We start from the raw sequence: 91837 nt of genomic DNA, 5'->3' as shown, positions 1-91837 counted from the left end.
GGGCGGCGCGGGGCGGTACGGGGTACGGGGCGCGGCGGGGCGGTACGGGGTACGGGGCGCGGCGGGGCGGTACGGGGTACGGGGCGCGGCGGGGCGGTACGGGGTACGGGGCGCGGCGGGGCATGAGGTGCCGCGCGGGGGCGGTGTTGGTATTGCAGCGCTCAGTTCCTGTGCGCCGTCGGTAGAGGGCCTGGGGCGGCGAGGTCGTGAGCATGAGGCTGGGGGTGTGGTGCTTCGTGAGAGGCGTGCCCGGTCGAGGATGCGCGAGGAGGGGCATGTCCCGTACGAACCGGTGATGGTGGGCCGTGCGGCCCCGGCCTTTGGGTGTCTGGGGTGGCGGCTTGCCAGGCCCAGGGGTCTTCAGCGGTGGGTGTGGCGTGGTGAGCTCTCAAGAGCTGGGCGGCCGTACGTTTGTCGCGCCGAAGCGCCTCTGGACGAGCGGTGTTGGGCCGGGAGCGGCAAGGGGCAGGTTGGGTGATTCCGCTGGTCGGCGGGCATCAGGTGAACTGGTTCAAGATATTTTGCGCTGAGCGCCGGACCGCTGGCTAGAGTGGCGCGGTGAACCTCCCAAGATCCAGAAATCGACGTAGAGGTCTCGCCGGGCTTGCCGCCGCAGCCGTGCTGCTGGGTGGTTTGGTCGCGCCCCCTCCGGCGGCCGCGGCCGAGGACGGCTCCGCGAGTGTGCTCGCGAATCGCTTACGCCAGGCTCTCGACCAGTTGCAGTTCGAGCAGGTCCTGGACACTAATCCGCCGGTCGGCGCGGCCGGGTTGAACGCGCTGAGGCAGGACAGCGTCGACAAGGAGGCGCGGAAGCCGCCGAAGAAGGCGGATCTGCTCGCGGCCGTCGCGGCGGCCGAGCCGATCTCGCAGCAGCCGCAGATCGACCTGACCGTCATCGAGCTGAACCGGGCCGGTCGCCCCGTCTCCTCGGGCACCGTACTGATGAGCCCGCAGTATCCGGACGGGAAGGTCGTGCCGGTCGACCGCAACCTGCACACCACCGACGTCCGCTGGCGGCAGTGGGACGACGCCGGCTGGTACGCCAACCGCGGGCAGGGCACCATCGACATCGTGCCGGGCCGGGAGAACGCCTCCATCGACTTCATGAGCCCGTACCCCGCGTCCGTGCTGAAGCTGATGGTGGCCTTCGGGGTGCTGCGGCTGGTGGACCAGGGCCAGATCTCGCTCGACGACACCTACAACTACGAGCCCATCGCGCCGATCAGCTCGCTGTGCGGCCCGGCCAGCAGCAACACCATCTCCGGCTACCTCGACGCCGCCCTCACCTGGTCGTCCAACAACGGCGCCTGCGCGATGGTCAAGCTGTTGCACGACCGCGGCGCGGTCGACGGCCTCAACCAGACCTTCCAGGACCTGGGCCTGGAGACGCTGCAGCTGAAGAACACCAACCCGAGCACCGGCGGCCGATGGGGCAACCCCGTCACCATGAGCTCGCTCGACACGGCCAAGCTGCTGATGCTGGTCAACGGCGGTCTGGGCACCCTGTGGACGGCTCCCGACGGCACCGGCGTCACCGCCGACGTCCTCAGTGACGCCTCCCGTACGTTCTTCAAGAGCAAGCTCGGCGACCAGGGCATGAACGTCGCCCTGTCGACCACCAACTGGTGCGGCGCCGCCTATCCCGCCCCGGGCATCCCGCAGCTCACGCCCGCGCGCTGGATCGGCGCCGACGGCACCGTGACCGTCCCCGGCCAGGGCATCGCGTACGGCCACGACGTGCGGCCGTGCAACGACGCGGCCGAGGTGACGTACGCCCACAAGAACGGCTGGGTGAACAACTCCGGCGCCGACGCGGGCATCGTGAAGGCCCTGCCCGGCAAGGGCGGCCGCACCTACGTCGTCGCCATGTTCTCCAACCTCGGCTACCAGTACGTGGACTCCAACCGCCCGCCGACGGGTGCCGAGAACGTCTGGTTCACCGAGAAGCTCGCCAAGCTGGGCAAGGTCATCGACGACTACGAGAAGCGGCGCTATCCCTAGCCCCCTGAATCCCTAGCCCCTGAATCCGTAGCGGCTCCGGGCGGGCCGGAGCCGCCTACGGTCTGAAGGCGCCGTCAAGCTCGACGCGGTCGTGGTCTTTGAGGCTTGGGGCCGATCGCGGTGGAGGGCTCGCTGTTTCGAAGCGGGCCGTGGCCGCAGGTCGTCGGGCCCGCCCTACCGGTGTTTGCAGATGGCCATGGATTGGGCCGGGAGGCGCAGGGATCTGCCGTTCGCCAGGACCGGGTCGTCCGAGGCCAGGAGCACCGTCCCGGCCGTCACCGGGATCGTGGCCGCCTCCTGGGCGAAGTTCACCGCCACCACCAGCGACCCCCGCCACATCAGCAGCCACTTCCCCAGCGCGTCCACCTCCACCCGGACCCGGTCCAGGCGCGGATCGGAGAGTTCGGGCAGGGCCTTGCGCAGCGCGATCAGGTCGCGGTACCAGCACAGCAGCGACCAGTGCTCCTCCTCCTTCACCTCGCTCCAGTCCAGTTTCGAGCGCAGGAACGTCTCCTCCTCCGACGGGTCGGGCGCGTCCCAGACGTACCCGAACCCCTCGAACTCCCGCTCCCGGCGCGCCGCCTCGCTCTCCCGCAGCGCGGGCTCCACGTGATCGGAGAAGAACAGGAACGGCGTGCGCGCCCCCCACTCCTCCCCCATGAAGAGCATGGGAGTGAACGGCGAGCTCAGCAGCAGGCCCGCACCCAGCTTGAGCGCGGGGACGGGCAGGCGGTCGCCGCCGGGGCGGTTGCCGATCTGGTCGTGGTTCTGGACGCAGGCGACCAGCCGGTGGCCGGGCACGCCCGTGAAGGAGCGGCCGTGGGCGCGGTCGCGGAAGGACGAGTACGTGCCGTCGTGGAACACTCCCGAGGTCAGCACCTTGGCCAGCGCCGACAGGGAGGCGAAGTCGGCGTAGTAGCCGTGGGACTCCCCGCTCACCGCGCAGTGCAGGGCGTGGTGGACGTCGTCGCACCACTGCGCGGTCATGCCCAGGCCGCCGGCGTCGGGCGAGCGCACCATGCGCGGGTCGTTCAGGTCGGATTCGGCGATGAGGGACAGCGGGCGGCCGACCGAGCAGGTCAGCGCGTCCACCTCCTCCGACAGCTCCGCCAGCAGGTGCCGGGCGCGGCGGTCGTGCAGCGCGTGCACGGCGTCCAGCCGCAGCCCGTCGATGTGGTAGTCGCGCAGCCACTGCACCGCGTTGCCGATGAAGTACCGCCGCACCTCGTCGGAGCCCGGCCCGTCCAGATTGACCGCCTCGCCCCAATAACTGCCCTTAAATCCGGAAAAATAGGGGGCGAATGGGTGCAGGAAGTTCCCCGACGGACCGAGATGGTTGTAGACGACGTCCAGGATGACCCCGATCCCGGCCTGATGGCACGCGTCCACGAACGACTTGAGCCCGTCAGGCCCTCCATACGTCTCGTTGACGGCGTACAGATCCACCCCGTCATAGCCCCAGTTCCGCCCCCCGGGCACGGGCGCGACCGGCATGACCTCGACGAAGTCGACCGAGAGCTCCACCAGGTGCGGCAGCTTCTCGACGGCCGCCGAGAACGTCCCCTCCGCCGTGAACGTTCCCACGTGCAGCTCGTAGATCACGGCCCCCCGCAGGTCACGGCCCTTCCACTCGTAGTCTGACCACGTGAAGCGGGCGTGGTCGTACACGGCGCTCGGCCCGAAGATCCCCTCCGGCTGCCGCCGCGAGCGCGGATCCGGGTACGGCCCTTCGCCGTCCACCTGGTACGCGTACCGTGTGCCGTGCGAGGCCCCCGCCACCTCGACCGACCACCAGCCCCCCTCCCCACGCGACATCGCGTGAGCGTGAGGTACGTCCGCGAGGGACAGTTCGACGGCAGTGGCCTTCGGTGCCCAGACCTCAAAGATCATGTCGCTCCAGCAGTGAGACCGGATACTGACCGAGCAGGTGCGCGAGCGGGATCCGCCCCGTGTAGAAGCCGCCGGTGAGCAGGTCGCGCCAGTTCCCGGCGGGGAGCGTCAGGGACGTGGCGCCCCATCCGGACCGGGCCAGGCGCACGGGCAGCCGGGTGGCGACCGCGACGGCCTGCGGCCGCTCCCCGCGGGCGAAGGCGATCACGTGCGCCGCCGCCGGCCCCTCCGCCCACAGCGGCCGGTACGGCGCCGCACCCCCGAGACGGCGGCGCAACCGCAGCGCCTGCGTCGTGACCAGCAGCTTGGCCGCGTCCCACGAGGTCTCGGGTTTGCGGGGGTACATCACCGGCCGCCGGTTGTCCGGGTCGACCAGCGAGAAGTCGGTCGTCTCGTTGCCCTGGTACACATCGGGCACCCCGGGCATCATGAGCTGCACGAGCTTGGCCCCGAGTGAGTTCGACACGGCGTAGGGCTCGATCCGCGCAGTGAACTCGCCGACCGGCTGCCGCACCGCCGCGGCCACGAACTCCCGCAGCCCACGCTCATAGGACGGATCTGGATTTATCCAGGAAATGGCGGTCTTGGCCTCCCGCGCCGCCTTGAGCAGGTAATCCGTGAACCGCTCGGCCGAGATCGGCCACGCCGCCATGAGGTTCTGCCAGGCCAGATAGTCCAGATGGGGGTCGAAGCGCACCGAGGCCGACCACGACGCCACCGCCGCGGCCCACTCCTCGGGCAGCTCCGCCAGCACCGACAGCCGCGCCCGCACGTCCTCCGACCGTTTCGTGTCGTGCGTGGACAACGTGGTCATCGTGTACGGCCGCAGCTCGGCGCAGAAGTCGTGGAAGTCCTCCACCGCCACCCCGAACCCGTCCGGCTCCCCGCCCACCTCGTTGAGGCACGCCAGCGGGAACCACCGGTAGAGCGCCGTGTCCTCCACGCCCTTGGCCATGACGGGCCCGCACGACTGCTGGAACCGCACGATCGCCTCGTCCGAGCCGTACAGGACCTCGCGGGCGAGCGGCAGCACGGCGGGCGAGCACGCCTCGGCGGCCAGCTCGACGATCTCGACGGACTCGGGCGGCGGCGGCTCGCCGGGCACCACGTACGCGCGATAGACCGGCATCGCGGCCAGCAGCTCGCGCACGGCGGCGGGGTCCTGCCCGGCGGCCCTGGCCAGGCGCGCGACCTCGGCGCCGAAGAACAGGTCGAGCACCTCCCGCTTGGCCTGCGCCATCACGGGCCGGTACTCGGAAGGCTGCCCGGTCAGGTCGGCGAAGAGCCGGACGAGGGGAGCCTTGCCGTCGGGATCGACGAAGAGGCCGTTCACCCGGTTGAGCACGTCGTAGCCGGTGGTGCCGTCGCAGGCCCAGTCGCCCGGCAGCCGCTCGGGCCCGATGAGGATCTTCTCGACCACGGTCCAGGTCTCGCCCGCCCTGGCGCGCAGCCGTTCGAGGTAGCCACGCGGGTCGGCCAGCCCGTCGGGGTGGTCGACGCGCAGCCCGTCCACCAGCCCCTCGTCGAGCAGCCAGAAGATCACCTCGTGCGTGGCGAACAGCACCGACGGATCCTCCACCCGCAGGCCGATTAAGGAGGACACGTCGAAGAAGCGCCGGTAGCCGGGCCCCTCGCGCCAGCCGACCAGCCGGTAGTGGCCGGGGTAGGGGTAGGTGTGCTCGTGGTAACGCACCACGTCGCCGTCCACGTACGGCTCGGTGTCGTCCCCGAGCACGGGCAGCGCGACCTTCCCGGCGTTCCAGTCGATGTCGAACCAGCTCGCGTACGGCGAGGCGGGCCCGTCCTTGAGCACGGACCAGACCTGCGCGTTGACCGTGTTCATGTGGTTGGGCACGATGTCCACCACGATGCCCAGGTCATGGGCGGCGAGCTGCTGCGCCATCTCCCTGAAGCCCGTCGCCCCGCCGAACTCCTCCCTGATCCTGGAGTGGTCGGTGACGTCGTAGCCGTGCCGCGACCCGGGCGTGGACTGCAGGATCGGCGACAGGTAGACGTGGCTCACGCCGAGGTCGCGCAGGTAGCCGGCGATCTCGGCCACCTGGGCGAAGCCGAAGTCGGGGGTCAGCTGCACCCGGTAGGTGGAGGCCGGCCTAGACACGGCGCAACACCCGCACACTGCGTCCGGGCACCTCGATGGCCTCCCCGCCGCGGCACATCGGCGCGTCGAGCATGATCGGCATGGCCGTGTCGATCTCCGTGTGCCACATTTCGCCGTAGTCCTTGGGGATCGTGAACTTGATCGTGTCGTAGTGCGCGTTGAACAGCAGCAGGAACGAGTCATCCCGGATCGGGCGCCCCCGCCGGTCGGGCTCGGTGATGGCGTCGCCGTTGAGGAACACGGCCAGCGACTTCGCGTATCCGACGTTCCAGTCGCCGTCGGTCATCTCCTCGCCGGACGGCGTGAGCCAGGCGATGTCGTTGAGGCCGCGTACCGGTTTGCCGTAGAAGAAGCGCCTTCGGCGGAAGACCGGATGCCGCTTCCGCAGCGCGGCCAGGCTTTGGGTGAACTCCAGCAGCAGCCAGTTCTCCCGCACGTCGGACCAGTCGACCCAGGTGAGCGCGTTGTCCTGGCAGTAGCCGTTGTTGTTGCCCTGCTGCGTGCGGCCGAGCTCGTCGCCGTGGGAGAGCATCGGCACGCCCTGCGACAGGAAGAGCGTGGTGAGGAAGTTGCGTTTCTGCTGCTCGCGCAGCGCCTCGACGGCGTCGCCCGCCGGGCCCTCCTCGCCGCAGTTCCAGGACCGGTTGTCGTCGGTGCCGTCGCGGTTGCCCTCCTTGTTCGCCTCGTTGTGCTTGACGTCGTACGAGACGAGATCCTGCAGGGTGAAGCCGTCGTGGCAGGTGACGAAGTTGATCGAGGCCGCGGGGCGGCGGCTGTCGTCCTGGTAGAGGTCGCTCGACCCGGTGAACCTGGACCCGAACTCGGGCAACGTGGCCGGCTGCCCGCGCCACAGGTCGCGGATCGTGTCGCGGTAGCGGCCGTTCCACTCCGTCCACCGCGACGGGAAGTTGCCGACCTGGTAGCCGCCCGGCCCCACGTCCCACGGCTCGGCGATCAGCTTGACCTGCGACAGCACCGGGTCCTGCTGCACCAGGTCGAAGAACGAGCTCAGCCGGTCGACCTCGTGCAGCTCGCGGGCCAGCGTCGAGGCGAGGTCGAAGCGGAACCCGTCGACGTGCATCTCGATGACCCAGTAGCGCAGCGAGTCCATGATCATCTGCAGCACGTGCGGCGAGCGCATGAGCAGGCTGTTGCCCGTGCCCGTGGTGTCCACGTAGTAGCGCGGGTCGTTCTCGACCAGCCGGTAGTAGTCGGGGTTGCCGATGCCCCTGAGCCCCAGCGTGGGCCCGAGGTGGTTGCCCTCGGCGGTGTGGTTGTAGACGACGTCGAGGATGACCTCGATGCCCGCCTCGTGCAGCCCCCTGACCATGGCCTTGAACTCCAGCACCTGCCCGCCGCGCTGCCCCTGGCTGGAGTAGCGGTTGTGGGGCGCGAAGAACCCGATCGAGTTGTAGCCCCAGTAGTTGGACAGGCCGCGCTGCTCCAGGATGTCGTCGGTCACGAACTGGTGCACCGGCATGAGCTCCACCGCCGTGACGCCGAGCTTGGTGAGGTGGTCGAGGATCTCGGGGTGGTGCAGGGCCGCGTACGTGCCGCGCAGGTGCTTGGGGATCTTGGGGTGGCTGATCGTCAGCCCCCGCACGTGGGCCTCGTAGATCACGGTGTCGTGGTACGGCGTCGCGGGCGGCCGGTCGTGCCCCCACCCGAAGAACGGGTTGATCACGATGGACCGCGGCACGTACGGGGCCGAGTCGGCGTCGTTCCGCGTGTCGGGCTGGCCGAACCGGTAGCCGTAGACCGCCTCGTTCCAGGTCACGCCGCCCTCGATGGCCATGGCGTACGGGTCGAGCAGCAGCTTGGCCGGGTTGCAGCGCAGCCCGCGCGCCGGCTCGTACGGGCCGTGGACGCGGTAGCCGTAGCGCTGGCCCGGCCCGATCCCCGGCAGGTAGCCGTGCCAGATGAACCCGTCGACCTCGGTCAGCGACACCCGCGCCTCGACGTTGCCCTCGTCGAACAGGCACAGCTCGACCGCGTCCGCGACCTCGGTGTAGAGCGAGAAGTTCGTGCCCGCGCCGTCGTACGTCGCCCCGAGCGGATAGGGGTCTCCCGGCCAGATCTCGATCATCGAGGCTCCCTTGCGGTCTCTCCCCATGTTCCGTTCCCCCGCTCACCCGGACAAGCCGCTTTGTTCCTTCCCACCCTCACCAGGTCGTTATTCCAGTTGAACGGGGTGAGCCACCCCCGACGGCGCGGTATCGGGGGCGGCCCACGCCTCCAGCATGTTCGCCGCCGCCGATCCTGGCTACGTTCGCCGGATAAGTAGAAGGCTGCGTAGATTTGTCCGGCACGGCTTTGCGGCACATGGGCGCTGTGTCGCGCGAGGACGGTGCCCGTCCGTCAAGATGGACCGATGAGCGTTGAGTTGATGGTGTGGGACGAGCCGGTGCCCATCAGCAGGGACCAGGCCCGCACCACCTATCTGGCGGTCAAGCGGACCTTCCCTGTGACGGGGGGTGCGCCCGACGTCGCCAAGGAGCTGCCCGGGGAGGTCACGCTCTATCCGGGCCACGTGCTGGTGACGATGGACCTCGACACGATGGACGAGATGTCCGCGCAGGTGCTCACGATCGCGCGGGCGCACGGGCTGGTCTGCTACGACCCTCAGCGCGACCTGGTGCACAACGTGGCGCCCCTGGGGGTCTACGAGGGCATGCAGCTCCACACGGGCGACGGCATGATCGTCCACGACCCGGACCTCGGCCTGATCCACGACGTCCTCGCCACGCTGTCGGCGCAGAACCCGTTCGTGGCCCTGGTCAACTTCGGGCGGCACTTCCTGCAGGTGTCGCCCGGCTACGAGCTGGAGTACAAGGAGGGCACGCTCATCCGGACCATGGTGCCGGAGCTGGCGGAGGTGCAGGCCGCCTTCAACGAGTACGCCACGGGCGACCGGTCGTTCCTGTCGCGCCACGAGTGGGCCTAGACCACCTGCCGGTAGAGCTCGGGGTCGACGTTCCCCCCGGACAGCACGGCCACCGTGCGCCCGGTCGCGACCCTGCCGGACAGCAGCGCCGCCGTGGTGACCGCCCCGCTCGGCTCGGCGACCAGCCGGGCCGAGCGTGCCAGGTGGCCCATGGCGGCCTTGATCTCGTCGTCCGACACGGTGACGATCTCGTCGAGCCGCCGGCTGAGGTGCGCGAAGGTCAGCTCCGACAGCGCCGTACGCAGCCCGTCGGCGATGGTCCTGAACGTCCGGGCCGCCCCCCACTCGACGGGACGGCCGACGGCCAGGCTCTCCACGGCGTCGGCGGCCAGCTCGGGCTCGACCCCGATCACCCGTACGTCGGGCCGCAGCGCCTTGACGGCCGTGCCGACCCCTGAGGCGAGCCCTCCGCCGCCCACCGGCACCAGCACCACCTCGACGTCGGGCAGATCCTCGACGATCTCCAGCCCGACGGTGCCCTGCCCCGCGATCACCGCCCGGTGGTCGTAGGGCGGCACCAGCGTCAGCCCGCGCTCGGCCGCCAGCTTCTCGGCCGTGGTCTCGCGCTGCTCGGGCGGCACGACCACGACCTCGGCGCCCCACCCTTCGATGGCCGCCGTCTTCACCCGGGGCGCCCCCTCGGGCACGACCACCACGCACGGCACCCCGAACTCCCTGGCCGCGAAGGCCAGAGCCTGCCCGTGGTTGCCGGACGAGTGCGTGACCACGCCGTCGGGCCGCAGCGAGGCCACGGCGTTGTACGCGCCCCGCAGCTTGAACGCCCCGACGGGCTGCAGGCTCTCCGGCTTCACCCACGCCTCGCCCATCCGCACGAGCGGTGTCCGCACCGCCACGCCCTTGATCCGCCCGGCCGCCGCCCGGATGTCGTCGATCGTCACCAGCTCCATGCGGTCACCCTACGGGCCGCCCGGATGAGGCAGGATCGGGGACTATGAGAACGCTGTACCCGCCCATCGAACCCTACGAGTCCGGCCTGCTGGACGTCGGGGACGGCAACCAGATCTACTGGGAGGTCTGCGGCAATCCCGACGGGAAGCCCGCCGTCATGCTGCACGGCGGCCCCGGCGGCGGCTGCTCGGCCAAGCACCGGCGCCAGTGGGACCCGGAGCGCTACCGAATCGTCCTGTTCGACCAGCGAAACTGCGGCCGCAGCCTGCCTCACGCCAGCGACCCGGCCACCGACCTCGCCGCCAACACCACCTGGCACCTCGTGGCCGACATGGAGAGGCTGCGCGAGCACCTCGGCATCGACAGGTGGCAGGTGTTCGGGGGCTCGTGGGGCAGCGCGCTGGCCCTGGCCTACGCGCAGCGGCACCCCGACCGCACGACCGAGCTGATCCTGCGGGGCATCTTCACGCTGCGCCCCCAGGAGCTGCACTGGTTCTACCAGGAGGGCGCCTGCTACCTGTTCCCCGACCAGTGGGAGACCTACCTCGCGGCCATCCCCGAGGAGGAGCACGGGGAGCTCATGGCCGCGTTCCGCAGGCGGCTCGAAGGGCCGGACACCGAGGCCAGGCTTACGGCGGCCAAGGCGTGGGCGCAGTGGGAGGCGGGCGCGATCACGCTGCTGCCCGACCCCGAGCTCGTCGCGGAGTTCGGCGAGGACAAGCTGGCCGTCTGCTTCGCCCGCATCGAGAACCACTACTTCCACCACAGCGGCTGGTTCGAGCCCGACCAGCTCATCAGGGACGTCGACCGGATCAGGCACATCCCCGCCGTGATCGTGCAGGGCCGTTACGACGCCTGCACGCCCGCGGCGACGGCCTGGGACCTGCACAAGGCCTGGCCCGAGGCCGAATTCCACATGATCCACGACGCCGGGCACGCCTTCACCGAGCCGGGCATCCTGGACCGGCTCATTGAAGCGACAGACCGCTGGGGTGGATCCGCAGCGTAGCGAGGACATCCACCCCAGCCCGCCGAGCAGCGCTCGGCCAGTCAACGCCGGTGGATCCGCAGCGTAGCGAGGACATCCACCCCAGCCCGCCGAGCGCAGCTCGGCCAATCAACGCCGCGCGAGCCGTACCGCGGGGGTGACGGCGCCCACCACCAGCAGCGCGAACAGCGGCGCCAGCACCAGGCCGAGCAGGAACCCCGCGGCCACGTCGTGCGGGTAGTGCACGCCCACGAAGACGCGGGAGAACGCCATGAGCGCCGCCAGCGGCAGCGCCACCCACGCGAGCGCCCGCCAGGCGAGCACGAGGGTGGCGGCTGCCCCGGCCGCGATCACCGAATGGTTGCTGGGGAAGGACCAGTCGCCCGCGGGCGGGCAGGCGGAGATCGTCGTGATCCCGCCCCGGCACGGCCGCTGCTCCCGGACGACGGTCTTGACGACCTCGCTCACGACGTACGCGAACACCACCCCGGCCGGGCCCGCGATCACCAGTGCCAGGTCGCGGGCCGGAGCCCGCCACGCCCGGAACGCGGCCGCCGCGAACAGCGCCACGAACAGGAATAACCCGGCATCCGTCCCGACTTCGGCGAGGGTGTGCAGCCACCCGGGCGTGGTCAGGGCGAAGTCGACGATGTCGCGGTACACGTGTGTCCAATCCGTGAATGGGCAATGGACACGACCTTACGAACTCCCGACGTCAAACACCTCGACCATGAGACCGAAAGTCGGGAAATGTCCTAAGAAAGAATCAGGCGCGCCAGGGTGGCCCGCTGGGTCTCCAGCTCGTCCCTGGTGATGAGCCCCCGGTCGAACGCCTCAGAGGTGGCGTCGAGCTCGGCGACGTAGTAAGCGGCCATGATCTCGCTGCGGAGCGGCGTGAACCCGCGCTCCACGCAGGCCGAGAAGATGGTCGCCTTCTGATCGACGGTGTCCGCGGCCACCGTGCAGGCCAGATCGCGCTCTCTGAGCTGCTGAACCGCGTCACGGAGCGTGACCGGACCGAGCGCCCCGTTGAAACTGGTGTCAAGAGTGATCTTCACTTCTTTGCGCCTCCAATGGTTTACAACGTTCCGATCAAGGCCGCGTATTCCCAGCTCAGAGCGGGTAGAAGGGCATTCGTGATCGGAGAGCACGTGATCGTCGGATACACGAACGCACCGGGCGGGCGCGACGCCCTGGCCCTCGGCGCGGCGATCACGCGGGTCACCGGCGGAGAGCTCACGATCGCCACGATCTACCCGCCGGGCAGCCCGGGGCAGGCGGTGGAGGCGCAGGCCAACCTGGCGCACGCGGCGGAGGAGCTGGGGTCCGTCCCGGCCGGTTACCTCACCTACGAGAGCCGGGGCACGGGGCGCGGGCTGTCGGTGCTGGCCAGCCGGATCAGGGCCGACCTGATCGTGGTCGGCTCGGCGGAGGGCGGCCAGCACGGCCGCATCGCCATCGGCGCCACCTCCAACCACCTGCTCCACCTGTCGTCCGAGGCGGTCATGCTGGCGCCCGCCCAATACGTCCCGGTCGACGGGCCCGGGCGCCTGACGCTGGCGTACGTGCACCGGCCGCAGTGCGACGAGGCGGTGGAGCGCATGGCGCAGGCGGCGCTGCGGCTGGGCATCCCGCTCCGGCTGATCACCCTCGACCTGCGCACGGAGGATCCGGGCAAGCTCAGGGACGACCTCGCGCTGGCCGTGCGGCTGGCCTGGGAGACCACCGGGATCGAGGCGGAGGCGGAGGTGGCCGAGGGGCACGACGTGTCCGCCGCGCTCGCGGACGTGGAGTGGCTGCCGGGTGAGTTGCTGATCTGCGCGGCCAGCGAGGACGCGCAGCCGCACCGGGTGTTCCTGGGCGAGCTGGCCATGAAGGCGCTGCGGGCCTCGCCGTGCCCGGTCATCGTGCTCCCCCGCGGCTTCGCCTGACCCTAGGCACCACGAGGCGCCCGAGCCGGAGCCGGCTCGGGCGCCTCTCAGCGCGGCACGAGGTCAGCGGGCCGTGGCGGCCTCGTACAGCTCCAGGTAGCGCTCCGCCATGACGGACGGCGAGAAGCGGCTGCGAGCGTCCCTGCGGCACTCCTCAGGGTCGATCTCGTCCACCCGCAGCACCCACTCCGCCAGCTCCTCCTCGGAGTCGGCCAGGAAGCCGGTGCGGCCGTGGTCGATGATCTCGGGCAGGCAACCGCGCCGCAGCCCGACCGGCGGCACCCCGAGCGCGAGTGCCTCGACGACGGCCGTGCCACCGGGCTCGTCCCACTGGATGGGGAAGAGCGCGGCCCTGGCCGCCGCGTAGAGCTGGTCCCTGGCCTCGCCGCCCACGGCGCCGACCCACCTGACCAGCTCCCCGTCGAGGTAACGGGACACCTGGTCGAGGTGGTAGCGGACGTCGGGGTGGCTGTTCAGCGGGTGGTACGGGTCCTGGACCACGACGTCCAGCTCGGCGGGGGTGTTCCGGCCGCTGACCGGCCCCGCCAGGACGAGCGGGAGCCCCAGCTTCTGGCAGATCCTGGCCGCGACGTGCTGGCCCTTGAGCCCGCAGATCCGGCCCATCACCACCAGATATTCGCCCCGGTCCACCCGCACGTCGCGGTCGGCGAGCGGGCTGGCCAGGTAGACCGCTCCGAGCGAGGCCGCCCGCAGCGCGTCGGGGGCGCGGGCGAGCTGCGACTCCGAGACGCCGTTGACCGCGATCGACGGCGGGAACGCGCCGTAGAACGCGGAGTGCTTGCGCAGGTCCCAGTGCAGGGTGTGCAGGACGGGCGGCCCGCCGAACGCCGACAGGACCGCCGGCCCGACGACCTCGAGGTGGTCGTGGACGAGGTCGATGTCGCCGCGGGCGCGCAGCTCGGCCGCCACCCTGCTCTGGTGGGCGTGCGCGATGCCCATGACCTGGTTGTACGGCTTCTGCAACTCGGCGAACTGGCCATCGTCGTACACGCTGATCAGCTCGTCCACCTCGAGCGTGCTGGACCCGACGGAGGCCAGGACGACCTCCACGCCGCGCTCGCGCAGCGCGGGCACCAGCGTGGCCACGACGTTCTCGATCCCACCGTAGCCGGGGGGCGGGACCGCGAGCCACGGCCCCGCGTTGACCAGGACTTTCATGCCACATCCTCCTCTGGTACGAGGGAGGCGAGCGGAGGTCGCTCCGCCACGGCCATGTCCACCAGGTCCGCCCCGTCGATCCCGAACTGCAGCATCGTGTGCGCGGGGCGCTGAGCCGCCAGAACGCGCCCCTGGCGCTCCAGGCGGGACCAGGCGGTGAGCATGATCTGCCCGGCCATCCGGCCGAGCGCGCTCACCGACTGGTGCGTGTGCGTACGGCTGCCCAGGTCCACCTGGGACATCGCGTCCAGGCCGACGAGCTGGAGCAGGTCGACGAGGAGACCGAACTCCACGCCGTACTCGGTGACGAAGGGCACCTGCTCCAGGACCTCGCGCCTGGCCGCGTACTCGCCGCCGAGCGGCTGGGCGAACCCGGCCAGCTCCGGCCAGAACATATTGATCAGGGGCCGGGCGACCAGTTCGGTCACCCGGCCACCGGAGGCGCGGCGCACCACGCCGTCCTCGCCCGTGAACGGACGTTCGTAGTTCGCCTTGACGAAGTGGATGTCACGGTCCACCAGCAACGGCCCCACGAGGCCGGAGACGAAGTGGGCGCCGAAGTTGAGCAGGTCGGCGTCCACGAACACGACGATGTCGCCGCTGGAGGCGGCCAGTCCCTTCCACAGCGCCTCCCCCTTGCCCGTCAGGGGCGGCAGGTGGGAGAGCACCTGGTCCTGCGCCACCACGCGGGCGCCCGCCTCGCGGGCGCGGTCGGCGGTGGCGTCGATCGAGTTGGAGTCGACGACGAGGATCTCGTCGACGAGCGGCACCCGTTCGACGAGGTCACGGCGGATCACACGGACGATGTCACCCACTGTGAACTCTTCGTCACGAGCGGGTAGAACGACACTTACCGTGGTGGATCCCTTGGCCAACATCAAGGCGTCGACCGGCCACTCGGCTGCCGTGCTCGAGTGTGGACCGTACCACTCCTGGACTCTGGCCAAGGCTCGCAGGTTTTTCTCCATGCAGTAAGCCCCGATCTCACGAGGTCACGACTTCTGCCCGATCTATGCGCCTTTGAACGTCTTTGTTTGATGGCGATCAGATGTGGCATATGCCGGAATGTGTCCCCAACGACCCGCGTCGGCATCATAGGTGCCGGAAATGTCGCCGCTCGCCACGCAGATGTACTGTCAGGCTTCCCAGATGTCACGATCGCGGGAATCGCCGACATAGATCTCCACAGGGCCGAGGCTTTGGCCTCCAGGCACGGGGCCCCCGCCTACGGAGACCATGCCGACCTACTCAGCGCCGGCGGTCTCGATGCTGTTTACGTCTGTGTGCCTCCTTTCGCGCACGGTAACCCCGAACATGATGTTCTGTCGTGCAATCTACCGTTTTTTGTGGAAAAACCCCTTTCGCTCGACCTCCAAACCGCAGAAATCATCGCGTCCGAAATCGAGCGAAGATCTCTGCCGACCGCGGTCGGCCATCACTGGCGTTATCTCGACATCATCGAACACGCCCGTGACCTGCTCGCCGAACGTCCCGTACGGCTCGCCCTGGGCCACTGGCTGGACAAGGTGCCGCCGGTCGCGTGGTGGCTGAACCCGAACATGTCCGGCGGCCAGATCGTGGAGCAGGCGGTCCACGTCCTGGACCTCGCCCGGGTCCTGGTGGGCGAGGTGTCGATGGTGCACGCCGTACCCGCCGCCAACCACAGCGACGGCGAGGTGGACAGGGCCACGGCCGCGGTGCTGCGCTTCTCCGGCGGCGCGGCCGGGCTGCTGGCCACCTCCTGCCTGCTCACCCAGAAGCACCGGGTGGGGCTGGAGGTGTGCGCCGACGGCCTCGCGCTGGAGCTCAGCGAGACCCGGCTGCTGGTGGACGGCCAGCGGGTGATCGAGGACGACGGCCAGGCGAAGACGCGCGTGGACCGGGAGTTCATCAACGCGGTGCAGGGTAAGGACGCCGACGTACGCGTACCGTACGGGGAGGCGCTACGCACCCACCGCCTGGCGCTGGCCCTCGCACAATCCGCCGCGGAACGGAGGCCGGTGGTGCTGGATGGGTAATGTGCTCAGTATCGAAGCGCCGGGCGAGGTGTGCCTGATCGAGGAGAAGCTGCCCGGCATCCCCGAGGGTGGGTTCATGCTGGCCACCACCCACAGCGGGGTCTCGGCCGGCACCGAGCTGACCTACGTCAAGGGCACCAACCCCTACCTGGCCTCGACCTGGGACCCGGCGCTCGGCCTGTTCACCGAGGGCACGCCGTCGATCGCCTACCCGGTGCGCGGCATCGGCTACATGCAGGTCGGCCTGGTGGTCGAGACGCGGACACGGGCGGTGAGCGAGGGCGCGCTGGTCGCGATGTGTTACGGACATCGCACGGCGTACGTCGCGGACCCGATGGCCGACCGGTTCGTGGAGCTGCCGGACGACCTCGACCCCATGCTCGGCGTCTACGTCGCCCACATGGGCCCGATCTGCGCCAACGGCCTTCTGCACGCCGCACACGACCTGCACGGCCCGGCAGTGCAGCAGCTCGGCGACGGCGTGCGCGGGCGGCGGGTCGCGGTCGTGGGCGCGGGCGTCGTGGGGCTGCTGACGGCGTGCTTCGCCATGTCCTGCGACGCGGCCGAGGTCGTGGTCGTGGACGAGACCCCGGCCAGGCTGGCGATCGCCGCTGCGCTCGGCGCGAACGTGCTGGCCGCCGACGTGGATCCCGACGGGGATCCCGCCGTGGACCTGAAGCGCCGCTGGCGGCACGCCCGCGACGACCGGGGCGCCGACGTGGTGTTCCAGTGCCGCGGGCAGACCAGGGCGCTGGCCCTCGGGCTCAGGATGCTCCGCCCCCAGGGCACGCTGGTGGACCTCGCCTTCTACACCCAGGGCGCGCAGGAGGTGCGGCTGGGCGAGGAGTTCCACCACAACGGGCTGACGCTGCGCTGCGCCCAGATCGGCCGGGTGCCGCGCGGCCTGTCGCACGCCTGGGACAGGGAACGGCTCTCGCACGAGACGATCACCCTGCTCAGGCGGTACGGCAGCCGGCTACGCGAGCACGTGATCACCGACGTCGTCGGGTTCGCCGAGGCCCCTGAGCTCCTGTCCGACCTCGCGGCCGGACGCCGCCAGACCGTCCAGGCCGTGCTCAGCGACCACGTCGAGGATGAGGGCGGCTGACCAGCTGAAGTCGTGGCTGCCGTGGCCGTGCAGGCTGAAGGGGTCGAAGTACTCGCGGAAGCCGGATTGCGCGACCGCGTTGACCATCCCGTCGGCGACCAGGGCGCCGAGGTCGGAGCGGCGGTCCTTGAGCCCCTGCCAGACGAGCCAGGTGAGGTTGATCCAGCTCGGGCCGCGCCAGTAGCGGGCCCGGTCGAACTCCGCCGCCGAGGGAGAGTAGCTGGGCAGCGCCCCGTCCTTGAGCGAGAACCGGTCGAGCGCGGTGCCGATCAGCGCGTCGGCGACCTCGTCCGGCAGGTACGGGAGCATGAGCGGGGTCAGCCCGGCGGTGCTACTGGAGTGGAGCAGCAGCCCCGTGCGCACGTCGCGGGCCTGGAAGAGACCGCCGTCGAAGAGGTGCTCGACCATGGCGGCGGTGATCGCGGCCGCCTCGCGCTCGTGCGGCTCGGGGTCGAGGCCGCACACCTGCGCGATCCGGGCCAGCGTCGACTCGGCCACGCCGTACGCGGCGTTGAACAGGGGGCACTCGACCTGGAACTCCCCCGGACTACGGTAGGCGGAGTCGCGGTAGGCGCGGGCGAGCGAGACGTAGCGCTCGTAGTCGCGGTCGGTGGGCCGCTCGTCGGCGCTGACCGTGGCGAGGTCCCTGCGCACGAAGCCCACGGTGTCGGGCCGTACGGCCCGCAGCGGCAGGTCCCAGGCCGGGCTGTTGTCCATGCCCGACTCCCAGGGGTGCACGATCGAGATCAGCCCCTCGGGGGAGCGCCTGGCCGCGCGCAGGAACTCCTGTTGCGCCACGAGCCGGGGGTAGATCCGGCGCAGGAACGCCGGGTCGGGCTCGGCCAGGTGCGTCTTCCAGGCGGCCAGCGCGTGGACCGGCGGCTGGACGATGCCGGAGGTCGCGGCCCCGGAGGGGGCGTGCGCCTGCCAGAACTCGGGCCCCGGGAAATAGGCCCCTTCGGGCACCGCGGGGTTGAACACGATGTGCGGCACCCTGCCGTCGCGCCACTGCGCGCCGAACAGGGAGAGCAGCTCGATCCTGGCCCTTCGCGGCGACCACTGGGCGTTCCCGATCGCGATGAAGGCGGAGTCCCAGCTCCACTGGTGCGGATACAGGCGGCGGGAGGGAACCGTGTAGCTGCCGTCCCAGTTGGCCACCAGGACACGCACGGCGTCGCGCAGGATCATAGGTATTTCCTGACGAAAGCCGCGGTCTGAGGGAGGACGATCTCAGGTTCGCCCCGCAGGCGGCATTCCAGGGCGAGGTAGCCGTCGAAGCCGACGGCGTCGAGCGTGGCCAGCTGCGCGCCCCAGTCGATGTGTCCGGTGCCCGGCTGGTTGCGGTTGGACTCGCTGATCTGCATGTGCGCGAGGTAGGGGGCGGCCTCGGCCAGCGAGCGGCAGGGGTCGTCCTCCTCGATGTTCATGTGGTACGTGTCGCCGACGACCCTGATCGAGTCCATCGAGCAGTAGGAGACGGCCTCGGCGAGGGTGTTGACCATGTGGTTCTCGTACCGGTTGAGCGGTTCGAGCATGATCAGCACGCCGTTGCGCTGCGCGTGCTCGCCCAGGATGCCCAGCGCCTCGGTCAGCACCTCGCGGTCCTCCTCGGCGCTGCGCGGCGGCTCGAACGGCGGCAGCCGGAGCGAGAACTGGCCCCAGGAGGCAGGCGTCATGACGCCCATGCCGCCCAGCTCGGCGATCACCGTGAGCTGCGACCTGAGCTGCTGGATGGCGTCCTTGCGCTTGGCCGCGTCGAAGTCGCCGATGAAGTGCGGCATGTCCACGCACACCGTCGGCATGATCACGCCGTCGGCCCGCGCCCGCTTGAGCTCCGTCAGGCGGCTTGCGAAGTGGAAATCGCCCTTGCCGCGCAGCTCGATGGCGTCGAACCCGGCATCGAGCGCGAACGCGAACTTCTCCTGCAGCGTGCGGCCGGGCAGAAGCTGCTCCTGTACGGCGAGCTTCACTGTCACTCCTCGAAGGTGAAGACGAGCTGGAGCACCTCGGACTGGTGCTTGTCGATCAGGTCGAAGGCCTCCTCGGCCCTCTCGACGGGGACGACGTGGCTGATCAGCTCGCCGACCTCGACCTGGCCCTCGTGCACGAGCGCCATGAACGTGCGCTGCAGGCGCTCGACGTCCCACCGGTGCGCCAGCCACGAGGCCACGCCGCCGATCTGGGAGGAGACGAGCTGGACCTGGTTGTGGTGGAACTCCTCGCCCAGCCGGAGCCCGACGCCGTCGCCCTGGTAGAAGCCGGCGGCCACGACCCGGCCGCCCTTGCGCACGGTCCTGATGGCCTCGTGCAGGCCCTGGTGGGTGCCGCTCAGCTCGATGACGGTGTCGGCGCCCTCGACGCGCTTGCGCATGAGCTCGGCCACCGACCCGGCGCGCACGTCGAACACCTCGGCCGCGCCGAACTTCCTGGCCAGCTCCAGCCGGTCGGGGATGGCGTCGGCAGCGACCACCCTGGCGCCGCTCAGCACGGCCAGGCGGGTGGCGAGCAGCCCGATGACGCCCTGGCCGAAGATCGCGATCTGGTCGCCGAGGTGCACGTCCGCGGAGTGCACGGCGTTGAGCGCGATGGCCCCGACCCGGGCGAACACGCCGGTGAGCGGGTCGGCGCCCGGCGGCAGCACGTGCCCGACCAGCTTCTCGGCCGGCACGACGGCCTCGGCGCGGTGGCCCCAGATGCCCCACACCAGGCTGCCCACCGGCGGGTCCGCGACGTCGGGCGCGGCCTCCACGACCTCGCCGACCTCTTGGTAGCCCCAGCCGGTCAGCGGGTAGGCGTGCGTCTGGCCATCGACGAAGAGCCGGCGCTCAGTGTCCCAATGGCGGTTGAGATATGGATTTGTGCCGCGATAGGCGGTGAGCTCCGTGCCTGCCGAGACGCCGGAGTAGATCGTACGGACTCGTACGGAACCCGGCGCAAGGTCGGCTGGCGATTCCAGGCTGACGCGGACACGGCCTGGCTGCTCGAACGTGATGACGCGCATTCCCCACACTTACGCTCAATGATCAAACAAAAGTCAAAGCTTTAGTACTTGTTTGCATACGATAGTTGCGCTCGTAACAGTCTTAAGTCTACGACTTCCGCCGGGGACGGCTGGTGAAATTGGGGTTTCTGCCAGCGTGTCTTCCGGAAAGCGACCTTACCGACAATGCCCACCTGGCCGCACACCTGGGCTTTCTAGCAAGTGCGGTGACCTCCGGATGACCGAAATCCCCCAAAAGTAGATCTTTTGCGGCAAAGATCCACTTTTAGGTGTTGTAGGCACGGAGTGGGTACAGACCGGTCTCGTTATCGACTACCGAACGTTGCCAAGGTCATGGCGAGGGTAAGGGCGGCATATCCCCGAATCGGAGGAGCGTGCCATGCCGAAGAAGGTAACCGCCGTCCTCTCCGTCGCGCTGCTGACAGCCGCTTCGCTGGCGGCGTGCGGCGACGGTGGCGAGTCGTCCGCCGGAAACCAGATCACCGTCTGGACCGAAGAGAACCTCAACGACCGGATGGCCGTGCAGAGCCGGATCGCCGCCGACTTCACCAAGAGGACCGGGATCCAGGTGAAGCTGGTCGCCATGGCCGAGGACCAGTTCAGCCAGGCCGTGACGGCCGCCGCCGCGGCCGGCGACCTGCCGGACGTGATCGGCGCGCTGCCGCTGGCGGCGGTGCGCGAGCTGGAGGCCAACGACCTGCTCGACACCGAGACGCCGGGCAAGGTCGTCGACCAGCTCGGCCGGGACTCCTTCTCGCCGCGGGCCCTGGAGCTCGACAGCTCGGGCGGGAAGCTGCTCGCGGTGCCGAGCGACGGGTGGGCCCAGCTGATCCTCTACCGCAAGGACCTGTTCGAGAAGGCCGGGCTGCGGCCGCCCGACACGTACGAGCGGCTGGAGGCGGCGGCGGCCAAGCTCAACACGGGTGGGGTCGCGGGCATCACGCTGGCGATCGCGCCGAAGGACTCGTTCACCGCGCAGAGCTTCGAGCACGTCGCGCTGGCCAACGGGTGCCGGCTAGTCGACGGCTCCGGAAACGTCACCCTCGACTCGCCGCAGTGCGTGCAGGCGTTCGGGTTCTACGGCAAGCTCGCCAAGGACTACTCCGTCAAGGGCAAGCAGGACGTCGACTCCACCCGGGCCACCTACTTCGCCGGCAGGGCGGCCATGACGATCTGGTCGTCGTTCATCCTCGACGAGCTGGCCGGGCTGCGTAAGGACGCGCTGCCGAGCTGCCGGGAGTGCCGCGCCGACCCCGAGTGGCTGGCCAAGAACACCGGCGTGGTCACGGCGCTGAAGGGGCCCGGCGGGAGCGCGCCCGCGCAGTACGGCGAGATCGTCTCGTGGGCGGTCACCCGTGACGCCGCCAAGGATCCCGCGGCGAAGTTCGTCTCCTACATGATGAACGAGGGCTACGAGCGCTGGATCGGCATGGCGCCCGAGGGCAAGTTCCCGACCCGCAAGGGCTTCGAGGACAAGTGGAACAAGCTGCCCGCCGGGGTCGACACCAAGAAGCCGCTGGCCGACATCTACCCGGCCGACGTGCTCGACGCCCTGCGCAGGAGCCCGGACACCTTCGCCCGCTGGGGGATCCCGCAGGGGCAGGCCAAGCTGGTCGGCGCCACCATGGGCGAGCTGCCCGTACCCAAGGCGCTCAGCGCGGTCGTGGACGGCTCCCTGACCCCGCAGGCCGCCGCCGCCCAGGCCAAGGCCGACGTGGAGACGATCAAGCGCGGGATCCGCCAGTGACCCGCACCTTGCGGCAGCAGGAGGGGCGGGCCGGGCTGGCGCTCATCTCGCCGACGCTGGTCATCACGCTGGTCGTGGTGGTGCTGCCGCTGGCGTGGGCGATCATGCTGGCGTTCCAGGACGCGCGACTGATCAACATCCGGCGGGCGGGCGTCTTCGGCCACTACACGCTGGAGAACTTCTCGTACGTGGTCTCCGAGCCCGGCTTCTGGTCGTCCCTGGTCAACACGCTCGTCTACACCGTCGCCGGGACCGCGCTGTCGATCGCGATCGGGCTGGTGGCCGCGCTGGCGCTGCGTGACAGGTTCAGGGGGCGGACCCTGGTCAGGGCCTCCATCCTGATCCCGTACGTGGCGCCGGTCGTGGCCGTGGCGTTCCTGTGGGAGACGATGCTCAACCCCCAGTACGGCATCGTCAACACCTGGCTCAGCGAGCCGATCGCGTTCCTCAGCCAGGCCAGGGGCGAGCTGCTGGGCGTGCGGGTGCCGGTGGCGCTGTTCACGGTGATCGCGTTCGAGGCGTGGCGGTATTTCCCGTTCGCGTTCCTGTTCATCCTGGCCAGGCTGCAGGCGCTGCCCGCGGAGCTGGACGAGGCCGCGGTCGTGGACGGGGCCACGCCGACCCAGCGGTTCCGGTACGTGATCATGCCGCAGCTCTGGCGGATCATCGCGCTGCTGTCGGTGCTGCGGTTCGTGTTCACGTTCACCAAGTTCGACGACGTCTACCTGCTGACCGGCGGCGGGGCCGGGACCGAGGTGGTCAGCGTGCGGGTCTACAACTTCCTGACCGCCCGCGACGACATCGGCGCCTCGGCCGCGCAGGCGATCGTGCTGGCGGTCTTCCTGGTCGGGTTCCTGGCCGTCTACCTGCGGTTCTTCGGCGGGGGTGAAGGTGAGCAGAGATAGGTTCGAGCGGGGGCTCCTCCGGGTGCTGAAGCCGCTGGTGATCCTGGCCCTGTTCGCGGCCACCGCGTTCCCGTTCCTCTACATGGTGATGCTGTCCGTGCGCGACATCCAGGAGCTGATCCTGGATCCGGGCTCGCTCTGGCCGCGCGGCTTCACCCTGGACACGTACGTGGACGTGCTGACCCGGCAGGGCTTCCTGAGCTTCCTGAAGAACAGCGCGATCGTCGCGCTCGCCTCGGTGGCGGCCACGCTGCTGATCTCGATCCCGGGCGCGTACGCGGTCGCGCGGCTGCGCTTCTTCGGGCGGCGGCAGGTGCACTTCCTCTTCCTGGCGGTGTACCTGTTCCCGGCGATCGTGCTGGCCATCCCCCTCTTCGTGCTGTTCACGATGCTCGGGCTGCGCGGATCGCTTTTCGGACTGATCCTCGTGTATATCGCGCAAACCGTGCCCGTCACGGTATACATGCTCCGCAACTACTTCGAGACCGTGCCGCAAAGCGTGGAGGAAGCGGCCGCGATCGACGGGTGCACGAGGCTTTCGACCATCTGGCGCGTGGTGCTGCCGCTGTCCAAGCCCGCGCTGATGGCGACCGGCCTCTACGCGTTCATGATCGCGTGGAACGAGTTCCTGTTCGCCCTGCTCTTCCTCGTGGAGAAGCGGGAGAGCTGGACGGTGTCCCTGGGCCTCTCGCAGCTGGCGGGGAGCATAGAGATCCCCACGACGGTCCTGATGGCAGGTTCGGTGGTGCTCACGCTGCCCATCGTGATCGTGTTCTTCGCCAGTGAGCGACTGCTGACGGAGGGCCTCACGGCAGGGGCAGAGAAGGGATAGATCATGCTGACGGCAGGGCAGATCCTCCAGCTCATCCGCAATGGCACCTGCCGGACGCGCAAGGAACTGATCGAGTACACCGGCCTGTCCCGGTCGACGATCACCGACCGGGTCGACCGGCTCATCGACGCCGGGTACATCCACGAGTCCGGCGTCGGGGCCTCCGGGGGCGGGCGGCCGCCCTCGGTGCTCGACGTGGACGCCGCCAGGCGCCTGATGCTGGTGGCCGATCTGGGCGCCACCCATGCGAGCGTCGCGCTCACCGACCTGGCCGCCAACCCCCTGGCCGAGGAGCGCGCCGAGATGCGCATCGAGCTCGGCCCCGAGGCGGTCCTGTCGTGGGTGCGGGAGGCGTTCCAGCGGCTGCTCGACCGGGCCGGGCGGCCCACGGGCGACGTGTGCGGCATCGGGCTGGACCTGCCCGGCTCCGTGGACCACACCACCGGGCGGATGATCAGGTCGTTCCTGATGCCCGGCTGGGACGGCTATCCGGTGGGCGAGGCGATCGGGCAGACCTACGACGTGCCCATCCTGGTCGAGAACGACGCCAACGCGATGGCGCTGGGCGAGTGGTGGTCGTCGTGGCGCGACACGGACTCGCTCATCCTCATCAAGGTGTCGACCGGGATCGGCACCGGGATCGTGCTCGACGGCCAGATCTACCGGGGCGTCGAGGAGGCCGCCGGCAACATCGGGCACGTGCGGCTGAACGAGCACGACAACCGGGTCTGCACCTGCGGCTCGCGGGGCTGCGTGGCCTCGCTGGCCAGCGGCCACGCCCTCGCCGCCGACCTGGGCCAGGGCTCCAGCCGCGACGTCGTGCGCCTGGTGCAGGGGGGCGATCCGACGGCCATCGCCGTCACCCAGGAGGCGGGCCGCACGCTGGGGCTCGTGCTGGCCACCGCGGTCAGCCTGCTCAACCCGGGCGTGCTGGTGCTGGCCGGGGACATGGCGGAGACCAGGGAGCACTACCTGACGGGGATCAGGGAGATCGTCTATCAGCGCAGCCTGCCGTACACGACCAGGAACCTGGAGATCGTGCCCACCTCGCTCGAGGACCGGGCCGGGATCGTGGGGATGGCGGTGATCGTCATGGAGCACGTGCTCTCCCCCGCCTCCGTGGACGCCGCCCTGGCCGCCGGGCGCGTACGGACGCGGTGAGCCCCGCCCCCGGTCAGCCGAGGGCCTGGCGCAGCAGGGCGGGCGCCTCCACGAGCGAGGGGCCGTACCAGGTGAGCAGCCGCCCGCTGACCAGCGCGCAGGCGAGCCCGGGGAAGCACTCGGGGCCGTCCGTCTCCGAGAACGCGTACGGCTCGTCCGGCAGCACCACCAGGTCGGGCCGCCGCTCGACCAGCTCGGGCAGGGGGATCTTGGGGTAGCGCTCCGCGTGGCCGGCGTAGAGGTTGTCCACGCCGAGGCGCCTGAGCACGTCCCCGGTGAACGTGTCGCGCCCCACCACCATCCACGGCCGCCGCCAGATCGGGACGACGGCCGTCCGCCGCGCCCCTTCCGCGGGCGTCCGCCCCGCTCCTTCCACGGGCGTCCGCCACGCTTTCTCCGCCGCGTCCAGCCACTCGGGCCGTCCCGTACGGCACGCCTCCCGGAACATGCGGTCCAGCGACACGAAAGCCTGATCGAGGGTCTCGATCCTCGTCACCCAGACCGGGATGCCCGACTCGCGCAGGGCCTCGATGTCGGGCGCGCGGTTCTCCTCCGCGTTGGCGAGGACCACGTCGGGCGCGAGGCTCCTGATCGCGTCGAGGTCGGGGTTCTTGGTGCCCCTGACCCTGGTCACGTCCAGGTCGGCCGGGTGGGAGCACCAGTCTGTCGCCCCGACCAACGCCTCCGGCACGGTGGCCGCCACCGACTCGGTCAGCGACGGCACCAGGGACACGATCCGCCGCACGGTCTCGGGAATCTTCACGGTCACGCCGGTGTCGTCCACAACATCAGCCTAGATCGACGGGTATTCGGCAGTGAATGTCGGTATAGATCCGTAGAATCCAGGTCGAAGATCGTTAACTCTTGATCGGGGGAATGACGGTTGGAGCGAGAGTCGCCAGCCTTCGATCCGCACACTCCCAATGTCGCCCGTCTCTACGACTACTTCCTGGGCGGCAAGGACCACTTCCCTGCCGATCGGGCGGCGGCGGAGAAGGTGCTCGACGCGGCTCCGGAGTTACGGGTGGCCGTCCGGGCGAACCGCGCGTTCCTCGGGCGTGCCGTGCGGTACCTCGCCGAGTCCGGGATCACGCAGTTCCTCGACATCGGCACGGGGCTGCCCGGACAGGACAACGTGCACGAGGTGGCCAGGAAGATCACCCCGGGGGCCAGGGTGGTCTACGTCGACCGGGATCCCGTGGTGCTGGTGCACGCCAGGGCGCTGCTGGCCGGGCAGGGCGACACGACGGCTGTGGAGGGCGACCTGCGCAAGCCCGAGGGGATCCTGAGGAATCCGGAGGTGATGGCGGCGATCGACTTCGGCCGCCCGGTCGGCGTGCTGCTGACGGCGACCATGCACTACCTCGGCGACGCCGACCACCCTCGGGAGGTCGTGGCGAGCCTGCACGACGCCATGGCCCCTGGCAGCTACCTGGTCATGTCCCACTGCACCAGCGACGCCCGCGCCGCGGCCGTGGAGACGATCACCGAGGTCTACCGGGGCACCAACGCCCCGCTCACGCCCCGGAGCCGGGAGCGGATCGCGGAGCTCTTCGAGGGGTTCGAGCTGGTCGATCCGGGCCTCGTCTGGCTGCCGGAATGGCGCCCCGACCAGGCCGACATGATCGACTTCGTCGACGGGCCCGAGTCGTCGCTGATCCTGTGCGGCGTGGGCAGGAAGAACTGAAACCGGGGGTCCACGTCGTGGACCCCCGGCTCACTGCTCGGACTACTTGAGCGCCGACAGCGCGGCGTCGTAGTCGGGCTCCTGGGCGATCTCCGGCACCAGCTCGGCGTAGACCACCTTGTTGTCACCGTCGAGCACGACCACCGCGCGCGCGGCCAGCCCCGCCAGCGGCCCCGACTCCTGCGCCACGCCGTAGTCGGTCAGGAACTCACGGCCCCGCATGAGCGACAGCGTGGTCACGTTGTCGAGCCCCTCGGCGCCGCAGAACCGCTTCTGGGCGAAGGGCAGGTCGGCGGAGATGCACAGCACGGCCACGTCGGGGTGCTCGGCGGCCACCTCGTTGAACCGCCGCACCGAGGCCGCGCAGACGCCGGTGTCGACGCTCGGGAAGATGTTGAGCACCTTGGTCTTCTGGCCGTACTCCTCCAGCGAGTGCTCGGCCAGGTCGCCGCCCACCAGCGCGAACGCGGGCGCGCTGTCGCCGGGCTTCGGGAAGGTGCCGCCAACGGCGATGGGCGAGCCCTTGAAAGTGACGTCGGACATGAAAGCCTCCTGGATAGCGATGTTCCCCGACCCGTGATCCTATCCGCGCCGCTCCCGGCCGCTCCCATCACCCACGCGGTGCCCGGCGGCGGGGCTGCCCGGGTCAGACGTTGCGGCGGTACTGGCCGCCCGCCTCGAACAACGCCTCCGTGATCTGGCCGAGCGAGCAGACGCGGGCCGCGTCCATCAGCACCTCGAACGCGTTCCCGTCCGACATCGCCACCTCTCGCAGCCGGGCGAGCTGCGCCGGGGCCTCGGAACGGTTGCGCTCGTGGAAGGCGCGCAGCCGGTCGAGCTGCGAGCGCTTCTCGTCCTCGGTGCCCCTGGCCAGCTCCAGTTTGTGCGCCGGCGGCTCGTCCGAGTCGTTGCGGAACGTGTTCACCCCGATGATCGGCAGCGAGCCGTCGTGCTTGCGCATCTCGTACAGCATGGACTCGTCCTGGATCTTGCCGCGCTGGTAGCCGGTCTCCATCGCGCCCAGCACGCCGCCCCGGTCGGACAGCCGCTCGAACTCGGCGAGCACGGCCTCCTCCACCAGGTCCGTCAGCTCCTCGATGATGAACGACCCCTGCAGCGGGTTCTCGTTCCTGGCCAGGCCCCATTCGCGGTTGATGATGAGCTGGATGGCCATGGCCCTGCGCACCGAGTCGGCCGACGGGGTGGTCACGGCCTCGTCGAAGGCGTTGGTGTGCAGGCTGTTGCAGTTGTCGTAGATGGCGATCAGGGCCTGGAGGGTGGTGCGGATGTCGTTGAAGTTCATCTCCTGGGCGTGCAGCGAGCGGCCCGAGGTCTGGATGTGGTACTTCAGCTTCTGCGACCGCTCCCCGGCGCCGTACCGCTCCCTCATGGCCACCGCCCAGATGCGGCGGGCCACGCGCCCGAGCACGTTGTACTCGGGGTCCATGCCGTTGGAGAAGAAGAACGACAGGTTCGGGGCGAAGTCGTCGATCTTCATGCCCCTGGCCAGGTACGCCTCCACGTACGTGAAGCCGTTGGCCAGCGTGAAGGCGAGCTGGCTGATCGGGTTGGCCCCGGCCTCGGCGATGTGGTAGCCGGAGATCGAGACCGAGTAGAAGTTGCGCACGCCGTTCTCGATGAACCACTCCTGGATGTCGGCCATCATCCGCAGCGAGAACTCCGTGGAGAAGATGCAGGTGTTCTGGCCCTGGTCCTCCTTGAGGATGTCGGCCTGCACCGTGCCCCTGACCGTGGCCAGCGTGCGGGCGCGCAGCCCGGCGGCCTCCTCGGGTGACGGCGCGTGCCCGTGCTCGGCCTGGAAGCGGTCGAGGGCCTGGTCGACGGCGGTGTTGAGGTAGTAGGCCAGGATCGTGGGCGCGGGGCCGTTGATCGTCATGGACACGGACGTGTTCGGCTCCGCCAGGTCGAACCCGTCGTAGAGCACCTTCATGTCGTCGAGCGTCGCGATCGAGACGCCCGAGGTGCCGACCTTGCCGTAGATGTCGGGCCGCGGGTCCGGGTCGTGCCCGTAGAGCGTCACCGAGTCGAACGCCGTGGACAGCCTGGTCGCGGGCTGGCCCTCGGACAGCAGCTTGAAGCGCCTGTTGGTGCGGAACGGGTCACCCTCACCGGCGAACATCCTGGTCGGGTCCTCGTCGTCCCGCTTGAACGGGAACACCCCGGCGGTGAACGGGAACGACCCGGGCAGGTTCTCGCCGCGCAGGAACCTCAGCAGGTCGCCGTGGTCGCTGTAACGCGGCAGGGCGACGCGCGGTACGCGGTTGCCGGACAGGGTCTCGCGCCAGAGCGGGGTGTGGATCTCGCGGTCGCGTACCTTCACCACCAGCTCGTCGGCGCTGTAGCGCTCCCTGACGGCGGGCCATTCGTCGAGCAGGGCCCGGCTCTCGTCGCTGAGCTCCCGGTCGGCCCGCGCCTCCAGCTCCTCCAGCCGGGAGTCCTCCAGGAGGGAGCGCACGGCGGCCAGCTGCTGGCGGCGGCGGGCGACCTCGGCCTGGGAGAGCGTCTCGGCGTGGTACCCGCGCACGGTCTCGGCGATGTCGGCCAGGTAGCGGACCCTGGCCGGGGGCACGATGGCGGCGGACGCCTGCGAGGTGCGCCCGGACACCGTCGGCAGCAGCCCCGCCCCCGACTCGGTCAGCAGGAGAGGCTTGAGGTGCTGGTAGAGGGCCGTGACCCCGGCGTCGTTGTAGCGGGCCGCGATGGTGCCGAAGACCGGCATGTCCTCCGGCCTGGCGCCGAACGCCTCGCGGTTGCGTACGAGCTGGCGGCGCACGTCGCGCAGGGCGTCCTCCGCGCCGCGCCGCTCGTACTTGTTGATCACCACGGCCTCGGCGAAGTCCAGCATGTCGATCTTCTCGAGCTGCGAGGCCGCCCCGAACTCGGGCGTCATCACGTAGATCGGCACGTCCACGTGCGGGACGATCCCGGCGTCGCCCTGGCCGATGCCGGGCGTCTCCACGATCACCAGGTCGTAGCCCGCGGCCCGGCAGGCCGTGATCACCTCGTCGAGGCAGGCGGGCACCTCGTTGGCGGCGCCCCTGGTGGCCAGGGAGCGGAAGTAGGTCTGGGGGCTCAGGCTGTTCATCCTGATGCGGTCGCCCAGCAGCGCGCCGCCGCCGCGCCGGCGGGTGGGGTCGATGGCGACGATCGCGATGCGCAGCTTGTCGTCGTTGTCCACGCGGAACCTGCGGACCAGCTCGTCGGTGAGCGAGGACTTGCCGGAGCCGCCCGTACCGGTGATGCCGAGCACGGGGGCGCGCTTCTCCGCCCCCGCGGCCCGCAGGCCCTCGACCAGCTCCTCCGGGGCGCGGCCCGACTCCAGCAGCGTGATCGCGCGGGCCAGCGCCGCGTGGTCGCCCGACACGACGGCCTCGACCGACGGGGAGCCGTCCGGTTCGACGTCGCACTCCTCGATGAGCTGATTGATCATCCCGGGCAGCCCGTACCGCTGGCCGTCCTCGGGCGAGAAGATGCGGGTGACGCCGCGCGAGTGCAGCAGCTCGATCTCCTCGGGGACGATCACTCCCCCGCCGCCGCCGTACACCTTGACGTGCCCGGCCCCGCGCTCGCGCAGCAGCTCCACCAGGTACGTGAAGAACTCCACGTGGCCGCCCTGGTACGAGCTGATCGCCACGCCCTGGGCGTCCTCCTGGATGGCGGCCGTGACGATCTCGTCCACGGAGCGGTTGTGCCCGAGATGGATGACCTCGGCCCCCTGTGACTGGAGGATGCGCCGCATGATGTTGATCGCCGCGTCATGGCCGTCGAACAGGGCCGCGGCGGTCACGAAACGGACTGGGTGTACCGGGACGTGCACGCCTGTTCACTCCTTCGTGAGGCTCTCTCTTCCGAAGATACTAGGACGTCCTACTAAGTGGTACTAGGACGTCCTACTATTTGTCCCCGGCTTCCGGGGTAGAGGCCCGGCCAGGGGGTGACACCGCATGCGTGCACTGACGTTCGCGCCGGGCAAGAAGGGGACGCTGGCCGTCGAAGAGGTCCCTGATCCGGTGCCGGGCAAGGGCGAGCTGCTGGTCCAGGGGCTGGCGCTGGGGGTCTGCGGGACCGACAGGGAGCTGGTCACGGCCGACTACGGCTGGCCGCCGCCCGGCAGGGAGCGCATGATCCTCGGGCACGAGTCGCTGGGCCGGGTGCTGGAGGTGCCCGACGGGTCCGCGTTCTCCCCCGGCGACCTGGTGGTCGGGGTGGTACGGCGGCCCGACCCCGTGCCGTGCGGGGCCTGCAAGCGGGGCGAGTTCGACATGTGCCGCAACGGCGAATACACCGAACGGGGCATCAAGCAGCTCGACGGGTACTGCTCGGAGCGCTGGACGGTCGAGGGCGGCTACGCCGTGCGCCTGGACCCCTCGCTGGAGAGCGTCGGCGTGCTGGTCGAGCCCGCGTCGGTGGTCGCCAAGGCGTGGGAGCAGATCGAGCGGATCGGGTCGCGGTCGTGGTTCGAGCCCCACACCCTGCTGGTCACGGGGGCCGGGCCCGTGGGGCTGCTGGCGGCGCTGATGGGGCGGCAGCGGGGGCTGTCGGTGCACGTGCTCGACCGGTCGGCCGAGGGGCTCAAGCCGCAACTCGTGGCGGAGCTGGGCGGCACCTACCATCCGGGGTCGTCGCTGCGGGAGCTCGGCGGGGTCAAGCCCGACGTCATCATCGAGTGCACGGGGGCCGGGACGCTCGTCATCGACGCCATGATCGGCACGGCTGCGGCGGGGATCGTCTGCCTGGCCGGGCTCTCTCCCGGAGGGCGTACGCATCGGGTGGACGCGGGGCTCATCAACCGGGACATCGTCCTGGAGAACGACGTGGTCTTCGGCTCCGTGAACGCGAACCTGCGGCACTACAGGGACGCCGCCGATTCGCTGGCCAAGGCTGACGTCGGGTGGCTGGAGCGGCTGATCACACGACGGGTCCCGCTGTCCCACGCCCTGGACGCCTTCGAACGCGCCCACGACGTCAAGGTCGTCATCGACCTCACCACCTAACCCCTGCGCGGCACTGGGGCGCGGCCTGGGCGCAGCGTGCGGGCTAGTCGGTGTCGTAGGGCTTGCGTCTGGTCGAGGTCGAGCGCCCGGAGGTCGCGGTGGCTGAGACGCGGGTCCTGGCGGGGCGGCCGGCAGGTGCCGGGGCGGCGTGCGGCTTGGTCTGCGCGTTCTCCGAGGGCGACGCCTTGGCGCGGGCCGTCACCCGTTCGCGGGCTGGAGCACCGTCCCGAGCGAGAGCACCGTCCCGGGCAGGGGCACCGTCCCGAGCGGGAGCCCGATCCGCCAGGGCCTTGTCGCGGACACCAGGACGGTCCCGGGCAGCGCGCCGAGGTGCCTCCTGAACCTCAGGGGCGGGGGTGGTTGGTGCGTTCCAGGGCCAGGAGAGGCGGCGGTGGGTGCCGCGGCGGCGGCCGGTGATGCGGAGGGAGAGGACGACGGTCATGAGCACCATCGCGGTCAGCAGCGCCGGCGGCGTGCCCAAGACGTCCAGGGGCGACCCCTGCCCGGTCTCCACCCGCGGCGCCGGTACGAAGGGCCGCTCGGTCGAGCGGATCTCGCCGAGTTTGTCGGCATTGGCCTTGACCAGGCGCGGGATGCCGTAACCGACGACCTTGTCCGTCTCCCGCGTCTTGCGCTTGAGCCAGATCCGGTCCACGTTCGCCTCGATCGTGTGGATCTTCTTCCCGGTGACCTTCTCCACGATCCCCACGTGGTCGATGCCCTTGTAGCTCTTTCCGCCCTTCCAGTCGAAGAAGACCAGCGCTCCCGGCTCGGGCTTCTGCGTCCACGCCCCCTGCTTCATGAACCAGGCGGCATGGGAGGGCGTCCAGGCGAACTCGCCAACATATTGGCTGAGGTCGGATTTGTCCGCGGCCCAGGCGATGAACATGTCGCACCAAGGCCCGTTGCGGTACTGGGTGTCTTGGACGCGATCCGCATACCACTGGCCGAACTTGGTGAACTGGCCGTTCTTCTCCTTGTAGCCGAGTTCCTGCCGCACCGTCTTCAGCAGCTCGTCCGCGATCGGGTCCAGGGTGACTCCTCCCAGAAAACCGATAAATCACGATGGACTGTAGTAGCGCCATCGCGAATGTGCGCGATTCACCCGGAAAGTGTCGTGCTATTAGCCAAAATTTCGGTTTTGTGACTGGTGAGGCAGGTGAGACTGAGCACTACTCCCGTCAGGACCCGGCGCCAACGCGATAGACCGCCACCTCGCCCGCGCCCGGCGCGACCACGTCGGCCACGATCACGGTCACGTTGTCCGGCGAGCCGCCCTCGTTGGCCAGATCGATCAACCGCTGGACGGCCGCGCCCGGGTCTGCCACCGTGGTCAGGACCTCGTGCAGGACCTCGGGACCCAGTACGGTCGTGAGGCCGTCGGAGCAGAGGAGGTAACGGTCATCAGGCTCGGCTTCGCGCAGCGCCATGTCAGGCTCGGCCCTGCCCTCACTGCCCAGCACCCGCAGCACCATCGAACGACGGGGGTGCACCGCGGCCTGATCCTCGGTTATCCGCCCTTCGTCCACCATCGACTGCACAAGTGTGTGATCCTTGGTCATCTGGTAGAGAGCGCCGTCGCGAAGCAAATATCCGCGGGAGTCACCGAGATGAGCCAGGGCGAACCGGTAGCCGTCCCACAGCATGGCGGTCACCGTGGTCCCCATCCCCCTGCGCGCGGGGTCGATGTCGGCCAGCTCGACCAGCCTGCGTGCCGCCTCGTGCACGGCGCCCTCCAGGGACGCCTCAAGGTCCGCGCCCGTCTCGGGAAGCGTGGCATCCAGCTCGCGCATGACGGCGATCGCCGCCGAGCTGGCCAGCTCGCCGGCCGCGTGTCCGCCCATCCCGTCGGCCACCACGAGCATTCGGCCACTCGCATAGCCGGAATCCTCGTTCTGCTCCCTGCGGCGGCCCACGTCTGATCCGGCGGCATAGCGGATGTTGTGCTTCATACCCTGCAGTAAATCATTGGTTGAAAGACTTCACAAGCAGATGCGCTGAAGACTCTTGTGAACTACTGTGGGCACCATGAGCCACGACCCGACCGTGAACGCCGGGGACATCGCCCGGCTCGCCGGTGTCGGGCGTGCCGCGGTGAGCAACTGGCGCCGTCGCCACGACGACTTCCCCGATCCCATCGGCGGCACGGCCAACCAGCCGCTCTTCTCGCTCCGGCAGGTCGAGTCCTGGCTACGTCGCTATGGGAAGTCCTACCAGGTCTCCCTGGGTGATCGGGTATGGCAACGCCTGAAAGCCGCGGGTGATTTGCGGCTGGGCGAGCTGGTCGCCCAGGCAGGAGCCCTGCTGACCCGCGACGCGAGCGTTCCGGAGGCCGCCGCTTCCCGCCTCGCCGAAGCAGCTGACGCCCCGGGCGTGGCGCGGGCCGGCGGCGACGGCGACCCGGTCGAGGACGTGGCGAACGGGCTGGAGCCGGAGCTGGCGGAGCTCGTCCTGGAGCTGGGCGAACGGCTCGGCGCGCTGGCCGCGTACGAGTTCCTCTGTGAGCGCTATCTCGAAGCGCACTCGCGGCAGCTCTCCGTGACCCGCGAGGACGTGGCCGGGCTCATGGTCAGGCTGGTGCGGCCGGGCGGCTCGACGATCCTCGACCCGGCCTGCGGGGTCGGCACGCTGCTCCTCGCCCCCGGCCACGACCGGCACGCCCAGGCGGAGCCGGGGACGGCCAGGATGCTCGGGCAGGAGCTCAGCGAGACCTCCGCGGCCATCACCGCCTCCAGGCTCCGGCTGCGCGGCATCGAGGCCGAGGTCGTGGCCGGTGACTCGATGCGCGACGACGGGTTCGCCGGGGAGCGGGCCGACGCGGTGGTGTGCGATCCGCCGTTCAACGAGCGGGCCTGGGGCTACGAGGAGCTGACCGGCGACCCGCGCTGGGAGTACGGCCTGCCGCCGCGCGGCGAGCCGGAGCTGGCCTGGGTGCAGCACTGCCTCACCCACGTCAGGCCGCGCGGCCTGGTCGCCATCCTCATGCCGCCGGCCGCCGCCAGCCGCAAGGCGGGCCGCCGCATCCGGGCCAACCTGCTGCGCGCGGGCGCCCTGCGCGCCGTCGTCGCGCTGCCGGGGTCGGATCTCTGGCTGCTGCGCCGGCCGGCGGCGGGCGAGCGGCCGCCGTCCGAGGTGCTGATCCTCGACGCCGCGGCCGACCTGGCGAGCGTGGAGCCGGCCTGGGAGGCGTACCTGGAGGACCGTTCCGACCAGACCGTACGCATCATCGACCTGCTGGCCGACGAGGTCGACATGACCCCGGCCCGCCACCAGCGGCGCGACGACGTCGGCAAGGCGTACGCCGAGGCCCGCGACCGCTTCATGGCCGCCGCCTCGGCCCCGCCCGACCTGAAGGTCCTGGAGCAGCCGCTCGACCAGCCCGCGACCACGCTGGGCGACCTGATCAAGGAAGGTCTGGTGACCACGTCGCAGGCCCCGCCCAAGATGGCCGCGGACGGCGGCGAGGTGCCCGTGCTGACGTCCGACGACGTGCTCAACGGCACGCCGCCGTCCGGCTCCACCACCGTGCAGCAGGGCCTGATCGCGATCCGCCCGGGCGACGTGGTGGCCTCCTACTCCAGCGTGCGCGTGCTGGCCGACGGCGGCGGCGCGGTGCTGGGGCCCCACCTGACGCTCTACCGGGTGGACGCGCGCCGGCTCGACCCCGACTTCCTGGCGGGCTTCCTGCGGGCCGCCGGCGGCCGGGCGACCACCGGCTCCAGCAGGTTCGACGTGCGCCGCACCCGGCTGCCGCGACTGTCGCTGAAGGAGCAGAAGGCGTACGGCGACGCCTTCCGGCAGTTGGCCGTGCTCGAAGACGCCATCCGCGAGACCTCGACGCTGGGGCAGGCGCTGATCAGGCTGGGCCTCGACGGCCTCGCCGACGGCCACCTGCACCCGCCCGCTCACGGCCTCACTCCGTGAGGCCGGCTCGGTCATCCGGGGCGCCGTCGCTCTGGTCGCCACACTCCCGATACTCCTCGATCCAGGCGACGGCACTCCATCGCCTGACGGTGTAGGTTTTTTCCCCGAAGGCTGCTGGGAGGGGCGAATGGTCATCGGTGACCGCTATGTGCTCGACGACCTCCCTCTCGGGCAAGGCGGCATGGGAGCCGTGTACGCGGGCCACGACCGCCACCTCGACCGCCGGGTCGCGGTGAAGCTGCTCAGGCTCCCCAGCGGGCACGATCACGAGCTGGAGCGCAGGTTCATCCGCGAGGCCCGCATCCTGGCCCGGCTCGAGCATCCCGGCGCGCCCGTGCTCTACGACTTCGGCACCCACGAGCAGCGGCTCTACCAGGTGATGCAGTTCATCGAGGGCGTCACGGTGGCCGACGTGGTCAGCGAGCACGGCCCGCTGCCCGTCTCGTGGGCCGCCGCGATCGCGGCCCAGGCGTGTGCGGTGCTGTCGGCGGCCCACGCCCTGTCGATCTGCCATCGCGACCTCAAGCCCACGAACCTGATGCTCTGCCCCGACGGCAGCGTGAAGGTGCTCGACTTCGGGCTGGCCATGCTGCGTGACACCGACGTCACGACATTCACGAGGATCGGGCAGATCCTGGGCACGCCGGCGTACATGGCTCCCGAGCAGATCCAGCACGGCGTGGCCGAGCCGCGCAGCGACCTCTACTCGCTCGGCTGCGTGCTGCACGAGATGCTGACCGGGCGGCAGCTGTTCACCGGGCCCACCGACTACATGGTCTTCGAGAAGCAGGTCAAGGAGCGCCCGCCGGCCATCCCCGGGCTGCCCCGCGAGCTGGCCGAGCTGCTCTCGCAGCTGCTGGAGAAGCTGCCGGACGACCGGCCCGCCGACGCGAACGAGCTCTACGGCCGGCTCGACCCGTTCGCCGTCGCGCTGCCCGTGCTGCCCGGCTTCCTCACCGAGGCCCCGAGCCCCGGCAGCATGTACGCCCGCATGGCGGGCCGCGCGCTGGACGCGTGAACGCGCTCTCTCGCTAAGCCGGATCGTTACTTAACGCCCGTTGACAGCCCGGTGTGAGCGCCGCGACTCTCTTGAGAGAGCGCTCTCTCAACCATCCTCGCAAGCACCGACCAAGGAGGGTTCCGTGACCCCTCGCGTCCGGCGACTCGCCATGCCCTTGATCACCGCGTCCCTGCTCGCCCTGGCGACTGCCTGCGGCGGCGGAGGTGGCGGCGGGAGCACCGCCACGCAGAGCGCCAAGCCAGGAGAGAAGATCAAGCTCACCGTCGGCCTCTTCGGCGACTTCGGCTTCAAACCGCTCTACGAGGAGTACAAGAAGACCCACCCCGACATCGAGATCGTCGAGAACGTCACGCAGTTCAACGACCACCACAGCAACCTGGTCAAGCGGCTGGCCACGAACGCCGGCGCGGGGGACGTCGAGGCGGTCGAAGTCGGCTACATCAGCACGTTCACCGCCCAGCCGGGCAAATTCGTGGACCTCAAGCAGTTCGGGCTGGACAAGCGGCAGCCCGACTACCTCGACTGGAAGTGGCAGCAGGGCCTGAGCAAGGACGGCGGGCAGGTGCTCGGCCTCGGCACCGACGTGGGCGGGCTGGCCATGTGCTACCGCAAGGACCTGTTCAAGAAGGCCGGGCTGCCGACCGACCGGACCGAGGTGGCGGCGCTCTGGCCGACGTGGGAGCAGTACATCGCGACCGGCAAGAAGTTCGCCACGGCGAACGTGGCGGGCGCCAAGTTCGTGGACTCCCCCGGCGAGATCTTCCGCGCCATGGTCAACCAGGCGCCCACCGGCCTGTACGACGCCCAGGACAACATCATCGTGGCCTCGAACCCCGATGTGAAGAAGGCCTGGGACCTGTCCAACCAGCTCACCCAGGAGAGCCTGACCGCCAAGCTGGCGGCCTTCACGCCGCCGTGGAACACCGGCTTCGCCAAGGGCTCGTTCGCCACGATCATCTGCCCCGCCTGGATGACCGGCTTCATCCAGGAGCAGGCCAAGGACTCGGCCGGCAAGTGGGACATCGCGACCGTACCCGGCGGCTCGGGCAACAGCGGCGGCTCCCACCTCATGGTGCCCAAGCAGAGCAAGCACCCGAAGGAGGCGGCGGAGCTGATCGACTTCCTGACCTCGAAGGAGAACCAGGCCAAGGTGTTCAAGGAGGAGGGAACCTTCCCCTCGATCCCGGCCCTCTACGACGACCCGTCGATCCAGAACTTCACCAAGCCGTTCTTCGGTGACGCCCCCATCGGCAAGATCTACTCCGACGCCGCCAAGGCGCTGAAGCCGCAGCACCTCGGCCCCAAGGAGGCCGACGTGCGCACGGCCATCGGCAACGGCCTCGGCCGGGTCGAGCAGGGCAAGCAGACGCCCGACCAGGCGTGGACCCAGGTGCTCGAGGACGTCAAGAAGATCAAATGAGCACCCTTCCCCTCGCGGTCTCGCGACGGCGTAGGCGCAGCGTGCGGCACACCCTCGACCTGAGGGTGTCGCCGTACGCCTACGTGGCGCCGTTCTTCCTGCTCTTCTGCGCCTTCGGGCTGTTCCCGCTGGCCTACACGGCCTGGGTGAGCCTGCACGAGTGGTCGCTGCTGTCGGAGACCCAGACGTTCATCGGGCTGGACAACTACTCGGCGCTGCTGACTGACGGGTACTTCTGGAACGCCACGTTCAACACCCTGTCCATCGGCGTGATCTCGACCGTCCCGCAGCTCCTGCTGGCCATCTGGCTGGCGCACCTGCTCAACCGGCGGCTGCGCTTCCAGACGCTGTTCCGGGTCGCGCTGCTGCTGCCGAACGTCACGAGCGTGGTGGCGGTCGTGGTCATCTTCAGCCAGCTCTTCGGCCGGGACTTCGGACTGATCAACTGGACGCTCTCCTGGTTCGGCGCCGGCAACATCGACTGGGCGGCCGGCACCGCGACCTCGCACATCGCCCTCTCGGTGATGATCATGTGGCGCTGGACCGGCTACAACGCGCTGATCTTCCTGGCCGCCATGCAGGCCGTGCCGCGCGAGCTGTACGAGGCCGCCACCCTCGACGGCGCGAACGGCTTCACGCAGCTGCGCAGGATCACGATCCCGATGATCCGGCCGACGATCGTGTTCGTGGTCATCGTCTCGACGATCGGCGCCATGCAGATCATCGCCGAGCCCCTGCTGTTCGGGCAGAGCAGCGGCGGCGGGGGCGGCATCGCCACCGGCGGGCCCGACCGGCAGTTCCAGACCCTGGCGCTGTTCGTCTACGAGCAGGGCTTCGCGAACTCGACGTTCGACTTCGGCTACGCCTCGGCCGCGTCCTGGCTGATGTTCCTGGCCGTGGTGATCGTCGCGCTGGTCAACTTCCTGATCACCCGCAGGGTGAGAGGGGGACTGATATGAGGCTGCGCTATCTGACCCTGACCGCGGTGGCCTTCTTCTCGGCCTTCCCGCTCTACTACAGCGTCGTGGTGGCCTCCCGGCACAACTCGGCGCTGGCCCAGGTGCCGCCGCCGCTGATCCCCGGCGGGAACTTCTTCGCCAACGTCTCCCGGGTCTTCGACACCGTCCCCTTCGGGCTCGCGCTGGTCAACTCCGTCATCGTGGCGGGGTCGATCTCGATCGCGGTGATGTTCTTCTCGACGCTGGCCGGGTTCGCCTTCGCCAAGCTGAAGTTCAGGGGCAGGAACATCATGCTCGTGATCACCGTGGCCACCATGATGGTCCCGGCGCAGCTCGGCATCATCCCGCTCTACATGCTCATGGTGAAGCTGGAGTGGACCGGCACCAACTACGCGCTGATCGTCCCGGCGCTGGTCAACGCGTTCGGCGTGTTCTTCATGACCCAGTACCTGTCGCGCGCCCTGCCCACCGAGCTGCTGGAGGCCGGCCGGGTGGACGGGTGCTCGACGTGGGGGCTGTTCTGGCACGTCGTGCTGCCCACCGCCCGGCCGGCGGCGGCGGTGCTCGGCATGCTGACGTTCATGTCGGCCTGGAACGACTACTTCTGGCCGCTGGTCGTGCTGAACCCGGACAACCCGACCGTCCAGGTGGCGCTGTCCACGCTGGCCAGCGGCTACGTCAACGACTACGTGCTCGGGCTGGCCGGGACGGCGATCGGCACACTCCCGCTCGTGGCCGTCTTCGCCCTGTTCGGCAGGCAAATCATCGGTGGAATCATGCAAGGAGCTGTTAAGGGATGATCTTTCCCGAGGACTTCGTCTGGGGCGCCGCGACGGCCTCCTACCAGATCGAGGGGGCGGTCAAGGAGGACGGGCGAGGCCAGTCGATCTGGGACACCTTCTCCCATACCCCCGGGAACGTGGCGGGCGGCGACACCGGAGACGCGGCCTGCGACCACTACCACCGCTACCGCGAGGACGTCGGGCTGATGCGCGAGCTACGGCTGGCGGCCTACCGGTTCTCGGTCGCGTGGCCGCGCGTCCAGCCGGACGGCACGGGTCCGGTCAACCCGCGCGGGCTGGCGTTCTACGACCGCCTCGTCGACGAGCTGCTCGCCGCTGGCATTTCGCCCTATGTCACGCTTTATCACTGGGATCTCCCCCAAGCCCTCGAAGACCTCGGTGGCTGGACCAACCGCGACACGGCCTACCGGTTCGCCGACTACGCCCAGGCCGTCCATGACCGGCTCGGCGACCGGGTAGGCGACTGGGCCACGCTGAACGAGCCCTGGGTGTCGGCCTTCCTCGGCTACGGCAACGGCGTGCACGCGCCGGGCCGCCGCGACCCGGCCGACGCCCTGCGCTCGGCGCACCACCTGCTGCTCGGCCACGGCCTGGCCGCGCGGCGGCTGCGCGCGTCCGGCGCGCGCAGCCTCATGCTGGTGGTCAACTCCGCGCCGGTGCTCACCCCCGCCCAGGTCAACGACCCTTCGGCGGTGGCCGGCGAGGCGGACGCGGCCGTCGCGCACCGCGTCCACGCGCTGCTGACCAGGCAGTTCCTCGACCCGGCGGTGCACGGCACGTACCCGCGGGAGGTCCTGGAGGCGGCGGCGCGCAACGGCGGCACGGAACACATCCTGGACGGCGACCTCGTGCTGATCAACGCGCCGATCGACCTGGTCGGCGTCAACTACTACAACCCGTGCGTGGTCGAGTCGGGCCCGGGACTGCCCGCCGACGCGGCGTGGCCGGGCTCGGAGGGTGTCAGGTTCGCCGCGGCCGACGCGCCGACGACCGCGATGGGCTGGCCGATCGTGCCGGACGGCCTGTCCCGGCTGCTCGTACGGCTCTCGCAGGACTATCCGCAGGTCGGCCTCATGGTCACGGAGAACGGCGCGGCCTTCGACGACGTCGTGCAGGACGGCCGCGTGCACGACGACGAGCGGGTCTCGTACCTGGAGGGCCATCTCCGCGAGGTGCACCGGGCCATCGGGGCGGGCGCGGACCTGCGCGGATACCTGGTCTGGTCGCTGCTCGACAACTTCGAGTGGGCGGAGGGCTACCGGCGCCGGTTCGGCATCGTGCACGTCGACTACGCGACACAGGCCAGGGTCCTCAAGGACAGCGCTCTCTGGTACAGAGACGTCATCACGAGGAACGGCCTGTAGATTTTTTCCGTGCTCTCCCACTTGGTGCATTCATGAGACGCCCGACCCTCGAGGCGGTCGCCGCCCGGGCGGGTGTCTCGCGCGCCACCGCCTCCCGGGTCGTCAACGGCCAGACGACGGTGGCCCCCCACATCCGCGACGCCGTGCAGCGCGCGATCGACGAGCTGGGCTACGTGCCCAACTCGGCCGCGCGCAGCCTGGTCACCCAGCGCACCGACTCGATCGCCCTGGTCGTCAGCGAGCCGGGCACCCGGGTCTTCTCCGAGGACCCGATGTTCTCCACGGCGATCAGGTCGGCGTCCGTGGCGCTCGAGGCGGTGAACAAGCAGGTCGTGCTCATGCTGGCCTCCTCCGCCAAGAGCCACGCCCGGGTGGAGCGTTACATCGCGGGTGGCCACGTCGACGGGGTCATGCTGATCTCCATGCACGGCGCCGACCCGCTCCCGGCCGCGCTGTCGCGCCTGCGCGTCCCCGTGGTCTCCTACGGGCGGCCCGCCGTCCCCGTGGACATCCCGTACGTCGACAACGACAACGTGGGCGGAGCGGAGGCCGGGGTCCGGCACCTGGTGGAGACGGGGCGGCGCCGGATCGCCACGATCGCGGGCCCGCAGGACATGATCGGCGGCCAGGACCGGCTGGCCGGCTACCGCAACGTGCTGCGCGACTCCGACCTCAGGTCGATCGTCGCGATCGGCGACTTCACCCGCGAGTCGGGCGCGATCGCGATGCGGCAGCTCCTGCGCGACGACCCCGACCTCGACGCCGTCTTCGTGGCCAACGACCTGATGGCCGTCGGCGCGCTGCAGTCGCTGCGCCAGGGCGGGCGGCGGGTGCCCGGCGACGTGGCGGTGGTCGGGTTCGACGACATCGAGGCGGCGAAATACACCGAGCCGCCGCTGACGACGCTCAGGCACCCGGTGGCCGAGCAGGCGACGGCCATGGTCCGGCTCCTGCTCGGGCTGTTCGAGGGCGGGCCGGCCGAGCCGGTGATCATGCCCACGGAGCTGGTGATCAGGGAGTCCGCCTAGATGATCCCCGCGGATGCCCGGATGATCCCCACCGAGGCCGCCGTGGCCGCCGCCGTCGCCGTGGCAGAGGAGCACGGCGTCCGGGTGCGGGAGCCGGTGATCCTCAGAGACTCCTTCAACCTGCGGGTCCACCTGCGGCCCGCCCCCGTCGTGGCGCGGGTGCCGACCGTGACCGCGCTCGGGCGGGCACGACCCGACGAGGCGCTGCGGCGGGAGCTGGACGTCGTGTCGTACCTGCACCGGCAGGGCGTGCCGGTGGTGCCGCCGAGCGAGCTGCTGCCCGCCGGGCCGCACCTGCGCGACGGCGTCGCGATCTCCTTCTGGGTCCACGTCGAGCACGACGCCGACCACCGGCCGACGCCGGACGTCGCGGGCCGCGCGCTCGCCGAGCTGCACGAGGCGCTGCGGGGCTTCCCCGGCGAGCTGCCCTACCTCGGTCCCGCGCTCGACGAGCCGGTGCGGCTGCTGGAGCTGCTCGACGGGGAGGTCGAGCCCGGCGCGCTGGCACTGCTGCGCGACGCGCACGCGAGGCTGCCCGCCCGGCTGGCCAACCGACTGGATGGCCGGCTGGATGGCCGGCTGGATGGCCGGCCGGCGCAGGCGGTCCACGGTGACGCGCATCCCGGCAACCTGCTGGCCACCCCCTCCGGGCTGCTGTGGAACGACTTCGAGGAGAGTATGGCCGGGCCCGTCGAGTGGGACCTGGCGTGCCTGCTGCGTACGACGCGGCTCGACGGGCGGGCGGCGGTGCGCGCGTACGGGTGGGATCCCGACGACCCCGGGTTGCGGGACCTCATGGCGGCGCGGGCGCTGCAGGGCACCCTGTGGATGCTGGTCAGGGCACTGGGGATGCCCTCGGAGGCCGATTCGGCCCGCGCGGCGCTGGAGGCGTGGCTGCGCGACCCCAGCGGCGCAAGACGCTAGAGGCGGCGGCAGCCGTGCCCCCCGGCGGCGCCGGACGCTGGAGGCGTGGCTGTGCCTCCCGGCGGCGGACGCTGGGTCACGCCGCCGCCGGGCCGGTCACGCCGCGGTCAGTCCCGCGTGAGCCAGGCCGTGGTGTCGGAGGGCAGGGTGCCGTCCTCCAGGGGGCCGCTGGACAGGAGGAGCCGGCCCGCGGGCAGCGGCACCGGGTCGGGTCCCAGGTTGGTGACGCTCGTCAGGCCCGAGTCCCTCGTGAAGGCCAGGACCTCGCCGCCCGTCGGGAGCCAGCTCAACGTGCCGTCCCCCAGCAGGTCGCGGCGCAGACCCAGGGCCGTCCGGTAGAGGTTGAGCATCGAGCCCAGGTCCGTGCGCTGCGCCTCGGCGGACAGCTTGCGCCAGCCCTCCGGCTGCGGCAGCCACGGCGTGCCCGCGCCGAAGCCGAACGGCGGCTCCTCGCCCGACCACGGCAGCGGGACGCGGCAGCCGTCCCGGCCCGGGTTCGTGCCGCCCGACCTGGCGTACATCGGGTCCTGGCGGAGCTCGTCCGGGAGGCCCTCGACCTCGGGGAGGCCCAGCTCCTCGCCCTGGTAGACGTACACCGAGCCGGGGAGCGCCATGGCCAGCAGGGCCGCCGCCCTGGCCCGCCGGTAGCCCAGCTCCAGGTCGGACGGGCTGCCGTGGAGGCGGCCCCCGTGCGCGAACGTCGTGTCGGCGCGGCCGTACCGGGTGACCGGGCGCGTCACGTCGTGGTTCGACAGCACCCACGTCGGCGGGGCGCCGATGGGGGTGTGGGTGGCGAGGGTCAGGTCGATGACCCTGCGCAGCTCGGCCGGGTCCCACGGGCAGGACAGGAAGTCGAAGTTGAAGGCCGTGTGGAGCTCGTCGGGCCGGAGGTAGCGCGCGAAACGCTCCTGGTCGGGGAGCCAGACCTCCCCGATCAGGATGCGCTCGCCATACTCGTCGGCCACCTCGCGCCACCGACGGTAGACGTCGTGGACCTCGTCGAGGTCTTCGTAACTCGTGTCCGACTTGATCAGCAGGGCGGCGGAGTCGATGCGCACGCCGTCCACGCCGCGGTCGAACCAGAACCGCAGCACGTCCTCGAACTCCTGGTGGACCTCGGGATTGGTCCAGTTGAAGTCCGGCTGCTCCGGGGCGAACAGGTGGAGGTACCACTGGCCGTCGGGGACCTGCGTCCAGGCCGAGCCGCCGAAGATGGACTGCCAGTCGTTCAGCGGCTCGTCGGCGAACCAGAAGCGGTCCCTCGCCGCGGGGTCCGCCAGGGCCTCCTTGAACCAGGCGCTCTCCGTTGAGCTGTGGTTCGGCACCACGTCGATGATGACCTTGATGTCGAGCTCGTGCGCCTCCTCGATGAACCGCTCGGCCTCGGACAGCGTGCCGAAGACCGGCTCGATGTCGCGGTAGTCGGCCACGTCGTAGCCCCCGTCGGCCATCGGCGACGGGTACCACGGGTTCAGCCAGATGGCGTCGATCCCGAGTTCCTTCAGGTACGGCAGGCGGGAGCGCAGGCCGGCCAGATCGCCGATCCCGTCACCGTTCCCGTCGGCGAAGCTACGCAGGTAGACCTGGTAGATCGCGGCCCCCCGCCACCACGTTTGCGACATTCGCTTATCCCTTGATGCTTCCGGCGGTGAGCCCCGCCATGATGTGTCGTTGGAAGACGAAGAAGACGATGATCATGGGTATGGAGGCGATGACCAGCCCGCCCATGATCTGGTTCTGGGTCACCGCGCCCGCCGTCTGCGACAGGCCCACGCTGATCGTCATCTTCTCGCTGTCGGTCATGACCAGCAGCGGCAGGACGAAGTCCTTGAACGCGGTGACGATCGTGAAGATGGAGACCACGCCCAGGATCGGTCTGGAGACCGGCAGCACGACCGACCACAGCACCCGCAGCGGGCCCGCGCCGTCGATCTGCGCCGCCTCGATCAGCTCCCGCGGGATCGAGTCGAAGAACCGCTTGAGCAGGAAGATGTTGAAGCCGTTCGCCGCCGCCGGGAACCACAGGCCCCAGGCGTTGTTGAGCAGCCCCAGGTCCACGATCGTGACGTAGAGCGGGATGAGGATGACCATGGGCGGGATCATCAGCGTGGCCAGCATCGCGCCGAGGATCGCGTTGCCGAACATCGGGCGCAGCTTCGACAGCGCGTACGCCGCCGTGACGTCCACCGCCATGGAGAACAGCCACGCGCCCAGTGCGTAGTACGCGGTGTTGGCCAGCAGCGTGCCGATGTCGAACAGGTCCCAGGCCTCGAAGAACGCGTCCAGCGTCGGATCGGCCGGGACGAGCGACGGCGGCATCTGGGCGATCTCCTCCGGCGTCTTCATGGCGCCGGTGATCATCCAGTAGAGCGGGAAGACAAAGGCCAGGGTGAAGACCACGATGACGGCGACCAGCACCAGCCAGTAGATCCGCCGGCCCCACCTGCTGTTGAGCTGGTGCGGCGAGACGATCGTGCGGAACTGCACCTGGATCGGCTTCGGTGACCGCTTCCGCGGCCGTTGCCGCCCGGTGGCGGCGCGGGCGCCGATGGAGATCATGCCGTGTCCTCACGGGTCGTCCTGAGCTGGAAGGCCGCGAAGACGAGGAGCGCGAGCATGAGCAGCATGCCGAGCGCGCCCGCCTGGCCGTAGTTCATCTGCGAGAACGCGAACTGGTACATCAGGTACGCCACGCTCACGGTCGCGTTCTCCGGGCCGCCGCCGGTCAGCATGTACGGCTCGATGAACACCTGCATGGTGGCCACGATCTGCAGCATCAGCATGAGCAGCAGGATCAGCCGGGTCTGCGGGATCGTGACGTGCCTGATCCGCTTGAAGATCCCGGCCCCGTCGAGCTCGGCGGCCTCGTACAGCTCGGGCGGGATGTTCTGCAGCGCCGCCAGGTAGATCAGCGTCGCGCTGCCCATGTTCATCCAGGTCGAGACGAGGACCAGGGAGATCAGGGCGGTCGACGACGAGTCCAGCCAGGCCAGCGGCGGCAGGTGGAAGAACTCCAGGACCTGGTTGAACAGCCCGGGCCCCGGGTCGTAGAACCACCTGAACAGCAGCACCGCCACGATCGGCGGCAGCATGACCGGCAGGTAGACCACGAACCGCAGGTAGGCCCGGGCGTGGCGCAGCTCGTTGAGGACGAGCGCGACGACGAACGGCACGGCATAGCCGCACAGCAGCGCGAGCAGCGTGAACTCCACGGTGTTCAGCCAGGCCTCGCCGAAGGCCGGGTCCTGGACCGCCGCCTCGAAGTTGTCCAGCCCCACCCAGGTGGGCGGGTTGATCAGGTCGGTCTTCTGGAAGCTCAGAATGAACTCCCTGACCATCGGATACCAGGCGAACACCGTGAAACAGAACAGGGCCGCGCAGAGAAACCCGTAGGCCGTCAGATTGCGCCTCAAGATCCCCATCAAGGTCAGCCCTTGGCCGCCAGCATGGAGTTCGCCTTGGTCTCGGCGTCGGACAGCAGTTGGTCGACGCTGGCGTCCTTACGGCTCAGCACGCCCGACATGACCACGTCGAGGATGGCGTACAGCTCCTGCGCGTGCACCGGCTCGGCCTTCGGCGGGATCGTCGCGGCGGCCTGCACGTACGGCGCGTAGTTCGTGACCGGCAGCGAGGCGTTCTTCTCACGGTCGGCCTGGATGGCCTTGCCCGTGGGCGAGTCGCCGTAGACGGCGTTGTCGGGGACGCCGACCGGGTTGCCGATGGCCTTGCCGCGGGCGAAGTCGAAGCGGCCCTTGCCGACGGTGTTGAAGCGGAAGTCGATCCACTCCATGCCCGCCTTGGCCTCCTCGGGGGTGGCCTTCGGGTTGACCATGAACGCTTCGCCGCCGCTCAGCGAGGCCTTGGCCTCGGGGAAGCCCGTGATGCCGTAGTCGGCGACGTTGCCCTTGAACTTGTTGACCACGTCGGTGACCACGTCCGGCGCGCCCAGCATCATGCCGACCTTGCCGCTGCCCATGGCCATCATGAGCGACTCCCAGCCCACCAGGAGCTTGTTGCCCATGCTGTTGTCGACCCAGCGCATGTCGTGCAGGTTCTGCAGCACGGCCTTGCCCTCGGGCGAGTTGAAGGCGGCCTGCTTGTTGTCGGGGGTCAGGACGCTGCCGCCGCGGCCGTAGATGGCCTGGGTGAAGTGCCAGCCGCCGGTGTTGCCGCCGGAGTACTCGCCGTAGCCGACGTAGCCGGCGCCGAGCGCGGCGATCTTCTTGGCCGCCTCGCGGACCTCGGCCCACGTCTTGGGCGGGTTGGCGGGGTCGAGGCCGGCCTTGGTGAACAGGGCGCGGTTGTAGACCAGGCCGACGCCGTAGTGGACGTTCGGCACGCCGAACACCTTGCCGTCCTTGGTGACCAGCTCGCGCACGTCGGGGCGCAGGTCGTTCCAGTTCTTGATGGAGCCGGTGTACTGCGAGATGTCGAGCGCCTGGCCCTGGCCGATGACGTCGTTGTAGTTCGTCACCGGGACCACGAAGACGGTCTCCATCTGGCCGCCGGCCAGCTTGGGGCCGAACGTCTTGGGGTCGAAGCAGGGCTGCTGGTCCGTGCTCTTGACCGTCACGCCCGGGTGCGCCTTCATGAACGTGGCCACGTCGTCGTCCCAGGCCTGGCGCTCCTTCGGCGCGGACTTGGCGGGCTGGCAGGCCACCGTGATCGTCACGGCCTGGGCGCCGCCGGAGGCGGACGGGGTGGCGGGGTTGCTGGAGCCGCAGGCCGTGGCTGAGAGGCCGAGCACGGATACGAGCAAGAGTCCCGTGGATCTCCGCATGGTCTGACCCTTCTGATGCGAGGTGCCCACACCATAGGATCGGGGACGGAAGTGCGCAATATTTCGACTTCATATTGCAAGATAACGACTGCATTACGCCGGGGCGGGGCACGCCTGACCCGCCGCACGGGGTCGGGGTCCTTCGGGGGGAAGGGAAGGGGAAAGCCTGCCGTGCGGGGCGGGGAGGGTCAGGGGTTGGCGCGGGCGGTGGAGGCGCGGACCACGAGCTCGGGCTCGAAGAGCAGCTCGTCCGCCGGCACCACCGCCTTGTCGATCTGCGCGACCAGCAGGTCAACGGCGGCCCGGCCCATGGCGTCGATCGGCTGGCGGACCGTGGTCAGCGGCGGATCGGTGCAGTTCATCAGGGCCGAGTCGTCGAAGCCGATGACCGAGATGTCCCCCGGCACGGTGAGCCCCGCCCGGCGGGCGGCCCTGATCGTGCCCAGCGCGAGCAGGTCGCTGGCGCAGATCACGCCGGTCACCCCGCGCTTGACCAGCCGGGCGGCGGCCGCGTGCCCGCCCTCCAGCGAGAACATCGTGTGCTCGACCAGCCCGGGGTCCCCGCCCTCGGCCTGGAACGTCTCCAGCTTGCGCCGCGACGGCATGTGGTCCTTCGGCCCGAGCACCATGCCGACCCGCTCGTGGCCGAGCGCGCGCAGGTGGGCCAGGGCCATCTCGGCGGCCACCGTGTCGTCGCACGACACCTGCGGGAAGTCGAGGTGCTGGACGGCCGCGTTCACCAGCACGGTCGGCAGCTTGCGCTCGTGCAGCAGCTCGTAGTGCCCGTGCGCGGCGTCGGCCTGGGCGTAGAAGCCGCCGGCGAAGACGACGCCGCTGACCTGCTGCTGGAGCAGCAGGTCCACGTAGTCGGCCTCGGAGACGCCGCCGACCGTGCGGGTGCACAGCACGGAGGTGAACCCCTGCTGGGCCAGCGCGCCGCCGACCACCTCCGCGAAGGCGGGGAAGATCGGGTTCTGCAGCTCGGGGAGGACGAGGCCGACCAACCGGGCCCGGTCGCCGCGCAGCTGGGTGGGGCGCTCGTAGCCGAGCACGTCGAGGGCGGTCAGCACGGCCTCGCGGGTCGCGTCGGAGACCCCGGGCTTGCCGTTGAGCACGCGGCTCACCGTCGCCTCGCTGACTCCGACTTTCTTGGCCACCTCTGCGAGTCGTCGCGTCATGCGCAAACTATACGGCCTTCAGCGCAAGCGCTTGCAACGGCTTACGTCGATCCGACGTCAGGCTTTGCACGCCCTCCACAGCGGATCTGCCGGTCCCACCGGGTTCCTGACCAGCACGGAGAGACCGCCCCGACGAATTCTTGTCAGTCAACTGTTTGCGAAATCTCGTCGAAATATTGCGGCAATCTGCTTGGCATCCTATGGTTCGGCCATCTGCCTTACCCGGAGGGCCACCCCCATGAGAGCTGTCTTAGCCGCCCTTTCGTTAGCCATCGGATTCCTGGTAGCCATCGAATTCCATGCCGCGCCCGCGTACGCGGCGGCCGACACCAACCTCGCGGCGGGCAGGACCGCCACCGCGAGCAGCTCCACCGACGTCTACACCGCCGCGAACGTGACCGACGGCAACCAGGCCACCTACTGGGAGTCGGCCAACAACGCCTTCCCGCAATGGGTCCAGGTCGACCTCGGCGTCAGCGCGAGCGTCAACAAGCTCGTGCTCAAGCTGCCGTCCGGCTGGCCCAGCCGTACCCAGACGCTGACCGTCCAGGGCAGCGCGGACGGCTCCGCGTTCAGCACGATCGTCGCCTCGGCGACGTACACCTTCAACCCGACCGCGACGATCACCTTCACCGCCACGACCGCCCGCTACGTCCGGCTGCAGATCACCGCGAACACCGGCTGGCCCGCGGGCCAGGTCTCCGAGTTCGAGGTGTGGGGCAGCGCGCCGGACAATCCGCCGACGGGCGGCGCCAACCTGGCGCTCGGCAAGCCGATCACCGAGTCCTCGCACACCCACACGTACGTGGCCGCCAACGCCAACGACGACAACCTCCAGACGTACTGGGAGGGCGCGGCCTATCCGAACACGCTGACCGTGCAGCTCGGCGCCAACGCCGACCTGACCTCGATCACGCTCAAGCTCAACCCGGACGCCGTCTGGGCCAGGCGGACCCAGACCATCCAGGTCCTGGGCCGGGAGCAGAGCGCGACCGCCTTCAGCACCCTGGTCGCCCAGGCCGTCTACACCTTCGACCCGGCCACAGGGAACTCCGTGACGATCCCCATGACCGGCCCCGTGACCAGCAGGGCCGCCGACGTCCGGCTGCAGATCACCGCCAACTCGGGCGCGCCGGGCGGGCAGGTGGCCGAGTTCCAGATCTTCGGCACCCCGTCGGCCAATCCCGACCTGACCGTGAGCAACCTCGCGTCCTCCCCGGCCGCGCCGGTCGAGACCGACGCGGTCACGCTGTCGGCCACCGTCAGGAACGCGGGCACCGCGGCCGCCGCCGCGACCTCCGTGAACTTCTACGCGGGCACGACCAAGGTCGGCAGCGCGAGCGTGGGCGCGCTGGCCGCGGGGGCGTCGACCACCGTGTCCGCGAACATCGGCGCCAGGGACGCCGGGACCTACCAGCTGTCCGCCAAGGTGGACGAGGACGGCAAGGTCGTCGAGCTGAACGAGGCCAACAACACCACCACCGGCACGCTGACCGTCAAGCCCGTCGACACCGCCGACCTGATCGCCTCCCCCGTCGCCTGGACGCCGGGCAACCCCGCCGCGGGCAACACGGTGACGTTCTCGGTGGCGATCAAGAACCAGGGCACGGTGGCCTCCAGCAGCGGCTCCCACGGCATCACGCTCACCGTCACGAACGACTCCGGCACCGTCGTCAAGACCCTGACCGGCTCGGCCAGTGGCGCCATCGCGCCGGGCGCGACCACGAGCCCGGTGAACCTGGGCACGTGGACCGCGGCCAACGGCAAGTACACGGTGAAGACGGTGCTCGCCGACGACGCCAACGAGCTGCCCGTCAAGCGCGCCAACAACACCAGCGAGCTGCCGCTGTTCGTGGGGCGCGGCGCGAACATGCCGTACGACACGTACGAGGCCGAGGACGCCGTGATCGGCGGCGGCGCCGCACGCGTGGGCCCGAGCCGGGACATCGGCACGATCGCCGGCGAGGCGTCCGGGCGGCGCGCGGTGACGCTCAACCAGACCGGCGCGTACGTCGAGTTCACCACGAGGGCGGACACCAACACCCTGGTCACCCGCTTCTCCATGCCCGACGCCGCGGGCGGCGGCGGACTCAACTCCACCCTGAACGTCTACGTCAACGGCTCCTTCCTCAAGGCCATCGACCTGACCTCCCGCTACGCGTGGCTGTACGGTGCCGAGGCCAGCCCTGGCAACTCCCCCGGCGCGGGGCCGCCCAGGCACATCTACGACGAGGCGAACGTGCTCCTCGGCACCACCGTGCCCAAGGGCAGCACGATCAGGCTGCAGAAGGACGCGGCCAACAGCCAGACGTACGCGATCGACTTCGTGGACTTCGAGCAGGCGACCCCGATCGCGAACCCGGACCCGGCGAAGTACGCCATACCGACCGGTTTCACCCACCAGGACGTGCAGAACGCGCTCGACAAGGCCCGCATGGACGCCAACCTGACCGGCGTCTACCTGCCCCAGGGCGACTACCAGACCTCGGGCAAGTTCCAGGTGTACGGCAAGTCCGTCAAGATCGTCGGCGCGGGCCCCTGGTTCACCAGGTTCCGCTCCCCGGCCGGGCAGGACAACACCGACGTGGGCTTCCGCACGGAGGCCTCGGCCAACGGCTCGACGTTCGCGAACTTCGCCTACTTCGGCAACTACACCTCGCGTATCGACGGCCCCGGCAAGGTCTTCGACTTCTCGAACGTGGCGAACATGACGATCGACAACGTCTGGGCCGAACACCAGATCTGCCTGTACTGGGGTACGAACACGGACAACATCACGATCAAGAATTCACGGATCCGCAACCTGTTCGCCGACGGCCTGAACATGACCAACGGCAGCACCGGCAACCACGTCACCAACGTCGAGGCCAGGGCCACGGGCGACGACAGCTTCGCGCTGTTCTCGGCCACCGACAACAACCCCGGCGAGCAGACCGGCAACGTCTTCGAGAACCTGACCTCGCTGCTCACCTGGCGGGCCGCGGGCGTGGCCGTGTACGGCGGCTACGACAACACGTTCAGAAACATCTACGTCGCCGACACGCTGACCTACCCGGGCGTCACGATCAGCTCGCTGGACTTCGGGATCCCGATGAACGGGTTCGGCGCGAGCCCGCCGACGACGTTCGACAACATCTCGCTGGTCCGGGCCGGCGGGCACTTCTGGGGGCAGCAGACGTTCCCGGCGCTGTGGCTGTTCTCCTCGTCCAAGGTGTTCCAGGGCATCCGCCTCAACAACCTGGACATCGTGGACCCGACTTACAGCGGGATCATGTTCCAGACCGGCTACACCGGCGGCTCGCCGCTGAACCCGGTCAAGGACACGATCCTGACGAACGTGTCGATCAGCGGGGCGCAGAAGAGCGGCGACGCCTTCGACGCCAAGTCCGGGTTCGGCATCTGGGTCAACGAGCTGCCCGAGCCGGGGCAGGGCCCGGCGGTCGGGTCGGCCACGATCAACAACCTGAGGTTCGCCAACAACTACCAGAACATCAAGAACACGACCTCGACCTTCACCCTGACCACGAACTCCTGATAGGAAACCTGCTCGGACTGCCGCTACGGTCTCGACAGCGGCACGAGAGTGGGGCGGCAGACCTGGTCGGCAGGCTTCCTGTCAGGAGAGCTCATACCTGGTGGGCAACCCCTGCCAGTCGCTGACGCTGGTCACCGCGGCGGCGCTCAACAGCGCCCCGCGGTGCAGGCGTTCCTGGGGGATGAGGCCGTCGAGCGCGGCGCTGATGTAACCGGCCGCGAACGCCTCCCCCGCGCCGGACGTGTCCACGATGGGGACCTGCCAGCCCTGCACGTCGTAGCGCATCCGGTCGGCGCGCACGCTCGCGCCCTTCGCGCCGCGGTCCACCACGACCTCGCGCTCGGTCGTGAGGGCGGGCTTGACCAGGTCGAGCTCGTCCTGGCGGAGGAAGAGCAGGTGCGAGTCGCAGGCCAGCTCGCCGAGCACCTCCTCGGCCTCGCGTACCGACGGCCACAGCTCGGGCACGTACTCGACGGAGAAGGAGATCATCACCCCGGCGTTCTTCGCGGCGCTCACAGCGGTGCGCACCGCGTCGAGCGCGTCCCGGCCGAGGCCCGCCGTGATGCCGGTGACGTGGAGCATCTTCGACGCGGCGATCCGGTCGATCGGCACGTTGCCCGGCGTGAGCCGCGAGCCCGCCGAGCCCGCGCGATACTGCGTCACTCTCTGTGCACGACCGACCCGGGTCTCCCTGAGGACCAGCCCTGTCCGTAATCCCCCGGACACCCGCATGTCCTCGACGTCCACGCCCTCGCCCTTGAGCGCGGTGAGCACCCTCGCGCCCAGCTCGTCATCACCCACCTTGCCCAGGTAAGCGCTGCGGTGCCCGAGCCTGGCCAGCGCGATGGCCAGGGTGAACTCCGGCCCGCACACGTCCAGCCGGGCCTCGCTCTCATGGCGAACCCGGCCGCTGGAGACGACCCCCAAGGGCTCGCCGAGCGTATAGACGTCGGTCATGCGCCAGACTGTAGTGGGTCACGCACACGGAGACCTATTTTCGGCCGTAGCCCCTGGTTGCGCGCGTGATCAAATATTTTCTGTAACTTTAGCCAACCTTTTCCCCTTCCTGTGCCTCAAAGTAGTAAAGGGGTCGGCCACCCCGAGCCGCCTCCAAGTCAATACGGGGAGAGGAATCAGCACCCTCATGAGAAAGATCGCACTTGGTATCGTCTCCGCTCTTGTGGGCGGGGCCATGCTTATGTCGGGCGCGGGCTCCGCTTCGGCGGCCACCAAGGTGGACACCCAGCTCAAGATCCGCGACATCGACCCTAATCCGGTCGTGGTCGAGCCCGGTTCCGAGACGACCGCCTACTTCGACATCGGCGCCAGCTCCGACGTCAAGAAGGTCGAGCTGAGCGTGGCGCCCGAGGGCGTCCGCACGCTCCGCGCCAAGGACGTCAAGGACCTCGAGGGCTGGCGCTTCGCCGTCGGCTTCGCCGAGGGCGACCCCGAGGGCAAGTGGCAGGCCACCGCTGTCGCCTTCGACTCCGCCGGCAAGGAGATCGCGAAGGACACGGCGTTCTTCTCGGTCGAGGTCAAGAAGGGCAAGGCCGAGACCCGCATCTCGCGCTTCTCCGCCGACCCGTACAAGGTCCGCAAGGGCCGTACGATCGAGTTCTCCGGCCGTCTCCAGGTGGATGACGACGGCTGGGAGGGCGTCCGCGGCGAGCGGGTGAACGTCTACTTCCGCGCCAACGGCTCCAGCGGCTGGAAGTGGGTCGCCTCCGCCAAGACCAAGTGGGGCGGCAAGTTCTACGCCGAGACCCGCGCCTCCAAGAGCGGCACCTTCCGTGCCGTGTTCAACGGCAACGACGAGCTCGACGGTGCCAAGAGCCGCACGGACTCCGTGCGGGTCTACGGCAGCTGGTGGCGTCGTTAATCCATGACGCGAAGGCCCGGTCCTCTCTCTGGGGGCCGGGCCTTCCGGCTTTCGGGGCTCCTCAGGTTTAGCGATCACGCTTTGCGTGCATGGACAGTCGCATTGCGTTGATCGACCGACCCCCGAAGGAGCATCGCATGCCGCACCCCCTCATCGCCCTCGTCCTGAGCATGACGAGCACGCTGGGGGCGGCGCCTTCGTCCGAGCTCTCCGTACGCTACGAGCAGCCGGGCTCACCGCGCGCCGAGCAGGCCAGAAAGCTCCTCAAGGACGGCGACGCGCTCAGGACGCGGATCGGGCTGCCCGCGCAGGTCAAGGTCGTCGCCCGTGACTGCGACGCGGCCGAGGCCGCCTGGGACCCCGTCGAGCGCCGGATCACCGTCTGCTACCAGCTGGTCGACCAGGTGCGAAGCGTGATGGAGGGCATCTCCGAGACCGAGGAGACCGACGCCCGCACCAGGTCCGCCCGCATGGACGGCGCGCTGTCCGTGCTCTTCCACCACCAGCTCGGCCACGCCCTGACCACGCTGAACGGCCTGCCCGACAGCGAGGAGCAGGCCGACCAGTTCGCGGCGCTGACGCTCGCGTCCGACGCGCCCAAGCGCGTGGTGGCCGCCGCCGAGGCCCGCCACCTGCTCGCCGGCCACGCCGGCATCGACCACCTGTCGGGGCCGCCCGAGTCCGCCACGTTCTCCTGCCTCCTGTACGGCGCCGACCCCGCCAAATACGACCGGATCGCCCAGGGTGGCTGGGTCCCACCGGAGCGGGTGCCTTCCTGCGCCGGCGAGTACGACCGGGTCAGGTCCGCCGTGGGCTCAATGGCCGTGAAAGCTGGCACCTAGCGGGTAGCGTCGGAGTATGGCCGACGACCTGCTCAAACACTTCAATCCGTTCGACGTCTTCGACGCGGAGGCCGCCCGGCTCGACCGGTTCTTCAGCGGGCTGGACGAGGCCGGCTGGCAGCAGCCGTCCAGGTGCGAGGGCTGGTCGGTCCGCGACGTGCTGGGCCACCTGGCGGGCGAGGAGCTCTACAACCACGCCTGCCTCGACGGGACCGTGCAGGACCTGCTGACGCGGCTCTCCAAGGCCGGTGTGTCCGGGTTCAACGACTTCAACGAGTGGTCGGTGCGGCAGCGGCGCGGCATGCCCGTGGAAGAGGTCCTGGACGAGTGGCGGGCCGAGAACGGCGAGACGCGGCGCCGCATGCGCGAGCTCGGCCCCGACGGGCTGATCGACACGATGGCCGGGCCGTACCCGTGCGGCCTGCAGGCCTTCCACTACGACTCCGAGTACGCCACCCACGCCGACGACGTCGGCGCGCCCGTCTCCGACGCCGAGACCGACGGCCGGACGCTGTGGCGGGTGGCGGTGGGGCGGTTCGTGCTGGCCGAGCAGGAGGCCAAGGTGCAGGTGGAGCAGACGGCCGACGAGGTCTGGGCCTGCGTGAACGGGGTCGCGGCCTCGCTGTCGTACCCGGAGTTCGTGGAGGCCACGGTGGGGCGCCTGCCCGCGTCGCACGGGATCGACCCGCGCGTCGTCGCGGCGCTGAGGTGCCTCGCCTGACCGTTCGGGTTCGGAGAGGAGGTCGGCCATGTGGCTGCGTAACCGGGCGGGCACGGAGCCACTGAGCGCACGCAGCCCGCTGCGCGCCCGGCGGATCCTGTCCCTGGTCGCGCTGGTGCTGGGAGTGGCGGCGGCGGTGTTCTTCGCGCTGCGGGCCGCGAGCACGGGGGCGGAGGTCTGGCGCTGGGAGGCGGCGATCGCCGCCGCGGTGGCCATCGTGGCGGCCGCCGACCTGGCACTGCTGCGCCGGCGCCGCTGATTCTCAGGGCGTCGCCGGGATTCAGGTGGTCAGCACTGCGAGCAGCAGCAGCACGATCATCAGCACGCCGACCATGAAGATCATCAAGACATGCGCCAGCACCCACTTCCGCAGGCGATCGCCGTACGCCCGGGGAAAGGTGCTGCCATCCGATTCGATCTTGTTGATCGCCGCGACGCGCTTGGCCAGCTCGGGATCCTCTCGCTCAAGAGCCAGCTCGATCTCTGCGAGAATGCGGCGTTCCTTTCCAGAGAGACTCATCGCCATCACCACTGCTCCGTCGCCGGTGACCACCTTTTACCCACCAGTAGCGCAGGCATGCCCCCTCTGGCCGACCGGCGTCGCTTCCCCCGCAGGCGCACGCGCCTGCGGGGGGCCGCCCGTCACTTGCGGTGGTTGGCGTAGCGCTGCTTGAAGCGCTCGACGCGGCCCGCGGTGTCGAGGATGCGGCCGCGGCCGGTGTAGAAGGGGTGGCTGGCGGAGGAGACGTCCACGTCGATGACCGGGTACGTCCTGCCGTCCTCCCACTCGATCGTCCTGTCGCTGGTCAGGGTCGAGCGGGTGAGGAAGGCGAACCCGACGCTCGGGTCGCGGAAGACGACGGGGCTGTAAGCGGGGTGCAGGTTCTTCTTCATGGCCTGCACAACCAGGTGACAACGGTTTTCATTCCCGCGCTTCCGGATCGAGTCCCAGCACCGTACGGCCGCCGTCCACCGGGACGGTGGCGCCGTTCACGAACGCCGCCTCGTCCGAGAGAAGGTGCGCCACGACGGACGCCACCTCCGCGGGGGTCGCGACCCGGCCGAGCGGGTGCAGCATCGCCAGCTGCTCCTCGACGGCCCGCCGCGCCTCGGGGGTCTGCGACTCGATGAACGCCTCATAGCGTTCGGTGGCCACCGAGCCCGGGGCCACGGCGTTGACCCTGATCCCGCGCCTGCCGTACTCCACGGCCAGCGCCCTGGTGAGGCCCTCGGTGGCGGCCTTGGCGGTCGAGTAGGGGAGGCTGCCGGGCACCGCCCTGACGGCCTGGTGGGAGGTGACGTTGACGATGGCGCCGGGCGTACCGGCCGCGAGGAAGTGTCGTACGGCGGTGGCGCAGCCCACCACCGCGAGGTCGAGATTGGCCGCGATCAGGGCCCTGACCTCGGAGATCGGGGACGTGTGCACGGACGCGTCCCGGAACACGGCGGCGTTGTTGACCCAGCCGCGCAGGATCCCCGCCTCCTGGGCCAGATCGGCGGCCCAGGAGGCGACCTCCTCGTCGGCCGCGTCGCCGATCAGGGGGATGACTCGGGGACCGGCCCAGGCCAGGGCGTCGGGGTCGCGTTCGACGGCCACCACGGCGTCCTTCTCGCCCAGCAGTCGCTCGACCACAGCCCTTCCGATGCCACGCCCGCCGCCGGTCACCACATAGGAAAAGGTCATGACTCGACGTTATTCCGCTTTCACCGTGCGCTATTCATAACTCAGCGAAGTGACATTTATCACCGTATTTCTGACCGATGAACGGGAACTCTCCTAGAGTGATCGACGCCGCCGTGCCGAAGTCTCCTATGTGGATGGTCGGCGCGCTCTCGATCACGCAAACCGCGGGTTATGGCGTGCTTTATTACGCGTTCTCGGTGTTCATCCCGCCGATGTCCCGGGAGCTCCACGCCGGGGTCGCGCAACTGACCGGAGCGATCACCCTGGCCGTACTGGTGTCCGGGGTGGCGGCTCCGCTCATCGGCCGCTGGCTCGACCGGCACGGCGGGCGCGGCCTCATGACACTCGGGTCGCTGCTGGGCGGGCTGGCGGTGCTGGCGTGGTCCCAGGTGCGCTCGGTGACCCAGTTGTACCTGGTCTGCGGGGTGCTGGGCGTGGCGTCGGCGATGGTCCTGTACGAGGCCGCCTTCGCCGTGATCGTGGCCTGGTTCGACGCGACCAGGCGGGCGCGGGCGTTACTGGCGGTGACCGTCGTGGCGGGGTTCGCGTCCAGCATCTTCCTGCCGCTGACGGGCTTTCTCGTGGACCTGTACGGGTGGCGGCAGGCCCTGGTCATCCTGGCCGCCGGGTACGCCCTGACCTCGGTGCCCCTGCACTTCCTCGCCGTGCGGAGCCGGGCCGCGCCCCCGCACGCGAACCGGCGCGAGATCGTCGGGGCGGCGCTGCGCGAGCGGCCCTTCTGGCTGCTGGCGGCGGCCTTCCTGACCCAGACCGGCGCGGTGTCGGTCATGGGCGTGCTGCTGGTCACGTACCTGATCACCCTCGGCCACGCCCCCGTCTTCGCCGCCACCGTCGCGGGCCTGCTCGGGGTGCTGTCGGTCACGGGCCGCCTCGTCACCACGGGCCTGCAGGGCCGGTGGTCGGTGGCCTTGATCACGGCGGTGATGTTCGGGCTGCAGGGGCTGGCGGCGGTGCTGCTGCCGCTGGTCGGCGAGAGCGCGTCGGGGGCCGTGGCGGGGGTGGTGCTGTTCGGGCTGGGGTTCGGAGTGGGCACGATCGCCCGTCCCGCACTCCTGACCGACCGCTACGGCACCGGGGCGTACGCGTCCCTGAGCGGGGCGCTCGCCCTGCCCATCACGGCGGCCAAGGCCGTCGCACCGCTGCTGGCGGCGGGGATCGCGCAGTTCGCGGGCTATCCGACGGTCATGGGAGCGGTGGCAGCCGCCTGCGCCCTGGGCGCCCTCTCCCTGGTCGCCTACCACCGCGGCACCCACCCCACCCCCGCCTAACCCCACCGCTACCTGACCTCATCGCCACCTCAACCCGACCGCCACCTCAACCCTGGCGCCACCTCAACCCCACCACCACCTCACCGCCTCAACCCCACTCACCACCGCCTCAACTCCACTACCGCCTCACCCTGCCGCTACCTCAACCTCACCTCCACCTCCACTTCCGCCTCGAACCCAACACCCCTGGCCCAACGCCCCTCGGGCCCGACACCACCCAAGGCCCGACACCACCCTGGCTCCAGCACCACCCCGTCCAACCTCCGCCCTTCCGCCCTTCCGCCCTCAAAGCGGGCCCTGCCATCGGCGCTCGGAGGACTCCACCCACCCCACATGAGGAGCGGGAAACATGCACGAGCGTGCGGGCGCCTAATCGGCTCATGGACCGATCACCGTCGGGCAGACTGGGGAGATGCCAAGCCGCGCACCGGAAACCCCCGATCGCCGTCGGCGGAACTCACGAAACGCTCACCCGCGAACACGTAAGGTAGCCGCATGGATACCCCCACCGACGTTCTGCACCGCGTGTTCGGCTACGACTCGTTCCGGGCGGGGCAGCAGGAGATCATCGACCATGTCGTGACCGGCGGCGACGCGCTCGTGCTCATGCCCACCGGCGGCGGCAAGTCGCTCTGCTACCAGATCCCCGCCCTCGTGCGCCGCGGCGTGGGGGTCGTCATCTCGCCCCTGATCGCGTTGATGCAGGACCAGGTCGACGCGCTGCGGGCGCTGGGCGTGCGCGCGGGGTTCCTCAACTCGACGCAGGACTTCGACGAACGGCAGCTGGTGGAGTCGGAGTTCCTGGCCGGCGAGCTCGACCTGCTCTACCTCGCCCCCGAGCGGCTGCGTGTGGACGCCACGCTGCGGCTGCTGGCCAAGGGTGAGATCTCGGTGTTCGCGATCGACGAGGCCCACTGCGTGGCGCAGTGGGGGCACGACTTCCGGCCCGACTACCTCGAGCTGTCCACGCTGCACGAGCGCTGGCCCGATGTGCCGCGCATCGCGCTGACCACCACCGCCACCCCGGCCACGCACGCCGAGATCTCCTCCAGGCTCGGCCTCGAGCAGGCCCGCCACTTCGTCGCCAGCTTCGACCGGCCCAACATCCACTACCGCATCACGCCCAAGAGCGAACCCAAGCGGCAGCTGCTGGAGTTCCTGCGCACCGAGCATCCCGACGAGTCCGGCATCATCTACTGCCTGTCGCGCTCCTCGGTCGAGAAGATCGCCGAGTTCCTGGTCGACAACGGCATCGCCGCCGTCCCGTACCACGCGGGTCTCGACGCCCGCACCCGTGCCACCCACCAGTCCCGCTTCCTGCGCGAAGACGGGCTGATCGTGGTGGCCACGATCGCGTTCGGCATGGGCATCGACAAGCCCGACGTACGCTTCGTCGCCCATCTCGACCTGCCCAAGTCGGTCGAGGGCTACTACCAGGAGACCGGACGCGCGGGCCGTGACGGGTTGCCGGCCACGGTGTGGATGGCGTACGGCCTCCAGGACGTCGTTCAGCACCGGCGGATGGCCATGGAGGGCGACGATGCCCACCGCCGCCGCCAGGTTAACCACCTGGACGCCATGCTGGCGCTGTGCGAGACCGCCGGGTGCCGCCGGGTGATGCTGCTCGACTACTTCGGCCAGAAGGGCGCCGAGCCCTGCGGAAACTGCGACACCTGCCAGACTCCGCCCGAATCCTGGGACGGCACGGTCCCCGCCCAGAAGGTGCTGTCGACGGTGCTGCGGCTGGCGCGGGAGCGGCGGCAGAAGTTCGGGGTGGGGCAGGTGGTCGACATCCTGCTCGGCAAGAAGACCGCCAAGGTGCTGCAGCACGGCCACGAGACACTGACCGTGTTCGGGGTGGGCACCGACCTGGGCAACGCGGAGTGGCACGGGGTGGTGCGGCAGCTGCTGGCGCAGGGCTTGCTGTCGGTCGAGTCCGACTACGGTGCGCTGGTGCTGACGGACGACAGCGCGTCGGTGCTGCGGGGGCAGCGCGAAGTGCTCCTGCGCCGCGACGCCCTACGCCCCGCCCGCGCCAAGGCGACCTCCTCGTCGAAGGCCCAGGCGGCAGCCGAGCTGCCTGCGGAGGCGGCCCCGCTCTTCGAACGCCTCCGGTCGTGGCGAGGCGCCACCGCGAAGGAGCAGGGGGTGCCCGCGTACGTCATCTTCCACGACGCGACGCTGAGAGAGATCGCCACCGTCCGACCGTCCTCACTGGCAGAGCTGAGCACGATCAACGGGGTGGGAGAGAACAAACTGGCGAAGTACGGAGAAATGGTCCTGGAGGTCCTCCAGGACGAAGCCTGACACCCTGGCACCGCCCGGCCTGAGATCAAGGCACCACCCCGAGCACAGGCCCAGCCACGGCCAGAAACGCGAGCCAAGGCCATGACCGACGCCGAGGCCGTGACCAAGGCTGTGACCAGGCCCAGAACCGAGGCCGTCACCGAGGCCGAGGCCGAGTCGGTGACAAGGCCGAGGCGGTGAACGAAGCGGTGACCGAGGCCGAGGCAGTGGGCCAGAAGCAACGTGGGCTTGAGGCGTGGGCTCAAGGTGTGCGTCCGGAACGTGAACCCCAGGCCGCCGGGCGGTCCGAGGCGTCGACCCGGCGTGCGTGACCCAGGCTCAACCACGACCCCAACCTCAGCCCCAACCTCAGCAGGGCTGCGGACGGACGAAACCCCGGGCGCGGACCGAAAGGTGATGGGCGGGTGGAGCGTGGTGGTGGCGACGGCCGCACGAAGAACGGTCGTCGCCACCACGTTGGTCGGCCGGGTCACGGCGATCGGGTGTCGCCGCCCCGCTGACAACCGGCCGGACGTGTGCTGGGCTTTGTGGTCGGTTTCCCGACATGGCTTGCGGTACAGGATGATCGTACGGCGTGTGAGCGGGAAATGCTGGATGGGCTGGATTGTTCTGTCCTTGAGGTTGGGGTTATTGAGCTGGTCAGAGGGCTGTTGACCAGTTCGGGTCACGGCCGAGATAGGCCAAAAGGTGATCCTCGGCCGAGGCGTGCGGGGGCAGGGTCCTCGGCGGGGCGAACCTGTGCGGCCGGTCGGCGCGCGTGACGAACAGGTGGGCCAGGTCCAGCAGTTCCTCCGCCATGAGGGCCGGGATGGGGTGGTGCTCGCCACAGGCCCTGGCCACGTCCCAGCCGTGCACGGCGATCTCGATCGCACCCGCGGCGGCCACCATGGGGCTGGTCAGTCTACGGTCGTCAATGGAGATCATCCCGGGTCGGGCGATCGTGTCCGCCCACACGCCCAGAAGCTCCGCGGCACGGTCCCTGAGAAGGAGCGCCGGGTTGGCCCCACATCCCTGCACCGGCCGTCCAAAGGCGCTGGAGCGCAAAGAAGCGCTGTCTCCTTCGCCCGTGGCGAATGCGGCGGGCTCACGGACGCCGGAGCGCGAAGAGACACTACCCGCTCTGCCGGAAGCAGCCGTGGCCGACTCACCAGGACCGGAGCGCCAGGACGCACCGCCCCTTTCGCCACCTGGTGCGGATGCAGCCGACTCACGGACACTGAAGCGCGAAGTGGCGCTGTCTCTCTCACCGGGTACGAACGCAGTCCGCCCGCCAAGGCTGGAGGGCGAAGACGCACAGCTCTCATCGGCCGGTGTCGATGCAGTTGGCCGGCCGGCGCTGGAGCCCGCCGCCGGCGGGATGAGGCCGGAGGCGGCGGCGTTCAGGGTTCGGAGGGAGTCGGTCATGTGGTCGAGCAGGTGCTGCAGGTTCCAGTCCGCGCAGGGAGTGGGGCGGCAGAGGGCGGCCGGGGTGACGACGCGTAGGCTGCCCAGCGCGTAGTTGATCGCCCGCTCCAGCAGCGCCACCCCTGCGGCCAACGCCTTTTCTTGATCGCACATATCGCCTCCTCCCCCATGCAGACCGGCGTTCCCGGGAAAACTCATCGCCGCCGCGTACGCTTGGGGCCGGAGCAGAAGGACTGTGAAACCTGCGTTCACGTCAGTCTTCGTGAAGGGTCGTCAGCGTTCTTCTGGCTGGCCGGGACAGAACCTCGTGGAACGGCGCGGCCTTGGTCGTGGCGGACCGTTGGTTCCCGTCATCGAAGACGCGGCACGTGCTCAGCCTGCCGGTGCTCGGCGCCCCTTAGCCGGAACCTTCCGGGGTCACCCGGAGTAGAGGTTGCGTGAAGTGGTTGATGATGGTGACGCTGCTGGTGGTCGCCGGGTGTTCGGCAGAGGTTCCCTCGGCTCCCGGGGCGCGGGCGAGCATACCGAGCTCCGCTCCCGGGACGCAGTCGGTCGTGCCGAGCCCAGATCCCACAGCGCGGGACGCCGTACCAAGCCCCGATCCCACAGCGCGGGAAGCCGTACCAAGCCCCGATCCCAGTGCGCGGGAAAGTGGGCCGAGCCCCGGTCCGACGGCTACCAGGGCTGCGTGTAAGGGGACCTCGGTGCTGCTCGGTGAAGGGTTTCCCGAGGTGCGCGGGACGGGGCAGGGTGCGGAGCTGTGGGGGTTGTTGTTCGCCCCGGGGCCGCCGCTCGCGCGCGGCGAAGAGATCAAGATCGTGTGGCGGATGACGGGCGAAGGCCCGCTGCGCGTCAAGGCGACGCTGCCCGACGGCACGCTTGCCAAGCTCGCCTGGGGGCCTGAGCGGCACGACGGGTCGAGCTGGCACAAACCCGGTGAGGAGTGGGGCACGGGGTTCGTCTTCCCGAAGCAGGGCTGCTGGAAGGTCGAGCTCACCCGTACGCGGGGCTCCGGGTACGTATGGCTGCCCGTCAGATAGCCCGGTCGATGAACGCCGTCACGTCGTCCAGGACCTCGTCCTTGTTCGTCTCGTTGAAGACCTCGTGCCTGGCGCCCGGGTAGATCCGCTCGGTCAGGTCCGTGCCCTTGATCGCCTCGACGCCGGGACGGCTCCCGCTCAGCGGGACGAGTTCGTCGTCGGCCCCGTGCACCCACAGCGTGGGCAGGGGCCCGAGCGTGCCGCCCGCGGCGATCGTGGCCAGCGTCGCGGCGAACGCCTCCAGCGTGGCCCGCTTGAACGGGCCGTGCCACACCAGCGGGTCGGCGGCGTACGCGGCGCCCACCGAGAGGTCGCGGGAGAGCGTGGCCGGGTCGATGGGGACCTCCGGCGGCTCCTCGAAGGCCAGGAGGGTCGGGACGACCGCCCAGTCACCGATCACCGGGCCCGAAAGAACGAGCGCGGCCAGGCCGTGGCCGTAGCGCTGGGCGTAGCGGGCCGCGATCATGCCGCCCATCGAGTGGCCGACCACCACGACCGGGACGCCTGGGTGGTCGGCCCTGGCCTGCTCCTCGACGGTGTAGACGTCGGTCACCACGTCCTCGAAGTCCGCGATGAGCACCCGGTCGCCCGCCGACTTGCCGTGGCCCATGTGGTCGAGGCCGTAGACGGCGGCGCCGTGCCGGACGAGCCGGTCCGCCACGTACTCGTAGCGGCCGATGTGCTCGCCGTACCCGTGGATCAGGATGGCCACGTATCGCGGCCGGTCATGGGGCCACACGCGGACCGCGTTGCGGCCCGCGGTGCCGGTGAAGGTGTGCTCGCGCGATTCGGCCATGGTCACCGAGCGTACGCCCATGATCGCGCGATCGTCCACGCTGCGAGGTCCGAAAATCGCCGACTTCTGGAGGCACGGCGGTGTTGAAGAAGGTATGGACATCCACAGCATCATCGAGAGCCCGTTGGGCGAGATCCTGCTCGTCGGTGACGGCTCGGCGCTGACGCGTGTGTCGTTCGACGTGCGCGTGGAGGCCGGTCTGCGGTGGGAGCCGGGCGCGTTCGAAGAGGTCGAACGGCAGTTCGCCGAGTACTTCGCCGGCGAGCGGGTCGCGTTCGACCTGCCGCTCGCCACCCGCGGCACCCCGTTCCAGGAGCGGGTGTGGGCGGCGGTGGCGGAGCTGCCGTACGGGAGCACGACGACCTACGGCGCGCTCGCCGCGCGGGCCGGCGCGCCCCGTGACCGGATCCGCGCCGTCGGCGCGGCCGTCGGCGCGAACCCGCTGCTCGTCGTCCGCCCCTGCCACCGCGTCGTCGGGGCGGACGGCACGCTGACCGGGTACGCGGGCGGCATCGAGCGCAAGCACGAGCTGCTGACGCTCGAAGGCGCCCTGCAGCCGCAGCTCTGGAGCGCCGTCGGATGAACCCGGCGAAGCTGGCGGAGGAGGCCAAGACGGACTGGGCGACGCCGACAGAGGCGGTCAAGATGGACTGGGCGAAGCTGACGGAGGAGGTCAACTCGTACGGGTGCGCGCTGACGCCGCCGGTGCTCACCCCCGAGGAGTGCGAGGAGATCGCCGGCCTGTACGACGAGCTCGGGCTGTTCCGGTCCACGATCGACATGGAGCGGCACCGGTTCGGCGCCGGGCAGTACCGGTACTTCAGCCGGCCGTTCCCGCCGCTGGTGGAGAAGCTGCGGGCGGAGTTCTACCCGCGGCTGCTCCCGATCGCCCGCGACTGGGCGGCCAAGCTGGGCCAGCCGGCGCCGTGGCCGGACGACCTCGACGAGTGGCTGGACATGTGCCACAGAGCAGGGCAGACCAGGCCGACGCCCATCCTGCTGCGGTACGGGCGGGACGGCTGGAACGCGCTGCACCGCGACCTCTACGGCGATCTGGTGTTCCCGTTGCAGGTCGTGATCGGGCTGGACCGGCCGGGCGAGGACTACACCGGCGGCGAGTTCCTGCTGGTGGAGCAGCGGCCGCGGGCCCAGTCGCGGGGGACGGTGACCCTGTTGCCGCAGGGGCACGGGCTGATCTTCACCACGCGCGACCGGCCGGTGCGCTCCTCCCGGGGCTGGTCGGCCTCCCCCGTGCGGCACGGGGTGAGCACCGTCCGGTCCGGGCTGAGGCATACGCTGGGGCTCGTCTTCCACGACGCGAAATGACGTACACGCTGGTGGGGGCCGACGGCCGCCCGCATCCGAGTCCGGTGCCCGGCACGCTGGGCGGGCATCGAGGGGCTCGGCTGTACGGGCGGCTGGACTGCCCCTCGGCGCTGCGCGCCATCGCTCGCGGGGGATATATCCGGCATCGGGTCTTCTTCGCCGACGCCGGTGACGCGGTGGCGGCCGGGTATCGGCCGTGTTCGAAATGCTTGCCGGAGGCGTACCAGGTGTGGAAGGGCCGGGGGACATCGTGATTCCGCTGCCGACGCGGGAGATCGCGCCGGGCGCGGTGCACGTGCCCGGCTGGCTGACACTGGACGAGCAGCGCCACCTCGTGGAGGCGTGCCGCGCGTGGGCCACGGGACCCGTGCCGATCCGGCACACCGTGCTGCCCCGGGGCGGGGTGATGTCGGTGCGGACGGTGTGCGTGGGGTGGCACTGGCAGCCGTACCGGTACACGCGCATCGCCCACGACGTGAACGGCCGGCAGGTGGCCGAGTTTCCGGCATGGCTCGGCGAGCTGGGCCGGCGCGCCCTGACCGAGGCGTACGGGCTCCCCGGCGACACGTACGAACCCGACACCGCTCTGATCAACTTCTACGACGGCCAGGCCAGGATGGGCATGCACCAGGACAAGGACGAGAAGTCCGACGCCCCGGTGGTGTCGCTGAGCATCGGCGACCGGTGCCTGTTCCGCTTCGGCAACACCGAGACGCGCGGCCGCCCGTACACGGACGTCGAGCTCGCCTCGGGTGACCTGTTCGTGTTCGGGGGGCCGTCGCGCTTCGCCTACCACGGCGTGCCGAAGGTCTATCCGGGCACCGGCGATCCCGCCACCGGCCTGACCTCCGGCCGCCTCAACATCACGATGCGCGTCACCGGTCTTCGGTGACGTAGTCGAACTCCTCGTCGGAGAGCGTGCGCCGCAGCGTCCGCAGCACCTTGGCCGGGTCGTCGTCCGGCCCCTGTGAGTAGAAGGGCCTGCCGTCGCGGCCGAACGTGATCGCCGCGTCCCCCTCCCACTTGCCCAGCACGTCGGCCGCCGGGGTGAAGTCCTCGTGCGGCTCGAACCCGAGCGTGCGCGCGTAGTCGACCGACCCGAACACCAGGTGCCGGGCCAGCTCGATCGGCGCCTCCTGGTAGCCCGCGTACTCGCCGAAGAAGTACTGGCGGAAGCGCCGCAGGTCGCGGTCGTCGAGCACGTCGGGGCCGATCGCGTTCTTCGCCCCGAGGCAGTGGACGTCGGCGAGGTAGCCGGCCACCGTCATCCTGTCCCAGGTGTGCCGCCGCGCGACCAGCACGCACACCAGGCCGCCCATGCCCGAGCCGGGCGCCTCGTCCACCCAGCCGCGGGCCGGGTCGACGGTGAGCCCCTCGCTCCAGCCGGTGTTGACCCAGCACCCGACCACCTCGGGCTCGGCGGCGGGAGCCTCCGCGGCGATGGCCCGCACCAGCGGCGCCACGACGGACGGCGACACCTTCAGCGCCTTGGCGATCTCCTTCGGGGAGCGGCCCTCGGCGCGCAGCTCGCGTACCCGATCCTTCAAGTCCATTCGGGCAGCTTAGCCGCCCCCGGGGCCGTTCAGCGGGTGGCAGGCCGCACTCAGAGGAGTCCGCCGAATGTGGAGATACCGTCAAGCTCCCCGGTGGAAGGAGGACCCGCGCGGCTCCTGGCCGGTCACGCTGCCGATGCAGCGCAGGAAGCGCGTGCCGTTCTCGAACTGCGCCTGCGACGGCGGCATCACGTCCGCCCGCCAGTTGGCCGCGCCGATGTTCTTGGCCGCGCCGACGCGGCTGGCCAGGAGCACCGCCCGGTGGCAGATCCGCTTGACCGTGGGGTGCTTGGCGAGGTCCTGCTGCACGTACGTGTCGGCGTCCGCCGGGATCGGGGCGACCGCGAACGTCTCCCACACGTGCTCCTCCTCGCACCCGACCCGCCTGGCCTTCGTGTCGCCCGTGATGATGACCAGGCCACCCCAGCACTCCGACTCCGCCACGCACGCCGCCTCACCGCCGCGCACCTTGCTCGCCGGGCAGTTCTCCGTGTACGTGTCGATCCCCTTGAACACGGTCTTCGGAGGTTCTTCCGTCTTGTCCGTGGACTGGGCGGAGGGCGTCGACGCACCGGACGCCGCCTCGTTGGTGCCCGGCTCCTTGGTGACGTACGTGTAGACGACCACGCCGACGCCTATCGAGATCACCAGCGCCAGGGCGGCGGCGATCGCGACCAGCGCCTTCGAGGCGCCGTTCCTGGCGGGTGGCCGGGTGGGTGGCAGGGTGTCCGCGCGGCTGCCGGGCGGCGGGCCGGTGACCGGCGGGCCCATCCCCGGGTGCTGCCCCATCGGCTGGTTGACGGGCTGGGACGGGGTGAACGGCGCGGCATGACGTGCCGGCCCGGGGGCTCCCGGAGAGGGAACGGCGTCATGGGCCGGGGCAGGGCCGAGCGGTACGGCGGCGAGGGCGTCGCGGAACGCCTCCGCGGTGGGCGTGCGCTCGCGCGGGTCGCTCGCCAGCGCCTGGCGCAGCACGGCGGTCAGCTGGGGCGGCACACCGGGAATGTCGGGAACCGGCAGGCGGTGCAGGGCCAGGATCATCGCCAGGTTCGGCACGCCGCTCTCAGGGAAGCGCGGCGGGCGGCCGTTCAGGAGGGCGTAGACGGTGGCGGCCAGCGCGTACACGTCAGCGGCCGGCGTCGGCTCGGCCAGCTCGAACGCCTCGGGCGGGGCGTACGAGGGCGTCAGGGACTCGCGTGTCACCGAGGCCTCGGGCCCGGACGCGGGCATGGTGGCCAGGCCGAAGTCCGACAGCGCCACCTGGCCGTACCGGTTGACCAGGATGTTGCCCGGCTTCACGTCCCGGTGCAGCACACCCTGCGCGTGCGCGGCGGCCAGCGCGTCGGCGATCCGTACGCCCATGTCCCGCGCCTCGACCGGCGACAGCCGCCGCCCGGACAGCGACCCGCCCGGGCACAGCTCCAGCACCATGTACGGCCGCCCGTCGGGCAGCAGCCCAGCGTCGTAGACGGCCACCACGTGCGGATGGGCGGACAGCGCCCCGGCGGCCGTGACCTCGCGCAGGAACCGCCGCCGGTCGCGCTCGGACAGCAGCACCCGGTTGTCGACCTTGAGCGCGACCTCGCGGCCCACGGCCGACTGCAGGGCGAGGTAGACGACACCGAAGCCGCCCTGGCCGAGAACACCCTTGATCTCGTAGCCAGAAACCGATAATTCGGACACCCGCGGAAGCGTACCGGTTCGGAGTGACACCCATCGGAGGAGAGGGTCAGCCGACGGCCTGGAGCAGCTCGCGGAGCCGGGCCGCGTACGCGCGCGGATGGCTGGTGTTGCCGTTGTGCCCGCCGGGGAACTCCACCAGCTCCGTGCCCAGCAGCCGCGCCAGCTCGGCCGCGCAGCGCCGGTCGAAGACGTGGTGCGGGGTGGTGTGCCCGGCCGCGGGCAGGATGCGCGTGCGGCACCCGCTCAGGTCGAGGTCGTCCGCCACCACGGCCGTGAAGTCGTGGCGGATGAAGAAGTCGAAGTTCGCCTGCCGCCGCGGCGTGACGGGCTGCGGGGTCAGACCGGTCTCGGCGTCCTCGGTGATGCCGAGCACCCGCTTCACCTGGCCGATCGCGGCGGGCAGGCCGCCTTCGCGGTAGAGCTCCTGGAGCTCGGTCAGCTCCTCGCGGTGCCCGGCGCGTTCGGCCTCGGGCAGCAGCCACGGCGAGACGGGCTCGTGCGCGATGAGCAGGTCGAGCTGCTCGGGGTGCTCGACGGCCAGGTGGAGCCCGATGGAGGCGCCCAGGCTCTGCCCCAGCATGATCACGGGCTGGTCGGTGAGGTGGGCGAGCAGCCGGTGCACGTCGCCGGCGTGCTCGCGCACGCTCACGCCGGCGTCGGGGACCGTGCTGCGGCTGAGCCCGCGCCGGTCGTACGTGATCACCGTGTACGCGTCCTCCAGCCGGTCGACCAGGTCGACGGTGCGGCCCGCGTCGCCCTCGCCGCTCTGCGAGATCAGCAGGAACGGGCCCGTGCCGCGCACCTCGTAGTAGAGGTCGGCACCGGGCATGCGCAAGACGTCAGCGTTCATGCCTCGAAGATAATCCATCAAATCTGATACATCAAGTTCGATGCATCGTGCCGGGGACCAGCCTGGCGGCCAGCTCCTCCAGAACCGCCACGGTCTCGGCCACCCGCCCCGGGTCGTCCGTGCCCAGCGCGGCGCCCAGCGCGGCGTCGATCGGGGTGTCCCTGACCTGCGTCACCCGTTCGGACACCCCGGGCGCCTCGCGGATGATCGTGCGCCGCCGGTCCGCGGGGTCCGTCTCGGCGATCACCGCACCCGCGGTCCGCAGCCGCGCGATGGCCGCCGACACCGCGCTCTGCGGCAGCCCGGTACGGGAGGCGATCTCGCCCACCGTCGTGTCGGGGTGTCCACGCAGGTCGCTCACCACGATCAGCACCGTGCGCAGGCTCGTGGAATGCTCGCCGATGCCCTCGCTCGGCATGGCCTCCTCACCGATCTTCATCAGCGTCCGGCCCAACAGGAACAGCTCGACCCCATTCACGACCAGCAACATACCGGCGGGGATGAGTAAGGTCGTGCGACGTGACGACGGAGTTGGAGGGCCTTGCCGAGCGCCTGCGCGAGTTCGCCAGGGTCAGGGACTGGGAGCAGTTCCACACCCCCAAGAACCTGGCGATGGCGCTGGCGGGCGAGGTCGGGGAGCTGGTGGCGGAGTTCCAGTGGCTCACCGCCGACGAGTCCATGGAGCCCGATCCCGACACGCTCGCCCGGATGCGCACCGAGCTGGGCGACGTGACCCTCTACCTGGTCCGGCTGGCCGACGTGCTGGGCGTGGACCTGGTGGAGGCGGCCCGGGCCAAGCTGGACGACAACGACCGCCGCTACGACGCCGACCGCTATCGCGGGTCGGCCAGGAAGGCCCCGCCCTCCGGCTGATCAGGGATGCGTTCCCGGGACGAACGGCCTGATGTCGATCCGGCCGTCGTCGCAGACCATCGCCTTGAACGGGATCTCCAGGTGGGCCGTCTCGTCCGGAGGCATGATCATCAGCCGGGCCGACGTCGGGCAGCGCTTCTCGGTCCCGGTCTGCACCATCCCCCAGTGCAGCCGGGCATAGGCGGAGGCCTTGGGCGCCAGCACCACCCGGCGGGGCTGGACGCTCTCCCTGCGCACCCGGGTCCGCAGGGCGTCGCCGTTGCCGTCGAACATGACCAGCCCGGCGAAGCCGTACACCCAGCAGGTCCGGGTGGAGGTGTTGGTCAGCACCAGCGGCGCGTACACGTTTCCCGCTCCCGGGTCCGGCCGCCCGAGGTGCGCCGTGAGGGCGTCGGTACGGCAGCGCCCGGCCGCCGCCTGCGCCACGGCTTCGCCGGATCCGAGGAGGCCGGACGTGACCGAGGTCAGCAGTACGCCCGCCAGCAGCGCCGACCCGGCGCGATTGAATCGCTTCATGCTCCGTTGGATGCGCCGGACGCCCGTTTCGTTGAAGATTTCGTCGAGAGGCTCAGTGGCGCCTGAGGATCGCGAAGGTGAGGGCGGCCAGGCCGACGAAGGCGACCGCGCTGATCGCCGCCACCGTGTTGAGCCCCGTGGTGAACGCGGCCCGCGCCAGGTCCAGCACGTCGGGCAGGTCCTTGGCGGCGGTCACCGCGGCGGTGATGCTCTCGCGGACCGCCTCCACCGGCAGGTGCTCGGGTAGCTGGGCACGGTAGACGGCGCTGCCGAGGCTGCCCAGCGCGGCCACGCCCACCGCGACGCCGAACTCGCCGCCCGTCTCCGACAGCGAGGCCGCCGACCCGGCCTTCTCCGGAGGCGCGGCGGTCATGATGACGCCGTTGCCCACGCCCATCGGCAGCGCGATGCCCGCGGAGGCCAGGACGAGCCCGGTCACGACCAGCCCGGTGCCGCCGGCGCTCGGCACCTGCGTGTGCAGGAACAGCCCGACCGCGCCCACGGCGAACCCGCCGGCCATCACGTACGCGATACCGACGCGGCGGGCGATCGCGGGGGCCAGCGTCAGGGCGACGATCATGGCGAGGTTCTGCGGCACGAGCCAGAGGCCCGCCTCCAGCGGGGACATGGCCTCCACGGTCTGCAGGTACTGGGTGGTCATCAGCGTCGTCCCGGCCATCACGATGCCGCCGAGCAGCATGGTCCCGAGCGTGGTCGCGAAGGCCCGGTTGCCGAACAGTCGCAGGTCGAGCAGAGGATCGGCGAGCCGGCGCTGCCGCCGTACGAACACCGTGCCGAACGCCGCCCCGGCCACGACCGCCGCCACCGGCACCGGGTGCCAGCCGCTCCTGGCGACCTCCTTGAGCCCGTACACGACCGGCAGGATGGTCGCGAGCGACAGCGCGACGCTGGCGAGGTCGAGCCGCCCCGCGTCCGGGTCCCGATACTCGGGCAGCAGCGTCCGCCCGGCGACCAGCAGCAGCACCATGAACGGCACCCCCAGCAGGAAGGCCGCCCCCCACCAGAAGTGCTCCAGCAGCAGCCCGCCCACGATCGGCCCGGCCGCCATGCCCACCATGAAGCAGCTGAACCAGAGCCCGATCGCGGTCCCCATCTGCTTGGCGTCCTGGAACATGTTCCTGATCAGCGCCATCGACGACGGCATCAGCGTCGCCCCCGCGACGCCGAGCAGCGCCCGGGCGGCGATCAGCATCTCGGCGCTCACCGAGTACGCGGCCACCACCGAGGCCGCGCCGAACGCCGTCGCCCCGATCATCAGCAGCCGGCGCCGCCCGATCCGGTCGCCCAGCGTCCCCATCGTGACCAGGAACCCAGCCAGCATGAAGCTGTAGATGTCCATGATCCAGAGCTGCTGCGACGCGCTCGCCCCGAGGCCGGCGCTGAGGTGCGGAAGCGCCAGGTAGAGCACGCTGACGTCGACGGAGAGCAGCAGGGCCACGGAGGCCAGGACGGCCAGCCCGGTCCATTCCCGGCGGCCTGCGTGGGTGCCCGTAAGTGTGGCGGTGTTCATCTCGTTCCCCTTTCGGTTGCACTTCACGGTGCGGCAAGGGGCTTCTGATGTTCTTTTCGCGGGCTTAAGGCCGCACATAGGGTGACGAGCATGCGTTTTGGGGTGCTGGGTCCGCTGGCCGTGTGGACGGACTCCGGCGAGAGTGTCACGGTTCCCGGGCTCAAGGTGCGGGCGCTCCTCGTGGACCTGCTGGTCCACGAGGGTCACCCTGTGTCCGTGGACCGGCTGGTCGACGACCTGTGGAGCGGGGAGCCGCCGGGCAATCCGGCCGGGGCGCTGCAGGTACGCGTCTCGCAGCTGCGCAAGGCGTTCGAGGACGCCGAGCCCGGCGGCAAGAACCTCGTCGTCTCCCGCGCCCCCGGCTACCTGCTGCGTCACGAGGACGGCGCCGTGGACGCGGCGCGCTTCGCCGACCTGCTGGGCCGGGCGGAGGCCGCCGACAGCCCGCGCACCAGGGCCGGGCTGCTGGCCGACGCGCTGGCGCTGTGGCGGGGCCCCGCGTACGCCGACTTCGCCGACGAGGAGTACACCAGGTCGGCCATCCTGCGCCTGGAGGAGCAGCGGCTGTCCGCGCTGGAGCAGCACGCCGAGGCCCGGCTGGAGCTGGGCGAGCACGGCCTGCTCGTGGGCGAGCTGGGCGACCTGGTGGCCAGGCATCCGCTCAGGGAACGGCTGCGCGCCGTCCACATGCGGGCCCTCTACCGCGCGGGACGCCAGAGCGAGGCGCTGGCCTCGTACGGCGAGCTGCGGGAGCGGCTGGCCGACGAGCTCGGCCTCGACCCCGGCCCCGAGCTGGTCGCCCTGCACCAGGCGATACTCGGGCAGGACCCTGCCCTCAGCGTGCCCGCCGACCGACCCGTCACGAACCTGCCCGCCTCCGTCAGCAAGCTCATCGGCCGGGACGAGGCGCTGGCCGAGGTGTGCGCGCTGGTGGGCGACGAGCGGCTGGTGACGCTCACCGGCAGCGGCGGGGTCGGCAAGACCCGGCTGGCGCTGGAGGCCGCGAACCGGCTGGTCGACGGGTTCGCGGACGGGGCCTGGCTGGTCGCGCTCGACCAGGCGTCCCGCTCCCCCGCCGAAGCCGTGCTGGCGGCCCTGGACATCCGCGAGGACGCCGGCTCGACCCCGGCGGGCCCGGGCGCCCAGGGAGACCAGGCGCTGGGGCGGCAGCTCGGCGCGGCGCTCAGGGCCAGGCGGATGCTGCTGGTCCTGGACAACTGCGAGCACGTGGTCGAGCAGGTCGCCGAGCTGGCCGAGGCGCTCCTGCGGGCCTGCCCGGACCTGCGGATCCTGGCCACGAGCAGGGAACCGCTGGCCGTGGCCGGCGAGGTGCTGTGGAGCGTGCCGCCGCTCGACGTGCCGGGCAGCGCCGACCTGGCGGTCATGGCGCGTTCGGACGCGGTCAGGCTGTTCGTGACCAGGGCCGCGGCCTCCGCCCGCGGGTTCGCGCTCGACGCCCGCAACGCGCCGGCCGTGGCGCAGCTCTGCCGGCGGCTCGACGGCATCCCGCTGGCGCTGGAGCTGGCCGCGACCCGGGTGCGGGCGCTGGGCGTCCAGGGCGTGGTGGCCAGGCTGGACGACCGGTTCCGGCTGCTGGCCTCGGGGCAGCGGGGCGCGCCGGCCCGCCAGCAGACGCTCACCGCGGTGATCGACTGGAGCTGGGACCTGCTGTCCGACGAGGAGCGCCGCGTCCTGCGCCGCCTGGCCGTGCACGCCGACGGCTGCACGCTGGAGGCCGCCGAATCCGTCTGCGACGCCGCCGAGCTCGACGTGCTCAACCTGCTGGCCCGCCTGGTCGACCGCTCGCTCGTGGTCGTCGTCGAGTCCCCCGCGGGCGTCCGTTACCGGCTGCTGGAGTCGGTGTCCGAGTACTGCCGGGCCAAGCTGTCCGACGCGGGCGAGCTCGACCGGGTACGCCTCGCGCACCTGCGCCACTACCTGGCGCAGGCCGTACAGGCCGAGCCCGAGCTGTACGGGCACGACCAGCGGGACTGGCTGCTGCGCCTGGACGCGGAGGCCGCCAACATGCGGGCGGCGCTCGACACGGCGGTCGCCCGGCAGGACTCCGGCTCGGCGGCCCGGCTGGTGAACGCGCTGGCCTGGTACTGGTTCCTGCGCGGCCGGCTGGCCGAGGGCCGGCGGTCGCTGGCGGCGGCCCTGTCCGCCGGCGGAGCCGGCTCCCCTGACCTGGCCAGGGCGGCGGCCTGGGAGGCCGGGTTCGCGCTCATGGTGGGAGAGGAGGCCCGCTGGGAGCCCGTGCTGGCGGCGGTCGAGGATCCGGGCGAGCGGGCCAGGGCCGAGTTGTTCGTGAGCATGCACGTCAAGGACATGCCGACCGCGCAGGAGCTGGTGAGCCGGGCGCTGGCCACGTTCAGGGCGACCGGCGACCGGTGGGGCGTCGCGGCGGCGCTCGCCCGGCAGGCCAGGGACGCGTTCACGACGCGGGACATCGAGGCGCTCGAACGCATCGGCGAGGAGAGCGCGCGGCTGTTCACCGAGCTGGGCGACCGGTGGGGGCTGCTGCAGGCCACGGCGTGGCTGGCGTCGCTGGCCGAGATGGCGACCGACGCGGAGCGGGCCACCCGGCTGTTCGGCGAGGGGCTGCGGATGGCCGAGGACCTGGGGCTGTGGCCGGAGGTCTCCACGCGCATCGCCTGGCTGGGCTGGATCGCGCTGATGAGCGGCGACTACGACCGCGCCATGGAGTTCTGCGAGCGGGCCATGAAGCTGGCGCAGAGCCAGGGCTACATGGAGGGCGTCACGATGGGCGAGATGGGCCTCGGCTTCGCCGCCCGCCGGGCCGGGCTGCTGGACCTGGCCGAGACGCACCTGCGCCGGCTGCTCGAAGGGGTGCCGCGCGACCCGGCCGTCGAGCCGCCGCTGCACCTGCCGGACACGCTGGTCGAGCTGGGCTATCTCACCGAGCTGCGCGGGGACCCGGCCGCGGCCATGGAGATGCACGTGGAGGCGCTGGCCGCGGCCCGCAGGATGGGCGACGTCAGGACGATGGCCTTCGCCGTGGAGGGCGCGGCCTCGGCCGCGGGGCCGACCGAGAAGGCGGCCGTCCTGCTGGGGCTGGCCGCCGCGGCCAGGGAGCGGAACCAGACCCCCCGGGGGGCGGCCGAACGGGCCGACGTCGAGCGGGCGACGGCGAGGGTGCGCGCCGCGCTCGGGGAGGACGCCTTCGCGGCCGCGTACAGGGAAGGCGCCGCCCTCAAGCTCGACCAGGCCGCCGACCTGCTGTGAGAGCTAGGCAAGGTGCTCGGCGAGCCGGTCGAAGAACTCGCTCCAGCCTGCCTTGGCCTGCTCGGCGTGCGCGGCGTCGGTGTTGACGCCGTACTGGTGGAAGCGCATCCCCGTCTTGCCGTCCGCCTCGGTGAAGTCGATGGTGACCACCGACGCCGGCCCTTCGCCTGGGTTGTCCGGGTCGCCGGTGGTGAACACCAGCCGCTCCGGCTCCGCCACCTCGCGGTAGGTGCCGTCCAGCGTCGCCTCGAACCCCTCCTCGCCGACCAGCGTGGCCCGCCAGATCCCGCCGGGGCGGGTGTCGAGGGTGATGCGGCCGACCGGCACGGTGAGCATCCGCGGCCCGAACCACCGCGAGAAGCGCTCCGGCTCGGTCCAGGCGGCCCACACCAGCTCGCGGGGGGCGTCGAAGTGGCGGGTGATCTCGTATTCCGCGGTCTGTGTTGTCATGTCCCCAGAGTGCGGGGACGGGCTTTAGATCCGCTTCTCGTGGTCTTAAGGTCGGTGCATGAGGATCATTCGCGCGGCCAGGGTGCTCACGGGGCGCCCCGGAGAGGTGGTCGCCGACGGCGAGGTCCTCATCGACGGCGACAGTATCGTCTCCGTGGGGCCGCGCGGCAGCGGGGGCGCGGCCGCCGAAGTCCTCGACCTGCCGGGCCACACGGTGCTGCCCGGGCTGATCGACGCGCACGTGCACCTGGGGTTCGACGCGAAGGTCGACCCGGTGACGCGGCGCGGCTCCGAGAGCGACCACCACCTGCTGTTACGCATGGCCGAGAACGCCCGCAAGCTCGTCACCGCCGGCGTCACCACCGCCCGCGACCTGGGCTCGCGCGGCTTCCTCGACCTGGCCCTGCGCGACGCGATCGAGGAGGGCCTGGCCGTCGGCCCGCACATCGTGGCCGCCACCAGGCCCATCACGATCACCGGCGGCCACTGCTGGTACATGGGCGGCGAGGCCGACGACGAGCCCGCCATCCGCCGCGTCGCCAGGGAGAACCTCCGGGCGGGCGCCGACTGCCTGAAGGTGATGGCCTCCGGCGGCCTGATGACGCCGGGCGCGCCGCCGAGCTGGGTGCCGCAGTACGGCACCGAGCAGCTCAGGGTCGTCGTGGAGGAGGCCGCCTCGCGCGGCAAGGGCGTCGCCGCGCACGCCCACGCGCACGCCTCGATCCGCAGCTCCGTCGAGGCGGGCGTCACGACCGTCGAGCACTGCACGTTCTTCGGCCCGTCGGGGCACGAGTACGACGCCGGGCTGGCCGACTTCGTCGCGGCGAGCGGCACGTACGTGTGCCCCACGGTGCACGGCGTGTTCTGGCGGATGCGCGAGCTCCACGGCCCCGAGATGATCGACGCCTGGCTGCACGGCGTGGCCGCCATGCGGGAGGCCGGGATCCGGCTCATCGCGGGGACCGACGCCGGCTTCGCCAACGGCGGCATAGCCAACGAGACCGACGGGTACATCGGGGGCCTGGAGGTGTTCGCGGAGGCCGGGTTCGGCCACGCGGAGATCATCGAGCTGGCCACCGTGCGCGCCGCCGACGCCTGCGGGGTGGGCGGGGTGACCGGCAGTCTGGAGGCGGGCAAGCGCGCAGACCTCATCGCGGTCAAGGGCGACCCGCTCGAACGCCTCTCCGACCTGCGCAACCTCACACTCGTCCTGGTGTCCGGGCGCTCCGTCACGCAGACGGGCGTGGACACGGTGACCTCGTCCGCCGGCTGAGAGGATTCGTCATGCTGCCCTGGTCCGCCGAACTGGCCGGCCGCCTCGACCACGACGTCGTCGACAGCGCCCTGCTGCGCGGCAACCCCCTGGGCGACCCGCACGAGCGCCCGGTGATGGTGTACGTCCCGCCGGGCTACGACGACGACCCCTCCCGCCGCTACCCCTCGATCTACGTGCTGCTCGGCTACACCGGCCACGTCGCCATGTGGCTCAACCGGGCGCCGTTCCGGCAGCCGTACCCGGAGCTGGCGGACGCCGTCTTCGCCTCCGGGGAGGCCCTGCCCGCGATCGTCGTGTACGTGGACGCGTGGACCTCGCTCGGCGGCAGCCAGTTCCTCGACTCCCCCGGCACCGGGCGCTACCACTCCTACCTGCGCGACGAGGTCGTGCCGTGGGTGGACGCCCGCTACCGCACGATCGCCGACCGCGACCACCGGGCGGTGACCGGCAAGTCGAGCGGCGGCTACGGGGCCATGGTGACCGCCATGCTGGCGCCCGACGTGTTCGGGGCACTGGCCACGCACGCCGGTGACGCGTTGTTCGAGGTGTGCTCGCGCGGGTCGTTCCCCAAGGTGGCGCGCCGACTGCGCGACATGTACGACGGCTCGTACGACAAGTTCCTCGCCGACTTCCGCGGCCGCCTGGCCGGGACGAAGGAAGGGGACCTGGAGCTGCTGGAGATGTACGCGTACTCGGCCGCCTACTCCGCCGAGCCCGACGGCACCGTACGCGTGCCCTTCGACGACACGGGCGCCGTCGTGCCGGAGGTGTGGGAGCGCTGGCTGTCCTGGGACCCCGTGATGATGGCCCCGCGGCACGCCGAGGCCCTGCGCTCGATGCGGGCGATCTGGGTGGACGCCGGGAGCAAGGACGAGTACTTCCTGGACTTCGGGGCCGTGGCGTTCCGGCGGGCGCTGGAGGCGGCGGGCGTCAAGGACGAGAACGTCTATTTCGAGCTCTTCGACGCCGGCCACGGCGCCATCGAGTACCGCTACCCGCTCGCCCTCGCCTGGTTGTCGCGCCGCCTGGCCCCCTGACCTACGACCGGAGACCGCGCACGCCGGCCAGCGGCGGCTGGGCTCCTTCTATCAATCATTCAGATGATACTTGTCAACTGAATGATTGATGACCTACTGTCCCTCACATGGCGGCACGGAGGGCGCCGCGCCCCGAGGAGCGCGGCAAGGCGGCGGAGCTGACGCGGGAGCGGATCCTGCGGGCCGCCGTGAGCGAGTTCGGCGAGAAGGGATATTCCGGCGCGCGTACGGCCGGGATCGCCGCCCGCGCCGGCGTCAACCAGCAGCTGATCTCCTACTACTTCGGCGGCAAGCAGGGGCTGCTGGAGGAGCTGCGGCGGCGCCGGCAGGCGGACGAGGCGGCGCCGGACGGCTCAGCCGGCTCCTTTTCTGAGTCGGTCGGGGCCCAGTTGGCCCGGACGCTCGACGACCCGGAATGGGCTCGGCTGGTGGTGTGGCAGGCGCTGGGCGACTGCCCGTTCGCCGACGCCGAGGACGGACAGCGGTACGCGGAGGCGCAACGCGCCCGAATGGCCGAGTCGCTGGAGCGGATGCGCGGGCGGCAGGAGGCCGGGGAGGTCACCGAGCGGGCCGATCCGGCGTTCGCGCTGCTGGTCGCGTACGCGGTGGTGTTCGCGCCGATCACGATGCCGCAGTTCGTCCGGGACATCTTCGGCGACGACCCGCTCTCGCCCGAGGTGCGCCGCCGCCTGCACAGTGGACTGGTCAGGCTTCTTGGCGAGGCCGAGGATTAGAGAGGTTCTGTCGCGATGGTGATGGTGGTCTTCGGGGCTCGGGGCAATGTGGGGCGCCATGTCGCCGCCGGCCTGCTGGCGGCCGGCGAACGGGTGCGGGTGACGGGCAGGGACCCGGAAAAGGGCGGCTTCCCCGCCGGGGCGGAGGTCGTGGCGGCCGATCTGGAGCTTCCCGAGACGTTGCCCGCCGCGCTGGAGGGCGCCACGAAGGTGTTCGTGTACGCCCTGCCCGACGGTGTCGCCGGATTCGTCGAGGCGGCCAGGTCGGCCGGGGTGCGGCAGGTGGTGCTGCTGTCGTCGGCGGCGGTCCTGATCGAGGGCTCCGGACCCAACCCGATCGCCGAGCACCATCGCACGGTCGAGAGCGCGGTGGAGGATTCGGGGCTGGACTGGACGTTCATCCGCCCGGGGATGTTCGCGACGAACACGCTGTGGTGGTGGCGGGAGCCGATCCGCGGCGACGGCGTGGTCCGGCTGCCGTACCCGGAGGCGCAGACCGCTCCCATCCACGAGAAGGACATGGCGGCGCTCGCGGTGACGGCGTTGACGGAGCCCGGGCACGAGCGGCAGGCGTACACCGTGTACGGGCCGGAGTCGCTCACGCTGCGGCGGCAGGTCGAGCACATCGGGGAGGCGATCGGGCGCCCGGTCGCCGTCGAGGTGGTGTCGGACGAGGAGGCGCGGCGGGAAATGGCGCGGACGATGCCGCCGTTCGCCGTCGAGGTGATCATGAAGCAGTGGGCGACCCGTGTCGACGCACCCGCGCAGACCTCCACGGTGGTGGAGAAGGTGACCGGGCGCCCGGCGCACACGTTCGCCGAATGGGCCGTCGACCATGCGGACGACTTCCGCTGAGCCGTACCCTCAGGGGTTCTGGAAGGCGACTTCAGGGTTGCCGGGGGACGGGCCGTCCAGCAGCGGCTGGTGTTCGCCGTTCAGGTGCTGGTCGAAGAAGGCGTCCACGTACGCCGTCGTGATCTCGCCCGACCGCTTTCCCGGCAGCGGCGCCGTGGGGTCGGTGATCCCGGCCTGCGCGCCCAGGATGGGCAGGTCGATGAAGGTGAAGTGACCGGAGTCGGCCACGGTCAGCCAGCGCTTCCAGCCGTCCAGACGTCGCCAGTCCCGTAGCCAGGTCGTGTCGGTGGAGTCGGGCGAGTGCTGGGCCTTGGTGCCGAGCATGAGGAACGGTCGTTTGCCGAGGCCGGAGGCGGGGACCGGCGCGAAGAACGTACCGTCCATGTTCACCCCGGCGCGAACGCGGCGGTCGGCGGCCATGACGCTCGCCGCCGCGTTGCCGCCGAGCGAGTGGCCGGCCGCGCCGATCCGGCGTGGGTCGATCAGCGTCCGGCCTTTCCAGGCGTGGGTCACCTGGTCGATGACGAAGGAGAGGTCCGCCGCCCGGTTGGCGGCGGCCTTGGCCAGCAGCTTCTTCTCCGCCTCGTCGGAGGGGGCCTGCTCTACCGTCTCGCAGGCGACGCAGGTCAGGGTGCGGCCGCCCGGGAAACTCGTGCCGAACGACTCGTACGCGTGATCCACGAGTGCCACGACGTAGCCCTTGGAGGCGAGTTCTTCGGCGAGCGTGGTCAGGGTGGCGCGGTTGAGGGTGAACCCTGGGGAGAGCACGACCAGGGGGTGCCTGCCGCCGACGGGGCGGGCGCCGACGTGCGCGTTCGTGCGGACGCCGGCGAGTTGTTCGGGCTTGAAGACGGTGTCGAGCTTCTGTCCTTTGAGGAGGAGCCGGGCCTCGTCGGTGGTCATGTACGGCGCGGCGCTCCCGCCGGCGCGGGCCGGGTAGTACATCGACACCATCAGCTCGCGTGCGCCGGCCGCGGGCATCCACGGGTCGCGGCGGCTGCCGTCGGCGAGATGCAGGGTGTCGCGCCCGACCTCGTACTGCCCGGTGGGGCGAGGGATCGCGAAGCGCACGTCAGAGGTGCCAATGGAAGTGCCCATGGCGGCGGCCGTCGCGGCCGGCGCGGGCAGGCTCAGCGCCAGGGCAAAAAGGGCGACCGCGGCGTTGCGGCGAGTTCTGATCATGAGGAGCACAGTAGGAAGGACGCCGCTATGCCCGACATGCCCGAAAGGTCAGCCCGCGCCCTTACTTTCGTCAGGGTCGCGGGCCGCCCTTACGCCGGGCTGCTTGCGAACCAGTCTCTGACCTCGGGCCGGACCAGGTTCGTGATCACCAGAGAACTCAGGACCAGCGGTATGGTCCCCGTCGCCTGGAACGAGCCCTCGGCCATGCTGGAGACCAGGCTGAAGAGTGCCCCGGCCGCGGTGAAACCCTCGATGACGAGGGTCGTGACCCGGACCCACGGCAGGCCGCGATACAGCAGGACCGCGCAGGTCAGCAGGACGACCGCCGCGGCGACGGACACCAGGGAGAGCGCGGTCAGCAGGCCGGAGCCCTCGGCCAGGTCCGACTCGTTGACGAGGGCCATCAGGAGGATGCCACCGGCGAGGCCGAGCACGCCCTGCACGATCATGATGCCCCTGGACTGCCCGAGGTTGCGCGGTATGGACCGGCGGTCGGCCATCGTCTCCCCTTCGCGTGGTGGCTGCATGGCAACGCAGCGTAGGTGGACTGCCCGGGGACCGGTCCCGCCTACTCGTAGCGGGCCGTGCTGTCCCGGACGATGAGCTCTGTCGCCAGTTCGACCCGCTTCGTCTCCGGGACCTCGCCGCGTCCCATCGCCAGGACCGTACGCGTGGCCAGGGCCGCCATCTCCTGCAGCGGTTGCCGAACCGTGGTCAACGGCGGCCAGGCCGACTTCGACAGCGGCAGGTCGTCGAAGCCCACCACGCTCAGGTCTTCAGGGACGCGAAGGCCCCGCTGGCGGGCCGCCTCGAAGACGCCGAAGGCCATCAGGTCGCTGCCAGCGAAGATCGCCGTCGGGGGTTCGTCCAGGGAGAGCAGGGCGTGGCCCTCGTCGTGGCCCGACTCCACCAGGAACGTGCCGCGGCGGATCAGCTCGGGCGAGATCGGCACTCCGGCCGTCTCCAGGGCCGCGCGGTAGCCGTCCACACGGGCCTGGCTGCACAGCATGTCCGTGGGGCCGCTGATCATGCCGATGCGCCGGTGCCCGAGTTCGAGCAGGTGGCGGGTGGCGGCCAGGCCGCCGTTCCAGTTGGTGGCCCCGACCGAGACGACGCCGGGGGCCGGCTCGCCCTCCGGGTCGACCACCGCGAACGGGAGCGAGCGCGCGCTGAGCTGAGCCTGGATGCCGGTGGACAGGCGCGAGGCGACGATGACCACGCCGTCGGTGCGGCGGGCGGCCAGGCGTTCGAGCCAGTCGCGGCCCGGTCCTGCATGGGTGTGCAGGACGGAGATGACCACGCTGGCCCCGGCCTCGTGGGCCGCGCCCTCCGCGCCGCGCACGATCTCCATGGCCCAGGGCGACTCGATCTCGGCGAAGACCACGTCGACCAGGCCGGCCGGGGTGTCGTCCTGGCTGATGCGCCGCTGGTAGCCGTGTTCCTGCAGGAGTCGTTCGACTCGATGGCGGGTCGCCGGAGCGACCTCTGGACGTCCGTTGATGACCTTGGACACCGTCGGAATGGAGACCCCGGCCTCCTCCGCGATCAGTGCGATCGTCACCCGCCGCTTTCCTGACACGTTCGGGAGTGTAGCCGAAAGTTTCGGTTTGGGATCGCTCCCACCCGAGGTGTTGACGCTTTGCGCAGCACCTACCTACGATCCAGGCAGCGAAATTATCGGGGTGGTAACGAAACTTTCGCCCGGTGCGCCGCACCGTGCCCCATGAGTCACGCTGCGTCCCGCAAATCACGTGCAGGGGTCCGTACGGCAGGCCGAGCCAGTCTGAGTGGAAGGGACCCCTGGATGAAACGCAGTCTGGTGTTGATCGCGACCGCAGTGCTCATAACCGGCTGCGGCGGAGGCGGGGGCGGGGGTGCCGGCACGGCCCCGCAGCAGGGCGGCTCGCCCGCCAAGGTCACGCTTGAATGGTGGCACCTGTCGACCGCTGATCCGCTCAAGACCCTCTGGGCGCAGCGGGCCAAGGAGTTCGAGGCCAAGCATCCCAACGTCACGATCAAGGCGACCGTCCTGGAGAACGAGGCGTACAAGGCCAAGCTGACCACGATCACGCAGTCGGGCAAGGCCCCCGACCTGTTCGCCACGTGGGGCGGCGGCGTGCTCAAGCAGCAGATCGACGCCGGGCTGGTCAAGGACATCTCCTCCGACGTCGCCGACGTCCTGCCCACCTTCACGCCGGCCGCGCTGAGCGCGTACCAGTTCGACGGCAAGACGTACGGGCTCCCGACCGACATCGGCCTGGTCGGCTTCTGGTACAACAAGAAGCTCTTCCAGAAGGCCGGCATCGCGCAGCCGCCCGCCACCTGGTCGGCCTTCCTCGAGGACGTCAAGAAGCTCAAGGCGGCGGGCGTCACCCCGATCGCCCTGGCCGGCAAGGAGAAGTGGCCGGGCCACTACTACTGGGCCTACCTCGCCATGCGCATCGCCGGCCTCGACGCGCTCAAGCAGGCGGCCGTCGACCACGACTTCACCAAGCCCGACTTCGTGGCCGCCGGGCAGCAGGTCAAGGCGCTGGCGGACCTGCAGCCGTTCCAGAAGGGCTTCCTCGGCGCGGCGTACTCGACCCCGGACGGCCAGGCGGCCACCATGTCGAACGGCAAGGCCGCCATGGAGCTGATGGGCCAGTGGGCGCCCGCCGTGGAGAAGGACTCCGGCAAGGGGCTCGGCGACGACCTGGGCTTCTTCCCCTTCCCCGCGGTCGAGGGCGGCAAGGGCTCGATCTCCGACGCGTTCGGCGGTGGCGGCGGCCTGGCCGTGGGCGCGGACGCCCCCGCCGAGGCCGTGGAGTTCGTGAAGTTCATGACCGAGATGGGCAACCACTCCAAGGCCGTGGAGTCCGGCGGCGTGCTGCCGGTGCTCAAGGGCGAGGAGAGCGCGGTCAAGGACCCCAACCTCAAGCAGGTGGCGACCCAGCTGGCCGCGGCCGGCGGCTACCAGCTCTACCTCGACCAGGCCTACCCGCCGGCCGTCGGCCAGCAGGTCAACGACAGCGTGGCCGAACTCATCGCCGGCACGAAGACACCGGAGGAAGTCGGCAAGGCCATCACCGAAGTGGCCAAGAGCGAAGGATGACGACCCTCGTCAAAGGGCCGGAGGCGGTCACGCTTCCGGCCCCCTCCCCTGCCGCCAGGCGGCGCGGCCGCTGGGTGACCATCGCCCTGTTCCTGCTGCCCGCCCTGGCCCTCTTCCTCTTCCTGGTCGTCGCGCCCATCTTCGTGGCGTTCTACGCCAGCCTGTTCCGGTGGAACGGGTTCGGCGGCCTGCCGACCAACTTCATCGGGCTCGACAACTTCACCCGGCTCCTCGGCACCGAAATTTTCGGCCAGGACCTGTGGCACCTGGTGGTCCTCGTGCTGCTGTCGGTCTGCGTCCAGCTCCCGTTCTCGCTGGCCATCGCGATGCTGCTGAACCAGCGCATCCGCGGGCGGGCGCTGTACCGGGTGGTGTTCTTCGCGCCGTACGTGCTCTCCGAGGTCATCACGGGCGTGCTGTTCTCGCTGATCCTCTCGCCCGAGTCGGGCATGGCGAACCAGCTCCTGTCGGTGTTCGGGCTCGACTCGGAGTGGCTGGCCGACCCCGACACCGTGATGCCGTCGCTCTTTCTGGTCATGACCTGGAAATATTTCGGCTTCCACATGATGATCTATCTCGCCGGGCGCCAGGGCATCCCGAACGAGCTCATCGAGGCCGCCCAGATCGACGGGGCCACGAGCTGGAAGACGTTCAGGCACATCACGCTGCCGCTGCTCGGGCCGACGATCCGGATCAGCGTCTTCCTGTCCGTCATCTACACGATCCAGCTCTTCGACCTGGTGTGGATCCTCACCCAGGGCGGGCCGTCGCACTCCTCCGAGACGATGGCCGTCACCATGATGGACTGGGGGTTCAAGCGCTCCCAGGTCGGCTACGCGAGCGCGATCAGCGTCGTGATGTTCGGGCTCAGCCTCGTCTTCGCCCTCGTCTACCAGCGTTTCGTGATGCGCCGCGACCTGGAGGGCGCGACCACCTCGATGGGAGAGCGCCGATGATCCACCGGAGGAAGTCCTCGCCGCGGCGCAACACCCTGCCGCTGCACCTGATCGCGTGGGTCGTCGGCCTGTTCATCATCATCCCGGTGGTGTACGCGCTGATCGGCGGCTTCAAGTCCACGAGCGAGCTGTCCACCAACCCGTTCGGCCTGCCCACGACCTGGGCGACGGGCAACTACACCGACGTGATCGGCTCCGGCTCGTTCTGGCTGCAGCTGTGGAACAGCACGTTCATCGCGGTCCTGACGACCGTGCTGACCGTCGGGGTGTCGGCGCTGGCGGGGTTCGTCTTCGCCAGGTCCGCCTTCCGCGGCAGGGAGCTGTTCTTCACGCTGTTCACGGCCGGGCTGATGTTCCCGTTCGCGGTGGCCATCCTGCCGATCTTCGTGCTGCTGCGCACGTTCGGGCTGCTGGGCAACCCGCTCGGCGTGATCCTCACGCAGGCGGCCTTCGGCCTGCCGCTGACGATCATCATTCTGCGCGGCTTCTTCCGGAGCATCCCGGGCGAGATCGAGGAGGCGGCCATCATCGACGGCTGCGGCCCGTTCGGGTTCTTCTGGCGGATCCTGCTGCCGATGGCCCGGCCCGCCATCGCCACCGTCTCGGTGCTGGCCATCGTGGGGAGCTGGAACAACTTCATGCTGCCGCTCGTGGTCTTCAACGAGGAGTCGAGCTGGACGCTGCCGCTGGGCATCCAGCAGTTCCAGGGCCAGTACGCCTCCGACACCGCCCGCATCCTGGCCTACCTCGTCCTGGCCATGCTGCCCGCGCTCGGCTTCTACGCCATCGCGGAACGTCACCTGGTCGGCGGTCTCACCGCGGGCGCGACGAAGGGATGATCACCTTCCACCTGCGAACGTGACTCGCCGCACACTGTCGCTTTCGGCTCTTGCGCTAGGTATGCTTCGCCTGCCCTAATTTAGGTAAGGCTTTCCTCAGGGAAGGCCAAAGCAAAACCTCAGCAATCGGGAGTGACGGTGCTCGCCAGTTACCTCATCGGACTGCGCGAAGGTCTTGAGGCGGCACTCGTCGTCTCGGTCCTGGTCGCCTTCCTTGTCAAGAGTGACCGCAAGGACAAGCTCCCGCAAGTGTGGACGGGGGTGGGCGCGGCCGTCGCGCTGTCCGTGGGGTTCGGGGCGCTGCTGACGTTCACCGCCGCGCACCTGGGGCACGTGGGGCAGGAGCTGTTCGACGCGATCACCTCGCTGCTCGCCGTCGTGTTCGTCACCTGGATGATCTTCTGGATGCGCCGGGCGGCCCGCGCGCTCTCCGGCGAGCTGCGCGGCAAGCTCTCCGAGGCGCTGGAGCTGGGCTCGATCGCGGTGGTTGTGATGGCGTTCCTCGCCGTCGCCCGCGAGGGGCTGGAGACGGCGATCCTGTTCTTCGCGTCCGTGCAGGGCGCGGTCGCCACGCCGAAACCGCTCATCGGCATCAGCCTGGGGCTGCTCACGTCCGTGCTCATCGGCTGGGGCCTCTACCGCAGCGCCGTGCGGATCAACCTCACCAAGTTCTTCACCTGGACGGGGCTGCTGCTGATCCTGGTGGCCGCGGGTATCTTCAAGTACGGCGTGCACGACCTGCAGGAGGCCAACGTCCTGCCGGGCCTGAGCACGTACGCCTTCGACATCAGCGGCGCCGTCCCCGCCGACTCCTGGTGGGGCACCCTGCTGGCGGGCATGTTGAACATCACGCCCCAGCCCAGCGTCGCCGAGGTCATCGCCTGGGTCTGCTACCTCGTCCCCACTCTCTTCTTCTTCCTGCGCAACTCGCGGGTGAAGTCCACGCCGTCGCCCGCTTCCTCCGCGGCCTGAAACAGGAGCATCATGCGTACCCCCATCCGCCTGTCCTTCGGGGCGCTCGCCCTGGCGACGCTGGCCGCCTGTGGCTCGGGGAACACCCCGGCCACCCCCTCCGGCTCCGCCGCCGCCAAGCCGGGCAAGATCACCGTGGCGGCGTCCGACACTGAGTGCAAGGTCGGCGCGGCCGAGGTCGCGGCGGGCACCACGACGTTCACGATCACGAACGGCGGCACCAAGGTGACCGAGTTCTACGTGTACGCCGCCGGTGACCGGGTCATGGCCGAGGTCGAGAACATCGTGCCCGGGCTGACGCGAGAGCTCATCGCCGAGCTGCCGGCGGGCGCGTACGAGACCGTCTGCAAGCCCGGCATGGTCGGCAAGGGGATCCGCAACGCGTTCAAGGTGAGCGGCGAGCACAAGGCGCTCACCGAGGACGCCCAGCTCGCCGACGCCGTCGCCAGCTACAAGCGCTACATCAAGTCGCAGAGCGACACGCTGCTGGTCAAGACGCAGGAGTTCGTGGACGCGGTCAAGGCGGGGCAGATCGACAAGGCCAAGGAGCTGTTCCCGGTCGCGCGTACGTACTGGGAGCGCATCGAGCCGGTGGCCGAGATCTTCGGCGACCTCGACCCGGCCATCGACGCCCGCGAGGCGGACCTGGCCGACGGCGAGGAGTGGACCGGCTTCCACAGGATCGAGAAGGACCTGTGGATCAAGAAGGACATCAGCAAGGACGGCGCCATCGCCGACAAGCTGATCGCCGACGTCAAGACGATCGTGGACAAGTCGAACGCCGCCGAGCTGACCCCCCTGAACCTGGCCAACGGCGCCAAGGAGCTGCTCGACGAGGTGGCCACCGGGAAGATCACCGGCGAGGAGGACATCTGGTCGCACACCGACCTGTGGGACTTCGACGCCAACCTCGAAGGCTCCAAGGCGGCCGTGCAGTCGCTCAGGCCGGTGCTGGAGGACCGGGCTCCCGACCTGGTCAAGACGCTGGACGAGAAGTTCGCCGCGGCAGAGGCGGCGCTCGGCGCGCACCAGAAGGGCGACGGCTGGCAGCTGCACAACGAGCTGTCCAAGGCCGAGCTGAAGACCCTGTCGGACGCGATCAACGCGCTGGCCGAGCCGATCAGCAAGATCGCGCCGGTCATCACCAAGTAACGGGAGGTGCCGGCAATGGGCCAGCGGGTGAGCCGCAGGGGGCTGTTCGGGCTGGGGGCCGCGGGCGCCGCCGTGGTCGGGGCCGGGGTCGTGGCCGCGAACACGCTCTTCGAGGAGCCGCCGGTCGCGCACGCCTCCTCGACCTCCGACCCGTTCCCCTTCTACGGCGAACACCAGGCGGGCGTCGTGACGCCCGCGCAGGACCGGCTGCACTTCGTGGCGTTCGACGTCACCACGGACAAGCGGGCCGAACTGGTCGATCTGCTGCAGGAGTGGACGGCCGCGGCCGCGCGGCTGACGCAGGGCAAGGAGGCCGGGTCGTACGGGGCGGTGGGCGGCGCGCCGGAGGCCGCGCCCGACGACACGGGCGAGGCGCTGGGGCTGCCCGCGTCGGGGCTGACGCTGACGATCGGGTTCGGGGCGTCGCTGTTCGACGACCGTTTCGGGCTTGCGGACAAGCGGCCGGCGGCTCTCGCCGACTTGCCGAAATTCCCGGGAGAGCAGCTCATTCCGGAAATTTCCGGCGGAGACATCTGCGTGCAGGCGTGCGCCCACGACCCCCAGGTCGCCGTGCACGCCATCCGCAACCTGGCCAGGATCGGCTTCGGCAAGGTCTCCGTACGCTGGTCGCAGCTCGGCTTCGGCCGTACGTCGTCCACGTCCCGCTCCCAGACGACCCCGCGCAACCTGATGGGCTTCAAGGACGGCACCAACAACCTCAAACTGGAGGACGCCGCCCTGCTCCGCGACCAGCTGTGGGCCTCCGCGCAGGACGGCAGCGACTGGATGGCGGGCGGCTCGTACATGGTGACCAGGAAGATCCGGATGGCGATCGAGACCTGGGACCGCACGTCGCTCGTGGAGCAGGAGCAGATCTTCGGCCGGGACAAGGGCGAGGGCGCGCCGCTGGGCAAGAAGGCCGAGTTCGACCCGCTGGACTTCGCGTCCAAGGGGACCGACGGGCAGCCGTCCATCAAGGACGACGCCCACGTACGGCTCGCCCACCCGACCTCCAACGGCAACGCGCACCTGCTGCGCCGCGGCTACAACTTCGTGGACGGCTCCGACGGCCTCGGCCGCCTGGACGCGGGCCTGTTCTTCATCGCCTACCAGCGCGACCCGCGCAAGCAGTTCGTACCGGTGCAGATGAACCTGGCCAAGAACGACGCCCTCAACGAGTACATCAAACACGTCTCCAGCGGCCTGTTCGCCTGCCCACCCGGGGTCCGCGACGCCGGCGACTACTGGGGCCGCACGCTCTTCGGCTAGCAGCCCCACCCATTGCCCGATTACCAGGTGGGCCCGCTGGACCCGCCCCGGGCCAAAGGTCTTCGCAAGGGGCGCTTCGCGCTCAGGGCTCAGGCGTTCTCATTTGGGCGCCTGGCGGCGCAACCCCCGCGCCTTCGGCGCCATCGCCCACCCGAGACCCGACTACCGGCTTGGCCCGCTGGAGCCCACCCCGAGCGGTCCTCGCTATCGCTCGGGCGCCTTCCTGGAGGCCTGTACGAGGTTGAGATCAGCTGGATTCCGCCCGCGGCCTTGATCTCCGCGAAACTCGATCCCGGACTTGCGGCAACAGGGCCACGTCCGCGCGCCTATGTTTGACTTGGCGAATGGATCAGCGCCGGTACTTACACCTACTCGAGCTGGACTACGCGCGAATGCGCGAGACCGCCACCCGTGACCTCACCGCCCCGGTACCCCACTGTCCAGGGTGGACCACCGCCAACCTGCTCACGCATGTCGGCGACACCTTCCTCCACAAGGTGGAGACTATGCGCCGCGGCACCTGGCCGAAGCCCTGGCCCCCGGAGCCCGATCCGAGCGGCCCAGGAGCGTACCTGGACCGCGCCATGGCCGAGCTGCGTGGCGAGCTCACCTCCCGGGAGCCGGAGGAGCAGGCGCTCACCTGGTACGACCCCGACCAGACCGTCGGGTTCTGGGCACGCAGGATGGCACTGGAGGCGGTGGTGCACCGGGTGGACGCCGAGCTCGCGGCCGGCGAGCCGATCACGCCGATCCCCACCGACCTGGCCGTGGACGGCATCGACGAGATCCTCGTGACCTTCCTCTCCTTCGCCTCCCGTCAATGGCCGGAGGACTTCGGTGACGAACTCGCCGGCGCGGACGGACGCGCGGTGTCGATCGCCGCGGGAGCGGATCGCTGGCTCGTCCGCCTGGCCGCAACGGGCGTCGAGGTCTCCACGGACGATTCCCCGGGAGCGGCGTCGATCTCGGGTACGTCCCAGGACGTGCTGCTGTGGATGTGGGGGCGCGGGGACGGGGCGACGCTAACCTTCGGCGGCGACCCCGGGCTGGTGAAACGGCTGCGTGACCTGCTGAAGGAGGCGACGCAGTAGGTCAGCCGCCGGTTCCGTGCTCAAGCAGGTCCGCCAGCGCCGGCGGGCCCCTTGCGAGGACCAACGATCATGGTGTTAGGGCCTGGACTTCGGATCTTCAGATCGGTTGAAGACTTCGGATCCACAAGATAGCTCCGCATAAATGAAGGCCGGCCAGGTAGCTTCTGGGCGTCTTGTCGAAACGGAAGGCCGGCCCAGCGCAGCTTCAACGTCATCTCCCGCAGGTATGTGGTTGATCGCACCCTCGCTTGGCTGACCGCCGACCACCGCCTGGCCCGTGACCATGCCCAGGCGGCGGCGCGGCGATCGGCGAATCGAACGCGCGCAACTGTTGGGGTGGAAGTGTCAGCCGGTTCTGGTAGGGCAGGACGCGTCCGGCCCCGGCACGAGGATCATCCGTGACCTACGACGACAATCCGAGCCGCTCCAACAGGACCTACGCCAGCCTGCCCGTGGCAGAGGTCCCCAGGAGGAGAAGGACGGGCCGCAGGCCGACGCCGGTTCCGTAGCGTGGCTGCTCAGCGCCCACACCTACGACGACGGCCTCCCCGACTACATCTCCGAGTGCTTCGACTGGTTCTTCGAACACGTCGACACCTCGCAGGTCACCGCCTCGGATAGCAGCAGGTTCCAAGGGGAAGGGGTTCGCGAACCGTTTGACGCTGATCGTCGCTGGTCTCAGGTGCCGCACTTGCCCTTCTTGAGCCGGCACAGCGCCCACACAGCTATCGGCAGAACGCCCACGTAAGTTGCGGCAGAACGCCCACGTGGGTGTCGGCAAACCGCCCACAAAGTGCCGTTGGCCTGCAGGTACCAGCGCTGGGTGTCTCTGAGGACCTGCCACCGCGGAACGCCGCCTCTAAGCTCTCCTGCTGCAGTGACACACTGGACAGAACCTGTCAGCCGATGTCCCCCATGACGATCAGCTTCCAGAGATCAAGTACGGCGATCCGTGTCTTGCCACGGCCGATCTCCGTGACTGTGGGCTTTGCGGCGTTGCTCCGCTGCGTCCGGCGGATCAG

Annotated in this window: 82 protein-coding genes and 1 pseudogene; 45 read left to right on the top strand and 38 right to left on the bottom strand. The window is 70.3% G+C overall.

Going from position 1 to position 91837, the window contains the following annotated elements; translation table 11 throughout:
* On the bottom strand, positions 1-214 hold a 214-nt coding region (locus ABZS69_RS56260), incomplete at its 3' end, for a hypothetical protein (protein ID WP_355389765.1).
* Positions 215-681: 467 nt separating this feature from the next.
* Here ABZS69_RS56260 and ABZS69_RS56255 point away from each other — a divergent pair.
* Positions 682-2001 carry a serine hydrolase gene (locus ABZS69_RS56255; RefSeq protein WP_355389764.1) on the top strand — a complete coding sequence of 440 codons (1320 nt, stop codon included), beginning with the start codon at positions 682-684 and terminating at the stop codon, positions 1999-2001.
* Positions 2002-2175: 174 nt separating this feature from the next.
* On the opposite strand, the gene treZ is transcribed toward ABZS69_RS56255, so the two are convergent.
* From treZ to glgX, 3 genes are read right to left on the bottom strand one after another with little or no spacing between them, the layout of a single operon-like run.
* A complete protein-coding gene (gene treZ / locus ABZS69_RS56250) occupies positions 2176-3891 on the bottom strand; it encodes a malto-oligosyltrehalose trehalohydrolase (RefSeq protein ID WP_355389762.1) in 1716 nt (571 codons plus the stop codon).
* Positions 3881-6010 carry a malto-oligosyltrehalose synthase gene (gene treY / locus ABZS69_RS56245; protein WP_355389760.1) on the bottom strand — a complete coding sequence of 710 codons (2130 nt, stop codon included), beginning with the start codon at positions 6008-6010 and terminating at the stop codon, positions 3881-3883. The genes treZ and treY overlap by 11 nt, the downstream gene beginning before the upstream one ends.
* Entirely contained in the window at positions 6003-8096 is a 2094-nt protein-coding gene (glgX, locus tag ABZS69_RS56240) for a glycogen debranching protein GlgX (protein WP_355389759.1), read from the bottom strand. Before glgX ends, treY begins: the two co-directional genes overlap by 8 nt.
* 285 nt (positions 8097-8381) lie before the next feature.
* Between glgX and ABZS69_RS56235 the strand changes: the two genes are divergently transcribed.
* Entirely contained in the window at positions 8382-8954 is a 573-nt protein-coding gene (locus ABZS69_RS56235) for a hypothetical protein (RefSeq protein WP_355389757.1), read from the top strand.
* Here the strand turns inward: ABZS69_RS56235 and ABZS69_RS56230 are convergent.
* Positions 8951-9862, bottom strand: a complete 912-nt coding sequence (locus tag ABZS69_RS56230) for a threonine/serine dehydratase (protein ID WP_355389755.1) — start codon at positions 9860-9862, stop codon at positions 8951-8953. The genes ABZS69_RS56235 and ABZS69_RS56230 overlap by 4 nt on opposite strands.
* A gap of 44 nt (positions 9863-9906) precedes the next feature.
* On the opposite strand from ABZS69_RS56230, the gene pip reads away from it, so the two are divergent.
* Positions 9907-10872 carry a prolyl aminopeptidase gene (gene pip, locus ABZS69_RS56225; RefSeq protein ID WP_355389753.1) on the top strand — a complete coding sequence of 322 codons (966 nt, stop codon included), beginning with the start codon at positions 9907-9909 and terminating at the stop codon, positions 10870-10872.
* Positions 10873-10980: 108 nt separating this feature from the next.
* On the opposite strand, the gene ABZS69_RS56220 is transcribed toward pip, so the two are convergent.
* On the bottom strand, positions 10981-11514 hold the full coding sequence (locus ABZS69_RS56220; protein WP_355389751.1) for a phosphatase PAP2 family protein: 534 nt from the start codon (positions 11512-11514) through the stop codon (positions 10981-10983).
* A 92-nt stretch (positions 11515-11606) separates the two neighbouring features.
* Positions 11607-11909 (bottom strand): hypothetical protein, encoded by a 303-nt coding sequence (locus tag ABZS69_RS56215; RefSeq protein ID WP_355389749.1) that lies wholly within the window; start codon positions 11907-11909, stop codon positions 11607-11609.
* 78 nt (positions 11910-11987) lie between these two features.
* Between ABZS69_RS56215 and ABZS69_RS56210 the strand changes: the two genes are divergently transcribed.
* Positions 11988-12782, top strand: a complete 795-nt coding sequence (locus ABZS69_RS56210) for a universal stress protein (RefSeq protein ID WP_355389747.1) — start codon at positions 11988-11990, stop codon at positions 12780-12782.
* Positions 12783-12845: 63 nt separating this feature from the next.
* On the opposite strand, the gene ABZS69_RS56205 is transcribed toward ABZS69_RS56210, so the two are convergent.
* Both ABZS69_RS56205 and ABZS69_RS56200 read right to left on the bottom strand, forming a co-directional pair.
* Positions 12846-13961: a glycosyltransferase gene (locus ABZS69_RS56205; protein ID WP_355389745.1), complete on the bottom strand. Its 1116-nt coding sequence runs from the start codon at positions 13959-13961 to the stop codon at positions 12846-12848.
* The gene (locus tag ABZS69_RS56200; RefSeq protein WP_355389743.1) at positions 13958-14929 is read right to left on the bottom strand and encodes a glucosyl-3-phosphoglycerate synthase; all 972 of its coding nucleotides are present in this window, start codon (positions 14927-14929) and stop codon (positions 13958-13960) included. The genes ABZS69_RS56205 and ABZS69_RS56200 overlap by 4 nt, the downstream gene beginning before the upstream one ends.
* Before the next feature lie 69 nt (positions 14930-14998).
* Between ABZS69_RS56200 and ABZS69_RS56195 the strand changes: the two genes are divergently transcribed.
* Together ABZS69_RS56195 and ABZS69_RS56190 are read left to right on the top strand one after the other, a co-directional pair.
* Positions 14999-15979 carry a Gfo/Idh/MocA family oxidoreductase gene (locus ABZS69_RS56195; protein ID WP_355389769.1) on the top strand — a complete coding sequence of 327 codons (981 nt, stop codon included), beginning with the start codon at positions 14999-15001 and terminating at the stop codon, positions 15977-15979.
* Positions 15972-17087, top strand: coding sequence for a zinc-binding alcohol dehydrogenase (locus ABZS69_RS56190; protein WP_355389741.1), 1116 nt, complete (start codon positions 15972-15974; stop codon positions 17085-17087). The genes ABZS69_RS56195 and ABZS69_RS56190 overlap by 8 nt, the downstream gene beginning before the upstream one ends.
* Positions 17088-18271: 1184 nt before the next feature.
* Here ABZS69_RS56190 and ABZS69_RS56185 read toward each other — a convergent pair.
* Positions 18272-19057: a sugar phosphate isomerase/epimerase family protein gene (locus ABZS69_RS56185; protein WP_355389739.1), complete on the bottom strand. Its 786-nt coding sequence runs from the start codon at positions 19055-19057 to the stop codon at positions 18272-18274.
* 2 nt (positions 19058-19059) lie between these two features.
* Positions 19060-20088: a zinc-binding alcohol dehydrogenase gene (locus ABZS69_RS56180; RefSeq protein WP_355389737.1), complete on the bottom strand. Its 1029-nt coding sequence runs from the start codon at positions 20086-20088 to the stop codon at positions 19060-19062.
* Positions 20089-20467: 379 nt separating this feature from the next.
* On the opposite strand from ABZS69_RS56180, the gene ABZS69_RS56175 reads away from it, so the two are divergent.
* Genes ABZS69_RS56175 through ABZS69_RS56160 form a run of 4 tightly spaced genes read left to right on the top strand, consistent with a single transcriptional unit; the run spans position 20468 to position 24733 of the window.
* Positions 20468-21835 (top strand): extracellular solute-binding protein, encoded by a 1368-nt coding sequence (locus ABZS69_RS56175; RefSeq protein WP_355389735.1) that lies wholly within the window; start codon positions 20468-20470, stop codon positions 21833-21835.
* Positions 21832-22740: a sugar ABC transporter permease gene (locus ABZS69_RS56170; protein ID WP_355389732.1), complete on the top strand. Its 909-nt coding sequence runs from the start codon at positions 21832-21834 to the stop codon at positions 22738-22740. The genes ABZS69_RS56175 and ABZS69_RS56170 overlap by 4 nt, the downstream gene beginning before the upstream one ends.
* Positions 22727-23572 carry a carbohydrate ABC transporter permease gene (locus tag ABZS69_RS56165; protein ID WP_355389730.1) on the top strand — a complete coding sequence of 282 codons (846 nt, stop codon included), beginning with the start codon at positions 22727-22729 and terminating at the stop codon, positions 23570-23572. The genes ABZS69_RS56170 and ABZS69_RS56165 overlap by 14 nt, the downstream gene beginning before the upstream one ends.
* 3 nt (positions 23573-23575) lie before the next feature.
* The gene (locus ABZS69_RS56160; RefSeq protein WP_355389728.1) at positions 23576-24733 is read left to right on the top strand and encodes an ROK family transcriptional regulator; all 1158 of its coding nucleotides are present in this window, start codon (positions 23576-23578) and stop codon (positions 24731-24733) included.
* A 13-nt stretch (positions 24734-24746) separates the two neighbouring features.
* On the opposite strand, the gene ABZS69_RS56155 is transcribed toward ABZS69_RS56160, so the two are convergent.
* Entirely contained in the window at positions 24747-25517 is a 771-nt protein-coding gene (locus ABZS69_RS56155) for a helical backbone metal receptor (protein WP_355389726.1), read from the bottom strand.
* 99 nt (positions 25518-25616) lie between these two features.
* Here ABZS69_RS56155 and ABZS69_RS56150 point away from each other — a divergent pair, with 99 nt between their 5' ends.
* The gene (locus tag ABZS69_RS56150) at positions 25617-26420 is read left to right on the top strand and encodes an SAM-dependent methyltransferase (RefSeq protein ID WP_355389724.1); all 804 of its coding nucleotides are present in this window, start codon (positions 25617-25619) and stop codon (positions 26418-26420) included.
* 42 nt (positions 26421-26462) lie between these two features.
* Here the strand turns inward: ABZS69_RS56150 and tpx are convergent, their stop codons facing one another.
* Together tpx and icmF are read right to left on the bottom strand one after the other, a co-directional pair.
* Positions 26463-26963, bottom strand: coding sequence for a thiol peroxidase (gene tpx, locus ABZS69_RS56145; protein ID WP_355389722.1), 501 nt, complete (start codon positions 26961-26963; stop codon positions 26463-26465).
* Positions 26964-27066: 103 nt separating this feature from the next.
* Positions 27067-30258, bottom strand: a complete 3192-nt coding sequence (gene icmF / locus ABZS69_RS56140; RefSeq protein WP_355389721.1) for a fused isobutyryl-CoA mutase/GTPase IcmF — start codon at positions 30256-30258, stop codon at positions 27067-27069.
* Positions 30259-30385: 127 nt separating this feature from the next.
* Between icmF and ABZS69_RS56135 the strand changes: the two genes are divergently transcribed.
* Positions 30386-31435: a glucose 1-dehydrogenase gene (locus ABZS69_RS56135; RefSeq protein ID WP_355389719.1), complete on the top strand. Its 1050-nt coding sequence runs from the start codon at positions 30386-30388 to the stop codon at positions 31433-31435.
* 43 nt (positions 31436-31478) lie between these two features.
* On the opposite strand, the gene ABZS69_RS56130 is transcribed toward ABZS69_RS56135, so the two are convergent.
* Both ABZS69_RS56130 and ABZS69_RS56125 read right to left on the bottom strand, forming a co-directional pair.
* Positions 31479-32435: a CHAP domain-containing protein gene (locus tag ABZS69_RS56130; RefSeq protein WP_355389717.1), complete on the bottom strand. Its 957-nt coding sequence runs from the start codon at positions 32433-32435 to the stop codon at positions 31479-31481.
* Positions 32436-32616: 181 nt separating this feature from the next.
* Positions 32617-33387: a protein phosphatase 2C domain-containing protein gene (locus ABZS69_RS56125; protein WP_355389715.1), complete on the bottom strand. Its 771-nt coding sequence runs from the start codon at positions 33385-33387 to the stop codon at positions 32617-32619.
* A gap of 76 nt (positions 33388-33463) precedes the next feature.
* Here ABZS69_RS56125 and ABZS69_RS56120 point away from each other — a divergent pair, with 76 nt between their 5' ends.
* The 8 genes from ABZS69_RS56120 (at position 33464) to ABZS69_RS56085 (ending at position 42878) form a co-directional block, all read left to right on the top strand.
* Complete coding sequence (locus ABZS69_RS56120; RefSeq protein WP_355389713.1) at positions 33464-35359, top strand: N-6 DNA methylase; 1896 nt, start codon at positions 33464-33466, stop codon at positions 35357-35359.
* Positions 35360-35486: 127 nt separating this feature from the next.
* Positions 35487-36377: a serine/threonine-protein kinase gene (locus tag ABZS69_RS56115; RefSeq protein ID WP_355389711.1), complete on the top strand. Its 891-nt coding sequence runs from the start codon at positions 35487-35489 to the stop codon at positions 36375-36377.
* 124 nt (positions 36378-36501) lie between these two features.
* Positions 36502-37800, top strand: a complete 1299-nt coding sequence (locus tag ABZS69_RS56110; RefSeq protein WP_355389710.1) for an ABC transporter substrate-binding protein — start codon at positions 36502-36504, stop codon at positions 37798-37800.
* On the top strand, positions 37797-38759 hold the full coding sequence (locus tag ABZS69_RS56105; RefSeq protein WP_355389708.1) for a sugar ABC transporter permease: 963 nt from the start codon (positions 37797-37799) through the stop codon (positions 38757-38759). The genes ABZS69_RS56110 and ABZS69_RS56105 overlap by 4 nt, the downstream gene beginning before the upstream one ends.
* Positions 38756-39559 carry a carbohydrate ABC transporter permease gene (locus ABZS69_RS56100; RefSeq protein ID WP_355389706.1) on the top strand — a complete coding sequence of 268 codons (804 nt, stop codon included), beginning with the start codon at positions 38756-38758 and terminating at the stop codon, positions 39557-39559. Before ABZS69_RS56105 ends, ABZS69_RS56100 begins: the two co-directional genes overlap by 4 nt.
* A complete protein-coding gene (locus ABZS69_RS56095; protein ID WP_355389704.1) occupies positions 39556-40926 on the top strand; it encodes a GH1 family beta-glucosidase in 1371 nt (456 codons plus the stop codon). Before ABZS69_RS56100 ends, ABZS69_RS56095 begins: the two co-directional genes overlap by 4 nt.
* Positions 40927-40958: 32 nt before the next feature.
* Positions 40959-41954, top strand: coding sequence for a LacI family DNA-binding transcriptional regulator (locus ABZS69_RS56090; RefSeq protein ID WP_355389702.1), 996 nt, complete (start codon positions 40959-40961; stop codon positions 41952-41954).
* Positions 41955-42878, top strand: coding sequence for a phosphotransferase (locus tag ABZS69_RS56085; RefSeq protein ID WP_355389700.1), 924 nt, complete (start codon positions 41955-41957; stop codon positions 42876-42878).
* A gap of 107 nt (positions 42879-42985) precedes the next feature.
* Here ABZS69_RS56085 and ABZS69_RS56080 read toward each other — a convergent pair whose 3' ends face one another.
* From ABZS69_RS56080 to ABZS69_RS56060, 5 genes are all read right to left on the bottom strand, one after another.
* Positions 42986-44500: a glycoside hydrolase family 13 protein gene (locus tag ABZS69_RS56080; protein WP_355389698.1), complete on the bottom strand. Its 1515-nt coding sequence runs from the start codon at positions 44498-44500 to the stop codon at positions 42986-42988.
* Positions 44501-44504: 4 nt separating this feature from the next.
* On the bottom strand, positions 44505-45437 hold the full coding sequence (locus ABZS69_RS56075) for a carbohydrate ABC transporter permease (protein WP_355389696.1): 933 nt from the start codon (positions 45435-45437) through the stop codon (positions 44505-44507).
* On the bottom strand, positions 45434-46300 hold the full coding sequence (locus ABZS69_RS56070; RefSeq protein WP_355389694.1) for a sugar ABC transporter permease: 867 nt from the start codon (positions 46298-46300) through the stop codon (positions 45434-45436). Before ABZS69_RS56070 ends, ABZS69_RS56075 begins: the two co-directional genes overlap by 4 nt.
* A 5-nt stretch (positions 46301-46305) precedes the next feature.
* On the bottom strand, positions 46306-47625 hold the full coding sequence (locus ABZS69_RS56065) for an extracellular solute-binding protein (protein ID WP_355389692.1): 1320 nt from the start codon (positions 47623-47625) through the stop codon (positions 46306-46308).
* 221 nt (positions 47626-47846) lie between these two features.
* Positions 47847-48836: a LacI family DNA-binding transcriptional regulator gene (locus ABZS69_RS56060; RefSeq protein ID WP_355389690.1), complete on the bottom strand. Its 990-nt coding sequence runs from the start codon at positions 48834-48836 to the stop codon at positions 47847-47849.
* A gap of 238 nt (positions 48837-49074) precedes the next feature.
* Between ABZS69_RS56060 and ABZS69_RS56055 the strand changes: the two genes are divergently transcribed.
* The gene (locus tag ABZS69_RS56055; RefSeq protein ID WP_355389688.1) at positions 49075-52371 is read left to right on the top strand and encodes a discoidin domain-containing protein; all 3297 of its coding nucleotides are present in this window, start codon (positions 49075-49077) and stop codon (positions 52369-52371) included.
* An 81-nt stretch (positions 52372-52452) separates the two neighbouring features.
* On the opposite strand, the gene ABZS69_RS56050 is transcribed toward ABZS69_RS56055, so the two are convergent.
* On the bottom strand, positions 52453-53328 hold the full coding sequence (locus ABZS69_RS56050) for a sugar kinase (RefSeq protein ID WP_355389686.1): 876 nt from the start codon (positions 53326-53328) through the stop codon (positions 52453-52455).
* Positions 53329-53515: 187 nt separating this feature from the next.
* Here ABZS69_RS56050 and ABZS69_RS56045 point away from each other — a divergent pair, with 187 nt between their 5' ends.
* The 4 genes from ABZS69_RS56045 (at position 53516) to ABZS69_RS56030 (ending at position 56072) form a co-directional block, all read left to right on the top strand.
* Positions 53516-54250: a hypothetical protein gene (locus ABZS69_RS56045; protein WP_355389684.1), complete on the top strand. Its 735-nt coding sequence runs from the start codon at positions 53516-53518 to the stop codon at positions 54248-54250.
* Positions 54251-54387: 137 nt separating this feature from the next.
* Positions 54388-55092, top strand: a complete 705-nt coding sequence (locus ABZS69_RS56040; protein WP_355389682.1) for a DUF4344 domain-containing metallopeptidase — start codon at positions 54388-54390, stop codon at positions 55090-55092.
* 16 nt (positions 55093-55108) lie between these two features.
* On the top strand, positions 55109-55813 hold the full coding sequence (locus ABZS69_RS56035) for a maleylpyruvate isomerase family mycothiol-dependent enzyme (RefSeq protein WP_355389680.1): 705 nt from the start codon (positions 55109-55111) through the stop codon (positions 55811-55813).
* A gap of 28 nt (positions 55814-55841) precedes the next feature.
* Positions 55842-56072 carry a DUF6343 family protein gene (locus ABZS69_RS56030; protein ID WP_355389678.1) on the top strand — a complete coding sequence of 77 codons (231 nt, stop codon included), beginning with the start codon at positions 55842-55844 and terminating at the stop codon, positions 56070-56072.
* Between the two features lie 21 nt (positions 56073-56093).
* Here ABZS69_RS56030 and ABZS69_RS56025 read toward each other — a convergent pair whose 3' ends face one another.
* The 3 genes from ABZS69_RS56025 to ABZS69_RS56015 form a co-directional block, all read right to left on the bottom strand.
* A complete protein-coding gene (locus tag ABZS69_RS56025; protein ID WP_355389676.1) occupies positions 56094-56366 on the bottom strand; it encodes a DUF3040 domain-containing protein in 273 nt (90 codons plus the stop codon).
* 89 nt (positions 56367-56455) lie between these two features.
* Entirely contained in the window at positions 56456-56707 is a 252-nt protein-coding gene (locus tag ABZS69_RS56020) for a type B 50S ribosomal protein L31 (protein WP_355389674.1), read from the bottom strand.
* Between the two features lie 28 nt (positions 56708-56735).
* Positions 56736-57497, bottom strand: coding sequence for an SDR family oxidoreductase (locus ABZS69_RS56015; protein WP_355389672.1), 762 nt, complete (start codon positions 57495-57497; stop codon positions 56736-56738).
* 98 nt (positions 57498-57595) lie between these two features.
* On the opposite strand from ABZS69_RS56015, the gene ABZS69_RS56010 reads away from it, so the two are divergent.
* Positions 57596-58786: an MFS transporter gene (locus tag ABZS69_RS56010; protein WP_355389670.1), complete on the top strand. Its 1191-nt coding sequence runs from the start codon at positions 57596-57598 to the stop codon at positions 58784-58786.
* A 495-nt stretch (positions 58787-59281) separates the two neighbouring features.
* Positions 59282-61093, top strand: coding sequence for a DNA helicase RecQ (recQ, locus tag ABZS69_RS56005; protein WP_355389668.1), 1812 nt, complete (start codon positions 59282-59284; stop codon positions 61091-61093).
* Positions 61094-61732: 639 nt separating this feature from the next.
* Here recQ and ABZS69_RS56000 read toward each other — a convergent pair.
* Together ABZS69_RS56000 and ABZS69_RS55995 are read right to left on the bottom strand one after the other, a co-directional pair.
* Positions 61733-62017, bottom strand: coding sequence for a hypothetical protein (locus ABZS69_RS56000; protein WP_355389771.1), 285 nt, complete (start codon positions 62015-62017; stop codon positions 61733-61735).
* 438 nt (positions 62018-62455) lie between these two features.
* Positions 62456-62650 (bottom strand): annotated as a pseudogene (locus ABZS69_RS55995) (maleylpyruvate isomerase N-terminal domain-containing protein); the annotation flags it as partial.
* Positions 62651-63201: 551 nt separating this feature from the next.
* Here ABZS69_RS55995 and ABZS69_RS55990 point away from each other — a divergent pair.
* Complete coding sequence (locus tag ABZS69_RS55990) at positions 63202-63537, top strand: hypothetical protein (RefSeq protein WP_355389666.1); 336 nt, start codon at positions 63202-63204, stop codon at positions 63535-63537.
* Here the strand turns inward: ABZS69_RS55990 and ABZS69_RS55985 are convergent.
* Positions 63530-64372: an alpha/beta fold hydrolase gene (locus ABZS69_RS55985; protein ID WP_355389664.1), complete on the bottom strand. Its 843-nt coding sequence runs from the start codon at positions 64370-64372 to the stop codon at positions 63530-63532. The genes ABZS69_RS55990 and ABZS69_RS55985 overlap by 8 nt on opposite strands.
* 55 nt (positions 64373-64427) lie before the next feature.
* Between ABZS69_RS55985 and ABZS69_RS55980 the strand changes: the two genes are divergently transcribed.
* From ABZS69_RS55980 to ABZS69_RS55965, 4 genes are read left to right on the top strand one after another with little or no spacing between them, the layout of a single operon-like run.
* Positions 64428-64916 carry a methylated-DNA--[protein]-cysteine S-methyltransferase gene (locus ABZS69_RS55980; protein ID WP_355389662.1) on the top strand — a complete coding sequence of 163 codons (489 nt, stop codon included), beginning with the start codon at positions 64428-64430 and terminating at the stop codon, positions 64914-64916.
* Complete coding sequence (locus ABZS69_RS55975) at positions 64913-65659, top strand: 2OG-Fe(II) oxygenase (protein WP_355389660.1); 747 nt, start codon at positions 64913-64915, stop codon at positions 65657-65659. The genes ABZS69_RS55980 and ABZS69_RS55975 overlap by 4 nt, the downstream gene beginning before the upstream one ends.
* The gene (locus ABZS69_RS55970) at positions 65656-65913 is read left to right on the top strand and encodes an Ada metal-binding domain-containing protein (RefSeq protein WP_355389658.1); all 258 of its coding nucleotides are present in this window, start codon (positions 65656-65658) and stop codon (positions 65911-65913) included. The genes ABZS69_RS55975 and ABZS69_RS55970 overlap by 4 nt, the downstream gene beginning before the upstream one ends.
* Positions 65907-66551 carry an alpha-ketoglutarate-dependent dioxygenase AlkB gene (locus ABZS69_RS55965; RefSeq protein ID WP_355389767.1) on the top strand — a complete coding sequence of 215 codons (645 nt, stop codon included), beginning with the start codon at positions 65907-65909 and terminating at the stop codon, positions 66549-66551. Before ABZS69_RS55970 ends, ABZS69_RS55965 begins: the two co-directional genes overlap by 7 nt.
* Here ABZS69_RS55965 and ABZS69_RS55960 read toward each other — a convergent pair.
* From ABZS69_RS55960 to ABZS69_RS55945, 4 genes are all read right to left on the bottom strand, one after another.
* Positions 66535-67212, bottom strand: coding sequence for a helix-turn-helix domain-containing protein (locus ABZS69_RS55960; RefSeq protein ID WP_355389656.1), 678 nt, complete (start codon positions 67210-67212; stop codon positions 66535-66537). The genes ABZS69_RS55965 and ABZS69_RS55960 overlap by 17 nt on opposite strands.
* 81 nt (positions 67213-67293) lie before the next feature.
* Entirely contained in the window at positions 67294-68895 is a 1602-nt protein-coding gene (locus ABZS69_RS55955; RefSeq protein WP_355389654.1) for a serine/threonine-protein kinase, read from the bottom strand.
* Positions 68896-68941: 46 nt separating this feature from the next.
* Positions 68942-69745: an alpha/beta hydrolase gene (locus tag ABZS69_RS55950; protein ID WP_355389652.1), complete on the bottom strand. Its 804-nt coding sequence runs from the start codon at positions 69743-69745 to the stop codon at positions 68942-68944.
* Positions 69746-69776: 31 nt separating this feature from the next.
* A complete protein-coding gene (locus ABZS69_RS55945) occupies positions 69777-70223 on the bottom strand; it encodes a helix-turn-helix domain-containing protein (RefSeq protein WP_355389650.1) in 447 nt (148 codons plus the stop codon).
* A gap of 41 nt (positions 70224-70264) precedes the next feature.
* Between ABZS69_RS55945 and ABZS69_RS55940 the strand changes: the two genes are divergently transcribed.
* Positions 70265-70618 (top strand): nucleotide pyrophosphohydrolase, encoded by a 354-nt coding sequence (locus tag ABZS69_RS55940; protein ID WP_355389648.1) that lies wholly within the window; start codon positions 70265-70267, stop codon positions 70616-70618.
* Here ABZS69_RS55940 and ABZS69_RS55935 read toward each other — a convergent pair whose 3' ends face one another.
* Positions 70619-71134: a DUF4232 domain-containing protein gene (locus tag ABZS69_RS55935; protein ID WP_355389646.1), complete on the bottom strand. Its 516-nt coding sequence runs from the start codon at positions 71132-71134 to the stop codon at positions 70619-70621. It abuts the gene before it with no gap.
* Between the two features lie 52 nt (positions 71135-71186).
* On the bottom strand, positions 71187-72665 hold the full coding sequence (locus ABZS69_RS55930; RefSeq protein WP_355389644.1) for an MFS transporter: 1479 nt from the start codon (positions 72663-72665) through the stop codon (positions 71187-71189).
* A 90-nt stretch (positions 72666-72755) separates the two neighbouring features.
* On the opposite strand from ABZS69_RS55930, the gene ABZS69_RS55925 reads away from it, so the two are divergent.
* The gene (locus tag ABZS69_RS55925) at positions 72756-75911 is read left to right on the top strand and encodes a BTAD domain-containing putative transcriptional regulator (protein WP_355389642.1); all 3156 of its coding nucleotides are present in this window, start codon (positions 72756-72758) and stop codon (positions 75909-75911) included.
* A gap of 3 nt (positions 75912-75914) precedes the next feature.
* Here ABZS69_RS55925 and ABZS69_RS55920 read toward each other — a convergent pair whose 3' ends face one another.
* Positions 75915-76361 (bottom strand): SRPBCC domain-containing protein, encoded by a 447-nt coding sequence (locus tag ABZS69_RS55920; RefSeq protein WP_355389640.1) that lies wholly within the window; start codon positions 76359-76361, stop codon positions 75915-75917.
* Positions 76362-76419: 58 nt separating this feature from the next.
* Between ABZS69_RS55920 and ABZS69_RS55915 the strand changes: the two genes are divergently transcribed.
* The 4 genes from ABZS69_RS55915 (at position 76420) to ABZS69_RS55900 (ending at position 80263) form a co-directional block, all read left to right on the top strand.
* On the top strand, positions 76420-77634 hold the full coding sequence (locus tag ABZS69_RS55915) for an amidohydrolase family protein (RefSeq protein WP_355389638.1): 1215 nt from the start codon (positions 76420-76422) through the stop codon (positions 77632-77634).
* Between the two features lie 11 nt (positions 77635-77645).
* Positions 77646-78674, top strand: a complete 1029-nt coding sequence (locus ABZS69_RS55910; RefSeq protein WP_355389636.1) for an alpha/beta hydrolase-fold protein — start codon at positions 77646-77648, stop codon at positions 78672-78674.
* Positions 78675-78781: 107 nt separating this feature from the next.
* Positions 78782-79408, top strand: coding sequence for a TetR family transcriptional regulator (locus ABZS69_RS55905; RefSeq protein WP_355389634.1), 627 nt, complete (start codon positions 78782-78784; stop codon positions 79406-79408).
* A gap of 15 nt (positions 79409-79423) precedes the next feature.
* A complete protein-coding gene (locus tag ABZS69_RS55900) occupies positions 79424-80263 on the top strand; it encodes an NAD(P)H-binding protein (RefSeq protein WP_355389632.1) in 840 nt (279 codons plus the stop codon).
* A gap of 9 nt (positions 80264-80272) precedes the next feature.
* Here ABZS69_RS55900 and ABZS69_RS55895 read toward each other — a convergent pair whose 3' ends face one another.
* From ABZS69_RS55895 to ABZS69_RS55885, 3 genes are all read right to left on the bottom strand, one after another.
* Positions 80273-81445: an alpha/beta hydrolase gene (locus ABZS69_RS55895; protein WP_355389630.1), complete on the bottom strand. Its 1173-nt coding sequence runs from the start codon at positions 81443-81445 to the stop codon at positions 80273-80275.
* A gap of 89 nt (positions 81446-81534) precedes the next feature.
* Positions 81535-81972, bottom strand: coding sequence for a hypothetical protein (locus ABZS69_RS55890; RefSeq protein WP_355389628.1), 438 nt, complete (start codon positions 81970-81972; stop codon positions 81535-81537).
* A gap of 41 nt (positions 81973-82013) precedes the next feature.
* Positions 82014-83024, bottom strand: a complete 1011-nt coding sequence (locus ABZS69_RS55885; RefSeq protein WP_355389626.1) for a LacI family DNA-binding transcriptional regulator — start codon at positions 83022-83024, stop codon at positions 82014-82016.
* A gap of 225 nt (positions 83025-83249) precedes the next feature.
* On the opposite strand from ABZS69_RS55885, the gene ABZS69_RS55880 reads away from it, so the two are divergent.
* The 7 genes from ABZS69_RS55880 (at position 83250) to ABZS69_RS55850 (ending at position 90815) form a co-directional block, all read left to right on the top strand.
* Positions 83250-84536 (top strand): extracellular solute-binding protein, encoded by a 1287-nt coding sequence (locus ABZS69_RS55880; RefSeq protein WP_355389624.1) that lies wholly within the window; start codon positions 83250-83252, stop codon positions 84534-84536.
* Positions 84533-85492, top strand: a complete 960-nt coding sequence (locus tag ABZS69_RS55875) for a sugar ABC transporter permease (RefSeq protein WP_355389622.1) — start codon at positions 84533-84535, stop codon at positions 85490-85492. Before ABZS69_RS55880 ends, ABZS69_RS55875 begins: the two co-directional genes overlap by 4 nt.
* A complete protein-coding gene (locus tag ABZS69_RS55870) occupies positions 85489-86331 on the top strand; it encodes a carbohydrate ABC transporter permease (protein ID WP_355389620.1) in 843 nt (280 codons plus the stop codon). The genes ABZS69_RS55875 and ABZS69_RS55870 overlap by 4 nt, the downstream gene beginning before the upstream one ends.
* A 138-nt stretch (positions 86332-86469) precedes the next feature.
* Positions 86470-87303 (top strand): iron uptake transporter permease EfeU, encoded by an 834-nt coding sequence (gene efeU / locus ABZS69_RS55865; protein ID WP_355389618.1) that lies wholly within the window; start codon positions 86470-86472, stop codon positions 87301-87303.
* 12 nt (positions 87304-87315) lie between these two features.
* Complete coding sequence (gene efeO, locus ABZS69_RS55860) at positions 87316-88455, top strand: iron uptake system protein EfeO (RefSeq protein ID WP_355389616.1); 1140 nt, start codon at positions 87316-87318, stop codon at positions 88453-88455.
* Between the two features lie 15 nt (positions 88456-88470).
* A complete protein-coding gene (efeB, locus tag ABZS69_RS55855; RefSeq protein ID WP_355389614.1) occupies positions 88471-89724 on the top strand; it encodes an iron uptake transporter deferrochelatase/peroxidase subunit in 1254 nt (417 codons plus the stop codon).
* Positions 89725-90116: 392 nt separating this feature from the next.
* A complete protein-coding gene (locus ABZS69_RS55850; RefSeq protein ID WP_355389612.1) occupies positions 90117-90815 on the top strand; it encodes a maleylpyruvate isomerase family mycothiol-dependent enzyme in 699 nt (232 codons plus the stop codon).
* The last annotated feature ends 1022 nt before the right edge of the window (positions 90816-91837 follow it).

This window comes from Nonomuraea sp. NPDC005650, assembly GCF_040605375.1.
Lineage (GTDB): Bacteria > Actinomycetota > Actinomycetes > Streptosporangiales > Streptosporangiaceae > Nonomuraea.
This window is presented reverse-complemented; position numbering and strand designations above follow the sequence as displayed.

What these genes read in the sequence shown, in the direction of transcription:
- ABZS69_RS56045 (WP_355389684.1), top strand. Translation starts at nt 53,516, where the DNA reads ATGAGAAAGATCGCACTTGGTATCGTCTCCGCTCTTGTGGGCGGGGCC.
- ABZS69_RS56000 (WP_355389771.1), bottom strand. Translation starts at nt 62,017, where the DNA reads ATGATCTCCATTGACGACCGTAGACTGACCAGCCCCATGGTGGCCGCC.
- ABZS69_RS56020 (WP_355389674.1), bottom strand. Translation starts at nt 56,707, where the DNA reads ATGAAGAAGAACCTGCACCCCGCTTACAGCCCCGTCGTCTTCCGCGAC.
- ABZS69_RS55875 (WP_355389622.1), top strand. Translation starts at nt 84,533, where the DNA reads ATGACGACCCTCGTCAAAGGGCCGGAGGCGGTCACGCTTCCGGCCCCC.
- ABZS69_RS56095 (WP_355389704.1), top strand. Translation starts at nt 39,556, where the DNA reads ATGATCTTTCCCGAGGACTTCGTCTGGGGCGCCGCGACGGCCTCCTAC.
- ABZS69_RS55880 (WP_355389624.1), top strand. Translation starts at nt 83,250, where the DNA reads ATGAAACGCAGTCTGGTGTTGATCGCGACCGCAGTGCTCATAACCGGC.
- ABZS69_RS55915 (WP_355389638.1), top strand. Translation starts at nt 76,420, where the DNA reads ATGAGGATCATTCGCGCGGCCAGGGTGCTCACGGGGCGCCCCGGAGAG.
- ABZS69_RS56200 (WP_355389743.1), bottom strand. Translation starts at nt 14,929, where the DNA reads ATGGAGAAAAACCTGCGAGCCTTGGCCAGAGTCCAGGAGTGGTACGGT.
- tpx (WP_355389722.1), bottom strand. Translation starts at nt 26,963, where the DNA reads ATGTCCGACGTCACTTTCAAGGGCTCGCCCATCGCCGTTGGCGGCACC.
- ABZS69_RS55935 (WP_355389646.1), bottom strand. Translation starts at nt 71,134, where the DNA reads ATGAAGCGATTCAATCGCGCCGGGTCGGCGCTGCTGGCGGGCGTACTG.
- ABZS69_RS56060 (WP_355389690.1), bottom strand. Translation starts at nt 48,836, where the DNA reads ATGACGCGACGACTCGCAGAGGTGGCCAAGAAAGTCGGAGTCAGCGAG.
- ABZS69_RS56055 (WP_355389688.1), top strand. Translation starts at nt 49,075, where the DNA reads ATGAGAGCTGTCTTAGCCGCCCTTTCGTTAGCCATCGGATTCCTGGTA.
- ABZS69_RS56070 (WP_355389694.1), bottom strand. Translation starts at nt 46,300, where the DNA reads ATGGGGATCTTGAGGCGCAATCTGACGGCCTACGGGTTTCTCTGCGCG.
- ABZS69_RS55950 (WP_355389652.1), bottom strand. Translation starts at nt 69,745, where the DNA reads ATGAACGCTGACGTCTTGCGCATGCCCGGTGCCGACCTCTACTACGAG.
- ABZS69_RS56120 (WP_355389713.1), top strand. Translation starts at nt 33,464, where the DNA reads ATGAGCCACGACCCGACCGTGAACGCCGGGGACATCGCCCGGCTCGCC.
- ABZS69_RS55925 (WP_355389642.1), top strand. Translation starts at nt 72,756, where the DNA reads ATGCGTTTTGGGGTGCTGGGTCCGCTGGCCGTGTGGACGGACTCCGGC.
- ABZS69_RS56160 (WP_355389728.1), top strand. Translation starts at nt 23,576, where the DNA reads ATGCTGACGGCAGGGCAGATCCTCCAGCTCATCCGCAATGGCACCTGC.
- ABZS69_RS55980 (WP_355389662.1), top strand. Translation starts at nt 64,428, where the DNA reads ATGGACATCCACAGCATCATCGAGAGCCCGTTGGGCGAGATCCTGCTC.
- ABZS69_RS56035 (WP_355389680.1), top strand. Translation starts at nt 55,109, where the DNA reads ATGGCCGACGACCTGCTCAAACACTTCAATCCGTTCGACGTCTTCGAC.
- ABZS69_RS56195 (WP_355389769.1), top strand. Translation starts at nt 14,999, where the DNA reads ATGGCGATCAGATGTGGCATATGCCGGAATGTGTCCCCAACGACCCGC.
- ABZS69_RS55890 (WP_355389628.1), bottom strand. Translation starts at nt 81,972, where the DNA reads ATGCAGCCACCACGCGAAGGGGAGACGATGGCCGACCGCCGGTCCATA.
- ABZS69_RS55910 (WP_355389636.1), top strand. Translation starts at nt 77,646, where the DNA reads ATGCTGCCCTGGTCCGCCGAACTGGCCGGCCGCCTCGACCACGACGTC.
- ABZS69_RS56175 (WP_355389735.1), top strand. Translation starts at nt 20,468, where the DNA reads ATGCCGAAGAAGGTAACCGCCGTCCTCTCCGTCGCGCTGCTGACAGCC.
- efeO (WP_355389616.1), top strand. Translation starts at nt 87,316, where the DNA reads ATGCGTACCCCCATCCGCCTGTCCTTCGGGGCGCTCGCCCTGGCGACG.
- ABZS69_RS56135 (WP_355389719.1), top strand. Translation starts at nt 30,386, where the DNA reads ATGCGTGCACTGACGTTCGCGCCGGGCAAGAAGGGGACGCTGGCCGTC.
- ABZS69_RS56080 (WP_355389698.1), bottom strand. Translation starts at nt 44,500, where the DNA reads ATGTCGCAAACGTGGTGGCGGGGGGCCGCGATCTACCAGGTCTACCTG.
- ABZS69_RS56230 (WP_355389755.1), bottom strand. Translation starts at nt 9,862, where the DNA reads ATGGAGCTGGTGACGATCGACGACATCCGGGCGGCGGCCGGGCGGATC.
- ABZS69_RS55870 (WP_355389620.1), top strand. Translation starts at nt 85,489, where the DNA reads ATGATCCACCGGAGGAAGTCCTCGCCGCGGCGCAACACCCTGCCGCTG.
- ABZS69_RS56125 (WP_355389715.1), bottom strand. Translation starts at nt 33,387, where the DNA reads ATGAAGCACAACATCCGCTATGCCGCCGGATCAGACGTGGGCCGCCGC.
- ABZS69_RS56090 (WP_355389702.1), top strand. Translation starts at nt 40,959, where the DNA reads ATGAGACGCCCGACCCTCGAGGCGGTCGCCGCCCGGGCGGGTGTCTCG.
- ABZS69_RS55970 (WP_355389658.1), top strand. Translation starts at nt 65,656, where the DNA reads ATGACGTACACGCTGGTGGGGGCCGACGGCCGCCCGCATCCGAGTCCG.
- ABZS69_RS55895 (WP_355389630.1), bottom strand. Translation starts at nt 81,445, where the DNA reads ATGATCAGAACTCGCCGCAACGCCGCGGTCGCCCTTTTTGCCCTGGCG.
- recQ (WP_355389668.1), top strand. Translation starts at nt 59,282, where the DNA reads ATGGATACCCCCACCGACGTTCTGCACCGCGTGTTCGGCTACGACTCG.
- ABZS69_RS56205 (WP_355389745.1), bottom strand. Translation starts at nt 13,961, where the DNA reads ATGAAAGTCCTGGTCAACGCGGGGCCGTGGCTCGCGGTCCCGCCCCCC.
- ABZS69_RS56105 (WP_355389708.1), top strand. Translation starts at nt 37,797, where the DNA reads ATGAGCACCCTTCCCCTCGCGGTCTCGCGACGGCGTAGGCGCAGCGTG.
- ABZS69_RS56100 (WP_355389706.1), top strand. Translation starts at nt 38,756, where the DNA reads ATGAGGCTGCGCTATCTGACCCTGACCGCGGTGGCCTTCTTCTCGGCC.
- ABZS69_RS56235 (WP_355389757.1), top strand. Translation starts at nt 8,382, where the DNA reads ATGAGCGTTGAGTTGATGGTGTGGGACGAGCCGGTGCCCATCAGCAGG.
- ABZS69_RS56190 (WP_355389741.1), top strand. Translation starts at nt 15,972, where the DNA reads ATGGGTAATGTGCTCAGTATCGAAGCGCCGGGCGAGGTGTGCCTGATC.
- ABZS69_RS55975 (WP_355389660.1), top strand. Translation starts at nt 64,913, where the DNA reads ATGAACCCGGCGAAGCTGGCGGAGGAGGCCAAGACGGACTGGGCGACG.
- ABZS69_RS56015 (WP_355389672.1), bottom strand. Translation starts at nt 57,497, where the DNA reads ATGACCTTTTCCTATGTGGTGACCGGCGGCGGGCGTGGCATCGGAAGG.
- ABZS69_RS56050 (WP_355389686.1), bottom strand. Translation starts at nt 53,328, where the DNA reads ATGACCGACGTCTATACGCTCGGCGAGCCCTTGGGGGTCGTCTCCAGC.
- ABZS69_RS55900 (WP_355389632.1), top strand. Translation starts at nt 79,424, where the DNA reads ATGGTGATGGTGGTCTTCGGGGCTCGGGGCAATGTGGGGCGCCATGTC.
- ABZS69_RS55920 (WP_355389640.1), bottom strand. Translation starts at nt 76,361, where the DNA reads ATGACAACACAGACCGCGGAATACGAGATCACCCGCCACTTCGACGCC.
- ABZS69_RS56115 (WP_355389711.1), top strand. Translation starts at nt 35,487, where the DNA reads ATGGTCATCGGTGACCGCTATGTGCTCGACGACCTCCCTCTCGGGCAA.
- ABZS69_RS55930 (WP_355389644.1), bottom strand. Translation starts at nt 72,665, where the DNA reads ATGAACACCGCCACACTTACGGGCACCCACGCAGGCCGCCGGGAATGG.
- ABZS69_RS56030 (WP_355389678.1), top strand. Translation starts at nt 55,842, where the DNA reads ATGTGGCTGCGTAACCGGGCGGGCACGGAGCCACTGAGCGCACGCAGC.
- ABZS69_RS56075 (WP_355389696.1), bottom strand. Translation starts at nt 45,437, where the DNA reads ATGATCTCCATCGGCGCCCGCGCCGCCACCGGGCGGCAACGGCCGCGG.
- ABZS69_RS56085 (WP_355389700.1), top strand. Translation starts at nt 41,955, where the DNA reads ATGATCCCCGCGGATGCCCGGATGATCCCCACCGAGGCCGCCGTGGCC.
- treZ (WP_355389762.1), bottom strand. Translation starts at nt 3,891, where the DNA reads ATGATCTTTGAGGTCTGGGCACCGAAGGCCACTGCCGTCGAACTGTCC.
- ABZS69_RS55960 (WP_355389656.1), bottom strand. Translation starts at nt 67,212, where the DNA reads ATGGACTTGAAGGATCGGGTACGCGAGCTGCGCGCCGAGGGCCGCTCC.
- ABZS69_RS55905 (WP_355389634.1), top strand. Translation starts at nt 78,782, where the DNA reads ATGGCGGCACGGAGGGCGCCGCGCCCCGAGGAGCGCGGCAAGGCGGCG.
- pip (WP_355389753.1), top strand. Translation starts at nt 9,907, where the DNA reads ATGAGAACGCTGTACCCGCCCATCGAACCCTACGAGTCCGGCCTGCTG.
- ABZS69_RS56040 (WP_355389682.1), top strand. Translation starts at nt 54,388, where the DNA reads ATGCCGCACCCCCTCATCGCCCTCGTCCTGAGCATGACGAGCACGCTG.
- ABZS69_RS56180 (WP_355389737.1), bottom strand. Translation starts at nt 20,088, where the DNA reads ATGCGCGTCATCACGTTCGAGCAGCCAGGCCGTGTCCGCGTCAGCCTG.
- ABZS69_RS55850 (WP_355389612.1), top strand. Translation starts at nt 90,117, where the DNA reads ATGCGCGAGACCGCCACCCGTGACCTCACCGCCCCGGTACCCCACTGT.
- glgX (WP_355389759.1), bottom strand. Translation starts at nt 8,096, where the DNA reads ATGATCGAGATCTGGCCGGGAGACCCCTATCCGCTCGGGGCGACGTAC.
- efeB (WP_355389614.1), top strand. Translation starts at nt 88,471, where the DNA reads ATGGGCCAGCGGGTGAGCCGCAGGGGGCTGTTCGGGCTGGGGGCCGCG.